The sequence below is a fragment of the Sphingobacterium litopenaei genome (assembly GCF_014692495.1).
Classification (GTDB): Bacteria; Bacteroidota; Bacteroidia; order Sphingobacteriales; family Sphingobacteriaceae; genus Sphingobacterium; species Sphingobacterium litopenaei.
Genome location: NZ_JACOIJ010000013.1, coordinates 1 through 90,518, shown reverse-complemented (window position 1 = coordinate 90,518; position 90,518 = coordinate 1). Strand labels below are relative to the sequence as shown.

At 36.1% G+C, this 90,518-nt stretch carries 69 protein-coding genes and 1 tRNA gene; 27 read left to right on the top strand and 43 right to left on the bottom strand.

Features of this window, described 5'->3' with window-relative positions; translation table 11 throughout:
- Positions 1-199: 199 nt before the first annotated feature.
- The 5 genes from H8B04_RS08760 to H8B04_RS08740 form a co-directional block, all read right to left on the bottom strand.
- Positions 200-916, bottom strand: coding sequence for a 3-keto-disaccharide hydrolase (locus H8B04_RS08760; protein WP_190302101.1), 717 nt, complete (start codon positions 914-916; stop codon positions 200-202).
- A 181-nt stretch (positions 917-1,097) separates the two neighbouring features.
- Positions 1,098-2,072, bottom strand: coding sequence for a 2-hydroxyacid dehydrogenase (locus tag H8B04_RS08755; RefSeq protein ID WP_190302100.1), 975 nt, complete (start codon positions 2,070-2,072; stop codon positions 1,098-1,100).
- An 18-nt stretch (positions 2,073-2,090) separates the two neighbouring features.
- Entirely contained in the window at positions 2,091-3,752 is a 1,662-nt protein-coding gene (locus H8B04_RS08750; protein WP_190302099.1) for a DNA polymerase/3'-5' exonuclease PolX, read from the bottom strand.
- Between the two features lie 100 nt (positions 3,753-3,852).
- A complete protein-coding gene (locus tag H8B04_RS08745) occupies positions 3,853-5,157 on the bottom strand; it encodes an NAD(P)/FAD-dependent oxidoreductase (RefSeq protein WP_165290902.1) in 1,305 nt (434 codons plus the stop codon).
- 329 nt (positions 5,158-5,486) lie between these two features.
- The gene (locus H8B04_RS08740) at positions 5,487-6,482 is read right to left on the bottom strand and encodes an acyl-ACP desaturase (RefSeq protein ID WP_190302098.1); all 996 of its coding nucleotides are present in this window, start codon (positions 6,480-6,482) and stop codon (positions 5,487-5,489) included.
- Positions 6,483-6,648: 166 nt separating this feature from the next.
- On the opposite strand from H8B04_RS08740, the gene H8B04_RS08735 reads away from it, so the two are divergent.
- Together H8B04_RS08735 and H8B04_RS08730 are read left to right on the top strand one after the other, a co-directional pair.
- Complete coding sequence (locus H8B04_RS08735) at positions 6,649-7,884, top strand: cysteine desulfurase (RefSeq protein WP_317170650.1); 1,236 nt, start codon at positions 6,649-6,651, stop codon at positions 7,882-7,884.
- Between the two features lie 2 nt (positions 7,885-7,886).
- Positions 7,887-8,303 carry a SufE family protein gene (locus H8B04_RS08730; protein WP_165290900.1) on the top strand — a complete coding sequence of 139 codons (417 nt, stop codon included), beginning with the start codon at positions 7,887-7,889 and terminating at the stop codon, positions 8,301-8,303.
- A gap of 266 nt (positions 8,304-8,569) precedes the next feature.
- Here the strand turns inward: H8B04_RS08730 and murI are convergent, their stop codons facing one another.
- The gene (gene murI, locus H8B04_RS08725) at positions 8,570-9,397 is read right to left on the bottom strand and encodes a glutamate racemase (RefSeq protein ID WP_165290899.1); all 828 of its coding nucleotides are present in this window, start codon (positions 9,395-9,397) and stop codon (positions 8,570-8,572) included.
- A 64-nt stretch (positions 9,398-9,461) separates the two neighbouring features.
- Complete coding sequence (locus H8B04_RS08720; protein ID WP_190302096.1) at positions 9,462-10,883, bottom strand: glycoside hydrolase family 125 protein; 1,422 nt, start codon at positions 10,881-10,883, stop codon at positions 9,462-9,464.
- A gap of 178 nt (positions 10,884-11,061) precedes the next feature.
- Here H8B04_RS08720 and H8B04_RS08715 point away from each other — a divergent pair, with 178 nt between their 5' ends.
- Entirely contained in the window at positions 11,062-12,702 is a 1,641-nt protein-coding gene (locus H8B04_RS08715) for a capsule assembly Wzi family protein (protein ID WP_223815340.1), read from the top strand.
- Positions 12,703-12,738: 36 nt separating this feature from the next.
- Positions 12,739-13,155 (top strand): type II 3-dehydroquinate dehydratase, encoded by a 417-nt coding sequence (gene aroQ / locus H8B04_RS08710; protein WP_190302095.1) that lies wholly within the window; start codon positions 12,739-12,741, stop codon positions 13,153-13,155.
- Positions 13,156-13,166: 11 nt separating this feature from the next.
- Here the strand turns inward: aroQ and H8B04_RS08705 are convergent, their stop codons facing one another.
- Both H8B04_RS08705 and lgt read right to left on the bottom strand, forming a co-directional pair.
- Complete coding sequence (locus H8B04_RS08705; RefSeq protein WP_190302094.1) at positions 13,167-14,369, bottom strand: multidrug effflux MFS transporter; 1,203 nt, start codon at positions 14,367-14,369, stop codon at positions 13,167-13,169.
- A gap of 58 nt (positions 14,370-14,427) precedes the next feature.
- Complete coding sequence (gene lgt / locus H8B04_RS08700; RefSeq protein ID WP_190302093.1) at positions 14,428-15,282, bottom strand: prolipoprotein diacylglyceryl transferase; 855 nt, start codon at positions 15,280-15,282, stop codon at positions 14,428-14,430.
- 125 nt (positions 15,283-15,407) lie between these two features.
- Here lgt and H8B04_RS08695 point away from each other — a divergent pair, with 125 nt between their 5' ends.
- A complete protein-coding gene (locus tag H8B04_RS08695; protein ID WP_190302092.1) occupies positions 15,408-16,523 on the top strand; it encodes a M42 family metallopeptidase in 1,116 nt (371 codons plus the stop codon).
- A 22-nt stretch (positions 16,524-16,545) separates the two neighbouring features.
- A complete protein-coding gene (locus H8B04_RS08690) occupies positions 16,546-16,896 on the top strand; it encodes a DUF3467 domain-containing protein (RefSeq protein WP_165290892.1) in 351 nt (116 codons plus the stop codon).
- Between the two features lie 49 nt (positions 16,897-16,945).
- Here the strand turns inward: H8B04_RS08690 and H8B04_RS08685 are convergent, their stop codons facing one another.
- The 4 genes from H8B04_RS08685 to H8B04_RS08670 are packed head-to-tail and all read right to left on the bottom strand — an operon-like array spanning position 16,946 to position 24,583.
- Positions 16,946-17,926, bottom strand: coding sequence for a DUF4973 domain-containing protein (locus tag H8B04_RS08685; RefSeq protein ID WP_165290891.1), 981 nt, complete (start codon positions 17,924-17,926; stop codon positions 16,946-16,948).
- Between the two features lie 9 nt (positions 17,927-17,935).
- Positions 17,936-19,987: a RagB/SusD family nutrient uptake outer membrane protein gene (locus H8B04_RS08680; protein ID WP_190302091.1), complete on the bottom strand. Its 2,052-nt coding sequence runs from the start codon at positions 19,985-19,987 to the stop codon at positions 17,936-17,938.
- A gap of 11 nt (positions 19,988-19,998) precedes the next feature.
- Positions 19,999-23,079, bottom strand: coding sequence for a SusC/RagA family TonB-linked outer membrane protein (locus H8B04_RS08675; RefSeq protein WP_165290889.1), 3,081 nt, complete (start codon positions 23,077-23,079; stop codon positions 19,999-20,001).
- Positions 23,080-23,137: 58 nt separating this feature from the next.
- On the bottom strand, positions 23,138-24,583 hold the full coding sequence (locus H8B04_RS08670) for an IPT/TIG domain-containing protein (RefSeq protein ID WP_223815339.1): 1,446 nt from the start codon (positions 24,581-24,583) through the stop codon (positions 23,138-23,140).
- A 498-nt stretch (positions 24,584-25,081) separates the two neighbouring features.
- Between H8B04_RS08670 and H8B04_RS08665 the strand changes: the two genes are divergently transcribed.
- Positions 25,082-26,377: a glycoside hydrolase family 76 protein gene (locus H8B04_RS08665; RefSeq protein WP_190302090.1), complete on the top strand. Its 1,296-nt coding sequence runs from the start codon at positions 25,082-25,084 to the stop codon at positions 26,375-26,377.
- Positions 26,378-26,391: 14 nt separating this feature from the next.
- Here the strand turns inward: H8B04_RS08665 and H8B04_RS08660 are convergent, their stop codons facing one another.
- Together H8B04_RS08660 and H8B04_RS08655 are read right to left on the bottom strand one after the other, a co-directional pair.
- Positions 26,392-27,177: a response regulator transcription factor gene (locus H8B04_RS08660; RefSeq protein WP_223815338.1), complete on the bottom strand. Its 786-nt coding sequence runs from the start codon at positions 27,175-27,177 to the stop codon at positions 26,392-26,394.
- Positions 27,167-30,325, bottom strand: coding sequence for a ligand-binding sensor domain-containing protein (locus H8B04_RS08655; RefSeq protein ID WP_165290886.1), 3,159 nt, complete (start codon positions 30,323-30,325; stop codon positions 27,167-27,169). The genes H8B04_RS08660 and H8B04_RS08655 overlap by 11 nt, the downstream gene beginning before the upstream one ends.
- A gap of 228 nt (positions 30,326-30,553) precedes the next feature.
- On the opposite strand from H8B04_RS08655, the gene H8B04_RS08650 reads away from it, so the two are divergent.
- The 4 genes from H8B04_RS08650 to H8B04_RS08635 all read left to right on the top strand — a co-directional run bounded on the left by H8B04_RS08650 (position 30,554) and on the right by H8B04_RS08635 (position 38,597).
- A complete protein-coding gene (locus tag H8B04_RS08650) occupies positions 30,554-32,599 on the top strand; it encodes a beta-L-arabinofuranosidase domain-containing protein (RefSeq protein ID WP_190302089.1) in 2,046 nt (681 codons plus the stop codon).
- Positions 32,600-32,624: 25 nt separating this feature from the next.
- Positions 32,625-34,457, top strand: a complete 1,833-nt coding sequence (locus tag H8B04_RS08645; protein ID WP_165290884.1) for a glycoside hydrolase family 2 protein — start codon at positions 32,625-32,627, stop codon at positions 34,455-34,457.
- A gap of 26 nt (positions 34,458-34,483) precedes the next feature.
- Entirely contained in the window at positions 34,484-36,967 is a 2,484-nt protein-coding gene (locus H8B04_RS08640) for a glutaminase family protein (protein WP_190302088.1), read from the top strand.
- A gap of 121 nt (positions 36,968-37,088) precedes the next feature.
- The gene (locus H8B04_RS08635; RefSeq protein ID WP_190302087.1) at positions 37,089-38,597 is read left to right on the top strand and encodes a bifunctional GNAT family N-acetyltransferase/carbon-nitrogen hydrolase family protein; all 1,509 of its coding nucleotides are present in this window, start codon (positions 37,089-37,091) and stop codon (positions 38,595-38,597) included.
- A 32-nt stretch (positions 38,598-38,629) separates the two neighbouring features.
- On the opposite strand, the gene asnA is transcribed toward H8B04_RS08635, so the two are convergent.
- The 3 genes from asnA to H8B04_RS08620 all read right to left on the bottom strand — a co-directional run bounded on the left by asnA (position 38,630) and on the right by H8B04_RS08620 (position 41,369).
- Positions 38,630-39,634 (bottom strand): aspartate--ammonia ligase, encoded by a 1,005-nt coding sequence (gene asnA, locus H8B04_RS08630; RefSeq protein ID WP_165290881.1) that lies wholly within the window; start codon positions 39,632-39,634, stop codon positions 38,630-38,632.
- A 154-nt stretch (positions 39,635-39,788) separates the two neighbouring features.
- Entirely contained in the window at positions 39,789-40,115 is a 327-nt protein-coding gene (locus H8B04_RS08625; RefSeq protein WP_165290880.1) for a HesB/IscA family protein, read from the bottom strand.
- An 84-nt stretch (positions 40,116-40,199) separates the two neighbouring features.
- Positions 40,200-41,369 carry a cysteine desulfurase family protein gene (locus tag H8B04_RS08620; RefSeq protein WP_165290879.1) on the bottom strand — a complete coding sequence of 390 codons (1,170 nt, stop codon included), beginning with the start codon at positions 41,367-41,369 and terminating at the stop codon, positions 40,200-40,202.
- A gap of 75 nt (positions 41,370-41,444) precedes the next feature.
- On the opposite strand from H8B04_RS08620, the gene H8B04_RS08615 reads away from it, so the two are divergent.
- Positions 41,445-42,281: a mechanosensitive ion channel family protein gene (locus tag H8B04_RS08615; RefSeq protein WP_190302086.1), complete on the top strand. Its 837-nt coding sequence runs from the start codon at positions 41,445-41,447 to the stop codon at positions 42,279-42,281.
- Here H8B04_RS08615 and H8B04_RS08610 read toward each other — a convergent pair.
- The 11 genes from H8B04_RS08610 to H8B04_RS08560 form a co-directional block, all read right to left on the bottom strand.
- On the bottom strand, positions 42,278-42,424 hold the full coding sequence (locus H8B04_RS08610; RefSeq protein ID WP_165290877.1) for a hypothetical protein: 147 nt from the start codon (positions 42,422-42,424) through the stop codon (positions 42,278-42,280). The two genes, H8B04_RS08615 and H8B04_RS08610, sit on opposite strands and share 4 nt — an antisense overlap.
- Positions 42,425-42,509: 85 nt before the next feature.
- On the bottom strand, positions 42,510-43,847 hold the full coding sequence (glpT, locus tag H8B04_RS08605) for a glycerol-3-phosphate transporter (protein WP_190302085.1): 1,338 nt from the start codon (positions 43,845-43,847) through the stop codon (positions 42,510-42,512).
- A gap of 20 nt (positions 43,848-43,867) precedes the next feature.
- Positions 43,868-44,710 (bottom strand): glycerophosphodiester phosphodiesterase family protein, encoded by an 843-nt coding sequence (locus H8B04_RS08600; protein WP_223815337.1) that lies wholly within the window; start codon positions 44,708-44,710, stop codon positions 43,868-43,870.
- Between the two features lie 213 nt (positions 44,711-44,923).
- Positions 44,924-46,480 (bottom strand): BACON domain-containing protein, encoded by a 1,557-nt coding sequence (locus tag H8B04_RS08595; protein ID WP_190302084.1) that lies wholly within the window; start codon positions 46,478-46,480, stop codon positions 44,924-44,926.
- 58 nt (positions 46,481-46,538) lie between these two features.
- On the bottom strand, positions 46,539-48,479 hold the full coding sequence (locus H8B04_RS08590) for a calcineurin-like phosphoesterase C-terminal domain-containing protein (protein ID WP_190302083.1): 1,941 nt from the start codon (positions 48,477-48,479) through the stop codon (positions 46,539-46,541).
- 43 nt (positions 48,480-48,522) lie between these two features.
- Complete coding sequence (locus H8B04_RS08585; protein ID WP_165290872.1) at positions 48,523-49,764, bottom strand: DUF5689 domain-containing protein; 1,242 nt, start codon at positions 49,762-49,764, stop codon at positions 48,523-48,525.
- 11 nt (positions 49,765-49,775) lie between these two features.
- On the bottom strand, positions 49,776-51,236 hold the full coding sequence (locus H8B04_RS08580) for a SusD/RagB family nutrient-binding outer membrane lipoprotein (protein ID WP_165290871.1): 1,461 nt from the start codon (positions 51,234-51,236) through the stop codon (positions 49,776-49,778).
- A gap of 10 nt (positions 51,237-51,246) precedes the next feature.
- Complete coding sequence (locus H8B04_RS08575) at positions 51,247-54,489, bottom strand: SusC/RagA family TonB-linked outer membrane protein (protein ID WP_190302082.1); 3,243 nt, start codon at positions 54,487-54,489, stop codon at positions 51,247-51,249.
- A 117-nt stretch (positions 54,490-54,606) separates the two neighbouring features.
- Positions 54,607-55,332, bottom strand: coding sequence for an MIP/aquaporin family protein (locus H8B04_RS08570; protein WP_165290869.1), 726 nt, complete (start codon positions 55,330-55,332; stop codon positions 54,607-54,609).
- Positions 55,333-55,358: 26 nt separating this feature from the next.
- Complete coding sequence (gene glpK, locus H8B04_RS08565) at positions 55,359-56,861, bottom strand: glycerol kinase GlpK (protein WP_190302081.1); 1,503 nt, start codon at positions 56,859-56,861, stop codon at positions 55,359-55,361.
- Positions 56,862-56,894: 33 nt separating this feature from the next.
- The gene (locus H8B04_RS08560) at positions 56,895-58,460 is read right to left on the bottom strand and encodes a glycerol-3-phosphate dehydrogenase/oxidase (RefSeq protein ID WP_165290867.1); all 1,566 of its coding nucleotides are present in this window, start codon (positions 58,458-58,460) and stop codon (positions 56,895-56,897) included.
- Positions 58,461-58,587: 127 nt separating this feature from the next.
- Between H8B04_RS08560 and H8B04_RS08555 the strand changes: the two genes are divergently transcribed.
- From H8B04_RS08555 to H8B04_RS08550, 3 genes are read left to right on the top strand one after another with little or no spacing between them, the layout of a single operon-like run.
- Positions 58,588-59,349, top strand: coding sequence for a DeoR/GlpR family DNA-binding transcription regulator (locus H8B04_RS08555; RefSeq protein ID WP_190302080.1), 762 nt, complete (start codon positions 58,588-58,590; stop codon positions 59,347-59,349).
- Positions 59,350-59,396: 47 nt separating this feature from the next.
- Entirely contained in the window at positions 59,397-59,543 is a 147-nt protein-coding gene (locus H8B04_RS17060) for a hypothetical protein (RefSeq protein ID WP_223815336.1), read from the top strand.
- Positions 59,544-59,581: 38 nt separating this feature from the next.
- Positions 59,582-61,180 (top strand): ABC transporter ATP-binding protein, encoded by a 1,599-nt coding sequence (locus H8B04_RS08550; protein ID WP_223815335.1) that lies wholly within the window; start codon positions 59,582-59,584, stop codon positions 61,178-61,180.
- A gap of 76 nt (positions 61,181-61,256) precedes the next feature.
- On the opposite strand, the gene H8B04_RS08545 is transcribed toward H8B04_RS08550, so the two are convergent.
- Positions 61,257-62,816 (bottom strand): PorV/PorQ family protein, encoded by a 1,560-nt coding sequence (locus tag H8B04_RS08545; RefSeq protein ID WP_190302079.1) that lies wholly within the window; start codon positions 62,814-62,816, stop codon positions 61,257-61,259.
- A 69-nt stretch (positions 62,817-62,885) separates the two neighbouring features.
- Positions 62,886-64,163: a hypothetical protein gene (locus H8B04_RS08540; RefSeq protein ID WP_165290863.1), complete on the bottom strand. Its 1,278-nt coding sequence runs from the start codon at positions 64,161-64,163 to the stop codon at positions 62,886-62,888.
- A gap of 172 nt (positions 64,164-64,335) precedes the next feature.
- On the opposite strand from H8B04_RS08540, the gene proS reads away from it, so the two are divergent.
- The 4 genes from proS (at position 64,336) to H8B04_RS08520 (ending at position 68,283) form a co-directional block, all read left to right on the top strand.
- Positions 64,336-65,808 (top strand): proline--tRNA ligase, encoded by a 1,473-nt coding sequence (proS, locus tag H8B04_RS08535; RefSeq protein ID WP_190302078.1) that lies wholly within the window; start codon positions 64,336-64,338, stop codon positions 65,806-65,808.
- Between the two features lie 80 nt (positions 65,809-65,888).
- Positions 65,889-66,662: an NAD-dependent epimerase/dehydratase family protein gene (locus H8B04_RS08530; RefSeq protein ID WP_165290861.1), complete on the top strand. Its 774-nt coding sequence runs from the start codon at positions 65,889-65,891 to the stop codon at positions 66,660-66,662.
- A 9-nt stretch (positions 66,663-66,671) separates the two neighbouring features.
- Positions 66,672-67,499, top strand: coding sequence for a DUF3658 domain-containing protein (locus H8B04_RS08525; RefSeq protein ID WP_190302077.1), 828 nt, complete (start codon positions 66,672-66,674; stop codon positions 67,497-67,499).
- Between the two features lies 1 nt (position 67,500).
- Positions 67,501-68,283, top strand: a complete 783-nt coding sequence (locus tag H8B04_RS08520; RefSeq protein WP_165290859.1) for a TIGR02757 family protein — start codon at positions 67,501-67,503, stop codon at positions 68,281-68,283.
- A gap of 36 nt (positions 68,284-68,319) precedes the next feature.
- Here the strand turns inward: H8B04_RS08520 and H8B04_RS08515 are convergent, their stop codons facing one another.
- The 5 genes from H8B04_RS08515 to H8B04_RS08495 all read right to left on the bottom strand — a co-directional run bounded on the left by H8B04_RS08515 (position 68,320) and on the right by H8B04_RS08495 (position 74,197).
- The gene (locus H8B04_RS08515) at positions 68,320-68,757 is read right to left on the bottom strand and encodes a GNAT family N-acetyltransferase (RefSeq protein WP_165290858.1); all 438 of its coding nucleotides are present in this window, start codon (positions 68,755-68,757) and stop codon (positions 68,320-68,322) included.
- Complete coding sequence (gap, locus tag H8B04_RS08510) at positions 68,754-69,752, bottom strand: type I glyceraldehyde-3-phosphate dehydrogenase (RefSeq protein WP_165290857.1); 999 nt, start codon at positions 69,750-69,752, stop codon at positions 68,754-68,756. Before gap ends, H8B04_RS08515 begins: the two co-directional genes overlap by 4 nt.
- A gap of 5 nt (positions 69,753-69,757) precedes the next feature.
- Positions 69,758-70,381: a TlpA family protein disulfide reductase gene (locus H8B04_RS08505; protein ID WP_223815334.1), complete on the bottom strand. Its 624-nt coding sequence runs from the start codon at positions 70,379-70,381 to the stop codon at positions 69,758-69,760.
- 145 nt (positions 70,382-70,526) lie between these two features.
- Positions 70,527-73,514, bottom strand: a complete 2,988-nt coding sequence (gene secDF / locus H8B04_RS08500; RefSeq protein WP_190302076.1) for a protein translocase subunit SecDF — start codon at positions 73,512-73,514, stop codon at positions 70,527-70,529.
- Positions 73,515-73,720: 206 nt separating this feature from the next.
- Complete coding sequence (locus tag H8B04_RS08495) at positions 73,721-74,197, bottom strand: hypothetical protein (RefSeq protein WP_190302075.1); 477 nt, start codon at positions 74,195-74,197, stop codon at positions 73,721-73,723.
- 287 nt (positions 74,198-74,484) lie between these two features.
- Between H8B04_RS08495 and guaB the strand changes: the two genes are divergently transcribed.
- From guaB to H8B04_RS08465, 6 genes are all read left to right on the top strand, one after another.
- On the top strand, positions 74,485-75,960 hold the full coding sequence (gene guaB, locus H8B04_RS08490) for an IMP dehydrogenase (RefSeq protein ID WP_165290853.1): 1,476 nt from the start codon (positions 74,485-74,487) through the stop codon (positions 75,958-75,960).
- 124 nt (positions 75,961-76,084) lie between these two features.
- Entirely contained in the window at positions 76,085-76,201 is a 117-nt protein-coding gene (locus tag H8B04_RS08485; protein WP_165292614.1) for a 30S ribosomal protein THX, read from the top strand.
- Positions 76,202-76,368: 167 nt separating this feature from the next.
- The gene (locus H8B04_RS08480; RefSeq protein ID WP_190302074.1) at positions 76,369-78,945 is read left to right on the top strand and encodes a phosphoenolpyruvate carboxylase; all 2,577 of its coding nucleotides are present in this window, start codon (positions 76,369-76,371) and stop codon (positions 78,943-78,945) included.
- Between the two features lie 72 nt (positions 78,946-79,017).
- Positions 79,018-79,599 carry a hypothetical protein gene (locus H8B04_RS08475; protein ID WP_190302073.1) on the top strand — a complete coding sequence of 194 codons (582 nt, stop codon included), beginning with the start codon at positions 79,018-79,020 and terminating at the stop codon, positions 79,597-79,599.
- 240 nt (positions 79,600-79,839) lie between these two features.
- Entirely contained in the window at positions 79,840-81,534 is a 1,695-nt protein-coding gene (gene asnB, locus H8B04_RS08470) for an asparagine synthase B (protein WP_190302072.1), read from the top strand.
- A gap of 120 nt (positions 81,535-81,654) precedes the next feature.
- Positions 81,655-81,728: transfer RNA gene (locus H8B04_RS08465), tRNA-Asn, on the top strand.
- A 49-nt stretch (positions 81,729-81,777) separates the two neighbouring features.
- Here H8B04_RS08465 and H8B04_RS08460 read toward each other — a convergent pair.
- Entirely contained in the window at positions 81,778-83,037 is a 1,260-nt protein-coding gene (locus tag H8B04_RS08460) for a dicarboxylate/amino acid:cation symporter (protein WP_190302071.1), read from the bottom strand.
- A gap of 363 nt (positions 83,038-83,400) precedes the next feature.
- Here H8B04_RS08460 and H8B04_RS08455 point away from each other — a divergent pair, with 363 nt between their 5' ends.
- Positions 83,401-84,315: a PfkB family carbohydrate kinase gene (locus tag H8B04_RS08455; protein WP_165290846.1), complete on the top strand. Its 915-nt coding sequence runs from the start codon at positions 83,401-83,403 to the stop codon at positions 84,313-84,315.
- A 33-nt stretch (positions 84,316-84,348) separates the two neighbouring features.
- Here H8B04_RS08455 and H8B04_RS08450 read toward each other — a convergent pair whose 3' ends face one another.
- The 3 genes from H8B04_RS08450 to murB all read right to left on the bottom strand — a co-directional run bounded on the left by H8B04_RS08450 (position 84,349) and on the right by murB (position 86,347).
- Positions 84,349-84,591: a cytochrome b5 domain-containing protein gene (locus tag H8B04_RS08450; RefSeq protein ID WP_190302070.1), complete on the bottom strand. Its 243-nt coding sequence runs from the start codon at positions 84,589-84,591 to the stop codon at positions 84,349-84,351.
- An 18-nt stretch (positions 84,592-84,609) separates the two neighbouring features.
- Positions 84,610-85,116: an RNA polymerase sigma factor gene (locus tag H8B04_RS08445; protein ID WP_165290844.1), complete on the bottom strand. Its 507-nt coding sequence runs from the start codon at positions 85,114-85,116 to the stop codon at positions 84,610-84,612.
- A 220-nt stretch (positions 85,117-85,336) separates the two neighbouring features.
- Positions 85,337-86,347: a UDP-N-acetylmuramate dehydrogenase gene (gene murB / locus H8B04_RS08440; RefSeq protein WP_165290843.1), complete on the bottom strand. Its 1,011-nt coding sequence runs from the start codon at positions 86,345-86,347 to the stop codon at positions 85,337-85,339.
- 115 nt (positions 86,348-86,462) lie between these two features.
- Here murB and H8B04_RS08435 point away from each other — a divergent pair, with 115 nt between their 5' ends.
- Entirely contained in the window at positions 86,463-87,071 is a 609-nt protein-coding gene (locus H8B04_RS08435; RefSeq protein WP_190302069.1) for a TetR/AcrR family transcriptional regulator, read from the top strand.
- Here the strand turns inward: H8B04_RS08435 and H8B04_RS08430 are convergent.
- The 3 genes from H8B04_RS08430 to H8B04_RS08420 form a co-directional block, all read right to left on the bottom strand.
- Positions 87,068-88,039 (bottom strand): YpdA family putative bacillithiol disulfide reductase, encoded by a 972-nt coding sequence (locus tag H8B04_RS08430; protein WP_190302068.1) that lies wholly within the window; start codon positions 88,037-88,039, stop codon positions 87,068-87,070. The two genes, H8B04_RS08435 and H8B04_RS08430, sit on opposite strands and share 4 nt — an antisense overlap.
- Before the next feature lie 6 nt (positions 88,040-88,045).
- Positions 88,046-90,190: an FUSC family protein gene (locus H8B04_RS08425; protein ID WP_190302067.1), complete on the bottom strand. Its 2,145-nt coding sequence runs from the start codon at positions 90,188-90,190 to the stop codon at positions 88,046-88,048.
- Between the two features lie 215 nt (positions 90,191-90,405).
- Positions 90,406-90,518, bottom strand: a 113-nt coding sequence (locus H8B04_RS08420; RefSeq protein ID WP_190302066.1) for a transposase, incomplete at its 5' end; no start/stop codon positions are given.

Sequence of the window (90,518 nt, the reverse complement as noted above, 5' to 3'; positions counted from 1 at the left end):
TACTATATCTTACCGATATAATAGTCCCAAAGACTGTTAATGTTTAATGAACCGCCGTATGCCGAACGGCACGTACGGTGGTGTGAGGGGTCAGGTAATCAAATAATGATTACCTTCCTACTCTATTTCTTTTATTTATACAAATCAATTTACCTAAGAAAGTAGGATATAAGAGGCGGAGAATACGAGATAACAAATTTTATAATTCGCGAATCTTAATATTTCTAAACGAAACACCTCTAGACCAATCTTGTAAAGCAAGATGTCCTTTGGTTTGTTTACCAAAGTGTGGGTAATCCTTGAAATTGGATTGAGAAACTAGCTTTTTCCATTCGTTGCTATTGAAATCCATTTCGGCTGTTTGTTGACCATTTAGGTAAAATTCTATTTTACCGTCTTTTTGTACTATTCTTGACTGATTCCATTCACCTTGCATCTTAGTACGAGCAGAATTAAGTTGTGGTATGAAATTATATAGACAACCTGGCTTTTTAAGGGGCAAAGCAAAATCCATATGTGAATCCTCCAACAATTGATATTCTGGTCCTGAGAAATAAGTTTGCGCAATAGCAGTATCTTCTTTTACATTGATAAATATGCCGCTATTCCCTTCTTTCTCCAGTTGCCATTCAAATTTCAATTCATAGTTTTCAAATTCTTTATCCGTTACTAAATCAGCTTTGTCCAAATCACTTTGAGAATCACAGTAAATTGTTCCGTTAGAAACTACCCAAGCTGATTTGGGAATTCTATTGTTGTACAAATGCCAACCTTCAAGATTTTGACCGTTGAATAAAAGCGTCCATCCCTCAGATTTTTCTTTTTCTGTTAAGGTATTGGGAGTTGTATTTTCCGAAGAACAACTAAAGAAGCAGACTATAGAAAGTAATGCAAGGGTGTAAATGGTTTTCCTCATAGGTTTATGTTAAGTTTATTTTGGTATGTTTTTAAGCTTTCATCTTATTTTATAACGTCTTTTCGAACGAAATATGTAGTGAGAAATCTAAATCTAATTAAGAGATTTCTCCTTACGTCGAAAAAACGTGTTGTATTAGGATTGTAACACTATTGTCTCGAGCAAATGTGCTAAGCTAATATTATGAATATACTTCTTTATTCACAATCTGCATCATTGGATTACTGTATTTTACAGCAATCAGATTATTCGCTGCCATTATAGCCATTTGCGTACGCGTTTCTACGGTTGCAGAGCCAATATGTGGTAATACACAAACATTGGGCAATTGCAATAATGGATTGTTCGGAGATATCGGTTCAGGATCAGTGACATCTAGTCCAGCACCCCAAATTTCTCCTTGTTGCAAGGCTTCTAATAAATCCTGTTCGTGATGAACTTTTCCGCGAGCGGTATTGATAAAAATAGCCGATTTCTTCATGCGTTTAAACGCATCCTTATTAAAACGATATTGGGTTTCCAAAGAAAGATTGGTATGTGCAGAAATCACATCGGATTGAGTCAATAACTCATCGAAATTCACATATTTAGCTTCTACCAATTCTTCTGCTTCAGGATTTCTGCTGCGGTTGTAATAGATAATATTCATATTGTAAGCCGCTTTGGCTTTCTTCGCTAATTCCAATCCAATTCTACCCAAACCATAGATTCCTAATGTTTTTCCATTTAGCTCAATTCCTAAATCTTGCATAAATTCAAAATCTTTCCACTTGCCTTCGCGGACTTCGTTTGCACGATAAAAAGCTTTTCGGGATACAGCCAACATCAATAAAAATGCCACATCCGCTGTTGCTCCGCTCAATACATCTGGTGTGTTGGAAACAGGAATTCCCAATGCTGTAGCGGTTTCTACATCTACATGATCATATCCTACGCTTGCCAATGCAATACTTTTTAGATGCTTACAAGATTCCAAAAAGTGCTTATCTAAATCGGCATGTCCAACATTCAATAGTACATCCGCATGTTGACATGCTTCAATTAGCTCCTGCTGAGTAAGTTTTTTATTTTCAGTATTGACGGTGACTTCAAAACCATATTGTTTTAAAACATCAATGGCATCTGAAAGAATATTACGTGAGATATAAGCTTTCATAATGGATTTTTTAGTGTGTTATTTTTTGCTGTTAAAATAAGCTGTGATTTGTTCTAAAGAGAAAGCATTTAAACATTTTTCTGCCGATAAGCCTCCTTTTCGTCCCACGAATACACCATAGTGCATATCTAGGAGTCCTTCAGTACGGTGGGCATCGGGGTTGATCGACAGCAATACGCCTTTTTCTAAAGCGTAACGATGCCATCTCCAATCCAAATCTAAACGTAAAGGATTCGCATTTATTTCGATTACGACTTTATTTGCTGCGCAGGCATCAATAATTTTTTTGAAATCCAAAGGATAACCTGCTCTCGACAACAATAGTCTTCCGGTAGGGTGTCCTAATATAGTTGTATAAGGATTTTCAATCGCTTTTATCAAACGTGCTGTTGCTTTTGCTTCATCCATTTTCAAATTGCTGTGCACCGAAGCTACAACGAAATCAAATTTTGCTAATATTTCATCTGGATAATCCAATGATCCATCCGATAGGATATCGGACTCTATGCCTTTAAAGATTTTGAAGGGTGCCATTTGCTGATTAAGTGCATCTACTTCAGCCCATTGTTGTTCCAAACGTTCAACTGTTAAACCATTGGCATACACTGCCGTTTTGGAGTGGTCACAAATACCTAAATATTCTAAACCCAACTCTTCTTTACAATAGCGTGCCATCTCTGCTAAAGAATGCACACCGTCCGAATAGGTCGAGTGATTGTGTAAAGTTCCTTTGAGATCTTCAAATGTAACAAGTAAAGGTAAAGCATTTGATTTTGCTAATTCCACTTCATCCAGACCTTCTCGAAGCTCAGGCTCGATATAAGCTAGACCAAGTTGGTTATAAATTTCCTTTTCGTCTGTTCCTTGTGGAATTTCAGCATAGATTTCTTTTAGTAGTTCTATGTGTTTTGTAGAACCTGTTGTTAAAATCAATTGCTGTGCATAATTTTCGGGTGCTGAATACACCACGAAAGGGCAGGCATTTTCATCCGCGAATGAAATCTTATTGTCCGAAACTTCAATTTGAGATTCGTATTTAAGGTTGACAATAGCTTGCTCTAAGCTTGTTAAAGAAGCCTCTGTGATTAATTCTACTTGTTGAAGCACCTCACATTTACGACGAAATTCTCCAGTAAAACTTAACTTTTGTGTACCTAAATTCTGTTGTAAGGAATCGAAAGTTTTTTCGGCGAAAGGAAGAACTTTTGCATATAAAAACCAACCTTGATTATCCATTGCAAATTCAATGGATTTTTTGATGTCTTCTTGCGTTTTTAGACCAAAACCTTTGGCTTCGATTAATCGGTTTTCATTGCAGGCGTAATACAATTCCCCCACAGATTCAATTTCTAAATCATTCCAGATGATTTGGATTTTTTTAGGTCCTAAACCTTTAATCTTTAGCATTTCCAAAATACCTGCAGGTGTTTTGGCGATAAGATCATCCAATTCAGGAAATGAGCCGGTGGTGATGACCTGCTTAATTCTTTCTGCTGTACTTTTTCCGATTCCTTGCTGTGCACTTAATTCTTCCAAAGTAGCATTCGCCGCAGAGAAGGGGAGTTTATCTATTTTGAACGAGGCACTTGCCATTGCCTTTGTCCGAAATGGATTCTCGTTAAATAATTCCATCAGTTGTCCACAAAGTTTGAATGCGCGTGCTATCGTCTTATTATCCATAGTCAGTAAAATTTTATTATCAAAAGTACTAAATAAAAAAATGTCGGCAATTTTCATTACCGACATTTGTACTTATTGTTTGATTTAATATAGGATCAAATTATGCTTGAGGCTGCTCTTTGTCTGCAGGTCTTTCGTATTTGTCTACGATCAAACGAACACCTGAGTTTTTCGTTAAGAACTTAATAGACCAGTTTACAAAAGTTACCATTTTATTACGGAAACCAAAGATAGACATCAAGTGAACAAACATCCAAGTCAACCAAGCGATGAAACCGTTCATGTGTAGTTTACCTAAATCCACCACAGCGCGGTTACGACCGATAGTCGCCATCGAACCTTTGTCAAAATATTTAAAGTTCTCTGTATTGGGTTTGTCAGCTAAGATATTGCTGATATGTTTAGCTACGTAAGTTCCTTGTTGTTGCGCTGCTGGCGCTACACCTGGAAGACCTCTTGGAGTTTCTTCTGTGATCATTGCGGCCACGTCACCAATAGCATACACACCATCCATACCTTCTACTTGACATTGACCGTTAGTACGGATACGGTTACCTCTTTCGATGATAGAAGCATCAATACCTCCAGGGAATTGACCTTTTACACCCGCACCCCAGATAACAGTTTTAGTTTTGATACTTTCACCATTGTTGAAAGTAATCGTGTCTCCATCATAACCTGTTACTTGTGTATTAGTTAATACGGTTACGCCTAATTCTTTTAAGTATCTTTCCGAATCACGAGATGATTTTTCTGAAAGAGCACCTAATATTTTTCCTGTACCCTCAACCAAGTAAACTTTCATTTCATTTACTGATAGTTCAGGGTAGTCTTTTTTCAATACGTGTAATTGAATCTCCGCAATAGCGCCTGATAATTCAACACCTGTAGGTCCACCACCTACAATCACGAAATTCATGTATGGAGCACGGTCTGATGCATTTTTTAGCAATACCGCTTTTTCAAGATTTTGTAACACATAACTTCTGATGTTCAAAGCTTCTTGAATGCTTTTCATAGGAAGAGAGTTTTTCTCTACTTCTTTGTTGCCGAAGAAGTTGCTAGTAGCTCCTGAAGCGATTACTAGGTAGTCGTAATCATAGGTTCCTACAGAGGTGTGAACTTCTTTCTTATCTTTATCAATGCTCAAAACATCCGCAAGACGAAATTTAAAATTGTGTTGGTTTTTAAACATCTTACGGATAGGGAATGAGATCGAGTCAGCAGCAAGCGTACCTGTAGCTACTTGGTACATAAGAGGTTGGAAAGTGTGGAAGTTGTTACGATCGATTAGTAAAACCTCTACTTCTTTATCTTTTAATTTTCTTGCTACTTCGACACCTCCGAATCCACCACCAATAATGATAATACGAGGGAAAGAACGTTCAGAACGATTTAATAACATATCGCTAGTTTGTTTATTTTTCTGTGAAAATTGAAATGCAAATATCTTAAAAAAATAAGATATTTCCATATTAATTTATTAATAGTTTCATCATAAAATTGTCTAAAATGCAGGGAAATAGCGCTGTAAGGCTATTTTTGGTTGCTTATACAATTTTGTCTTAGTGTAATTTATACACATTCTAGATAAAACGTGTCAAATTCCTAATAGTTAAACAGTTTAAAGAACTATTTGTTGTGGAGTATATGCGAGAATATAGCGCTTCAAAATAGTATCATTAGAAAACAAAAAACGCTCTAATCTTAGAGCGTTTTAATATTTTGACGTACTTATCCGTAAATCCATTTGAATTTGTATTCCAATTCTGGAACCTTTATTCTATCCGCTAGACGAATAAGACGATCTGGTAGTCGCATTAAATAGTCACGGGCTTTTTCACCTTGTTCGTTCAATCCTGAGATTTGATCAACTTTCCATTCGGTAAGTAATTCTTTCAAGATATCTACATAGTCTAAAGCTGTATATACATTCATACGTTGCGCTGCATCCGAGAAATGTGCAAAAGCACCACCTTGAGGTTCACCTGATTCTCTCAAGAAGTGAGCAGGCATCACAATTTTCTTACGCATCATGTCCTCAAAAGCTAACATTACTTCGCTTTGATCTACTTCAAAAGCTTTTGAAATAAAAGACATATATGCTTTAGCGTGACGAGCCTCATCCGCCGCAATCACACCACACATTTTAGCTAATAATTTATCTCCACTTTTCTTAGAAATACCAGCAACACGTCTATGGGATACATTGGTAGCCAATTCTTGGAAAGATGTGTAGATAAAGTTACGGTATGGATCCGCTCCTGTACCGATATCAAAACCATCAGCGATCAAATGCTGTGTACTCATTTCGAATTCACGCATATTGATTCTACCCGATAGGTATAAATATTTGTTTAATAAGTCTCCGTGTCTATTTTCTTCCGCAGTCCAAGCGCGTACCCACTTCATCCATCCACCTTGTTCATTTTTATTGACATCCTCGACCATAGTCAACCAAGATTCGTAGGTTGGAAGCGCTTCTTCGGTAATTGTATCACCAATAAGTACGGCTACTAAGTCATAAGGAAGTTCTTTTGCACTTTCTTGTAAATCACTAACTTCTTCGAAAAAAGTGCTTCTAGATGAATCTGGAAGAAAGTCAGCAGGTTGCCACATTTCTTCTACAGGCTTTAAGTATTCACTCATTTCGTTGAGCATATAAGGCTCCAAATAAGTCATTACTTCTTTCCTAGATCCTTCTGGAATATTTAATGGTAATTCTTGCATATTGATACAAAGGTAGCTATAAAATTAAAATTTGTATTGTTAAAAATAAATAAAATGTATTTTATAAATATAACCTGCAAACATCATCTGAAGTTCATCTTTTACCAAAAGAATACATTAAAAACTCTCGTTTTGGGGATAGATGTATTACCTTTGTATCGAAAATTTGGAACATAAATTGGAAAAATTCGATATACATAAAGTACGTGCCGATTTCCCAATCTTAAAAAGAGAGGTAAATGGTAAGCCATTGGTTTACTTGGATAACGGTGCGACGACGCAAAAGCCAAAAGCAGTCATTGATGCCATTACGAATTACTATAGCGATATGAATTCGAATGTACATCGTGGTGTGCATTATTTAAGTCAGATTTCTACCGATGCTTTCGAGGTGACTCGTCGCAAAGTGCAGGAATTCATTAATGCGAAAGAAGATTTTGAAGTTATTATCACCAAAGGAACTACCGATAGTATCAATTTAGTAGCTTCTTGTTATGGTAAAGTTTTCGTTCACGAAGGTGATGAGATCATTATTTCAGCGATGGAACATCATTCGAACATTGTGCCTTGGCAAATGTTGTGTGAAGAAAAAGGAGCTGTCCTTCGTGTCATTTCAATGAATGAAAAAGGAGAGTTGGATTTGGAAGCTTATAAGAATTTACTTTCAGAAAAAACTAAATTGGTTTCTGTAACGTATGTTTCAAACTCGTTGGGAACGATCAATCCAATCAAAGAAATCATTGATTTAGCGCATGCTAAAAATGTTCCTGTTTTGGTGGATGCTGCGCAGGCAATTCAACATATCAAGATTGATGTGCAAGAATTGGATGTAGACTTTTTAGCTTTTTCGGGTCACAAGATGTATGCACCAACCGGTGTTGGTGTACTTTATGGCAAGAAAGACCTGTTGAATGCAATGCCTCCTTATCAAGGTGGAGGGGACATGATCAAAGACGTGACTTTCGAAAAGACGACTTACAATGAGTTGCCATTCAAATTCGAAGCAGGTACTCCAAATATTGAGGCTGGTATCTGTTTAGCAGCTGCAATTGATTATATCAATGAGTTGGGTATTGATAATATTAAGGCTTACGAAGACGAGTTATTAGAATATGCAACTACTAAAATAAAAGAAATTCCGAGCGTAAAAATTATAGGTGAGGCTGCTAAGAAATCTTCTGTGCTTTCATTTGTGGTAGATGGCGTACATCCGTATGATATCGGGGTGATTTTGGATAAATTGGGTATTGCTGTTCGTACAGGACATCACTGTGCACAACCAGTTATGGATCAATTCTGTATTCCAGGAACGGTACGTGCTAGTCTGGCAGTATATAATACCAAAGAAGATATAAATACTTTTATAGCGGGCTTGACTCGTGCATTAAATATGTTGGTGTAAAAATGACAATAAACGAAATACAAGACGAATTAATCGAAGATTTTGCGTTTTATGGGGATTGGATGGAAAAATACGAATACATCATCCAATTGGGTAAAGAAGTTCCTTTGATTGATGAACAATATAAAACCGATCAATTTATTATCAAAGGTTGTCAATCTAAAGTATGGTTGTATCCTGAAATAGTAGATGGAAAAGTAATTTTTAAGGCGGATTCAGATGCAGTAATTACTAAAGGTTTAGTAAGCTTAATGGTGAAAGTATTATCAGGTCACACAGCTAAAGAAATTGCAGAAGCCGATTTATATTTCATCGATCAAATCGGTTTGAAAGAGCATTTATCACCCACGCGTGCGAATGGTCTTTTGGCAATGGTCAAGCAAATGAAACTTTATGCAATAGCTTTGCAGAATAGATAAGATAAAAGGTCTCAAAAGAGACCTTTTATTGTTTATTAACTTTAATGTCAATTCTAGTTAATTAATATATTTCTTAAGCCCTCATGCCGCGCGGGCAATTATTTTTTTCTGCAAAAAGTAATCAAAAACTCGTCGCTGTACCGAGTTGACTCAAGTTTCGACATTCCTGCATTTGGCAACTCACTAAGGCGACATTTTTTGCTTAACAAAAGTTTTTGCAGCAACCTGACAATAGTATTTTAGTTGGATTCTAAGGTTTCGTCTAATTAGGAACATACGTTAACCTTAATACTTTTTGCTTCTATATTTTTTCCAAAAAAGATAAAGGCCTTCTCAGAAAAGTCTTTTGCATCGTCTGTAGTATAAAAAGCTAATTTACCTTCCTTACTGCATTTTTCTTCTACTTCTGGATGACGAATTAAATAGTCAGCTAAACTTTCAGCTACCAATTCGCCTTGTGCTAAAATCTGAATATGATCAGGTGTATATTTTCGAATAATCGGATAAAGAATAGGGTAGTGCGTACAGGCTAATACAATAGTATCGATATCTGGAGATTGACTCAAAAGCTCATTAATATCTTTTTGAATAAAATAATGTGCCCCCTCACTATTGATTTCATTATTCTCTACTAGAGGAACCCAAAATGGACATGCATGTTGATAAACATTGATTTCGGGATTAAATTTTTCAATCTCAATCAAATAAGATTGTGATAAAACTGTTCCTTGTGTTGCTAAAATACCTATAGAATTTGTTTTCGTGTATTGATGAATAGACTCGGTGGTTGGACGAATTACACCCAAAACTTTTTTGCCTTCAGGAAGATCGTTTTGCTGAATACTGCGTAGCGCCTTTGCAGAAGCGGTATTACAAGCTAAAATCACCAAGTTGCATCCCAAATCAAATAACTTGAATACGCATTCTTTGGTGAATTCATACACCGTTTCGAAAGAACGGGTGCCGTAGGGTACACGTGCATTATCTCCAAGATAGATGTAATCGTATTGGGGTAATTTTTCGTGTATCTCTTTGAAAACGGTTAATCCGCCGTAGCCTGAATCAAAAACACCGATAGGTCCTTGTGTACTCATATAAAACAAAAGACTTAGGATTATTCCTAAGTCTTTTTATTGTTTACTTATAAGAATAATCCATTTAAAACTTCAACAAAGATGGCTTTTCTTTATAAATTTTCCATAATAATTCTCCAAATAACGTATTTGCCCAAGCGAACCAATGGCGGGTGAATTTTTTAGGATCATCTTTGTGGAATGTTTCGTGCATAAATCCCGTATCTCCATGTGTAGATGCTAGCATTTTTATGCAATCCTGGATTTCATTGTCGTTTGTAGCAGTTAAGGCACGCATGGTAATTGCCATAGGCCAAATCATATCACGTCCAATGTGTGGACCACCAATTCCTTCTCCAGCTTTCCCTTTAAAGAAGAAGGGATTGCTTTCCGAAAGAATAAATTTTCGTGTACGCTGATAGGTTTCATCATTGGCACTAACTGCTCCTAAATAAGGTAAGGATAATAAAGATGGTACATTCGCATCATCCATCATCAATGCACTACCGAATCCATCAACTTCGTAAGCGTAGATTTTCCCAAATTTCGGATGATCAACAATTCCGTATTCATTTACGGCTTTTTGCACTTCATCGGCTAAAGCTTCCATTTTCGCAGCTAATACTGTATTGTTTTTAACTTTTCTAAGTATTTCTGCAGATTGTCTTAAACTGACTACAGCGAATAAATTCGAAGGAATCAAGAATAAAAAAATAGAACAATCGTCCGAAGGTCTAAAACTCGAGCAAATCAATCCAACAGGATTAACAGGATAGCCCCAACCATCTACTTGTAAAGTGTCGGTACCTCTAGGCGTAGTACGCATAAAATTGTAAGGACCAAGATTTTCCTTACGTTGTTGTTCTACAAAAGTTTTGTACGTGTTTTCTTGTGCTTTTACCCATTCATCGTTGAATGGGGTAGTATCATTAGTTGCTTTCCAGTATGCATGAGCTAAGCGAATAGGATAACACAAAGAGTCAATTTCCCATTTACGTTCATGTATCCCCGCTTTCATATCCGTATGGTCGCTAAACCATTCCCCTTCTTTGGTAGGGTCATTGTAAAAGGCGTTGGCATAAGGATCAATGTTGATACATTTTGATTGCTTATTGATTAAACCTAATATGAGGTCTTTCAATTTTTTATCCTTGTGCATGAATTGCAAATAAGGATATACTTGAGCACTGCTATCTCGCAGCCACATCGCATCTATATCACCTGTGATTACATAAGTTAATTTCTCCGAAGGTGTAGACTCATCATAAATCGTTGTATCCAATGTGTTGGGAAAACAATTGTTGAATAACCAGCCTAATTCTTTGTTTTGGACGTTTTTTTGAAACTCTTTAATAGCTTCTTCTATAGTGTTACTTTGAAAATGTCTTTTAGAAACAGGTACGCGTACTTCAGGAAAATTTGAGTTGAATTCGGCAAATGAAAATTTGCTTGCCATCATGCCTGCACCCAGCAATGCACTTTGTTGTAAAAAAGTTTTTCTATTCATGTTTATATGGTTATCAGTTTTAAATCGTATAAAACGTTTTAGCTATGCTAATATAGTGTTTTTTATATAATATACGAAAATTGGCATGAATTTAGCTTTCAAGTATAAAAATTTCTTTTAAAATACATTATTGAATTTATAATTATTGTATTTTATTGTAAATATTACAATGTTTATTATGAGGATAACTGCAGAAAATATTATTTTTAGACTTTTTACATTATCGGTTTTTGTTTGTAATTCACTGATAATCAATGCTCAGGTTGTTAATCAAACCTACTCATTTGATCAATATCAGAAATACAATAATATATTGTATAATACCAATTCAAGGTATCATACATCATCCAAACCATTCTTGTTTAAGAATGAATTATTGAACCGTAAGGATTCATTGGAGTATGCTAATCCTTCTTCTTCCAACAATTGGGTGATGCGCAAACTTTTTAATGAACACCTTGTAGATGTACAGAAAGAAGATCATACTTTTTATTTAGATTTTCTGCCCGACTTTCAAATCGGTTCGGAGCTAATAGACAGTGACAAACGTACAATGTGGAATAATACACGCGCTATACAAGCTGGATTGACTATTAAAGATAAGTTTACATTTCACACGGCTGTTTTCGAAAATCAAGCGGTGTTCGCAGAATATCTTGATGAGCATATCGCTGAAACAGGTGTTGTTCCAGGCCAATCATCAGCAAAAAATGCAGGAAAAAAGACCAAGGATTGGATGTACGCCACAGCAAGTTTGACTTACGATTTTAGTCCTTACTTCCAACTTACAGCAGCCTTTGACAAAAACCATATTGGTGACGGTTATCGTTCAATGTTATTATCTGATTTTTCTTCAAATTACACGCAATTAAAATTTACGGGTGAAATTGGTAATGTACAATATACTTCGGTATGGGCATATATGAATGACCCTGCAAATCCACGTAGAGATTCCTTAGATTCTGGTGGTCGATTCGGCGATGGAATTAAGTATGGCGCATTTCAATATATAGATTATAATGCAACAGACCGATTATCTATTGGTTTTTTTCAATCTGTAGTCTGGTCCAATCGTAATCAGGCAGGCTATAGAGGATTTGATTTCAACTATTTGAATCCAGGTGTAATATATCGTCCGGTAGAAAACAACAACCGTACCTCTCCTGACAAAATGTTTTTAGGATTAAATGCAAAATACAAGGTGTTGAACAATATCACAGCTTATGGGCAATTTTTGTTGGGAGAGTTTACCGCCAAAGAGTTTTTTGCAAATAATGGGTATGCCCATAATAAATGGGGAGCACAAATGGGTGTGAGAGGATTTGATTTATTTGGCGTTCGTAATCTTCATTTCTTAGCGGAGTACAACTTAGCAAGACCTTATACGTATCAACACTTTACTTCAATATCTAATTACAGTAATAATGGTGAACCATTAGCGCATCCGCGAGGAGCAAATTTCAGAGAGTTTTTAGGGACTGCACATTATTCTTGGAATCGATTTGAGTTTTCGGGAAAAGGATTGATCAGCAATTTTGGAACAGATCCTAACCCCGAAACCAATATGGGAGGTGATATTTTTCAATCTTACAACAATCTACCAAATAAGTACGGAAACAAAATTGGGCAAGGGGTAAAAAACAACTTGTATTACGCGGATATGCGTGCTTCTTACGTGCTGAATCCTAAATACAACTTACGTTTAGAATTAGGCTATACACAGCGTTTTAGAAAGATTGAGGGTATGGAGACACAAAAATCTGGTGTGATCAATTTTGGTTTACGTTCTAGTTTCCGCAATTTTTATGGTGATATTTAAAATCTGAATATCTATATTTATTCATTAATTTATAATATGAAGAAGATATTGGTATTAAATGGGCCTAATTTGAATTTGTTAGGTGTTCGTGAGAAAAGTATATATGGTGATCAGTCCTTTGAAGAATTCTTCAAATCGCTGAAAGCGCGTTTTGCCGATGTAGATTTATCGTATTTTCAAAGTAACTCTGAAGGAGCTATTATCGGTAAGTTACACGAAGTAGGTTTTGAATATGACGGCGTAGTATTGAATGCTGGAGCTTATACGCATACTTCCGTGGCTATTGGTGATGCTATTGCAGCTATCAAGACGCCCGTTGTGGAAGTTCACATTTCTAATGTACATCAACGCGAAGCATTTCGCCATCATTCCTATTTATCCAAAAATTGTAAAGGTGTAATTTTAGGTTTTGGGCTAGACAGCTATCGGTTAGGAATCGAGAGTTTAATATAGATGAAGAGGCTTTATTGTAAAGCCTCTTTTTTATGTTCTTTCAAATTTCTTTTTACAAAATGCAATAGCAATGATAATACAGCACAGATACCCATTGCGGATAACATAGGCTGAGGGGTATTATTATGCAGTAAACTTACTAAGCCCGAACTCAATGCGCCTAAACCCATTTGCAAAAATCCTAATAAAGCAGATGCACTTCCTGCGCTTACTTTAAAAGGTGCCATTGCCATTGCGGAAGCGTTCGGAAAAATAAATCCTTGACACATTAAGTATCCGAAAGTTAATGCTAGAATTGATGGCAAGGTAATATTGTCGGTCCATAAACAAATTAGCATGGTCAATCCAACAGCCACTTGACAATAATTTGCAATAATGCAGATTTGTTGCATAGACCAACGCTTCAGAAAGAATCTATTCAATTGCGTAGATAATATTAAAGCTGAGGCTACAAAGGCGAATGCAAGGCCATATTCTTTCTTACTCAAACCAAATAATTCTTGCAAAACAAACGAAGAACCAGCGAGATAGGCGTAAAGTCCTGCAGATGCCGTCGAAGCAATTAAACAATAAAAAATAAAGGTGCGATTGACAAATACCTGAAAATATTGTGTTATGATTGCTTTTGGAGCCAGCGAGAAGTTCTTATTTCCCGCATAACTTTCTGGTAATACAAAGATCGTCAATATCAATATCAATGCTCCAATACTAAATAGCGCAATAAAAATATAATGCCAATCAAAATGATCCAATAAAAATGCGCCTGCAGAAGGAGCCAAAATAGGGGAGATGGCAATGACAAGCATCAACAAACTAAATACGCGAGCGGCTTCTTTTCCCTGATAATAATCTTGAACCATAGCACGAGAAGCTACCATGCCGGCACAACTCCCTAAAGCCTGAGCAAAGCGCAATATTATCAAACTTTCTACATTGCGTGTCAAAACACATAAAATAGAAGTAATTACATAGATACACAGTCCAATGATTAATGGTTTTTTGCGACCATATCGATCGAGTAGTGGACCGTAAATCATTTGTCCAATTGCAATACCAACAAAAAAAGAGGTAAGCGATAATTGTACTTTTTCAATATTTGTATCAAAATCTTGTGCTATCGTATCGAAAGCTGGTAGATACATATCAATGGAAAAAGGACCAATAGCAGATAATAATCCGAGGGTCAGCAGAATAAGTTTTTTATTTGTTTTCATAAGGAATTAAAAAAGCCTCTTGAAAATTTTTAAGAGGCTTGGTATAGTGTAATATTTTTTATGCTTTTTTTGTTGTGGGTCTAAAAATTAAAAATAATCCTGCCAGAATAAATGGTATGCTCAGCAATTGCCCCATATTGATAAACATATTATTCTCGAAGGCTTCTTGATTCTCTTTATAAAATTCAACAAAGAACCTTATACTGAAAAGACAAACTAAAAATATGCCAAACAGTAAACCTGGTTTTGGATTTGACTTTTTCTTATAAAAGGCCCACAATACAAAGAACAGAATGATATAGGCTACTGCTTCATACAATTGCCCAGGATGACGAGGAAGATTGTCTTCTTTCGTAAATACCACCGCCCAAGGAAGATTTGGATCGGCTTCCTTTCCAATAATTTCAGAATTAAAGAAATTTCCGATACGTATAAAAGCGCCTGCGATAGGAACAACTAATACTAATCTGTCTGCAAGCCACATGAAGTTGATCTTTGTTTTTCGCGAAAATAAAATCAAGGCTGTCAAAATTCCTATAGCTCCTCCATGAGAAGCTAATCCAGCAAATCCCGTGAACTCCCAGCTACCCGAACGTTTGCTAAATGGCAAAATCATTTCTAATGGATTTTGACTATAATAATCAAATTCGTAGAACAAGCAGTGTCCTATTCGTGCACCTAAAATGGTGCCTAAGAAAATATATATGGTCAATTTATCCAATAAATCTTGCGGTTTTCCTGCTTTGAAAGTCGCTAATGCTAAGGTTTCACGCTTAAATATTTCCAACATTAAGATGTAAGAAACCACAAAAGCAAGCAACCAGCACATGGAGTAATAGCGAATTCCAAAAGAACCTATACTAAAAATATTTTCAGCACCTGACCAGTGAATAACATTATAAATAAAATCCATATATGATTATTTAGAAGCTGTAAATATAAAACTAAAAATTGTTTATATGCTACCGTCAATAAGAATATGATTATTTTTTGGAATCGAATAATTATTTTTTATTTTGTGTGCAAACAAAATAAGGCATGGCAAAGAAGAGTAGTAAAGAGGTAAAACATCAAACTGTCGTAACAGAAGAATCTGTAAAATTCTTTGAAAAATATATAAATAATCCTTCGCCAACAGGATTTGAATGGGAAGGACAGCGTTTGTGGTTAGATTATTTGAAACCTTATGTAGATGAGACCTATATCGATAATTATGGTACTGCAGTAGGTATTATCAACCCCGATGCTAAATATAAAGTGGTAATCGAAGCGCATGCTGATGAGATTTCTTGGTTTGTGAATTACATTACAAAAGATGGACTTATCTATGTCATTCGCAATGGTGGTTCTGATCATCAGATTGCACCTTCTAAGCGTGTTAATATTCACACAGATAATGGTACCGTGAAAGCGGTTTTCGGATGGCCAGCTATTCATACGCGTTCAGGAGAAAAAGAAGAATCACCATCATTGAAAAACATTTTCTTGGACTGTGGTTGTACTAGCAAAGAAGAAGTAGAAGCTTTAGGTATTCACGTGGGGTCAGTCGTGACTTACGAAGATGAGTTCATGATTTTGAATGACCGCTACTATGTAGGTCGTGCATTGGACAACCGTGCAGGTGGTTTTATGATTGCTGAGGTAGCGCGTTTGTTGAAAGAAAATAAAAAAAATCTACCTTTCGGTCTATACATTGTAAATTCAGTACAAGAAGAAATCGGTCTTCGTGGTGCTGAAATGATTGCAGATTGGATCAAACCGAACGTGGCTATCGTGACAGATGTAACACACGATACGCAGACACCAATGATCAACAAAATTACGCAAGGAGATTTGGCTTGTGGTAAAGGTCCTGTAGTATCATATGCTCCTGCAGTTCAGATTAATTTGAACAGACAATTGATTGAAGTTGCACAGAAAAATGATATTCCATTCCAAAGACAAGCTTCTTCAAGATTTACAGGTACCGATACCGATGCATTTGCATACTCCAATGGTGGTGTGCCTTCTGCATTGATTTCCTTACCTTTGCGTTATATGCACACAACGGTTGAGATGGTGCACAAAGAAGACGTGGATAATGTTATCCGCTTGATCTATGAAACATTATTGACAATCGAAGATGGTCAAGATTTTAGAAGTTTTACGAAATAAATAAAGATTAAATAGTATAGAGATGAGTGAAAAAAATCAAAACCTTCCACAAAATAACGAATTAAGTATCGAGTTATCAGAAGAAGTAGCTGAGGGTATTTATTCTAACTTGGCTATCATTAACCATTCTTCTTCAGAATTTGTATTGGATTTTATCCAAGTAATGCCAGGAATGCCTAAAGCTAAAGTAAAATCAAGAATCATTATGACGCCTGAGCATGCAGCTCGTTTATTAGGTGCATTACAAGATAATTTAGCACGTTTTGAAGCGCAGTTAAAAGCTGCCGCACAAAACCAACAGCAACAACAAGCTGAATCAGTATCTAAAGATTTTCCTTATCCTTTGGATCTTCACCCAAAAGGCGAAGCGTAAAAAATTAAAGCCCTATCAATTTTGATAGGGCTTTTCTGTTCGTTCTCCATTACCACTGAATAGCCTGGTCTTCGTCAGGTATTTGCGTATTTAATACACGTTGTAAACTCAGGGTTCCTTTTACAGCATACCGAATATTGATATTGGGTATCATCGTATAGTCTGTAAAATTATAATCTATATTGTTAATTGTTATTGTTCTCCGTAGCAAGTATGGATAGTTCGGTTCGATCATTTCATTCACCGTATAACTCAAATCTTTGTTTACCACAAAATTCAGAAGCGGATTATCCGCGTACAATTCTACGCCGCCACTGTCGTTGAAACGAGCATAAATCTTATAGTTCTGTCTATCTTGTCTTTCTTCATCAAGGGCGCCTGCATAGAAGAAAACGGTATTTTCATCCACCACATAGGCTTTTACTTCACTTTTGACGATGGAAGTTTCATTTTCGGCTCCATCCATAAAAGTTCTTAAAGCAGTCCCTCCGTATGTCCCAGAGAAATTATTAAACGGATTTACTCGCAATAGCGCTTTTTTGTAATGTTTGCGTGGATGAGGCGTGTAAGAAGATGATCCTTCCACAATAGTCAAAGGCAACACCCATTTTTCAACTAGATTGATATTCTTTAGCGTGAAATCAATATTTAACAAGCCGATGTTTTCTCCAGATTTTATGTCTAAAGTTGGATTGAAAGAAAAATATTCACTCGGAAGCATTCTGTAATAGAAATCGGTTCTATTTTGAAATCTTTCATAATTTAAGATATCCAAAGTATCTCGATCTACATCTATTTTGACCGAAATGTTTTGTGCATTCGTAGTCGACCCACTCACCACAACAGGCAACTTAAAAGTCGTTTTTTGATTATCCTTATAACGTACGTAGATGTCCGAAACGCCCTGATTGCCTAAAGGAGCTTTGAATGAAATGTAGTTTTCATATTGTTCTTCCTTCCATTCGTCATTACATGAGGTGTTAGCAAATAAAAGTGCTAAGACTAAATATTTTATATAATTCTTTTTCATGTGATACTCTTAATCGTTATATGTCCAACCCGGATTTTGCGTAAGTTTTTTATTTCTTTTTAGTTCCGAATGTTTAATAGGCCAAAACCACATTTTGTCTGCAAATGTTGTTTTCAATACCCAAGTCGCTACTGGTGTATGGAATAGATCTCTATTACCTGCATTCATCAATATATTACAACCATACACAGGTAGAGCTTCTTCCACAGCAGCATCCAACCAACGTCTCAAATCATAATAGCGTTGACCTTCTGCAAGCAATTCAATAAATCTCTCTCTCTTAATCGTTTTACGTAATTCAGCTTTATTAGAATAAATTGCTGCGGAATAGTCAGGTACACCTGCACGTATTCTTACGGGATGAATACCTTTTTGTATTTCGGTAATATCTCGAGATAGGGAATAGGTGGTTCCTTTCCATGATGCAATACTGTGTGAACCATCTAATTCATTGAGCGCTTCTGCGTACATCAATAGTATATCGGCGTAGCGAATAGCCGGTTCGGCTTTTTGCACAATACGCTCTGCAATACCTCCCTCATAAGTATCACTTGGATGAACATATTTTTTAATACCGAATCCTGTTCTTAACCAGTATGCATTCGAGGAATTGAAACCGTTTCCACGTGAATCTTCTCTATAATAGAATACTTGTTGATTTCGGTTACGTTCTTGCGTTTCATTGAAAAGTGTCCAGAAACTACCGTTGAAAGCTACAGAAGCATAAAACCTTGGTTCTCTATTGGCGTATTGGAGAGATACACCTTCCATCAACGGTCTGTATCGACGCGCTGCAACGTCATTGGCCGTTACATAACCTGTTGCCCGGTTGGATCCATTTCCACGTCCTATTTCTTTATCTTTACCCGGTACATCCGTACCGTCATTCATGTAGTAGGCATCTACCAATTTTTGCGTCAATCCATGCGTATTCCAACCTGTTGCTGATCTTGGCAAGGCATGCGCAACCATCATTCTTATATCTTCCGAGCTTTGATTGTTTCCTCTGGTAAAGATCAGTTCTGGATTACCTGAAGGTACAAGTGTTCCATCAAATACTTGTGCATAAGATTTCGTAGGATCTATGTTCGCCCAACCCAATGGCCAATCCTTGTTGGCAAAATTACCATCGTTTGGTGGGATAATAGTAGCATCATTTCCCGTTACTTGGATAGGAACAGTATATAATTCATATACACCGAGCTCCATAACATCACGAGCAGCAGCAGCAGCTTTAGCCCATTTTACTTCTTGATATTCTGCTGACAATAATCTTTTACCTTCATGATCCACAAGCTTTGCAGCAAATTCAGAATTATTACCGTTTGCCATTGGACTTGCAGCATATAGTAAGGCTTTAGCACGTGTGGCTAATGCTGCACCTACTGTAGGTCTAGCGGAAGCATCTTGTCCTCTAGATAAGCCCAATTTTTCCATTTCTTTGGCCGCTTGTAGCATTTCACTACTGATAAATTCGGCACATTCTTCGTAAGTATTTCGTGGTGTAGCTAATTCGTCATAACTATCCGTATAATCCAATCCCTCATCTGGAAGTATTGGAATAGGACCGTATTTACGAAGCAATAGCCAGTACAGGTAAGCACGTGCGAAGCGCGCTTGTCCACGATAATCTTCGATTTCATCAGCAGACATTTCTTTATTCATGTATATCTTATGAATAAATGTTGTCGCATTTCGTATCCCACGATACGATTGCGTCCATGAACCTTGCATGTCGTTTTCGGTATACAATCCCATTTTGAACATATTGTACGATAGTTCATTTTTCGAGGGATCATAATCTTTGTCACGGTCACCGTAATACATATCATCCGAAAAATTGTGCGGTGTATTACCTTTACTCGCTACGTCCGCATTAATACCCTTAAATTCTTCAAAGATGTGAGCTAGCCATTGTTCAGCATAGTTTTTGCTTTCAAAAACTTTCTCCTCAGTCATTCTATCTTTAAATAGTGTGTCGGATTCTAAGTATCCTTTTTGACAGGAACTAATACAGATAAAAGCTATTAGTATAGGTAAATAATATATTGATTTTCGCATTTCTTTTACTTTTACAGGTTTATGTTTACACCAAAAGTTACTGATTTTGGCAATGGATAATCTTCTCCTCGAGGTGTCGCCAATTCCGGATCCCAAAGTTTGAATTCTGACCAAGTCAACAAGTTGTGACCTGCTAAAAAGAGTCTAATATTGTTGGTTCTGATTCTATTAGTAAGACTTTTAGGCAATGAATAACCAATATCAATATTTTTAAGTCTTAAGTATTTACCATTTCTTAACCAATAAGTAGATTCTCTGAAATTATTTGGATTTGAGCCATAACTTAATCTTGGGTAGGAAGCATTTGGATCTTCTGTAGAAGGATCTCCTGAAATATCTGCTGAAATCCATCTGTTATCTCCCATAATCCCTTTCATGACCTGTCCCCATTCACCTTCACTAAACACATATACTGTCTTTCCGTAGGTAGAAAAAGTGGATTTTCCCGCACCTTGAATATGCAAATTGATGTCGATTCCTTTCCATTGAAATGAAGATCCTAAACCATATATTAAATTGGGTCTTCTAGTCGCACCAATAGCTACAATATCACCATTGTCGACCACGCCATCTCCGTTTACATCTTTGTATTTGATATCCCCAGGTTGGTAAACCCCGAAGGTCTGTGTAGGGCTGTTTCTGATATCTTCATAGTCTTTAAATAGACCCAATGCTATCAAACCTTTCGCTTGATCTACACGAAATCCTTCTGAATTTTGGTACGGATAAACATTGTTTTCTTCGTCTCTTTCTATTATTTTATTTTTGCTATAGGTGACATTTCCACGGGCTGTAATGTTTACTTCACCTATTTTTTGTCTATAAGAGAATCTTCCTTCGAAACCTTTAGAACTAACCTCTCCAACATTGGCGCGAGGAATACTTTCTAATCCTACAATTTCAGGTAGGAAATTTCTTGGCATATAAATGTCGGTACGTTTCTCATCAAACAATTCAATAGAACTTTCAAATTTGTTTTTGAATAGATTGATGTCGAAACCTAAGTTTTTCTTAATAGATACCTCCCAAGATACATAAGGTGAAGCTACTTGGGAATATCTTAATCCTCCATATCCTCTATCAGATCCGAAGTCAGCCCATTGGTATCCTCCTGCCGTAGAGATATTGTAAAGATAAGGGAAACGCTCACCTCCCATGAGTTGGTCATTACCTGTTTTACCATAAGAGAATCTTACTTTTAGCAAATCCATCCAATCGGCATTTTCTTTAAATATTTTTTCTTCTGAAATATTCCAAGCAAAGGATACAGCAGGGAAGAAGCCGTATTGATTGCCGCGAGAAAAGTTTTCAGAACCTGTATATCCAAAGTTGAAATCTGTAAAGTAGCGATTTCTAAAATTGTAGGTTAGTCGACCAGCTAAAGCTTCATTTCTGCGCGCTATACCATTTTTAATATCATTTCCTAAATTAACTGTTTGAACAAGTGCATCACGCGTAAAGCGTGCTACAGCACCTACATTGTGCCCATTGAATCCACGGTCATAATTAAACATGAAATCTAAGAATTCCCTTCTATTACCACTAGCAGAACTCTCTTGATACATTTCTCTTGGATCCGATACTTTATAGAAAATAATTTCTCCAGTATTCACATTACGTGCTCGATCTGCGCGCCATTGTTCTGGCCATTTTAACCTTCTAATATTATTGTTGTTCCAAGTATCATAGCCAATTATTCCCCTTCCGCGAAGACCTCTTGTAATAAAATCTAAATTTTGTTCAACATTAATGTCAATTTGAATATTATTAGTCCAGTTTTCGTTATAGCCTGACTGTGTAGCCATTACCCAAGGATTGGTTTTATTTCCTTCACCTGCAGCAGGAATCCGTCCATTGGAATAGGTTATCGGATAATTAATTGGGGAATATCCAAATAAGGCACCCCAAAAGTCTCCATCTCCTAAGCCCGGACTATTGCGCTTTCCTAAAGCTCCCGCTACGCCGACTTTTAATATTGTAGTTTTGGTGATGTTCATATCAGTATTAAGACGGTAATTCCATCTTTTGTAATTGGCGTTGGTATTGTAATCCTTTTTTAGATTTTCATCAATTTTATACATACCACCTTCCTCGATATAGCTACCTGAAACGAAATATCGTGCAGTCGAACCACCACCACTCATATTCAAATTAGCACGGTAGGTCATAGCGCCGTCGTTTAATAATTTATCTTGCCAATCTACATTTGGATACAAATCGGGATCAAGCCCTAATCGTAAAATTTCAAGTTCTTCGGGTTGGTAAACTGGCTCAAAATTTCTTGTAATACGCGCTTCATTTAAAAGCTTAGCGTAGGTAAAACCATCTTCAAACTCCGGCGTGATGGTACGCGTATTATAAATGGTTTCACTTTTGACACTGATGTTGATTTTACCTTCTTTACCACGTTTTGTAGTGATTAAAATTACACCATTAGCTCCTTTGGAACCGTAAATTGCTGTTACTGCGGCATCTTTAAGTACGGATATGGATTCGATATCTTCGATGTTAATATCATTGATGTTTCGTTCGATATTGTCCACAAGAACTAATGCCGATGTTCCTCCTCCAAAAGTAGATATACCACGAATCCAGAATTCAGATATATTTCTTCCAGGTTGTCCGGATTGCATCATCGCCATTACACCAGCTACATTTCCCGCCAAAGCATTCGTAATACTAGAAGTAGGATTCGATTTCAAATCATCAACATTCACTGTTGTGACAGCTCCTGTGAGGGTCAGTTTAGTCTGGTTACCCATACCCGTCACGACTACCTCTTCTAATACATTGGATTCATCTTCGAGTAGGGTAATATTAATCTTGAAATCATCTTTAATCAGAATCTCTTGGGTTTTATAACCTACTGATCTGAAAACTAATTTTTTATAGCGTTCTGCTTTAATTTTGTATTGTCCTTTATTATCTGTGATTGTTCCCAGGCCAGGTGCATCCAGTACATGGACAGTAACACCTGGTAAAGGATTTTTTTGTGCATCTAAAACAATACCAGTTACTTCAACTATTTCCTGTGCTAACGTCAGACTGATGACGCTAAGAAGTAAAAAACAGGTTAGTAAGAATTTATTCATAATTCTATGCTGTTACTAAGGTTGTGATTTTTTGAATATTACGTGTTATTTGGTTAGCTTAATTATCACCTTCCAAAGCAATTTTTCTGAAGCGTCTATTGGCACGATCACCGATATAGAATGCTTTCTCTTCCTCACTGTAGGCAATACCGGTAGGTCTATCAAAGCGAGCTTCCAATCTTAAATCACCGTCCACATAACCCCATGGATTACCGTTGAGACTAGAACTTCCGCGTCCAGCAAAAGTGGATACAATACCATCTGGTGTAAGTTTGCGAATCGCGTGATTTAATTGGTCAGTGAAATAGAAATCATATTCATCAGTTTTGCCAGCAGCGGCATAATCCTCATTTTTCACGAATACACCTTGATAAGGCTCATTAAGTCTTACGCTTGCTCCTACACCATCTGTATAACCCGCACTTTTTAACTGCCCACAAACCAGATAAGGTTGGTTAAATTGTTTCTTTTCCCAGTTGTAGTCTATGCGCAATATATAATGTCTATTAATCACAATGATATACGCATAGTTCCCTGTTGGATGAATAAATGTCTTATATTCCCATTGTGGATCATGTACAAAGAATAGAGTTTCATAATCTTTCTGCCCTAAACCCTGAGAGAAATACTTATTCATATCAAATTTGAAAAATTGACCTTTTTCGTAACTGTTGAAATACATCTCTCCATTGACTGGATGTACAGTAGCGCCGTTGCATTGACGGTAGCGTGTTAAAATTTCTGTATCTAAAAAGTTTCTTCCACGAGATAATAGGGTGGTGGCACCATCATTTTCACCTCCGCGATCTTCTGCAATAATCATATGATCTCCATCTAAAGTGAAATCTACGCTGCGTGGTCTATTGAAGTTGGATCTCACTTTGGTTACGGTACTGTCCTGAAAATTCAGTAAGTATAGCCCATTATTATTGTCAAAAGTTACCCACAAATGCTTTGGATTTTTAGGATCAAACTTCATGTGTGAAGGTTCCCAAAATCCACTGGCCATTTTATTTTGGTCAGGATCTTTGAATTTTCCATCTCTCCAAGGTTCATCTCCGCGTTCATTGCGGTAGCCTATTACGGTAGATACTACCATTTTACGTTGATAGGCAAACTTTTCGTTTGCTTTACCAATAACTGGAGTTTGATTTTCCCCAATACGCACCTCGATATCCCCTTCATATGCCTTAGATGGAACTAAGCAATAAATAGATTCTCCTTGTGCACTAATCACAATTGCTGGTTGTCCACCAATAGTGACATTAATGATAGAAGGATCGTTCCCAAAGTTTTTGCCATAAATTACTAAGCGTTGGCCCGCTCCACCAGTTTTCGGTGTAAAATCGGATACCACTACGGGTTGGCTAGGGTTGAAGGGTGTGACCGTTTCTGTGGTTTGTTGTTCTGATTTGCATGACCATAATCCAAATGCAATGGTTAATACCATCCATAGCAAATGTTTGTAATTATGGGTAAAGCTTAATGTAGTTATGTTTCTCATAAGCGATATAATTGGCTAAATGTTTTTCTTAGAAATAACTTAATTATTTAAGAATAGCTAAATCGTTTTAGTTAATTGATTTTAACTTTCGATTTTTTTAGCTGACAAGAACCAAATAATTCATTATCCTATTTGGTTGGGCTTGCGTGCGACAATAATTAAATTTATTATGCTAATTTATTTATAATTGATTACTCAAAGTTAGCTTATAATGAATTGGTTGGGATGTCAATTTTTCTCATTAAAGATGTAATTTGTCTCATATATTTTACATACGATTTATTAATTAATATCTTCGAAATAGAAGGGTATAACAACCTGACCCTATGAATTTTATTTGCTAAATTATAAACTATAATGAATATTTCCCTTAAAAGAGCTCTAGCCTGTTGTTTTTGCATTTTATTGATGTGGTGTAATACAGAAGCTTTAAAGCTAAAGGCTTCAACTACAGATACATTTCAATTGAAGCCCCATAATTCGGATCTAAATAAAAGTATGGAATTGCTAGATAATGCATTACGCTATTACTTTTCGCAAGATTATTCAACTATGTATAGATTTTACAATCCGTTTACGCAAGAGCGTTCGCGAGAAAAGGCAAGCGTGTGGATGTATACTTCTGCTATTGAGGCTGTGAATTCGATTTTAAAATCTTTGCACCAATCTTCTTCACAAGATTTGGAGACCATTAAAAAGTATAAAAATCTACTCGAGAAATTATATGATAACGCGGATTATTATTTAGGCACTTTTGAGCTTACCTCATTTACACAAACAAATACCTGGAGTGTATATGCTGTGGACAGAGTGAATGAAAAAGGAAAGGCTAGAGTATCAGGTATTTATAATGTATATGACGATCAAATGTGGTTGATTCGCGAGTTGTTAGATTCGTATCATTTAACAAAAAATGAAACATACTTGCAAAAAGCAGAATATTTAACATCTTATGTACTGGATGGCTGGGATGCGACGCGGGACGAAAATGGTAAAGAATATGGCGGGATTCCTTGGGGACCAGGTTATGTCACCAAACACGCCTGTAGTAATGGTCCAATGATTAGTCCGCTTGTTTGGCTGCACGAAATCTATAAAGGAAAAAAGGATAAGGTCTTTGAGCGATATATTGATACCAAAGATCGTAAAACTAGAAAGACTAGGTCGATAAACAAGAAAGACTATTATTTGGCTTACGCTGTAAAAATATATGAATGGCAAAAGAAGTATTTACTAAATGATAATGGAGTGTATACGGATATGATGGGAGGCTGTGACCCGAATTGTTCTATTGTTTATGAAGAAATAAATGGAGAAAAGTTCAGAGCACACACCGCATTGAATAAGCCAATTGGTAAAAATTTTACCTATAATAGTGGCACTATGCTTTCAGGAGCTGTAGACTTATATCGAGCAACAAAGAAAAAAGTCTATTTGGAAGAGGCCAAAAATTTGGCTAAGGCGAGTTTTGAGCATTTTGCAAAACCTAATTTACAAGTACAAAATCATTACACTTTTCCACATGAGGGATTTAGCAATTGGTTTAATATTGTCCTTTTAAGAGGTTACATAGATTTGGCCCCATTTGATAATTCAGTAACTCCATATATTGAAGCATTCCATAAGAATATAGCGTATTCGCATGTTAATTTTAATTATAAAGGTTTATTGCCTTCAGATTTGTTAGGAGGATGGAATAAAGACGAAGCGAAAAACCAAGTCGAGGGCATGTTTATGTTCTCCTTTGCGACGCAGTGGGCATTTTGCGATCAATTCAAGAAGAATAAGAAATAGCAAATAAGGACATACTAATCGAGAGGTATGTCCTTATTGTTTTGTTTATTTTGAAATTCACTCGGACTTAAACCAAACTGTTTTTGAAAATTCCTAGAAAAATGCTGAGCAGAGCTATAACCTAACAGGTTGGATATTTCGTAGATTTTTAATTTTCCTTGCGTAAGTAATTCAGCCGAACGACGAAGTCTGGTCAGATTAATTAATTCATTGGGTGAGAGACTAGAAACCACATTAATCTTTCTATATAAAGTAGGTCTACTCATACAAAGAATATCAGCCATTTTATCGACATTAAATTGCGAATTATCCAAATTCTCCAAGATAATTTCTTCAATTTTCATCAAAAACTCTTTGTCGCTCTGATTTTGTCCAATTTGTTGTATTTGCGAAGTCGGATTCTTAAAAAAGAATTCTCTTACGCGCGTACGGTTATTCAGTAAACTGCTTATTTGTGCACGTAAAAAGGCTAATGAAAAAGGTTTTTCGATGTACGCGTCAGCGCCGTATTCCAAACCTTTGATTTTAGACTCCAAGGTATTTTTCGCCGTAAGCAGAATGATTGGAATGTGCGCTAAATTCATGTTAGTTTTGACTTTTTCACAAAATTCAAAACCATCCATATCCGGCATCATCACATCGCTGACTATAAGATCGAAATTTTCATGCTCAAAGAGGGCATAGGCTTCGACTCCATTTGATGCTTTGGTGATATGGTAATCTTCCATCAAATCATCGGCAATGAATTCGAGCAATTCAGCATGATCATCTATTAATAAAATATTGGCTTTAGCATTCATAGACATAAGTTTGGTTTAAAGGTAGTCGTAGCGTAAAGGTATTAAGATTTTTATTATCAATATTGTAATTAATTATTCCATTCATTTTGAGTGCCAGAGATTGCGATAATGCCAGTCCTAATCCGCTTCCAGGTATGCTTTTGTTGTGTTCTAAGCGGTTAAAAGGCTCGAAAACGTATTCTCTATCTTCATCAGGGATAAGCAGGCCATCATTTTTAATGGTTAATAGTAATACACTGTTCTCTTCATCTTTTTCAAGATGTAATTCAATTATCTTTTTGGAATATTTCAAAGCGTTGTTGAGTAAATTATTGCAAATAATTTCATAAGCATCCAAATCGATATACGATTCAATGTTTTTTGCTATGACATAGGTCAATTTCTTATGTTGTGAATCTAGAGTCTCTCTGAAGTTATCAACAATATCCTGCGTCGCGAGGCTAATGTTTTTTAGTTCAAAATGGAATTTAAAACCTTTGGTTTCTACTTTTCTAAAATCCAACAGTTGATTGCTCAGCGATATCAAACGTTCTGTATTATTTTGAATATTCTTTAGCAATTTATCCGTAATTGGATTTTCAGGTACTTTACTAATCAATTTCTCCAGCGGTGCTTTTATCAACGTAAGGGGTGTACGAATTTCGTGTACTACATCCGTATAAAAATTAATTTTTGCTTGATAAAGCTCTTGTTCACGTTGATTTTGAATGGTCAATAAATGTTCTTTATTCTTTTGCTTTATTCGTTCACTGAAATGATATGCTACAAATAAAATAAGTCCTATAATAATAATGAAGTAAAGAATGAAAGCTGGAATACTTGCCCAAAATGGAGGTAGTATTTTTATTTTAAGTTTGCGTTCGCTGCTGATGGCTATGCCATTTGGATCCTCAGCTTTCACGACGAAATCGTAATTTCCTGGCAGTAATTTAGTAAAATGTGCGCGATTGGAACCATTTGTTGTGACCCAATCTTTATTTATACCATCCAATTTATAACTGTATTTTACGGATTGTGGCGAATCAAATAGTAAAGCTGTAAAATCCAGGCTAAATGAGGACTGGTTGTATTGAAGAATGATTTCATCAGTAAATAGTATAGAATGTTTCAATAGTGAATCAGGATCATATTGATGGATTTCCTTATTATTGATGGTTAATTTGGTAATATAAATAGGCGTATTAGCATTGTATTTTATTTGATTAAGTTTTTCTGGATTGAACCGAATCAAACCATTGATAGTGCCGAAATAAAAATTTCCCTCTCCATCATCAAATGCTGAGTTATAATTAAACTGAATCGAGGGCAATCCTGATTCTATATTAAATAATCGTGTATTATTTGATGTAGGGTTATATCTAGTTAGACCTTTAGATGTAGTAATCCAAAGGTTATTACTTTTATCTTCTAATATCGCGAAAACAATTTTACTAGGAAGCGATATTTTAGGCTTAACAAATTCAAAATCACCATTTTTGTATATTAACTTACTCAGGCCACCTTCGGTAGCTATCCAAATATTTCCCTTGGAATCTTCAGCAATAAAATTAATCTTATTGTTGGGTAGTGAATTTGGGTTGTCTGCTTGATGAATAAAATGTTTTTTAATTTTTTTGTTTGGGTGATACATATATAGCCCATTTCTCCAAGTGCCTAACCATACATATCCATTGCTATCTTCGAATACCGTAGTATAAGACATTCTAAAAGGAACATCTAGTATGGGATGAAAGAATTTGTTTTTTATATCGAAGGAATAATGCCCACGCGTCGAAGCAAGTAATATTTTTCCAGATTTACTCTTTTTTATATCATATAAGAAGTTGCTTTTTAATGAAGTTGAAGAGTTGCCATCATATTCGGCGTGGTAAATAACCCTTTTTTGTGTAGAATTGAAAATATCCATACCGTAGACGAAGGTGCCAAGTATGATATTGTCTTCATATGTTAGGAGACCGTGTATATTATTGTCTGCTAGACCTACATTTTCAACACTATAGTTTTCTATCTTATTAGTAAGGGGATCGAGCTTACTCAGTCCTCCATTTTCTGTACCCAGCCAGATTTTACCATTTTTATCTTTGTTGATGACTCGAACTACTGTTCCTAACAGATCTCCTCCTTGCATTTTGGACATGAATTTCTGAATAAGATTATTATTCTTATGGTAGTAATTAATGCCGCCAAAATATGTGCCCAACCAAATTCCTCCATCTTTATCTTTTAGAATGTTGTAAATAGCGTTGTCGGATAGACCCCAAGGATTATTTTCTGCTTTCTTGATATTGATGAATTTTTTACTTTCAATATTATATATGAATAGCCCTGATTCGGTAGCAAACCAATATTCTTGATTATTCAATTGAAAGATGTCGCGTACATATAAAAATTGCCTCAGATGTTCGATTCCTAACAGCCAATTTACTGTTTTGTCACCTTTTGATATGGATCCAACCCCTGCCTTAGAGGTGCCAAAAATTAATTGTCCTCGATCATTTTCAATAATTTTTTGAATGGCAAACCAATCTTTAGGGCCATATATGCGTTCAAGGTCGAGAATGGTTTTTGATTCAAATTGTTCTAATAAACATATTTTTCCAGTGAATGTTCCATAATATAATTTACCTTCATTCGTACAGTATAAAGCAGAAATATTATTTTGGTCAGCGGTTATTTTTTTGATTATTTTTTTAGTGAAATCATAAAAATAAAGATTTTGGTTAGCGATAAACCAAATATTATTTCTGTAATCTTTTTTGATTACGGGGACGTCAGAATTAGCGAATTCTTGATTCAGTAATGTAAAAGTTTCATATAGCGGATTATAAATGTAAATTCCCTGATCGGTGCCGATCCAAATTTGTTTGTGGTCATCTTCTACTAGCGAAATTATATTGTTAGCAATTGTATTGCGTAGTTGATTCTTGATATCAAAATGTTTGAAGCTATTTCCATCAAATCGATCGAGACCATCTTTAGTTCCGAACCACAAAAAACCGTAACTGTCTTGCATGCTACAGATAACTGTATTATTGGAAAGACCATCATTGATTTGGTAATGATTGAAGTAATAGGGCTGGGCATACAACGCTGTAGGAAGTATAATAACTATGAGGGCGCATAACCATAGACCTATATATTTCATCATGCTGTCGTGAAAATTTTTGTTTATAATGGTATCTGTAATTGTTATAAATATATAACCTATTTCTACAAAAATATACAAAGAATATATCTATAGTAGCATTCGAAGGGATAAATAGGGTGCATTGATACAAAACGATATTATTTTGAGATAAATTGTTGACAGGATTAGGAATAAGGCTTTTATATTTGAGTAATCAATTATTTCAAAATTATAATCCTATCTACACTGATGAAAAGGCATTTATTTCTTGCACTAGTTTTAGGCTTGACTTTTTCTAATTTATCTGCGCAGCAGGAAACAATTGGTAGTACACAAGACTTGCCAGTAGAATCTAGCAATGCTTATTATATTAATAATCGTCAGCCTTTGAAGCAAAATGTGCTTATTAAGCTTCCTGTCGGAAATATTCGACCATCAGGATGGTTAGGACGCTATTTGGAATTGCAAAAAGAAGGCTTAACAGGTAATTTGGGCGAGATCAGTGCTTGGCTTTCAAAGAAAAATAATGCTTGGTTAAGTAAAGATGGTTCGGGAGATCATGGTTGGGAGGAAGTTCCGTATTGGCTAAAAGGCTATGCGCATCTGGGCTATATCTTGAATGATCCAAAGATAATTGAGGAATCCAAAATTTGGTTGGAGGCAGCGATTCAAAGCCAACGTCCTGATGGTTACTTTGGACCTCTAATTCTTCGAAACAATAAACCTGACTTGTGGGGAAATATGATTATGCTTTGGTGCTTGCAATCCTATTATGAGTACAGTGGAGATGAGCGCGTATTGACATTGATGACCAATTATTTCAAATGGCAATATAATTTACCAGATAGTTTCTTATTAAAAGATTATTGGGAAAATAGTCGTGGCGGGGATAATATCTTATCCGTGTACTGGTTATATAATCGCACTAAAGGAAATGAGTGGCTGCTTGATTTAGCGGAAAAATTACATCGCAATACGGCGGATTGGACAAAGCAAAATGATTTGCCGAATTGGCATAATGTGAATGTGGCGCAATGTTTTCGAGAGCCAGCAACCTTTTATTTACAAAGCCAAGATGCAAAACATTTAAAAGCTACGTATGACAATTTTCATTTTGTTCGCGAAGTATTTGGACAAGTTCCAGGCGGAATGTTTGGCGCTGATGAAAATGCTCGACCTGGTTACACGGATCCGCGACAAGGCGTAGAAACTTGTGGTATGGTGGAACAGATGGCTTCCAATGAGATTCTATTAGGCATCACGGGCGATCCATTTTGGGCTGATCATGCGGAGGAAGTGGCTTTTAACACTTATCCAGCAGCTGTGACGGCAGATTTTAAAGCTTTGCGATACATCACTAGTCCTAATATGACGATTAGCGACAGTAAAAATCATGCGCCTGGTATAGATAATAGTGGACCATTTTTGATGATGAATCCATTCAGCTCTAGGTGTTGTCAACATAACCACAGTCAAGGTTGGCCTTATTATGCCGAACATTTATATATGGCAACGAATGATAATGGTGTAGCTGCGGTTCTATATGCTGCATCGACGGTCGATGTGAAAGTCGGAAATAAAAGCGAAGTAAGTATTAAGCAAACTTCTAATTACCCATTTGAGGAAGTGATAAACTTTGAAGTGAACACCAAACAGAAAAATGTTCAGTTTCCCTTTTATTTACGCATTCCAAATTGGGCTGAAAAAGCTGAGGTAAAAATCAATGGAAAAAAATATAACGTGTCACGTGGAGCAAAATACTTCAAAATTGATCGTATGTGGAATAATGACGATAAGGTAGAACTTATTTTGCCTATGGCTGTAAAAGTCAAAACTTGGGAAAAGAATAAAAATGCAGTAAGTATCATGCGTGGCCCTTTGACTTATTCTTTAAAAATAAAGGAGCAATACGTTGAAAAAGACAGTAAGGCGTCAGCTATCGGGGATTCGAAATGGCAAGAGAATGCCGACCCTTCAAAATGGCCTTCTTATGAAATTTTGCCTGCCAGCGATTGGAACTATGGTATTGTAAAAAGTGAGTTGGAGCGTCCAGAGAATTTGACAGTCAACAAAAAAGCGTGGCCTAAGGATTCATTTCCTTTTGAAGCGAATACTGTTCCTATATCCATCACTATAAAAGCTAAACAGCTGAAAGAATGGTTAGTTGATCGGCATGGATTGACAGGTGAGCTCCCTTTAAGTCCGCTTGTGGTAGACAGCAAAGAGCAGGTCGTAGAATTGATACCGATGGGCGCAGCAAGATTGCGTATATCAGCATTTCCAGTTGTAAAATAATAATTAACATAATAACACAAATTTGATGAAAAGAAAGATTTTTGTAGCATGCCTAATGCTGGCGGGCCAGCTTACTTTTGCCCAAGAATGGAAACCAGCGGGTTCGAAAATTTCGACTCCTTGGGGTGAAAAAGTTAATCCACAACAACCTCATCCGGAATATCCTAGACCTATGTTGGTTCGTGAAAAGAACTGGCAAAACTTAAATGGTTTATGGAATTATGCTATTACAGCCGCTGACCGAAAAGAGTTTCCAGAAAAATGGGAAGGTAAAATATTAGTGCCTTTTGCTGTAGAATCTGCTTTATCAGGTGTAGGAAAAGAAGTCGGAAAGGATAAGGCTTTATGGTATCATAATACCATTACCTTGGATAAAAAGGTGAATAAGGATAATATTCTTTTGCATTTTGGAGCGGTAGATTGGCAATGTGATATCTATGTGAATGGAAGTTTAGTTGGACGACACGAGGGTGGTTTTGATTCATTTAGCATGGATATTACTTCTTTTGTAAAAAAAGGAGCCAAACAAGATATTGTGATTCGTGTTTGGGATCCTACAGATGACGGTCCTCAACCAAGAGGTAAGCAAATTAAAAATCCTCACGGAATTTGGTATACACCAGTGACGGGAATTTGGCAAACAGTATGGTTAGAGAGTGTGCCAAAAACATATATCGCGAGTACAAAACATACTCCACAATTGGATGAAGGAAAGCTAACTTTTGCTTCTAATATTGGAGGAGCTACCGCAGGAGATCAAGTCAAAGTAGTGGTATTAGATGGTAATAAAGTAGTAACAGAGCAAGTTGGTGACGTAAATTCTACTTTAGATATTAATGTGCCAAATCTAGAACAATGGTCTCCTTCCAACCCTAAATTGTACGATTTAGATGTACAGGTAATCCGTAAAGGTAAAGTGCTGGACCGCGCAAAAAGCTATTTTGCTATGCGCAAAATTTCCATGGAAAAAGATAAAAATGGTATTCAACGTATGTTGCTTAACAACAAGTTTGTATTCCAATATGGACCTCTTGATCAAGGCTGGTGGCCTGATGGATTGCATACTGCTCCCTCGGATGAAGCGCTTAAGTTTGATGTTATCAAAACAAAAGAAATGGGCTTCAATATGATTCGTAAACATATCAAAGTAGAGCCCGCACGTTGGTATCGTCATTGTGATAGTTTAGGAATTTTAGTTTGGCAAGATATGCCGAGCGGGGATTTAGGAGGAAATAGCTGGGATATGCAGCCGGGAAAAATTTCAGGAGATAGAAGAGACAAAAATCGTTCTCCAGAATCTGAAGCTTACTACCGTAAAGAATGGAAAACCATTATGGAGACATTGCATAATTATCCAAGTATTGTGGTATGGGTTCCTTTCAATGAAGCTTGGGGACAATTTAAGACTAAAGAAATTACAGAATGGACGATAGCGATGGATAATTCAAGATTAGTGAACAGTGCTAGTGGTGGTAATTTTATGAATACTGGACATATTTTGGATATTCACAACTATCCAGACGCAGCTATGCCTGATCCAGATTTGTTTGGAGCTACACAAATTTTGGCGTTGGGTGAGTTTGGTGGACTTGGTTTACCTGTAGATGGACATGTTTGGCAGCAAAAAGACAATTGGGGCTACCAAAGTTTCAAGAATAAAGAAGAATTATTTAACAGATATAGACAACTGATTGAAAAATTGGATAAACTTATTCCAATGGGACTTTCTGCAGCAGTTTATACGCAAACTACAGATGTAGAAGTGGAAACAAATGGTCTAATGACGTATGACCGCAAAGTAATTAAGATTCCTGAAACACAATTAATTGAGGTACATCGTAAGTTGTATGCTCACTAGAGCCAGGTTATTTTAAACACTACACTATGAATTTTTTGAGAAATAAAATCACTTTTTTGGTTGTTTTGGTTTGCTGTGCTATACATGTGTTAGCGCAGCAGTCAAACTCCAAAAATCAACTTAGAGCACCTGCATTTCCTTTAATTACTATTGATCCCAATACTAGTGCATGGTCTTATTCGGATAATTTGTATGATGATGCTGTTCGTCATTGGACAGACAAACCGTTTCCATTGTTGGGTGTAGTTAAAGTCGATGGTATTGTATATCGTTTTCTTGGAAAAGAGGAAATTGAGCTTGAGGCTATTGCGAAGATGGGTGAACACGAGATTTGGTCTGCGAAATATACGGTGAACGAACCTTCTAAAGATTGGACTCAAATCAACTTTACGGATTCGGATTGGAAAACTGGAGCTGCTCCATACGGTACGTTGGATAATGAACCTAATTCCAGAACGGATTGGCAGGAACCTAAGATTTGGGTACGCCGGGAAGTGATATTGAACGAAGATTTAGGTGGTAAAAATGTGTATCTGGAATTTACGCATGATGATGATGCTATAATGTATGTAAACGGGATCGAAGTCGCTAATACTGGACAGGCTACCGGCAAAAATCGGAGAGTAAAACTTTCTGAAGAAGTGGTTAAAACTTTGAAAAAAGGCAAGAATATCTTAGCAGGTTACTGTTATAATCGAGTGGCTAATGGATATTTTGATTTTGGAATGTATACGGAAAGAAAAAATACTATTTCCTTTACACAAACCGCCCTTCAAAAATCAGTAGATGTTCAGGCAACGCAAACGCATTATCAATTTGAATGTGGACCAGTTGATTTAAACATTTCCTTTATTGCGCCATTATTATTGACCGATCTGGAATTAGTTTCTAGGCCTGTGAATTATTTAGCTTACGAAGTGACCTCTCGGGATGGAAAAAAACATGATGTACAGCTTTATCTCGAAGCTTCTTCACATTGGGCATTAAATTCTCCTTTGCAAGAATCCACTAGTTCAACGTATAAATCTGGAAATTTACAGTATGTAAAAACAGGAAGTAAAAGTCAAGAAGTGTTGGCTAAAAAAGGTGATCATATTCGTATCGACTGGGGTTATTTTTACATGGCTGCTGATGCGAACAAATCGAAATCAGCTACAGGAAAGGGAACGACTTTGCGCGAACAATTTCTTAAAGGGCAAACGCTTCAATCAACAGCAAATGGAAATCAGCTTGTCTTAACCCAAAATTTTACTGTTTCTACTAAACACTCTGACAAAATTATGCTGGGATACGATGATATTTATTCCATTCAATATTTTGGTAAAAATCTTCGTCCATATTGGAATAGACAGGATAACAGCACGATTGAAAAACAATTTCAACTAGCAGACAAAGACTTTGCGAAATTGAAACAGGCATGTGATAAATTTGATGCCGAACTATGGAACACGGCTATACGTGTAGGAGGATATGAATATGCAGCCTTGATAGCCTTGTCGTACAGACAGTCTATCGCAGCGCACAAACTTGTACAGGCTCCGAATGGTGATCTGCTATGGTTATCTAAGGAAAATGACAGCAATGGTTCTATTGGAACTGTGGATGTTACTTATCCTTCTGCACCACTTTATTTGTATTACAATCCCGAATTGGCAAAAGGTCTTCTCAATCATATTTTTTATTACAGTGCGAGTAAAAAATGGACAAAGCCTTTCGCTGCACATGATATCGGGACATATCCAATTGGTAATGGGCAGACCTATGGGGGTGATATGCCAGTGGAAGAATCTGGTAATATGCTGATTCTGACTTATGCAATTGCTAGAATGGAGAAAAATGCTGATTATGCCAAAAAACATTGGGAAGTACTTACAACATGGACGGATTATTTGGTAGAACATGGTTTGGATCCCGATAATCAATTGTGTACAGATGATTTTGCCGGACATTTTGCACATAATGCGAATTTATCGGTCAAAGCTATCGTAGCGATTGGTTCCTATGGATATTTGGCGGAAATGTTAGGAAAAACGGATGTATCCAAAAAATATATTGCCATAGCAAAGGATATGGCAGCAAAATGGAAATCTATGGCTGCAGACGGCGATCATTACCGTCTCACATTTGATAAGGAAGGTACTTGGAGTCAAAAATACAACCTAGTGTGGGATAAGCTTTTGGATATGAATATCTTCGATAAATCTATCTTCAAAACAGAAATAGACTATTATCTCACCAAGCAAAATCAATATGGTTTACCGCTTGATAACAGAAGAACATATACAAAGACAGACTGGATTATGTGGACTGCAACTTTAGCAGATGATATGGTGACTTTCCAAAAATTTATAAATCCTGTTTATAAATTTATGTATGAAACTACAGATCGCGTACCTATGTCTGATTGGGTTTATACGGATAAACCTACACGAGCAGGTTTTAAAGCGAGATCAGTGGTGGGAGGTTATTTCATAAAGATGCTTGAGGAAAAAATAAACAATCAAAAATAGTATATCTGGTTATTCAAATCTGAACCTCATCAATTTCCACATTGATGGGGTTTTTCTTTATCAATGCGGTTACAATGGTATCAGATTTGCGTATATTTAATAGACTTAACGCTGAAATTTTATGGATATTAAAGTAAGATTGCTTTCGAAGAAAGATTATTCGGATTTGAAAAAATCTATGACCGAAGCATATCATGGGGTAGGAGATGTCTGGTCAAGGGAGAATATTGTGGATCTAATTGATGTATTCCCTGAAGGACAATTGTGTGTCGAAGTGAATGGACATGTAGTAGCCTGCGCACTTTCTATTATTCTCAATTCGAAAAAAAACAACATATACGATTCTTATTATGAAATCATCGATGACGGGAAATTCTCCAAGCACGATTACGAGGGAGACACCCTGTACGGAATAGAAGTATTTGTGCATCCTGAATTCAGGTCTTTGCGTTTGGGTCGACGTTTGTATGATTCCCGCAAGGAATTGTGCGAGCAGATGAATTTGAAAAGCATTATCGCTGGAGGACGTATTCCTAATTATTACAATTATGCTGAGGAGATGAGTCCTCGTGTTTATATTGAAAAGGTTAAGCGTAAAGAAATCTATGATCCTACCTTGACGTTTCAATTATCGAATGATTTCCATGTTAAAAAAATTTTAAAAAATTACCTGCCCGAGGATGCAGAATCCATGGAATTCGCGACGCTGTTGGAATGGAATAATATTTATTATGAACCTGATGCCCGATCCAATTCGGCAACAAAACAAGCTATTCGATTGGGATTAGTACAATGGCAAATGCGTTCGTTTAAAAATCTGCAGGAATTCTACGATCAAATCGAATTTTTCGTGGATACGGTTTCAGATTATGGTACTGACTTTATTATGTTTCCCGAATTTTTTAATACGCCATTGATGAGTCCATATAATGACTTACCCGAGCGTATGGCTATGGAAAAATTAGCAGAACATACCAAAGAAATCAAACAAAAGATCACGCAATTTGCGGTTTCCTACAATGTGAATATTATAGCTGGTTCTATGCCTTTGTACGAGCGAGGGAAATTATATAATGTAAGTTATCTGTGTCATCGTAATGGACACGTGGATCAATACCGTAAGGTACACATTACGCCTAATGAGTTTAAATACTACGGTATGGTGGGCGGAAGTGAAGTGAAAGTATTCGATACAGATTGCGGAAAAATTGGTTTATTAATTTGTTATGATGTGGAATTCCCTGAATTAGGGCGTATTCTGGCAGATCAAGGCATGCAGATTTTATTTGTTCCATTTATGACGGATACGCAGAATGGATATATTCGCGTACGTCATTGTGCGCAAGCAAGAGCTATTGAAAATGAATGTTATGTGGCTATTGCGGGCTCGGTAGGTAATTTGCCTCGCGTCAACAATATGGATATTCAATATTCGCAGTCAGCAGTTTTTACCCCTTCGGATTTCGCCTTTCCGAATAATGCTATTAAAGCGGAAGCTACACCAAACACAGAAATGGTACTAATCGCCGATGTGGATCTGTACGCTTTACGCGATCTACACGAATATGGTACGGTTAAGATTATGAAAGATAGAAGGAAAGATTTATACGAAGTAAATCTACTGAAATAAGAAAGAGCTGCATTTTTTGCAGCTCTTTGCTTTTATAATAAATTGATATTTTCTTCGGCTAGGATTTTCTTTTTGTGATCGTCCCATATACTTACTTGAACTTCTCCGATATGCGATAATTTGAGCATAAACATACATACACGAGATTGCCCAATACCACCACCAATGGATTCTGTCAATAGATCATTCAACAGCATTTGGTGAAAAGATAATTGTGCTCTATCTTCACAATTTCGGATTTCTAACTGTCTTTGTAAAGCTTCTTTACTGACGCGTATTCCCATGGATGACAATTCAAAGGCACTATTTAAGATAGGATTCCAAACTAAAATATCACCATTCAAACCTTGGTAGCCAGCCTCATTTTCTGTACTCCAGTCATCATAATCTGCGGCTCTTCCGTCATGCGCAAAACCATTGGACAATACACCACCAATACCATATAAGAATACAGCACCGTATTCTTTTGCAATAGCGTTTTCTCGTTCTTTAGGAGTAAAATAAGGGTATTTTTGTAATAATTCTTCCGAAGAGATAAATGTAATTTCGGCAGGAAGAATAGCCTTTAAGTGCGGAAATTTAGCTTCTATGTGTTTTTCAGTTTCTACTAAAGAAGAGTATATATCTTTTACTGTTTGTTGTAGAAAAGCTAAGTTTCTATTTTCTGGTAGGATAACTTTTTCCCAATCCCATTGATCCACATAAATAGAATGTATTGGCGAGTAATCTTCATCTGGACGCAAAGCGCGCATATCTGTGATGATTCCTTCGCCAGCTTCCAGTTCTAATTCTTTCAATCGTACGCGTTTCCATTTCGCTAGAGAATGTACAACGACAGCGCGTTGTTCATTCAACGATTTAATCGGAAACGAAACTGGTCTTTCAATACCGTTTAAGTCGTCATTAATTCCTGTTCCATCCAATACGATCAAAGGTGATGAAATTTGTATTAAGTTTAAAGCTTGTTTTAAATATGTTGAAAAAGTATCCTTAACAAACGTAATGGCTTGTTCTCTTTGTAATAATTCTCTGCCCATTAACTGATTAAATAATTGGTTATTATGTTATGATAAATGTAGGGAAAGCTACGAAATTTCATTAAAATAACAACCTATAAATGTGATTTTTAATAATATTATAAAAAGAAAGAGCTGCATTTGCAGCTCTTTAATATTTTAAGTAGAAAACTGCTTAAACGGAGAAGCTTTCGCCACACGCACAAGTTCTTGATGCATTTGGATTGTGAAATTCAAAACCTTTACCGTTCAAACCGTCAGAATAATCTAGTTCTGTGCCTGCAAGATATAAGTAGGATTTTATGTCCAAACAAATTTTTACGCCGTTATCTTCAAAAAACTGATCGCCTTTTTTCTCTTCGTTATCAAACTTAAGATCGTAAGAAAGTCCTGAACAACCACCACTAACCACAGCAACACGTACAAAATAGTTTTCATCGTACTTTTCGTCGGACATGATTTGTTGTATTCTCTCTTTCGCTTTTTCTGTTACAGTCACCATAATTATTAATCTTTTAAGATTAGAACAAAGTTCGTAAATAAATTGCAACCCACAACTACAAACCGTATGAATTTTGTCATTTTATTAGAGTACACCGGACTTGTACAATTGCCAAATAGGAGAGTCCTTTCTGATTTTTTGTACTGCAGATTTAATGTCTTCAATAGCAACATCTAGTTCTTCTTTGGTTATAAATTTAGACAAGCTAAATCGCAAACTGCATAATGCATCCTCGGCCGCTATTCCCATCGCTGTCAGCACATGTGAAGGATCTCGATCACCTGATACGCATGCTGAACCCGATGATACGGCTATATTGATCAGTTTGGGCATCAATTCAGCACTTTTCACATGTTTGAAAAGAATGTTTGTCGTATTGCACAAACGGTCAGCATGAGATGCGTGTACAGCTGTATCTTCGATCTCTTGCAGAATTCGGTTTTCAAAATAATTCCTTAGTTCAGCTGTTTGTTCTTGATATTTTAAGGATATAAGTTCAAAAGCTTTGCCCATTCCAACAATTGATGGTGTATTATAAGTTCCGCCTCGCAGACTATTTTCTTGTTTTCCGCCTGTAATCAGAGGTTCAATTTGAATTGGTCTGGTCTTCCTTTTAATGTAAAGTCCTCCAATTCCTTTTGGACCATGTAATTTATGTGCACTGAAGCAGCAAATATCAATTCCTGACTTGGCATAGTCGAAAGCATATTTGCCAATAGCTTGTGTTGTGTCACTAAATAACAACACATCTTTGGAAGAGATAATCTCAGCTATTTTAGCTAGAGGATGAATGACGCCCGTTTCATTGTTTGCTTGCATAAGACATACTAAAATCGTTTCGGGACGAATGCTATTTTCTAAATCCGACAGATTGATATTACCTTGATTATCCAAAGGTAAGTAGGTAATTTCAGCTCCTTTTTTTGTTAAGATTTCTAAAGTTGTCAGAACAGCTTTATGTTCTGACTTAGTCGTGATAATATGCTTGCCAATTGATTGATAACGCTCAAATATGCCACGTAATACCATATTAATAGATTCCGTAGCGCCACTGGTAAAATAAATTTCTTTTGATGAAGCGCCGAAATAGTTAGCAATACTACTTCTTGATTTTTCTATAGCTTGATGTGCAGTTCTGCCCAATTTGTGCTGTAGACTGGAAGCATTACCATATTCTTCCTTCAAAAAAGGTAGCATAGCATCCAATACGGCATCATCTATACGTGTGGTGGCATTGTTATCTAGATAGATCATTGTATAAAGTTATTCAAAAACTAAGGATTACCATTCGAAAATTGTATATTTTGTGGAATTGAAAAATAAAATTATATGGAAAACTTTGAAGGAAGAATTGAAAAACTTATTGATTTGTTGGTACTAAAGGTCCCAGAGTTAGTGGCAGGTGTAGTAATTCTCATTGTAGGGCGATATGTAATTAAATTAATTTTAAAAATTTTAAATTCAAGATTTGAGAAGAGGAATCTGGATATATCCATAAGAGGATTTATTTTAAGTTTATTGAAATTTGTATGCTACACGCTATTGATTCTAACTGTAGCAAGCACTGTTGGCATTCAAACTACCTCTTTTATTGCTGCTTTATCCGCTTTTGGATTGGCAGTTGGTATGGCATTACAAGGTAGCTTATCCAATTTTGCTGGTGGAGTCTTAATCCTTTTATTTCGTCCTTTTGAGGTAGGGGACTATATCGATAGTCAAAATGGATCAAGTGGAACAGTAGAAAAAATTGATTTATTGTATACAACGCTTAAAGATGCGAATGGTATCCGAATATTTAGTCCTAATGGTACTTTGGCAAATTCTGTAATTAAAAACTTTACAAAAATTACTTCTCGAAGATTTGATTTTATCGTGGGTATCGGGTATGAGGATAATATTAAAACTGCGAAGGAAATAATTTTAAATATTCTAACCAAAGAGGAATATATTTTGAAAAGTCCGGCTCCTATGGTTTTTGTAGATTCATTAGGAGATAGTTCTGTCAATTTAACTGTAAGAGGTTGGATTGATCGTGACCAATATTGGGATACGTTCAATAGTCTTCAGGAAAAAATAAAATTAGCTTTTGATGATAAAGGTATCACTATACCTTATCCGCAAACAGAAATGTTAATAAAGAATGCGCCTAAAGATTTACAGAATTAATCCAACGAATTAGTCAGCACATAATAGCGAAAAGCCACAATAGCTTGTTGAAATTTTGATAATTTCGAGGGGTCAAGCTTGCTGTATTTAGGCAATATAGCTTTATTAATGTTATTTAATATCTTGAAAAATTTCTTTTTCATACTTTTCGCTTTTAGTCTTACTAAAATAAACAAAAAAGTCTTGTGATTCGTTCACAAGACTTTTTTATGTGGAGTATTTTAAAGCTTATCTGTTAAGAATTTCTTTTTCTCTGTTCCATGTGAAAGCAGTAAAGATAATTGCCAATACCGATGAGGCTAGAATCATTTCGAATGAAGCATCCCAACCGCTTTTATCCACCAATCCGCCTAATGCCGCATTCGCCAACATATCACCGATGAAATAGCCAAATAAACCTGTTAGACCTGCTGCGGTACCCGCTGCTTTCTTCGGAACTAAATCCAATGCTTGTACGCCAATCAACATTACTGGTCCATAGATTAAAAAGCCGATTGTCCATAATGCAATGTTAATTACCCAAGGATTATCACCCGGTGTCAACCAGTACAACAATACCGCTAAGAAAGTAACTGCCATAAATATAATGGTCACGGGTGCGCGTCTTCCTTTGAATAGTTTATCACTCATAATCCCACAAAGGATAGTACCAGGGATAGCTGCTAATTCATAAACTGATGCAGACCAAGCTGCTTCAGCAGAAGAGAATCCTTTGGCTTCTTGCAGGAATGTGGGTGCCCAGTTGATAATACCATTTCGGACTAAATACACAAAAGCATTCGCGATAGCAATAAACCACAACAGCCTATTGTTGAATACATATTTGAAGAAGATTTCTTTTGCTGTGAATTCTTGCTCTTGCGATTCCTCATAAGTTTTTGGGTAATCGTTTTTGTATTTTTCGATAGGAGGTAAACCACAAGATTGAGGTGTATCACGCACAAAAAGAATCACAATAAGGGCAAATAGCATAGCCACTAAACCTGGAAAATACAATCTAGCTTGCCAGTCTACAAATAATTCCACACCCAAAATGGCTAATGGACCTACTAAAAATCCACCTACATTGTGTGCTAAGTTCCAAATAGACATCGTAGTACCGCGTTCTTTGATGGAGAACCAGTGTACGACCACACGACCACATGGAGGCCATCCCATTCCTTGTACCCAACCGTTTATAAAAAGCAAGATAAACATGATGGCAACGGAAGAAGTAGCAAAAGGGGAAAAGCCCATAAAAATCATCGTCAACGACGATAATACTAAACCAATCGCTAAGAAATATCTGGCATTACTACGGTCTGAAACATTCCCCATTACGAATTTACTTAAACCGTAGGCAATAGAAATTGCGGACATCGCAAAACCTAATTCTGCTTTACTATAGCCTAATGTATCTTGTAAATCTTTAACAGCGAACGAGAAATTCTTACGTACAAAGTAGTAAGCGGCATATCCAAGGAATATCCCGATAAAGACTTGTATACGTAATTTTTTGTATTCTGGATCTATTCTATCTGCTGGTAATAGTTCCTTGTGTTTTGGTGGTTTTAAAAAATTCAGCATGTATTTTCTAAGGTTTGATTTTAAAATAGGTTAGGATAGTCACTAATAATACCATCCACGTTCAACGCTTTCAACGCTTCAATTTCTTCTTTGGTGTTAACTGTCCAAGGAATAATTTTGATGCCTAATTGATGTGCCTGCTCCACGAAATCTTTGGTTACAATTTTATAATTAGGACTAATGATAAAAGGTTTAAAACCCAAATCTTCTATCAATTGCACTGGAGTTTTTGTGTTTTTTGCATCGATTAAATAAGATGTACGAATTGTAGGGTATTTTTTGTTGATGTATTGGATCGTGCGTTTGTCAAAAGATTGGATTACCGTTCTTTTGTCAATGCCTTTGTTGAAAACAACTTTCAATAATAAATCTGAAAATTCCTTTGGCTCAGGATGTGCTACGTTGTCTTTTTTGTCACTGCTTTTGGTTTCGATATTATAAAACATCTTTTTGCCTTTAGCTGCAGCATATTTTTCAGATTCTTCGACCAAATCCTCTAGAAGTGAAATTTTTGTTGACACCTTTTTTTGCTGTGGGAAATCAACATTTCCTTTTAATCCCAAATCAAACTGTTGCAACTGGTCATAAGTATAATCGTAGATTAAACCTTTGTTGTCCTTTCCTTCTAATTCTTTACCGCTGTTATAAGTAACGAATTTTGGATTTAGAAAATCATCGTGATAAACAACTACTTTCTTGTCTTTGGTGATATGACAGTCCATTTCCAATGTAGTGACTGTTGGCAAATCCATTGCTACTTTCATAGCGCCAATAGAATTTTCAGGATACAATCCACGCGCACCTCTATGACCTTCGTAAGCGAAAGTAGGGAAGTTGGGTTCTACGTTTTTTGACAAGTGCATTTGCTTACAAGATATGAATGCGGTACTTGAAATAAGAATAGATAAAATTATGTTTTTCTTAATAAACATGGTTTATAGTAGTATGTGGTCGTAAAAATAACTAATAAACACAGTTCACAAAAATGATATTGTATTAAACAATGTAACTTCGATAGGACATTTCTATGAATAGAAAATGTCCTACCGAAGTTGAATACTATAAAGTTATTGCTCTTATGGAGCAGGAATCATTTTTGTTGAATTGTTGGTTTCAATTTGATTCAATGTTGAATTATCCGTTAAAGATATCAAATTGAATGATCTAGCTGTGGTCCAAGTTGCAGATGTTACATTATAAGTTCCGCGCAATTCGTAGAATTGTTGTTGAACTGGAGCTCCCGTAGGGTAAGGTACAGCAAATGTATTGTTGCCTTGGCGATAGAAGCGATCACTTGTTCCGGTTACAGTATAATGATCTGTATTCGTCACTCGATAACCTCTTTCTTGACCTGTAGAAGGTGCATAGCTACGAAGACCATATAATGCTCCAGTGCCCGGACCAATAAAGATAACATCTATTGGTTCTGTTTCATGATCTACAGCTGTGCCCTTGAATACAGCTAAACCTGAGGTGAGACCAGAGTTAGCGAATAAACCTGAGCTTTTATCTCCGATTCCATCAGCGCCAGGATTATTAACATAATCATATTGTGTGATCCATTTTGCATTATCCATGCTAGTAGAATTAGGACCATTGATTTTTGCTCCAGTTCCTCCTACATAGAAATATTGCCCTTTTTGAACAGATCCAGAAGTAATATTTATTTTGTATGTACGTGCGACCGATGCATTATTCAATGTGTAAGTTCCTGAAGCCCATCCTTGTGGTGGATAATCCTGTCTACGGTCAAGTTGACCAGCAGATGGCGCTGCAGTAGTTCCCGCATTGTTACATATAATAACAGAATACGCATTCGCATTATTATCAAATGTAATATCACGTAAGGCTAGGAATTGGATGTATTCATAGTTACCATCTGCTCCATTAGGATCTGGCATGAAACCCGAAATCACAAATGGTAAAGAATCTGGATGTGGTTCATTTGGATCAAATACTTCTCTAGAAATAGGAGCTGGCATCACAAGTCCGCGATCTGTTTCAGTAATGCTTACAGTGAATGTTACATCTCCTTTTGCTGTAGGATTACCATTCAAAGGAATACGAATTTCACCTGCTGTAGCTTCTAATTTTACGAGAAGATTTTCTACTTTGTCTATTCCAGCAGCACCAGCACCAGTTACATTCACTGAAAAATGAATCTCATCACCTACTATTCCTTTTTGGTAAGGAATAGTGATGTAAACATCTTCAAGAGTTTCACCGATATTGAATAATTCTGCATTAAGAGAAGCTTCTCCCAAAGTCAATCTTCCGTCTTCTTGAGCAACAGCTATCTCACTTATCTCTTCGCCGACTTTAATCTGGATGTTAGCAGTTCGTTGTTCTCCTTTATTTGGCGTTACAGTTACTAAGACAGGTTGTCTTTTTCCTGTACCAGTTCCTGAGGTTACATCAAAACTTATCCAATCCGCATCTGGAGCAGAAACAGTCCAAGATTCTCCGTTCGTCGTAAAGGCAAATCCTTTTTCGCCACCTTCCCAAGGGAATGCGAGTTCACTCGTCGTTTTGTCCAAAAAGAAACCTATAACCTCGTCTTTGCTACATGAAGTAAAAAGGCCGAAGAATAAAGCTAATAACAAAACGTAACTTTTAATTCCTTCTTTTTTCATCTTAATATTTTTTTACAATCAATGGTTAGTATAATTGGTAGGCAAATACTCTATATGCTTAGCGCATAGAGTAAGTGAAAGCTTTAGGCCTTACCATTGTTTCTGTATATTTATTTCCAAACTCATCTTCTACGGTTATTTCTAATGTCGAAGTGGCATTAGATGCAGTAGCTAAGAATAAGTGAGCAGAATTTACCGTCACAAATGACGAGGTCGGTTCTGCATTGGCATTCAAGCGCTGCATCTCATAGGATATAATATGTAAAGGGTCTTTTTTACGTACACGAGTTACAGGTAAAGTGTTACCATTTTCCTTCACCGTAACTTTCCAATTATCTTGGTATCCCCATACATTAATAAGCACTTGGTTATTTTTATTTGCTGTAGCAAATTCACCAGCATAGCCTGCAACTTTTCCTTTAAACTCATCCGTAGCACTTGGTGTATAAGTAGCTGAAGTAATGTGTATATTATTCAAATCGTATGATCTGAATTGATAGTCTTTATCAAATCCTATACTCTTATAATACCATTGTTGGTTTCTTCCTGTCATCTCCCAAATCGCATAACCACCTGGACTACCATCTCTAGAGATATGGTTTGCTGCTGATGTAGCACCAGTCCACCACCAAGTTGCACTTACTGCAGCAATATTTTGTTCATATACGTTAGAACCTGCAGGAGAGTTGCGGTAATTAATATGGGTGTGACCTGTAGCTACTTTTACGTTTGTGAACTCCGATACCGCAGCTAAAAGCTCTGAAGTATTTTCCATTGCATTGTTGAAATTTCCGTTTTGATCGGGATTTGTAAATAATGGAACGTGAGTAGCGATCACAATCGGTGTGCTCTTGTCCGTAATATAAGATAAGTCTTTAGCCAACCACGTCAATTGTTCTTGGTCTAAAAAGTCTCTGTAGTTTCTTTCACCAACAACGCCTTGACTTCCGCCATCATTCAACCACTGCATGTTATCCAAAATAATGTAGTGAACACGGCCAATATTGATAGAATAATAAGTAGGTCCTAATACTTTTCTGTATTCAGCCGCACCTAACCAGTCATTCGCACTTACATAAGGGTTGTAGTCATGATTACCAATAACATTATAAATTGGGAATTCTAAGCTCTTGATTTGATCGACATAGTTTTCTAATTTAAAGTTATTTGAATACCAGTATTGATCCCATGTCTGATCACCTAAAGTAATACCATAGAATTTTTTATTTTGACCTTTGTATTCCTCATAGACATTCTTTACATCTTCAATGAAACTTTGAAATTGTGTCAAATCATTATTTCTGTTTGCAAGGTGCATATCAGTCATAAAAGCCACCACATGGTTTTCATTATTTACTGGAAATAATTCAAAATCTTTGATTTCAGTAGCAGAAGCTAACCCCGCAAGTCTCTTGAAAAACTGAGGAATAGTATTGATTACCGATACTTCATAGTTAGCAGGTACCGTAATGAACACAAAACCATGTTTCTTAGCAGAAGGTAAGTAATACACACCATTCTGATCGGTGACAGCAAATTCGATACCATCTGAAACGATGACGTTTGCCACACCTTGGCCATTGGAATGTACCGTTCCTTTTACTGTCATTCCTTCACGATCCGGAATACTAGCATTGAAGATGCGGTTTACAAATGTTCTACCTAAAAGTTGATCTAATATTCCTCGTTGTATGCGGATTTCATATTCTCCGTCTCTAAAATAAGGGCTATTTTCTAGAGCCACTTTCTCGTCTTCTATTGTTTTAATCCCCAATTTAATAGTTCCACCACCTTGGCCTCCACGTGGAATAAATGTGATACTATCTGTTTGTTCAAAACCTTTTCCTTCGATAGTGATATCAGATTCATTGGTTACATTATACACATATGGAATATTGATATGTGTGACTTTAATGGAGGTTTGAATTTTATCCTCCGTGGTATCGATAATCTTATCTTCACAGGCTGTAAATACAGTAGTAAAGATGAAAATTAACATTAAAAATATATTAAATTTTTTCATGATAGTCAGGTTATATAGTTTAGTAACTTCTGAAAATAGCAAAATCATCCACACCTAATCTTCCACCAACGTTGTTTGCTTGAGGACGATTTATTCTGAAGCGAACAGGGCCTTGAATATTCATTAAGAATATGGCTTGCTTGCTGTCCATACTTTCCGTTGTTGTATGCGCATCTCTAATTGGTTCACCAGCTTGCTGCCATGTAGCACCTTTGTCTGTAGAGTATTCTAATTTGAACCAGCTAGTAGGGTCATTCCAATACGATCCGTAGAAGAAAGTTACTTTGGAAGCACCATTTGGCACATCAAAATCCATTTGCAATAACGCATCTAAAGAAGCATGGTTTTGTTGGAAACGAACAGCATTCGCACCCGAAACAATACGATCTCTTCCTTGTGTCACACCTAATAATGTTTGTTGGAACCACCAAGGTCCTGTGGAAAGGACGACAGTTCTATTGGCGTATCCATCTTTTGGTGAATCAGGATTCTCAAATGTCTCAGGCCATCCTGCATATATTTTACCACTTGGATAAGCCATGTCCGCATACGTTAACAAACGTAAATGAACTTCCTCTTGCTGTTTCGACACTATTCCTCTAAACGTTGCACTAGGAGCGACCACTTCCTCAGCGAAATTTGCTTCATTGCTAACAGTTACATACACTTTATTGCCACTTCCATCTGCTAAAGGTCGTGAACCTTTAATTTTTTCTCCTGGGTTAGGTTCAACTTCTAAATCCGACGTAATTTCTACGTATGTAGATTCATAATTGTCATATTGTTTGTTAAGCGAAGAAATAGCTACTGCTTTTGCAACAACAGGGTTATTTCTGTTGATGATATACGTATTGTTGTGATCAGCGCCTAATAAAGCTAGTACGCCTTCACGACGTCCTAATGTAAGACCATCTACCCAGATGTCTACTGAATCGCCCAGCTTATAGCGTTGCGGATCAGCTACTTCTAACAATATACCACGAAGCTGTCCTCTCCATTCATTCTGTACAGCAATGTAATTCTTAGGGAAATTATTGCCTTCATGAGTGGATACTACTAATGCTTTGATATGATTAGCACTTGTTAGTTCAGTATCGGTAAGTTTAACATCGTCTTGTTTGTGAAGATTGCGTAAAGCATAAATAGAAATCTCCGGATTATTCGTACCGATAGCTTCATTTATATCTTCCTTGAAACAACTTGAAAGCAAAGTTGCTGTAATCCCAATATATATTAATTGTTTTATTCCTCTCGTTTTCATAGTCTTCATATTTAATTAGCAGGTTGCCACCACATTAATCCGTTTGGAGTATTTCCTCCCATACGAGCAGATGCTTCATCATAATTAACTTTATTTAATGCCTGAGTGATTAACGGATAAGTCATTCTTACTGGCATTTTGCGTCCTTCTAAACCTGGTCCTGGAATTAAATCCAAAGCTTTAGTTCTGCGGTATTCATACCACTGTTGGAAGTCTGTAAAGAATAAAGCAAAATACTTTTGTAAATGGATTTTCTTCAATTTGGTTTCGTCTGTGTCGGTAGGGAAGAAGCCTACACGTTCATTGCTAAAGTAATTTACAGGTACATTTGCATCCCATATTTGCATAGCCGAGTTTACACCATCTTGATAATGTTGCCACGAATCTCCAAACGTAAATCCTCTAAGTGCACATTCTGCTAATATAAATTGCAATTCCGCATAATTTAGGATATTACCTAATTTAGGACTTGTCTTTAAAGACAGGTGAAATGTAGACTGACGCTCAGGTACTAATCCGCGTGGATAACCAGATTGCATACCTAAATAAGTACCTAATGTTGGTTGAGTAGCCCACAAAGCAAGACGAGGGTCACCAAGCGCAATTAAATTTTCAATAAAGAAATGTGAATAGCCTTTATTACCATTGAAATCAATGTCGCGGGCATTCAAGTAAGGATTGATATATGGCTCTTGCGAAGAGAAATAAAGAATAGCTGAATCATCATGACTAGCCATAATAGGATATTGTGATGATTTAGTTTCTACAATTTCACGAATTTTCACCGCAGCATCCAATTCTGGTTTATGAGAAACACGTAGCAATAATCTTAGGTAAAGTGAATTACCAAACTTGCGCCATTTTTCTGTATTTCCAGCAAATAGAGGATCCATGTTTTTTTGTGCATCAGGAATCGTATTATCCGTCAACAATTGATTGGCTTGTTCTAATTTTAAGAATAGATCACGATAAATATCTATTTGCTTATCATATACGGGTGTCGTATTTAATTCCTTGTATCCTAGATTACTTTGGAAATAAGGAATGTCACCATACATATCCGTAAGTAATGAACTAACCCATACATCTAAGATTCTAGAGATACCTTGGTAAGCTTGGAAACCTGCTTGTTGAGCTATTCCCGCACTATGGTAAATATCACGAATGTTAGTAAGTTCTACATACCAGTTTCTCCACATCGCCTCAGTTTCTGTTGCACGAACCTCATAACGGTGAAACTCTAGATTGTTGTTAGTTGTAACTGTAACCTGCATTAGCTCGTTATTAATACGCATATTACGGTCAATATTAGCTAATATGGTTTTATATATTGTGGGACCCAATAAAGCTTGAGGCGATACTTTCGCCGCTTCATTTGGGTTGGTATTCACATCCACAAAATCTTTTGTACAACTCAATGAGGTAATGCATAAAGTTGCAGCGGCTATAATTAAGTTAAATTTAAATTTCATAACAATTCGATTAGAAAGACACGGATAAGTTAATACCAAAATTGCGTGTTGAAGGGAATTGAGCTATCTCACCACCTTTTTCCACACCACTTGCATTTAATGATCCAAATTCAGGATCAAACGCAGGCCAGTTACTAAATACAAGAAGATCACGTCCATAAATACCTACAGTCACTTTGCTAGCTTTTAACTTGCTCAATACGTCTTTTGGTAAAGAATAATCCAAACGTGCTTCTCTTAACTTAACGAAGTCGGTAGAAAATGTATTTGATTCAATGTTATCTCTGTTGAAATGGGTACGGTAATAATCTCCTGCAGCAACCACAACATTATTTGGAGAATACGTACCGTCAGCATTTTCGATTACACCATTACCAATAATTCCGTTATATCTTCCTGGAATAGTTTTTCTTAATTTACCTTCTTCCATCAGTACCGCATGTGTCAAAGAGTAACCAACACCACCGAACTGACCATCAAATAAAACGTTGAATCTTAGGTTTTTGTAGCTTAATGTAGTACCGATACCAAATTTTTGTCTTGCATTCGGATTTCCGATGTAAATAACATCGTCAGTATACACAGGCAATCCTGAACTGTATACTATTTGACCCTCAGGACTACGTAAGTAACCCAATCCGTACATATCACCAAAACGTCCGCCTAGTCTTGCTTCTACAGTACCACGGCTTCCGTAAATAGTAGATAATACTAATGGTTTATCTTCGTCCATCACTGGCAATTCTTCGATTTTAGTATCAAAAGCTGTGTAATTACCGAATAATGACCAACCAAATCCTTGAGAATTTTTAATGATATCGCCGTTCAATTCAATTTCAAGACCTTTATTACTTACCTTACCACCATTGATGATTTGGTTTCTATAGCCCGATGATGGATCGATAGGCGTTTCGATGATTTGATTTACATTGAATCCTTTATAAAATGTTACATCTATTTTAGCACGGTTTTTAAACATTCTAAATTCAGTCCCTAATTCGTACGAAATTTTATTTTCGAATGTTAATTCTTCATCTGGAATAGATGTAGGGTTGGATGCACCACCTGGGAAGTTGGTTTCGCGAGGGTAGGTGTAACTATTTAAGTATGGGCGTTTACCACCACCTCCGACTGCGGCTGCACTCGCTCTAAATTTCCAGAAACTGATATTTTGAGGAAGTTCAAATACATCCGACAATACCACACTGGCATTTACTGAAGGGTAGAAGAAAGGCTTAACATTTCCTTTTTTAGGAGAAGCTAAAGTACTAGCCCAGTCCGTACGTAATGTAGCATCTAAGAAGACTACATCTTTATAACTGGCATTACCCATTCCGTACAAACTGTTAACAGCATATTTAGACAAATATGGAGAGTATGTAACCGTTGTAGCGGAATTAGAGAAATTATATTCGTTAGGAACACTTAATGATCTTGTCCAGCCATCTTCTCTATCATACACGTTTACTAACATCGCTCCACCGAAGTTTCCGCCAAATTTGAAATCCTCATTTCTCTGATTGTTGTAAGTGAAAAGGAAATCCGCATTCACTTCTTGGTTGTAGACACCTTGTTCACGGTAGTAACCAAAAGCATATTTGTACGTGTCAAAAGGTCTTGACTGCGTACGTTGATCGTAAGAAAAGTCTAGACCACCACGAAGCATCAAACTCAGTTCGGAAGTGAATTTGTAGTCCGCTTGAATATTACCAATAACTTGATGTTTGTTTTGGGAGTTAATCATGTCATAAGACATGGTTTTTGGATTATCCAATAAGTTAGAGAATGGCGTTGTTTGTTCAATACCATATCTATTTGGTCTCCAGTTATCTTCAAACCATTTGGAATCCATGTTTGGAGTAATACCACGAACAAAATACATATAACTTTGGTTGTTATAACCCGAGTTAGGTAAGTTGTCAGATCCACGGTGGTTGTAATTAATTTTGGTAGAGAATGATAACTTCTCTGTAAGTTGGTTTGTTAAGTTACCCGCTATGGAGTTCCGGTTATATCCCATGTTTGGAATAATCCAAGAATTATAAACGTTAGTATAAGCGAAACGAGCAGATGTTTTATCTGTCGAACCCGAGATGCTGATACTATTTGTCGCAGTAACATCTGTCGTAAATAAATCTTTTCTATTGTTTGGATAAGCTTGCCACAATGTACGATTTGGTGGAGCTATTCTATAATATTCTGGATCATATTGGTAGAACATTTGTCCATCAAATTTCGGACCCCATGCCGAAGAAGTACTAAATGTAGATGATCCATCATCTGTTTGTCCATACGAGTAGTAGAGGTCTTGACCAATATCACCTTGTCCGTATTCATATTGATAATCTGGCCAACGGTTAATAGTTCCAAAAGTAGTATTGGAGTTTACAGAAACACCAAATCCACCACCTTTTTTGCCTTGTTTTGTCGTAATAATCAAAGCTCCATTTGCACCACGATAACCATATAATGCGGATGCCGCAGGACCTTTTAATACTGTTATGGATTCTATATCATCTGGATTGATGTCTGCTAATGACGAACCAAAGTCAACAGGAGAATCGTCTGCTAAATAATTGGATTGACCAGTAGTAGTCATTCTTTTACCAGCTTCCATGACAACACCATCAATCACGATAAGTGCACTGTTGTCACCTGAAAACGAAGTTTCGCCTCGCAATACGATTTCATTTGATCCTAAAGGACCTCCATTGGATTTCGTAACATTCAAACCTGCTACTTTTCCGACTAAGGCATCTGACCAGTTGTTAGATATCGCATCAGTTAATTGTTCTCCTGAAACCGTACTAACGGAATAACCAAGAGCCTTTTGTTCTCTTTTGATTCCTAACGCCGTAACAACAACCTCGTCGATATCTTGAGAAGATTCGGTTAATCGGATAGTAATGTTACTGTTCGCTGTACTATACTTTTGAGTATAAGATTCATATCCAATAAGATTAAATCTTACCTCTGCTCCTGTAGGAACATCTAAAGTGAATGTACCATCTACTTTAGATGATGTCACGGCTTTTCCGTTCACCTGAATAGAAACATTAGATAGGGGCTGATTGGTTTTAGAATCTAAAACTTTACCACCTATTTTTATGGTCTGCTGTAATACCCATGCATCTGTAGGTGTCTTTTCATAGGCAAATGCATTTCCCACAAATGGGCTAGAAATAAGTGCAAGCCAAACAAGTTTGGTCTGAAATGGTCTATCTCCATTTCCCCATTTTATTTTATTTAACATAGGAGTATGATTAATTCGTTGCTAATTTGCAAAGCTTAAATTAAGTCGATGTTAAACTTATATTAAGCTAATTGTTGGTTATGTTTCTTTTCTTAATTTATCTATATATGTTTATCATTAATGTATGACAAGATATAGTAATGCTGCTAATGCTGCGCCTATCATTGGCCCCAATACTGGAACCCATGCATATTCCGCATTAAATGACGCTTTGTTTTTAATGGGTACTAATGCATGAACAATGCGCGGTCCCAAATCTCTCGCTGGATTGATCGCATATCCCGTTGTTCCTCCTAATGAAAGTCCTATTGCCCAAACAAGAAAAGCCACTGGTAGTGCACCAATAGAGCCTAAGCCAATAGGTGTGGTGGAATTCAAAGTGGCATCCTTAAAATGCAGAATAGTGAAAATTAGAACAAAAGTCGCTAGTGTCTCACTTAGCAAATTGCGAGGTAAGTTTTTGATTGCAGGAGAAGTGCAGAATACTGCTTGTTTAGCGCCAGCATCTTCTGTTTGGTCAAAATGATCTTTGTAGAATGCCCAAACGCAAAAAGAACCAAGCATAGCACCTGCTAATTGCGCAGCCATATAGCCTAATGCTGTCATCAAACTCATTTCGCCCATGATTAATACCGATAAACTAACAGCGCAGTTCAAATGTGCTCCGCTATAGGGGCCTGCAATCGTAACGCCTACGAAAACAGCTAAAGCCCAAGCAGTACTAATCACAATCCAGCCAGAATTGTTGCCATTTGTTCCTTTTAGAAGGACATTGGCTACAACTCCACCTCCCAGAAGGATTAATACAGCTGTTCCAATAAATTCAGCTAATAAAGGTGTCATAATAGTAGTTTATTAGTTATAATTTTTTAGTCTTTATAGTTAGCCCAGAATTTTGCTGTTTCAGTTGCTCTTTTCCATTCACGCAACAGCTCTTTATTCGAACCTTCTTCTGATTTAGCTTCGAAAGCCTTATCTTCTTTCCACAGAGATTTTAATTCATCAATATCACTCCAAAATCCTACTGCTAGTCCCGCCAAGAATGCGGCACCCATTGCTGTAGTTTCCGTGATAGCTGGACGAATAACTTTGGTTTGTACAATATCGGCTTGAAATTGCATCAAGAAGTTATTGTTGGTAGCGCCACCGTCCACACGCAATTCCTGGATTTGGTTTTCCGAATCGTTTTCCATGGCTTTCAAAATATCATAAGTCTGATAAGCGATGCTTTCCAAAGCTGCACGTGCAATATGTGCGTCTTTTGTACCTCTTGAAAGACCGACGATAGTTCCACGTGCGTTAGCATTCCAGTGTGGTGCACCTAATCCCGAGAATGCAGGAACTAGATAGACTCCATTGGTATCCGGAACACTCGTTGCCAAAGCTTCTACCTCAGATGATTTTTTGATAATGCCTAATTCATCCCTTAACCATTGTACAACAGCTCCACCAATGAAAATACTGCCCTCTAAGGCATAATTTACTTCCTTGCCAATTTTCCAAGCAACTGTAGTGACCAATTTGTTTTTTGAAATTACAGGCTTACTGCCAATATTCATTAACAGAAAACAACCTGTTCCATAAGTATTTTTAGCCATACCTTCTTTTGTACATAACTGACCAAAAAGCGCAGCTTGTTGGTCTCCTGCAATACCCGCTATCGGAATATTTACATTGCCAATTTCCAATGAAGTATGACCGTAAAGTTCAGAACTGCTTGCTACTGTTGGTAACATCGATTTTGGGATATCAAAAATATCTAGTAACTCTTGATCCCAATCTAAAGTATGTATATTAAGAAGTAATGTTCTTGAAGCATTAGTTACATCAGTAACATGTTTTTCACCATTTGTCAAATTGTATACTAACCAAGAATCTACGGTTCCGAAAGCTAATTCACCATTTTCAGCCATTAGACGCGCTCCTTCCACATTTTCTAAAATCCAATTAATCTTAGAAGCAGAAAAATACGCATCAATTAAAAGACCTGTTTTTTCTTGAATCAAGGTGTCTAATCCTTTTTCAGCAATTGATTTACAATAATCTGCCGTGCGTCGATCTTGCCATACTATCGCATTACAAATGGGTTTTCCTGTTTTGCGATGCCAGACAATTGTCGTCTCACGTTGATTGGTGATGCCTATTCCTTTTATAGAATCAAGTTTTACATTAGCTTTTGCGATAGCTTCGGTCATGACAGCAAGCTGTGTAGACCAGATTTCTTGCGCATCGTGCTCTACCCATCCTGATTTAGGATAGATTTGTTTGAACTCTTTTTGCGCTACTTCCACAATCTCCCCATTGTGGTTGAATAAGATAGCGCGAGAACTCGTAGTACCTTGATCTAAGGAAAGAATGTATTCCTTTTTCATATCAAATTTGGTTTATAGTGTTACTATTTATTGTTATAGCGTATAGTTTTTGACTAATGCACTATAATTTTCCAATTGTGCTTTAACCCAATTTTCATCTTTTTGCAGTTCGTTCGCCATTAATTCGGCCACTCGAGGTGCTGCTAGAAGGGATGCTTTGGCATCTAAAAGAAGAAAACGAATTCTACGTGCTAAGAAATCTTCAATGTTGTAAATCATTTCATTTCTGCTTGCCCAAACTACTTCTGCTTCGATAAAATCATAATTTGGATGTAGTCTATTACCTAATGAAGGTGTTTCTTTAACCAAATTTTTGATTTGCTCAGTATCTGAACCGTACACTTGCCAATGTCCCTCACGTCTCTCTGTAGAGTAACCATGGATTTGAAGTGTGGTTGTTTGACAAGCTTTTGGTGCAAGATTTCCTGTTGTAATCGCTAAGTCTACAGTTTCTTCTGCCATCTTACGATAGGTAGTCCATTTACCACCTGTAATAGTGATTAATCCAGATTTACTTTTGATTAATTTGTGATCTCTAGAAATTTCTTTTGTACTGTTGCTGTCATTATCAGTAGGGGCAGCCAAAGGTCTTAAACCAGCGAATACACTTAATACATCTTGACGGGTAGGTGCGTTGTCCAAATAATCATTCGCTGTAGTCAAAATGAATTGGATCTCTTCTTCCAAAGGGCGAGGCTCAATTTGATGTGCATTCAAAGGGGTATCCGTCGTGCCTAATAAGACTTTGTCATGCCAAGGCACACCAAAAAGTACACGACCATCACTTGTTTCGGGAATCATAAGGGCATCAATATTGCCTAAGAATTTTTTGTCAATTACAATATGTGCTCCCTGACTTGGTCTTACCAAATTTTTATGAGCAGCCACATCTAATTTCAAAATATCATCCACAAAAATTCCTGTAGCATTAATTACTGCTTTGGATTTAATGGTGTATTTCTTATCCGTATCTCTATCAATAAATTCAATGCCGGTTACAGTACCCTTGTCGTCTTTTAAGATAGCTGATGCTTCAGAATAGTTTAATACAACAGCACCATGTTCTGAAGCAGTCTGCCCTAAATTTAATGCTAAACGTGCATCGTCAAATTGACCATCAAAATATTGGATACCACCGATTAAGTTTTTCTGTTTTACTTTTGGTAGTTTTTCGATAACCTCAGACTTACTCAATAACGTTGATTTACCAATACGAAGTTTACCTGCAAGCCAATCGTATAACTTTAAGCCAATCAAAAATTTCATTTTGCCAAAGAAATCATACGAAGGGATAACAAAACTTTGAACAAAAGAAACATGAGGGGCATTTTTGAAAATTAAACCGCGCTCTTTTAAAGCTGACATTACCAATTTTACATCACCGTTAGCCAAGTAACGAACTCCTCCGTGGACAAGCTTCGTACTTTTACTTGATGTACCTTTTGCAAAATCATACTTCTCGACAAGTAATGTTTTATAACCTCTGGATGCGGCATCAACTGCTATACCTAGGCCCGTAGCACCACCACCGATAATCGTAATGTCCCATTCTTGGGTGCTTTCAATGCTTCTAATAGCTTCGTTTCTAGTAAATTTCATTTTGAATAGATGTAATTGTGTTTTGGTTATCGCGTAAAATTAATAAAAAACGTAAATAAACGAAACAAAATGAAAAATATTTTATCTTTTTCTTTCGTTTTAGAATTAATTGATAAATTAGACCATTATGAATAACGTCGAACGTCATCAACACATTATCAGGGAAGTAAACCTTAAAGGACATATATCGGTAGTAGAACTTTGTGAAAGTTTAGGAGTTTCATCCGTAACAATACGAAAGGATTTACAATTTTTAGAAGATTCTGGATTGGTGTATCGGACACATGGAGGCGTAACCAAACAAAACCCTTATCAGACAGATCGTTCAGTTATTGAAAAAGAAAAATTGCATGAGGCAGAAAAACGTGCTATTGCAAAAGCTTCCGCTAATTTTGTGACGCCAAATGATTCCATTATCATTGGATCAGGTACGACTACACAATTTTTTGCGCGCGAGATAATACCTCAAGGTCATTTGACCGTGGTTACGTCTGCATTAAATGTCACTTTGGAACTTTTAAAGCATTCTAATGTAGAGGTTATTCAGTTGGGAGGTTCTGTTCGACATACTTCTTCTTCCGTGACAGGTCAATATGCTATTAATACCCTGGAACAATTTTTTTGCTCCAAACTTTTTCTAGGTGTGGATGGTATAGATTTAGAATATGGCATTTCTACTACTAGTGCGCAAGAAGCTTTGTTAAACCAAAAAATGATTTCAGTCGCTCAACAAGTTATTGTGCTAGCGGATTCAAGTAAATTTAGCAGAAAGAGTTTTGGTAAAATTGCTGATTTCTCTAATATAGATGTTATTATTAGCAACGAAATACCTTCTTCTTTCCAAGAATTATTTGATTCTCTGGGAATACAAACCATCGTATGTAAATAGCATACCGTTAGGAAACAAATACAAAATTTTGTTGTTATACTTATTGTATGACAATAAGAAACCTATACAAAAATATCCTTCCGTTTGTCAAACCTTACAAACATCTAATTTTTCTAGCATTAGGATTGACAGTAATCGGATCATTTGCAGCACAGATTAATGCATTTGTACTGAAATATACTGTAGATAAATAAGTGATTTGTTGGTAAACAAAACCCCACTCCAGCAGGGCATGCATATCATAGGGATTATTTCTGCCATCTTGTTAGGAAAAGAAATCATTTATTCGCTGGTACAATTCGGCCAGAAGTTTTATGGGGAGAAATTAAAAATTATGATTGCCCGGGACTTTTCGCAGACTATTGTCGAGAAGATTCTGACCTATAGAATGGCATTTTATACCACCGAGTCCAATGAATCAGGTAAATTACAAACGCGTATTGATGCTGGAATTAGTTCATTGACACGTTTGGTGCAGAATTTCTTCATAGACATTTTACCGCTTTTTACGACAGCTATTGTAGCTTTGGTATGCATGTTTTTGGCCAACTTTTATGTTGGTCTTATTGGACTTATTACCGTTCCTATTTATTTCTATATTTCTCAATTACAGGCCACCAAATTATCTGGTTTCCGTCGTAATATGCGGTTTTTCAGAGAGAATAAAAGCAATCAAATTATCAATCTTATTGATTCTATCACGGTAATCAAATCCTTTGTGCGAGAAGGCGAAGAAGCCGAACGTCATCGTAAAATTCAATACGATATGACGGAAAATCAAATGTCTACACGCAAGACGAGTTACCTTTTCGATAGCCTAAAAAGTTTTGTGGAGCAGATCGGTATCGTATTGGTAATTATTCTTACAGCATATTTTGTGCTGGATGAGCAAATGACGCTAGGGGCAATTATGTTTCACATCATGTTATTTAACAATGTTTCTGCCCCAATCAGACAACTGCATCGTATATATGATGAGGTGAATGATGCTTTGATATATTCAGAAAGCTTTTTTGAAATTTTAAAGGCTGACGATCAAAAAGAATTAACAGGATATTATAGACCAACAAAAATTACTGGTGCTATCGAAATGCGTCATGTAGATTTTGAATATCCCAATGGAACACCAGCCTTGTACAATGTATCAATGCGTATAGAACCTAATGAGATTACGGCTTTAGTTGGCTTGAGCGGAGCGGGCAAAAGTACCGTTATTAATGTTTTGGATAAGTTTTACTATCCTACATCGGGCGATATTTTTTTAGATGGAGTGAATTTAAAAGAATACGATACAAAATTTTTGCGCGAGAATATTGGCTTGGTCCTTCAGAAAAACCACATTTTCAAAGGAACTATTGCGGATAATATCCGCTATGGAAAGATTACAGCATCCCTTGAAGATGTGATGGAAGCTGCGAAGAAAGCGTATATCCATGAACAGATAATGGAATTGCCAAAAGGATATGATTCCGAAGCTCATTTATTATCCGGAGGACAGCAACAGCGTATTGCAATAGCCAGAATGTTTTTGAAAAATCCTCCGATTATATTTTTGGATGAACCCACGGCCAATTTGGATGCTATAGCGACAGAGCAAATTAAAAATAGTCTTGATGCGATCAAAGTCGGGCGTACAGTAGTAATCGTATCTCATTCCATTTCCCAAATAATTGACGCTTCTCATATTATTGTGATGGAAAAAGGTAGGGTAGTGGAAGACGGAACACACGATGATTTATACGATCAAAAAGGAACTTATCATCGTATTTTTTCCGCTATGGCGAATAGCCTGAATATTCAGAAGATTACTAAAAGTATGCAGGATAATTAATGGATGAATCAAAGGAACCCAAATAAAAATAGCGAAGTAAATACTCCGCTATTCGTTGATATAAATTGAAAATTATCTAAAACTTAGCTCCAATAGTAAACAATGCATTTGTGCGTTGAAGTTTTAAATCTGCGATTGGTTCAAAACTTCCTCTATCGTACCAAAAATCACTTAACACATAAGGTGCAGCGCTGTAAGAATTAACTTGATGTACAATAGCTATATCAGCATATAAGGTGTTCGTCAATTTGAAACCTAGACCAACACTACCACTAACATTAGTTTCTTCAGCATATTTGTAAGGATTGCCTATAAAGTTGAATCCTGCACGTCCACTGATAATATTATTAATCAAATATTCACCTCCTAAACGAACATTCACTGCACCTTGCAGCTCATCCTTGATAATATCATTCATATTTTGGAATGAGTTAAATCTTGAAGGATTACTGTATCGTGTAGTATTGTAGGTTATATATTCCATTTCTGCACTAAATAATCCTCGATTAAAGAATTTAGTAGCGCCTAATGCGAATTTCCAAGGCGTAGTTAAGTTATAATCTTGATCACTTGAGTACAATTTTGACTCATAAGTGTGAAATGAATTATTAGATCCCATATCAGGAAAAAAACTAACATCAGTAAAGGCGTCAGTAGTTTCGCTGATGCTTAACAACGTAGGAGTGGTGATTGTTAAGCCAATATTCCAATCGGTAGCAGGCTTGTAGATCATACCTAATTTAAAGTCAACACCTGAACCTTCACTAATTTGAGAATAATCATCTATTAGTTGATAGCTTTTATCTCCAAACTTTATATAATCAGCAGAGGTCGGGTCAGCGAAATCAGAATTTGGGTTGTCCTTTGCTACATCTACTGCAAGTTTTGTCAAACCATTTTCTTCAAATATCTTACTCTTTTCATATTTAAAGAATGACAAACCTAAAGTACCTCCGATATAGAATTTATTATTATAGTTTGCACCAAAAGCGAGAGCAGTATTACTATGGTAACCTTTTGTTAATAAATCATTAACTTGATCTTTATCATAGCCTTCTTCTGCTAAAGGGAAGTATCCATCTGCTGGATTAGCAAATTTTTCAACAAGATAACTATTATAAAAATCATTTTCAAAGCCTTTATCTTCAGCCATGATGTCTGTAAGATTATTTACATAGGATGTTTCATTATTTATTCCATTGTAAATAATTGAATTATTGAAATTCTGCTTTTTATTGTAGCTGATTCCCATATTAAAATTTTGCCAGCCTGCATACCCCGCTATCTGATTTCTATTGGGAAAATTAAAAACTACACCAGCTTGCGAAACGCCAAAATTTCCTTTATTACTATTAGAATTAGTGCCAAGGAAATCGGCCTTATTGCTGTTCTGTAAATAGTCAAAAGTAATGCTTATATCAGAGCGGCTGAAAAATCCAAGACCTGCAGGATTACCATTTACCGCAGTAATATCACCTCCTAGAGAAGTTTGTACATTTCCCATACCTTTGATTCTGGCTGAAGCTGGATTATCATCTTTAGAAAAAGAAACAGCATCGTCTACGGATTGCGCTTGAGCATATCCCCAAAAAGCGCTAGACACAAAAACAGAAAGTATAATTTTTTTAATATTCATGAGATTATTAGTCAAAATAAGGTTAAAGAAATGCCAGCTCATAAGAGCTGGCAAATATTTTTATTAATGTTATCTTCTTGAAGAACGCGAGCTTGAGCCCGATGAACTTGATCCAGAAGACGAGCTTCTTGATGAAGAACCTGAAGAACTGCTACCTACTGATGAAGAAGAACTTCTTGAAGAACTTCCTACAGAAGAAGATGAAGAAGAAGAGCTCGATGGTGTATATGAACTTCCTCTGCTACTGCTAGAAGATGAACTTGAACTTTCTCTAACACTTCTATTTGTTGTTGTAGATCTATTCGTGTTATCCGATGATGATCTCGACGAACGGTCTGTAGTAGTAGATCTAGTAGAAGGATATGTTGTAGTTGTTCCTCTTTCACTTGAAGTTCCTCTCTGGATAGTAGTACCTCTAGAATTACCCGAATTAGAATTTCTATCTGGAGTTACACTGCGTGAAGAAGTACCTCTTTGTATAGTTCCTCTTTCAGTAGTACTAGATGATCTTTCTGATACGCTACGTGAAGATGTTCCTCTTTGTACAGTACCATTTTCTCTGCGTGTAGTGCTAGTACGTGATGAACCTTCAGTATTTCTAGAAGATACTCTTGAACCTGTCACTATGCGTCCGCTTGCATCTCTGCTTACACTGCGAGAGGATGTTCCTGCTGTAGCTCTGTTAGTTGATCGATTATTAACCCTTGAATCGTATGAGCCACGATTTGTCGAGCGAACAGACGTATAAGTAGGGCGAACTCTATAACCATTTCCATAACCTACATTACTATATCCGTAATAAGGATGTCCCCAATGATTGTAATAAGAGTTATATCCCCAATACGAACCATAATAATATGGATTACCCCAGCCCCAACCGTATGAATAGTAAGGATTTCCCCATCCAAAGTTATAACCGAAACGTCCGTATGGATAGCCCCATCCAAACCCTAGTGACCAATTAGAACCCCAGCCCCAATTAGACCATCCCAAACCCATTCCACCATAACCATAGCCAAACCATGGATCAAAGAATGGATCATAATATGTCATACCTGGAGAAGAATAATAAAATCTATTGATACGATTAGCGTATTCTAGATCTTCATATCCATCCTCATAATATTCTTCATCAGAATATTCATCGGCATAATAATCATTATTTTGTTCTGTATATTGTTCGTCCGTATAGTAATAATCTGGACTTTGATAAGGTTGATCAACATTAGCCTGACGATTATTGTACATGTCATCTTTGTAAGCGATTTGCTTACTTGTTGAACATGAACTAATAGCCACGGCTATTGTCAATGCTAAACCACCTAATACTATTCTATTCGCTTTCATAATATCTTTATCGCTAGTTGTTGTAGATAATCCAACGTCTTTTTATTATCTTAGACGCGAATTTTAACAAAGGTTTAATACCTCTAATCAAAAATATAAATAAATTTTTACAGCGCGAGAATATGTGCTTTTTTAACATATATTTTCCGATTTATAAGATATAGTTTAAGCAATGAGTAAAGGAATAACAAGTCGTAGTGAAGATTATTCACAATGGTATAATGATCTGGTTATCAAGGCGGATTTGGCGGAGTATTCTGCAGTCAGAGGTTGTATGGTGATAAAACCTTATGGTTATGCTATTTGGGAGCGTATGCAAGCTATTTTGGATAAGCGGTTCAAAGAAACAGGACATAGCAATGCATATTTTCCCTTGTTTATTCCTAAATCATTTTTCTCCAAAGAAGCTTCTCACGTAGAAGGTTTTGCTACGGAATGTGCGGTAGTGACACATTATCGTTTAAAAAATGATGGTAATGGAAATATTATCGTAGATGAAGAAGCGAAATTGGAAGAAGAATTAATCGTTCGTCCTACTTCCGAAACTATTATTTGGAATACATACAGAGGCTGGATTGAATCATACCGCGATCTTCCTATTTTGGTAAACCAATGGGCGAATGTGGTACGTTGGGAAATGCGTACTCGTTTATTCTTGCGTACGGCTGAATTCTTGTGGCAAGAGGGGCATACAGCGCATGCGACTTCGGAAGAAGCTGTTGCTGAAGCACAACAAATGTTGGAAGTGTATGCTGAATTTGCGGAGAAAACATTAGCTGTTCCAGTTATTCGTGGTAGTAAAACGGAATCAGAACGTTTTGCAGGTGCATTGGATACATACACTATCGAAGCGCTAATGCAAGATGGTAAAGCATTGCAAGCTGGTACTTCTCACTTCTTAGGTCAAAATTTTGCTAAAGCTTTTGATGTGAAATTTACATCGAAAGAAGGAAAGCAAGAGTACGTATGGGCTACCTCTTGGGGCGTTTCTACGCGTTTGATGGGTGCATTGATTATGGCGCACTCGGATGACCAAGGTTTGGTATTACCTCCAAAATTAGCTCCAATTCAAGTTGTAATCGTACCGATTTTCAAAACAGCAGAAGAAAAAGCAAACATAGATGCTTTTGTAGATAATTTAAATGCAGAGTTGAAAGCGCAAGGTATTTCTGTGAAATACGATGACCGCGATACACAACGTCCAGGTTTCAAATTCGCGGAATGGGAATTGAAAGGTGTTCCTTTGCGCGTTGCGATTGGTGCACGTGATATGCAAAATGGTACCGTAGAATTAGCGCGTCGTGATACACAAACTAAAGAAACTGTTTCACAAGAAGGTTTAGGTAATCATATCGTTACCTTGTTGGATCAAATCCAAGATAATATCTTCCAAAAAGCGTTAAATTTCCGTGATTCTCACATTACAGAAGTAAATTCTTACGAAGAATTTAAAGATGTATTAGAAAATAAAGGTGGTTTTGTTTCTTGTCATTGGGATGGAACACCTGAAACAGAGAAACGTGTGAAAGAAGAGACCAAAGCTACTACACGTTGTATTCCTTTAGACTTCGCAGTGGAAGATGGCGTTTGTATCTTTACAGGTAAGCCTTCGAAAGGCAGAGTATTATTCGCAAAAGCATATTAATTTTTATTAAATAAAAATTCAAAATTTCATATCCGGAGAGCAAAGATTATTTCTTTGCTCTTTTTGTTTAAATTAGCTAGATGAAAATATTGATTTTAGGTTGTGGTTGGGTAGGAAAAGAGGTGGCAAAATATTATGTCGAGAAAGGTTGGCAAGTCTTCGCTACATGTACTTCGCAGGAGAAGAAGAATTACCTTTCTGCATTAGGTTTGCATGTTGCGGTAGTTAATTTTGATTTGAAAGATTCTAATTCTGAATTCCCCACTACCTTTGATTATATTTTAAACAGTGTTCCTGCCAGTTCTAAGAATTCTGTAGATGAAATATCTAATCGTTTTGAACATGTTCGACAATACATCGATAACCTAAAATTTCGAAAGCAAATCTATTTGAGCTCTATAGGGATCTATCCGGATCAGGATGGTGTTTTCACAGAAGACTATACTGAAGATTTGAATGAGAGGTTGTTAGTCGCAGAGCAAAAGGTAGAGTTGACAAATTCTCATATTTACCGTCTTGGAGGATTATTTGGAAAGAATAGAATTTTTGCCAAGTATTTTGCTAATCGTATCTGTATGACAGGCGATCAACCGGCGAATTTTATTCACGTAGATGATGTAGTGGCGTTAATCACAAAGGGATTTGACTCACATCTACATTATCCAATTTATAACCTTGTAGCACCAGAACATCCTTCTAAAAGGGATGTAATTTTAGCATCCGCTAAAAAATATGGTTTTGACTTACCCTTATCATTCAATTCTGAGAATTCTTTCCAAAAAATAGTTGATGGAAGTCTTATTATTAAGGAATTAAAATATAGTTTTAAGCATTCCTCCCCTGTAACCTTTTAAACTAATAATATGGTAAAAGAATATCATATCGTTTATGGCGAAAATTCATTAAATAATTTAATGATAAGCGATGTTATTGATTTATCAAATGAGAATATTAAATTAATTACTTTATTAGATACATTAGTATTAGGTCCTTTGTATGATTTAAAGACATTAAAAGGAATTAATGAACGTATTAATTGGTTTGAAGAATTTTTTCAAGAACCTGATTCTTACTATCACAGAGAGATAAAAAGCAAGGAACTCGCTGACAAACTAAGTGAAATAACTTCATTAGATACTGTTTATATGTGGCTAGGTGATGATGGTAATGAATACATATGGAAAGCAGCTACATTAAATTTTTTGAAGGATAAAAAAATCTCTATTTACACAGTCGATTGGGAAAATATTTCTTTTAATAACCATAATGGATATGATGCAAAATTGTTTTCATTGTATGTCTGTACATCGGAAAACATACAGCTTGCAAAACAATATTTTAGATTAATAACTAATAATGAAAAGCTATTTTTTGAAAAAAGTTGGGAGAAGTATTTAAGAAACAACTCCAATTTGAGAATTTTAAATAATCAAAATGAGATAGAAGAATCAAATATTACATATTTTGATGATATATTAATAGCGCATTGTACTCCTGAATTTCAGTTTTCCTTCAAAGTAATTGGATTAACCATTGGTAATATGTATAATGGATATAATTCTAATGGAATAGGTGATTATTTTTTAATAGAACGATTAAAGCAACTTTGCTATGAAGGTCAGTTACAAATGCGAAATCAAGAGCATGGTCAGCGAAATGGACATATATTTGAAGTGGCTTTAGTAAAATAAAATGTCAGATTTTAATCTTAAAGAATTTTTGGATAGCAAGGTTGAGGAATATAATCAACCGAATTTTATACCCAATGATCCGATTTGTATCCCGCATCTTTTTACTAAAAAGCAGGATATAGAAATTATGGGCTTTATCGCATCGATATTAGCTTGGGGACAACGAAAAACCATTATTAATAAGTGTAAGGAGTTGATCGAGCGAATGGGCGGAAGTCCATATGATTTTATTATGAATCACAAGGAGGAAGATTTGAGATCTTTGTTGGGCTTTAAACATCGTACGTTCAATGATACGGATCTGCTTTATTTTGTAGAATTCTTTCGTTATCACTACAGCCGTTTTGATTCCTTGGAAGACGCTTTTCTAATAGGGCAGGAAAATTTGAAACCATCAGAAATTTCCATAGAAAAGTCTTTAAATGAATTCAAACTCTATTTCTTTTCGCTACCAGATTTTCCATTACGGACGAGAAAACATGTGAGTTCACCTGCTCAAAAGTCCACATGTAAGCGATTAAATATGTTTTTGCGCTGGATGGTTCGCCAGGATGATAAGGGCGTAGATTTTGGAATATGGAATAGAATTGCGCCATCCCAATTGATATGTCCTTGTGATGTACATGTAGAGCGTGTAGCACGTAAATTCCATTTAATAACATTGGAGAAATTGCAATGGAAGGCTGCTGTTGAATTATCGGAAAATTTGTATCAATTGGATGAATCGGATCCTGTAAAATATGATTTCGCTTTATTCGGCTTAGGCGTGGAAGGGGAGATGTAAACAAAAAAGTCATTTCCAATGAAATGACTTTTTTGTTTATCCAATATATTTAAACATTTCACGATGAGGACCGATGCCTGGAATATCAAACTCATCGGACATAAATTCGAATCCTAAAGCTTCATAGAAAGGAAATGCTATTGTGCGAGCATTGAACCATAGGTATGCTATACCCAATTGATTTTGAAGATGTGAGATACAAGCATTCAGCAATTCAGCAGCATAGCCTTTGCGTCTATGATCGGGATGTGTAGCCATTCCACGAAGACGATAAGCATCTTTCGGAAGTTTACCGTGATTTTCCTTCATACAAGTTAAGATGCAAGTTAACTCAATTTCTTCGTTATAATATCCTAGATGGAAGGTTGTGGGTAATGTATCATGATCAAACATACATTCTGCCTCTGGAAATCCGTTTCGTAAGACTAAAGAGCGCAAAGGGAGTGTTTGCTCTGCAGAAATAAAACGTATCATCTTTTGCTTAATTTCTCTAAAATATCCACAAGACGGTTAGAATATCCAAATTCATTATCGTACCAACCCACTACTTTTACCAAACCACCTACAATAGATGTTAACTGCGCATCAAAGACACAAGAATATGGATTGTTAATAATATCCACAGAAACTATGGGGTCTTCTGTATAATAAAGTACCTGTTTTAGTTCGTTCGCAGCAGCAACTTTGAATTTTTTGTTGATTTCTTCTACCGTAGTTTCTTTACTCAATGTACAGGTAAAATCCGTCAAAGAACCATTCAAAACCGGTACTCGGATACCTGCTCCACCTAATTTACCTTCTAAATGCGGAAATACATTGGTAATAGCTTTAGCAGCTCCTGTAGTCGTAGGAATGATAGAAGAAGATGCAGCACGTGCTCTACGCAAATCACGGTGAGGAGCATCATGTAAATTCTGATCACCTGTCATGGAATGCACTGTCGTAATATAGCCGTCATTGATAACCCAGTTTTCATCTAAAATCTTTACTAAAGGTGCTACATTGTTGGTTGTACAAGAAGCATTTGAAAATAGGGGAGTATTCCAATCGAAATCTTGGTCATTAATGCCTAATACGACTGTTGGTACTTCCTTATCTGGAGATGGTGCTGAAATTATGACTTGTTTAGCTCCAGCCTCCAAATGTTGTGATGCTTTTTCTTTTGTTGTAAAATGCCCGGTGGACTCTACAACAACATCAATATTCAAATTTCCCCAAGGTAGATCCGCAGGATTTTTCTCCTGGGGCACTAAAATTTTATGCTCATTAATATACAGGTATTTTTCATCAAAGGTCACTTTCCCTTCGAAAGGCCCATGCACTGAATCATACTTGAATAGATGAGCTAAGGTAGATGTACTTGTTAAATCATTAATAGCAACGACATCAATATTTTCTAAATTTCGCTTTAGCAAATTGCGAAGCGTGTGTCTTCCAATTCGACCAAAACCATTTATTGCTATTTTCATTGATTTTATTTTGTGTATTCTTTTATGATTTCTTCGATTTTGCGATCACCATCCCAATAAGACTGTAATTTTCCTTCAGCTGTGTAAACATAGTTAGCTGGGAATTGCTTAGGAACGTGAATTTTTTGGATGAAATCTTGGTTTTTGTCGTATAACACTTCAACATTTGGCTTGCCAACCAATTCTTTTCCAAAAGTTTCTAAGAAATTTGCCATCAATGCTGGATCATTCATCGAAACGAAATAGATATTTATATTTTTAAGCTTGGCGTAATTTTTAGCGATTTGTCCTGCTTCCAATTGACAATGGCCACAGCTTGGATCGAATAATATGAAAGCTGATTTTTTGCCCTTTGGAATGTCCTGCTGTGTATAGCTGATGCCTGATTTTACTTTATAGAAGGTGAATTCTGGCAAGACAGGAGCTGGGGCTTTTTGAGATAATTCCTCTACTGTCTGTTGTTGCGCTTCTGCTGTAGTGGCTTCAGGACTGTGTGTGCTATGATCGTGTCCACTGTGATCATGGCCTTCATGATTTTCTACTTCAGTAGCTGTATTCGTATTGTTAGTAGAATTAGAACAACTCGAAAATCCAAGAATAGTACTTAATATTAGAGTTGAGATCATCATTTTTTTCATATAAATAGTTCTTTACACAAATCTATAAAAAATAACACGGTCTTCAGGAAAACTATCTATTTATGATGAATTTGTGATAAACGAAAAAGGCTATCCAAATGGATAGCCCTTAGTTTTATTTTTGAAGTTGTTAAAATTATGGAGTAACAACTTTTGGTTCTACAGCTTTTGGTTTAGATATACTGTTGTTGTTTTTACCTAAATCGTAAACAACAGGTGAAGCCAAGATAATAGATGAATAAGTACCAACTACGATACCTACTAAGATTGCAAACGCAAATCCTCTGATTACTTCACCACCGAAGATAAACAACACTACCAATACGAATATAATTGTTAAAGACGTAATAATCGTACGAGAAAGAGTCGTGTTGATCGCGTGATTCACTACATCTCCAAAATATTTATTTGTACCTAATGATTTGTTAATATCTTCACGGATACGGTCAAATACAACCACGGTGTCATTCACGGAGTAACCCAATACTGTTAAGAATGCAGCTACAAAGTGTTGGTCTATATCTAATGAGAAAGGTACTATTCCATCTAATAAAGAGAATAAACCTAACAAGATAATACCATCGTGAATAGTTGCAACAGCAGCACCTACTGAATATTGCCATTTGTGGAAACGTACAAAAATATAAACAGCAATAATTAATATAGAGATAATTGCTGACCAAGCCGCTCTATCAGTAATATCTGAAGCGATAGAAGGACCAACTTTTTGAGAAGATAAGATTTCGTATTTATTACCCGAAATTTTTTCTAAACCAGTATTCAATTTAGCTAATACCTCTGCATCCGCTTCATCCGAAGTTTCTGTGATATGATAAGTGGTAGTAACACGAACTTGATTCGCACTACCAAAAGTTTTTACTTCTGTAGTGGATTTGAATTCGTTATCTAAGTTTTTACGAACTTCTTCCAAGTTAACTGGTTGCTCATAACGTACCGTGTACGTACGACCTCCTTGGAAGTCCACACCCCAACTAAATCCTTTTGTGAAGATAGAAATCAAGGATACAGCAACTGCAATTATCGAAATTGTATAAAATAATTTACGTTTTTTGATGAATTGGAAATTCGCACCCAATAACGTGTTTGCTGACCAAGGGAAAGATACATTAATCTTCATATCTCTTTCAAGCATGAATTCGAAAATCAAACGAGAGATAAAGATTGAAGTAAATAATGATGTAATAATACCAACCATCAAGGTAGTAGCGAAACCTAAGATAGGTCCTGATCCGAAGAAGAATAATACCACACCTACTAAGAAAGTCGTAATCTGACCATCTAAGATAGATGGTAAAGCGTGCTTGTAGCCATCTGCGATAGCTTGACGAATACTTTTACCTCCACGGATTTCTTCACGAATACGTTCGTTGATAAGGACGTTGGCATCTACCGCTGTACCCATTGTCAATACTATACCCGCGATACCAGGGAGTGTCAATACCGCATTCAAGGAGGCTAAAATTCCTAATAAGAAAAATACGTTAAAAATAACGGCAATGTTTGCAGCCCAACCTGCTTTATTGTAATACGCTACCATGAACAACATTACAACTACAACAGCGATTAATGATGAATTCAAACCAGCGTCGATAGCAGCTTGACCTAAAGAAGGTCCTACGATAGCTTCTTCAACGATTTTAGCAGTAGTCGGAAGACGTCCTGATTTTAATACGTTAGCTAAGTCTTTTGTATCTTCAATAGTGAAGTTACCCGAAATTGATGAGTTACCACCTGCGATTTCTGATTGTACAGTAGGGGCAGAGTATACTACATTATCTAATACGATAGCGATAGCTTCTTTCTTTTGAGATGCTTTAGCCGTAACTCTTCTCCATTCTTTAGCACCATATGAGTTCATTTTCATACTTACTACAGGAGAGTTAGTTTGAGGATCAAACTCATCTCTGGCATCTGTAATTACATCTCCAGATAATACTGAACCTGTTTCTCCAGCGCCAACTTTGATAGCATATAACGATAATAAGCTAGCACTTTGTTCAGGTTTTACTGCCCACAATAATTTTACGTTAGCAGGGATTAACGCTTTGATTTCAGGTCTTTCAAAATAAGCATTTACTTTAGCTGTATCTTTCAAAGCAGCGATACCTATCTGTGCACCTGGAGCTAACTGTTGTTGACCATCAGGAGTTTGATAGATAGAAGGCATCAACACGCTGAATAATGGATTTTGAGCAGCCATGTTTGCTACTGCAGCAGATGAATCTGTTTTAGCAGCTTTGTTACCACCTAAATTCGCTAATAAGTTTTCTTTTTTAGTTGTATCCGTTGCTGCTGTATCCGCTTTAGCTACTGTATTCTCAGTAGATTTTAATGAAGAAGCTAAAGTTCTATTTATATTATCTAAAAGAGGATAAATCTGACCGTTGTCATGAGTTTCGTAGAATTCTAGCTTAGCAGATCCTTGTAATAATTTACGAACACGATCCGCGTCGTTTACGCCTGGTAATTCGATTAAGATACGGTTTGTACCTTGTTGAATTTGGATATTAGGAGATGCTACACCAAATTTATCAATACGTGTACGTAATACTTTAAATGAATTTTGGATAGCATTATCTGCTTCTATTTGTAAGAATTTCTTTACGTCAGCTTCTGAGCTGTTGTTAGAAATAAAGTTTGAATTATCTTTAGTAGCAAAGAATGAAGCTAATGTTGCAGAAGCACCACTTGCTTTATATTCGTTTATAAATAAATCAACAATAGATGTATTAGTTGATTTACTTTTTTGAATTGCTGTAGTTAACGCATTGTTGAATTTTTCATCTTTTGGATTGTTCGCTAAGTTACGAATCAACTCATCCAATGAAATTTCCATTGTTACGTTCATACCGCCTTTAAGGTCAAGACCCAAAGGCAACTCTTGTGCTTTACATTCTCTGTAGGTAAATTTAGCTACGCCTAAATTATACACTACTTCCCCAGCGATAGAATCTAAATACGCTTTTTCTTTGGCAATATCGCCACCTGCGTAAGCTTCAGCATCTCGCTCTACTTTCCTAGTAACAAATGTAAATGATAACGCGTAGAGACAGGCTACTGTCAATACGGCTACCAAAAATTTAATCAGCCCTTTGCTCTGCATTTTCTTATTCGTCTATTAATTTGATATAGTTTATGTTTTTATTACGATGTAATGATAAAAATATTTACCAAGATTCGCAAAGGTATAAAAAAAATACAGAAAGAAAACAAAGGAATGAAGAGATTAACTATATAAGGATTATATAGTTACAGGAAAGAAAAAAAATATTAAAGGGAACCATTTGATTCCCTTTTTTAGCTTATTTCTTATCTAAGAACGTATTTAATACCAAATGTAAAGCCATCTCCATGGAAATGTGCATCATTGTTTAATCTTAAATAAGGTTTATAATCTAAGTGCATAGCAAATGGAATTGTAGGGATTTTGTATTCTAAACCAATTTGAGGTCTTAATCCAAAACCAGTATCGCTATCACCTTTTCCTGTCCAGATATTTACTTGTGCACCAACACCCGCGTACCAGTGTAAACCATCAGCTCCATTGATAGGTCTTTCGTATTGCCAGTCACCACCTAAAGTTACCCAATGATCACCAAATGCTGCTTGCAATTGCAATGCTTGTGGACCATTTAAAGCTGTTTTGTATTGGATACCTACGTTAGCACCATCATTACCATCGAATACAACACCTAGTGCTGATTTGAAAGGAGTTTGTGCTTTTGCTTCATTAGCTCCGAAAGTCAAGGCACCCACTGCAATTAAAGATAAAAATACTTTTTTCATAATCTATAACTTGTTTTTAAGAACGAACTTGAGGTCAATCCTGAGTTCAGTGTTTAATTTTTATTGTGATAAAGCAAATATGTTGCCAAAGTATTTGAAAACTACGTATAGGTTAATATTAAAAATGGGATTTTAATTTTTTGTACTTATTATCCTTCTCTTAAATTCATGTCATTTGAAAATTAAATTATAATGTTGTAAGGATAGATAAGTATTTTTTATTAGTAATTATTAAATTATTTTGTATCTTTGTCCGGCAAATAGAAAACCCAAGAAAGGTATTTGCCATGCAATTAGATCCACAAAAATTCGTAGCTGAAGGTCTTACTTATGACGATGTATTATTAATACCAGCTTATTCAGAAATATTACCTAGAGACGTAGATACTAGTACTTATCTAACACGCAAAATCAAATTAAATATTCCTTTAGTATCAGCTGCAATGGATACTGTTACTGAATCTGATTTGGCTATTGCTATAGCACAAGCAGGTGGTATCGGTATGTTGCACAAGAATATGACGATCGAACAACAAGCTGCTGAAGTACGTAAAGTGAAACGTTCGGAAAGCGGTATGATTCAAGATCCTGTTACTTTATTAGAGAATGCGACTGTTGGTGATGCTTTCAGTATTATGAAAGAGCACAAAATAGGAGGTATTCCAGTTATTGATGGCGCAGGTAAATTGGTAGGTATCGTCACAAATCGTGATTTGCGTTTCCAAAAAGATATGACTAAGCCTATTAAGGAATTAATGACTAAAGATAATCTTGTTGTAGCTCCAATAGGAACAGACTTAGTGAAAGCTGAAGAAATCCTTCAAAATTATAAAATTGAAAAATTACCAGTTGTAGACGGTAATAATGTACTAAAAGGACTTATTACTTTTAAAGACATTCAAAAATATAAACATTATCCTAATGCGGCTAAAGATGGACATGGTCGTCTTTTAGTAGGTGCTGCTGTAGGTGTTACAGCTGATACTATTGATCGTGTAGATGCTTTGGTGGCTGCAGGTGTGGATGTCGTTACCATTGACACTGCACATGGTCACTCATTAGGTGTAATCAATAAATTAAAAGAGGTAAAAGCTAAATATCCAGAATTACAAGTAATTGTGGGTAATATTGCTACAGGAGCTGCCGCAAAAGCATTAGCAGATGCAGGTGCAGATGGTGTTAAAGTCGGTATTGGTCCGGGTTCGATTTGTACAACTCGTATTATTGCAGGGGTAGGTGTTCCTCAGTTGTACGCCGTATATGAAGTGGCTAAAGCATTAAAAGGTACGGGAGTTCCTTTGATCGCGGATGGTGGTATCAAACAAACTGGTGATATTGCGAAAGCAATTGCAGCTGGTGCGGATACAATTATGGCTGGTTCATTGTTCGCGGGGGTTGAAGAAGCTCCAGGCGAAACCATCTTATTAGAAGGTCGTAAATTCAAATCTTATCGTGGTATGGGGTCTGTAGAAGCTATGGAAAAAGGTTCAAAAGACCGTTATTTCCAAGATGTAGAAGCAGATATCAAAAAATTAGTACCTGAAGGTATTGTTGGCCGTGTACCATACAAAGGAACATTGGCTGAAGTTGTTTACCAATATATTGGTGGTTTGAGAGCGTCAATGGGTTATTGTGGCGCGGCAAGCATTGAAAAATTAAAAGAAGCTCAATTTGTACGTATTACTGGTGCAGGTTTGAGAGAATCGCACCCACACAATATTCAAATCACGAAAGAAGCGCCTAACTACAACAGTAGAGGTTAATCTTTTACTTTATAATATTTTTAAAAGCCTAGATATTTCTAGGCTTTTTTTTGCTCTAGTTTTTAATAATTATTAAATTAGTATCTCAAGTAATCAATTTATATTCACTAATTCAGTTTTAATTATGGGAAAAGGAGATAAAAAGACAAGACGTGGAAAAATTATTATGGGATCTTATGGCAATAAACGACCAGGGAAAAATGGACTAAAGAAAAAAGAGACTGCTGAAGAATCAAAATAAAGCAACCCAAAAGGTTGCTTTATTTATGTTTTAATTTTATTTTTTTATTAAAACTCTTGTTTTAATTTTATATTCGCAAAAAAAAGGTTGAAAAAATATAAATTTTATATACATTTGGGCCAGATAATATTTTTTTTACCTACACCAAAATATTAATAACATTCATAATGAAATTAAGTCAAAAGCAAGTTGTATTTGAAAATGAGGTACTGACAAGATTTGACCTGTTTAAAAGCTTGTTTTTAACACTTCCATTTCAACGTGTAAAGCACACAGGTACTTTGTTGCCATTTTTTGCTGCGCATTGTGAAAGAGGTGTTGAACAACATTTAGCGCCAGAGCATATTATTGATAGCTTTTTTGGCCAATACGAGCAATATGTACAAGAAAGCGATCGAGTGGATTTGCTTTTTCGTATCGTGCAATATATTGAAAGACAGGTTGTTTTGTTTGATGCGATTGAAGATTCTTCTTTTCAAGCTTTAGGAAAAACAGATGAAACGGCTGGTTTGGATTCTTTGTTCAAATTAGCGCAGACTGATCCAAAGTTGAAGAGTCGCATCGTAGAGAAATTGAAAGACTTCTCTGTTCGTCTTGTTTTGACAGCACATCCTACGCAGTTTTATCCAGGACCTGTGTTGGGTATTATTAACGATTTAATTGAAGCTATCAAAAATAATGATATTCCAAACATTAATTTGTTGCTTCAGCAGTTAGGTAAAACGCCTTTTATCAAAAAACAAAAGCCTACGCCGGTGGATGAGGCTATAAGTTTAGCTTGGTATTTGGAAAATGTGTTCTACAAAGTTACTTCAAGTATTCATTCAAAAATTGATTCGGAATTAGAATTACCTTCTGATGATGTAAAACAATTGATTGAATTAGGTTTCTGGCCTGGAGGTGACCGTGATGGTAATCCAAATGTGACGGTAGAAAGCACGAAAAAAGTAGCAACAATGTTGCGCACTATACTTTTTAGATGTTATTACCGTGATTTTAGAGTTGTAAAAAGAAGAATTACTTTCCGTGGTGTCGAACAATATCTTGAAAATCTTCAAGAGTTGTTGTACAATAATAGTTTCAACCCAGTAGAGAATCCTGTGGACGAGACATCCAAAATATTAGAGAATTTAAATAATATCAAGGATGTATTGTACAAATACCACAATGGATTATTTGTAAATCTAGTGGAAGATTTAATTCGTAAAGTAAATACTTTCGGATGTTATTTCACGACATTGGATATTCGTCAGGATAGTTCCATACTAAGAAAAACAGTTAGTTATTTAGTTGAAACATTTGATGGCAAAACAGGTTTAAAACAGTCTGATTTAGATCTTGATGAAGAAGCGAAACAAAAAGCTTTTAAATTCAACGAAGAACAACTTGATTTCTCTACAGAAGCTGATGCGTTAGTACAGGATACTTTAGGTGTAATCCGATTGTTAAAAGATATTCAAGCCTCAGGAAGTGAGCGCGCGGCACAGCGTTTTATAATTTCCAATTGCCAACAAGCTTCTGATATTTTGGGATTGATGCAATTGTTCTTGTGGCAAGGATGGAAAAAAGAATCCCTAACAATTGATTTTGTTCCTTTATTCGAGACCGTAGATGACTTGTCTAGAGCGCGTAGTGTAATGCAAGCTTTGTATACCAATAAAGCTTATGCAACGCATTTGAAAAAACGTGGCAATATGCAAACAATTATGCTAGGTTTCTCAGATAGTACCAAAGATGGTGGTTATTTGATGGCGAACTGGTCCATTTATAAAGCAAAAATCGAATTGACAGCATTAGCGCGTGAATACGATGTAGACTTAGTGTTTTTTGACGGTCGTGGTGGACCTCCTGCACGTGGCGGTGGTAAGACTCAGCGATTCTATGCAGCCATGGGTGGCGAAATAGAAAACAAACATATTCAATTGACGATTCAAGGACAGACCATCAGTAGTCAATACGGATCATTGGATACCGCGCAATATAATATTGAGCAATTGTTGCATGCAGGTTTGATTTCCGAGATCAAACAAAATAGCAGTGATACATTGACCGAGAAACAAAAAAGTGTGATAGATGATATGGCTGCGGAAAGCCATCGTAAATTTATGACTTTGCGTAATCATCCTCAATTTTTGAAATATTTAGAAAAATTGAGTCCGTTGAAAGCGTTGTCATCAATCAATATCAGTAGTAGACCTGTAAAACGTAATTCGGATAAAGAATTGAGATTGCAGGATTTGAGAGCGATTTCTTTTGTAACATCTTGGAGTCAATTAAAGCAAAATATTCCAGGTTTCTTTGGGGTAGGTAGTGCTTTACAATGGGCTGAAGAGAATAATTTGTGGTCGTATGTGCGTAATTTGTACCAAACGTCAGGTTTCTTTAATACATTGGTTGATAACTGTATGATGTCGATGACAAAATCTAATTTTGACATTACAGCATACATGAAAGACGATAAGGAATTTGGAGATTTTTGGAAAATGCTGCATGATGAATATGAAAAAACAAAAGCATATTTATTAAAATTGAGCAATGCGAATGTGTTAATGGAAAATTATCCCGTAGAGCGTGCTTCTATTCTCGAGAGAGAGAAAATTGTATTGCCGCTTTTGATTATTCAACACTATGCAATACGCGCAATTGACAATAATCGATTAAGTGAAGAGCAACAAGAAATTTATAGAAAAATCATCGGACGAACAATATATGGAGTCGTGAATGCAGGTAGAAACCTAGCATAAGACTTATTCTGAAAGTTTTAAGAATCTTTATCAGATATTTTATATTTTTGTGTTCGGAAAAATTGAATAAACATGAAATTTAATACATTATTTGTTGCGGCAATCTGTGCAAGTTCATTGATGACTTCATGCGTACATGATACTGCTAAGGAAAATCAATTGAAATACACGCATACATCTTTAGTAGATGGAGATGCTTACGCGTTTTTTCAAGTTGTAGGTGAAACAGCATTAGATGGCGTTAAATACGCAGAATATGCTGAAAAATCTGGCGATGCAAAATCTACAGAAATTGCGACTAAAGTAAAGGCTTTCTATACACAATTGTTGCCTACTTTAGATTCTTTAGCTACAGCGAATCAAGTTGATTTCCCAATCAAAGGTATTCCTCAAGGTCATGGCGAAGAAGAAGCTAATACTGCATCGGTAGCTGATTCTACAGCACATACAGCTACAGTAGCACATGAGGCGCACGATCATTTTGATTATGCGCACCATGCACAGCATGAGTTAGCAACAGTGAAAGATCATTTAACTCGTTTAACTCACAATACTAATGCTGCTTTGCGTTCATTCGCAAAAGAGCAATTAGAAATTGTCTCTGAGTTGTACGTTCAAATTGGTGGTAAAGAAGAAGCTCACGGGCATCACTAAGCCAATAGAACTTTAGATATTGAAAGGCGTCAAATTTTTGACGCCTTTTTTGTTTAATGAAATTTTCAAAATTTCATATTTGATATGCTAATAACACTTGTTTTATTTTATTTTTATAAAAAACATGTATAAAATGTTAAAATTTCAATAAAAATCAATAAATGTTATGATTTTTGTTTTTAAAGCTGTTATTTTGTGTTATTAAATAATTTAGAAATAACTCAAAGAAAAATATAAATTATGTGTGGTATTATTGGAGCATTTGAATTAGTGCAAGAGGAGTCGCAGATTAGACCCCAAGTATTAGAAATGTCAAAACGTATTCGTCACCGCGGACCAGATTGGTCAGGTATCTTCAGCTCATCTAAAGCTATCTTGGCGCACGAGCGTTTAGCTATTGTAGATCCTAAATCAGGAAGTCAACCGTTGTACAGTCCTGACGGGAAAGTTGTATTAGCAGTTAATGGTGAAATCTACAATCATCAAGAACTACGTAATTCCTTACCACATTATAATTTTGCTACTAATTCAGATTCTGAAGTAGTATTAGCTTTGTACTTAGAAAAAGGCCCTAGTTTCGTCGAAGATCTAAGCGGAATTTTTGGCTTTGCATTATATGATTCAAGAGAAGATTCATTTTTCGTAGCACGTGATCATATGGGGATTATTCCTTTGTACTATGGTCGTGATGATGAAGGTCAATTTTTTGTTGCTTCGGAATTGAAATCATTAGAAGGTTTCTGTACTACAGTCGAACAATTTCCTCCAGGACATTATATTTACAGCAAAGAAGGTTTAGAACCTCAGAAATGGTATAAGCGTGATTGGGAATCTTATGAAACGGTAAAGGATAATGTGACGAGCATTGATGATTTACGCGATGCATTAGAAGCTGCTGTGCACCGTCAATTGATGTCCGATGTGCCTTATGGTGTATTATTATCGGGAGGTTTGGATTCATCAGTAATTGCTGCTGTTACGAAAAAGTTCGCTTCAAAACGTATTGAATCAGGTGATCAGGAAGAAGCTTGGTATCCACAATTGCATTCATTCGCAGTAGGATTGAAAGGTGCTCCTGATTTAGTAGCAGCTCAAAAAGCTGCTGATCATATTGGTACTATTCACCACGAAGTCAACTTTACTATTCAAGAAGGTTTGGACGCTATCCGCGATGTAATCTATCACTTGGAAACCTACGACGTTACTACAGTTCGTGCTTCTACACCAATGTATTTATTGGCTCGTGTTATCAAATCAATGGGGATAAAGATGGTGTTGTCAGGTGAAGGTTCGGATGAGCTGTTCGGTGGTTATTTGTATTTCCACAAAGCACCAAATCCTCAGGAGTTCCACGAAGAAACAGTTCGTAAACTGAAAAAATTATATTTATACGATTGTTTGAGAGCAAACAAATCTTTGGCAGCATGGGGTGTAGAAGGACGTGTTCCTTTCTTGGATAAAGAATTCATGGATGTAGCGATGCGGTTGAATCCAGCAGACAAAATGATTAAGGATGGTCGTATGGAAAAATGGGTAGTTCGTAAGGCTTTCGAAGACTACTTGCCAGAAAGTATTGCATGGCGTCAAAAGGAACAATTCTCTGATGGAGTAGGGTACAGCTGGATCGATACATTGAAAGCACAGGCTGAATCTAAAGTTACAGATGAGGAGTTTGCAGCGGCTGCTACACGTTTCCCTGTGAATACACCTAAAAACAAAGAGGAATATTACTACAGATCGATTTTCGAATCGCATTTCCCTTCTGAAGCTGCAGCGAAAACTGTTCCTTCAGTGAAATCAGTAGCTTGTAGTACACCGGAAGCTTTACTGTGGGATGCTTCATTCCAAAACTTGAATGATCCATCTGGTAGAGCGGTAGCAAGTGTACACAATGAGAGCTACGAAAAAGCTAAAACAGAAGTAGAAGTTAATTAATAGATTTTTTGTAGGTTTTTTCCGCTTTAAAAAGGAACAAAGAAATTTTAAAATTCATTTTGAATCTATAAAGACAAGTGTTATCTTTGTGCCGTTGGCAGGGAAAACCTACTAATATGATCCTGAATAGCTCAGCAGGTTAGAGCATCTGACTGTTAATCAGAGGGTCGCTGGTTCGAGCCCAGCTTCAGGAGCTAAAAAGCCGAATCTCATTAAGAGATTCGGCTTTTTCATTTTAGTATGCTATAGCTTTGTTTTATTCATTAAGGTAGCTACCATTAAGTCACCGGTCACGTTTGTGGCAGTTCGTAGCATATCAAGTGGTCTATCAACTGCAAAAATTAAAGCTATACCCGCAGGATTTACACCTATTGATTCGAGGACTATAACCAACATCAAAATTCCTGTGCCCGGAACTGCAGCTGCACCAATAGAAGCTAAAGTGGCTGTGGCTACAATACTTAATTGTTGCGAGAAATTAAGATCATATCCCATTACCTGCGCTATAAATACCGCTGCAACGCCTTGATAAAGACAAGTCCCATCCATATTGATTGTAGCACCTATAGGCAGGACAAAACTCAATACATCCTTTCGTATCTTCAGATTCTCTTCTGCACATTCCATTGTCACGGGTAGGGTGGCTGCACTTGAACTTGTCGATATACCCAGAAGCTGTGCTGGTAGTATTGCTTTAAAATATTCTAACGGATTTTTTTTGCCAAATAGATATATAAATGATCCATAAATTAAATAAACCATGATTAAAAGGCCAAGGATAACAGTGACGGCATATATGCTTAAGGCTTTAAACATATCCGTAGAGGGAGCTTCGGCAATTAGTGTCACGATAAGAGCAAATACGCCGTATGGAGCAAATAGCATAATTATATCCACTATTTTCAATACGACATCGTTGGCTGCGTCAAGTACTTTTTTCAATGGTTCTATTTGAGTTAATGGAAGCATAATCATAGCAATACCAACTAATAGACTGAAAAAAATCACTTGGAGCATATTGCTATTAGAGGATGTTGCTGCAAATATATTTTCTGGAACAATGTCTACCAAAACTTGTAGCGGGCCTCTTCGTTCGTTTATTTTGTTGACTTCATCCACCTTCTGATTGATTTCACCTCCAAAAGACTGTAACATCTCTTGTCTTGTGTTGTCTGTAATGAAAGATCCAGGTTGGATTAGATTTACTAAAAGTAATCCGATACATACGGCAATTATGGTGGTGCTGATATATAATCCGAAAGTCTTTAGCCCCAAGCTTGACAATTGTGTAATATCTTTTAGATCTGAAATACCTTTTATCAGCGATACAATAATAAGAGGGATTGCAATCAGTTTTAATAGATTTATGAATATAGTACCGAATGGTTTTATCCAGTCTAAAACAAATTCTTTGCCTTCATTAAATTGTATCGATAATACGCCAAAGAATATTCCTAGTAAAATTCCAATTAATATTTGCCAATGTAGTGCTAGTTTTCTCATAAATTTTTGTTTATATGATGGGCATATGCGTTTATAACTTAAATATCTCTTAGTAGAGGGATTGGACCTGAAGCCCATATTGAAACAACAAGATAAAGTTATTGTTCTTTAATAACAAAGAAATCAGAAGAAACTTAAATAATGCTCGAAAGCGTTTACTTATTTGCATTGACTCAAATACTTTATATCTTGGGTAATACATATTAAATGATTAATTTTGCACCTTGATTTATAAAATCCTAGTAGTTATCTACTATAGCTCAAGTGAGCAGCTGTGAGGATGACGGGGGACGATTCCAAAGATTGGAGCAGTTATTTTCGGTTATTGCCGATATGGTATTACACTATTCATAAAAAAATAAAATGAGTTTAGTTATTGTGGGGACAGTTGCCTTTGATGCGATAGAGACACCTTTTGGTAGAACTGATAAAATAGTTGGAGGTGCTGCTACTTTCGCTGGCTTATCGGCTTCTAATCTTTATGATGATGTGAAATTGGTGAGTGTAGTGGGAGAGGATTTTGGGAATAATATGGATATTATTCAATCCAAAGGAATCGATATCGAGGGAATAGAGGTGGTAAAAGGGGGTAAATCCTTCTTTTGGTCAGGAAAATACCACAATGATATGAACTCACGTGATACTTTAATCACGGAATTAAATGTTCTAGAAGATTTTGATCCTAAAATCCCTAGTTCCTATCAAGATTGCGAATATTTATTGTTAGGTAATCTGACTCCTCAAGTGCAATTAATTACTTTAGAACGTTTGGAAAAGAAACCAAAATTAGTGGTTTTGGATACGATGAACTTTTGGATGGATGTAGCTTTGGAAGATTTGAAAAAAGTCTTGCAACGAGTGGATGTTTTGACTATTAATGATGCGGAAGCACGTCAGCTTTCTGGTGAATATTCTTTAGTAAAAGCTTCTGAAAAGATTTTGAACATGGGGCCCAAATACTTGATCATCAAGAAAGGTGAACATGGTGCATTGCTTTTCGGTGAAGGTCAGATTTTTTCTGCACCTGCATTGCCTTTAGCAGATGTATTTGATCCTACAGGTGCCGGTGATACTTTTGCGGGTGGTTTTATAGGTTATATGGCAAAAGTGAAATCGATTAATTTTAATAACATGAAAAATGCTATTATCTATGGATCAGCTATGGCGTCTTTCTGCGTAGAAAAATTCGGTACGGAGCGCTTACAAAATCTTACACAAGAAGAGATTGCTGCTCGTTTACAACAGTTTGTTGCTTTATCAAAGTTTGAAATTGCGTAATTGTATTTATATAAAAAAAAATAGGCAGATTGGTTATCCAATTCTCCCTATTTTTTTGAATCTTTCGAAGACAGATTCTGAATGTGGCGCATCTGCTAACTCTTCTGTCAGATCTTGTCCTGCCCAATGCTCATAATGCATGCCTTTTTTCCATAATCTGCTTTCGGAGACATCATAAATATATCCTTTAAACCCAACCCATATTTCGGGTTTATCCTGTCCATTTCGTAAAGCTAATTGTGATTTCGTGTATACGGTTAAGTTATCATCGCTCATCTTACAAATGTACAAATATTAGTACTTGTAAGTAGATAATGTCTTTTTCATTACTTTACGTGCAACATGAATTCTGGTTTTTACTGTTCCTATAGGAATGTTCAAATGTTCGGATATTTCATGATATTTATATCCTTCAAAATACATCGTAAAGGGTGTATAGTAATCTTCTGCTAATGATGAAAGTGCGCAGTTAATGTCTTCTAATACGAACTTGTTTTCTCCTTGATTTTTAGTAGCAGAATGGACAAGATTTACTGGAGAAATTTCTTCTTCTTTCGTAATAAAGCTATTTGACTTCGTAATACGACGGTAGTTGTTTATAAAGGTGTTTTTCATAATGGTATATAACCAACCTTTAAGATTCGTTCCATCCCTGAAGTTTTTGAAATAAGTGACAGCCTTTAGCAGCGTGTCTTGGACTAGGTCATTTGCATCATCACTATCTTTCGTAAAATTTCTTGCATACGATCTTAATGAATCTGAATGTTCTATCACCAAAGTGTTAAATTCTGTTCTGTTCATAGCCTTGAGGTTTGTAATTAAAAAAAGTAGCCTTCAGATTTATAAAAAGAATACTACGGTTAATAAAAACCTTACAAACACTGTGCTAGAATTTTATCGCTTTTTATTAAATTTTTGTTAATAATAAATAAAAAATATTAAAAAACGTATTTTTGCTACTGAGAATAGCATTTTTTAAATTTTAATTAAAAAAAGTTTTTAAGAATTGTGGAAAACTTTTTTATAAAATATTTACTTCTCTTTCCAATTCTATACCGAAAATATCAAAAACCGAATCAATTATTTCTTGTGACACTTGAAAAATTTCTTTACCTGTAGCGTTTCCTTTATTTGTTATTACTAACGCTTGATTTTTCCAAATTGCAACATTGCCTATTTCTTTTCCTTTCCATCCCGCTTGTTCAATTAGCCAACCAGCAGCCACTTTGCTGTGTTGCTCATCTATAGAATATTTAACAATATTTGGAAATGATTGTTTTAACTCATTTAATTGGGAATTAGAAATAATTGGATTTTTGAAAAAACTACCTGCATTCCCAATAGTACTTGGATCTGGAAGTTTTTCTACACGAATAAAAGATACAACCTCTGCTACATCCTTCATCGTAGGATTATTGATACCTCGTTTTGCTAATTCAGATTCAATAGCGCCGTAAGAAGTATTTCTTACAGAATGAAGGTTTAATTTGTAGGTTACAGATACAATGATATATCGACCCTTGTATTTACTTTTGAATATGCTATCACGATAGGAGAAGCCGCATTCTTTGTTTGTGAATGTTTTGAATTCTCCTGTCAAAGTATCAAAAGCTCTACAAGTATACATGACATCCATCAGTTCAGTTCCATAAGCACCGATATTTTGGATTGGTGATGCACCTACTGTACCAGGGATCAACGCCATGTTTTCTAAACCAGGGAAACCATGATCGACACAATACCATACTAGATCATTCCATATTTCACCACCTGCTGCAGTAATATATATATTATTCCCCTCAATAAAATGTTGAATTCCTTTATTTGAAATTTTAATTATTGTACCTTCGAAATCGGTTGTAAACAACACGTTACTTCCTCCTCCAAGGACAAAAAATCTATTTTGGAAAATACCAGAATTATATAATTCTATAAGCTGTCTTTCGTCTTGTATTTCAACAAATTGATTCGCTATTGCTTGTACACCGAAAGTATTGTACTCTTTTAAAAAAATATTTTTCTGTAGTTCCACGTTATTGAATTTGATCTTTTGCTGAATATTAATGAATTTATGTAGTATATTTAAATTCTTTAGTTCGCTGTAAAGATAGTATAAGCGGATGAATACCTAAAAATTTTATTTGAATATGGCTAATAATGCAGATGAAAAGAGAGTAAGAATTTTAGAAACCGCTAAAAGACGTTTTGCTCATTATGGTATGGCAAAGACAACTATGGCGGAGATTGCGAAGGACTTATCTTTTTCTAAAGCATTATTGTATTATTATTTTCCAGATAAAAATAGTCTTTATGCTGCTGTTCTTGAACATGTGATCGAAGAGTGTCAAGGGTTGATAGAAAACTCTATTTCGAACATGATAAATGTATTGGATGGAGTCAATTCTGTATTGGACATTAGCATGAATTTCAAAAAGAAATATTTCTATTTGTTGGAATATACCATCATTATGCGCAAAGAACTTCCTACAGAATTGGATAAATTAATAATTGATTCGTTCGAAAGTCAGCGTAAAACTGTAGAACAAGTTTTCCAAAAAGGCGTGGATTCTGGAGAATTGAAACCGATAGATGTGGAAGATACGGCACGCATTTTTGTCTTTGGTACTTTAGGTATGCGTATGTCTGTATTGAAAGACTTCAAAAATGATTTTATTCCAGACAAATGTGAATTTGATGAAATTCTGGCTATGCAGAAAAAGTTGGCTGAAATTTTTGTCGCTGGACTTAGAGCTTAATTCTTCGAAAGAATGGAATCCATAATCATTTTTGCGTGAATACGTGAATTTTCGATGAACCATAGGTGTGTATTTAATCCACCACAAACTACCCCCGCTAGATATAGTCCTCCAATATTTGTTTCCATTGTCTCAGGATTGTGTTCGGGAATCATACATTCTTCATCGGGAACATTAATGCTGAATTTTCTCAATAATTCGAAATTAGGTCTATAACCTGTTAATGCAAGCACGAAATCATTGGGAATAGTCACATCACCTTTTGGGGTACTGATTACCACTTCATTTTGTCGGATTGCTGACAAATTACTTTCAAAATACACATCAATAGAGCCTTCGGAGATTCTATTTAAAATATCTGGCCTTACCCAATATTTGACACGGTGACTGATATCAGTTGCACGAACAACTAATGTAACTTTTGCACCTTTACGATATGTTTCAAGAGCCGCATCTATGGAAGAATTGCTCGCTCCAACCACTACTACATTCATTCCTGCATAGTAGTGCGGATCCTTATAATAATGACTTACCTTTGGTAGATTTTCGCCAGGTATATTTAAGTACATAGGGATATCATAAAAACCTGTTGCAACAATTACATGCTTAGCAATGTACTGTGCTTTTGAAGTTTTAATTTCAAAAACGCCCTCGTTTTTATTACAAGCTAATACTTCTTCGAAAAGGCAAGTATTCAATTTATATTTATCATGTACGCGACGGTAATATTCTAAAGCTTCAGCTCTTTTGGGTTTGGGATTTGTTGTCACAAAAGGGATTTCTTCTATTTCAAGGCGTTCCGAGGAAGAAAAGAAAGTCATATTGATTGGATAATTGTACAAAGAATTAACGAGACACCCCTTTTCAATAATTAAATGCGATAGATTATTATTTTTCGCAGCAATACCACAAGCAATTCCAATTGGTCCAGCACCTATAATTATTACGTCGTAAATACTATTATCCATTTTATGTTAAATTTCTTTAGAAGCTAATGTAGCTACATTCTTTTGCAAATCTCCAGAAATTTTGGTCAAAAATTGTAATTGTTCGGTAATTAATAAGGTATCATCATTTGATAATTCTGAAAAATTTTTGTCCAATGATTTGATAAAATCTACAGGAGAAGAATCAGCGGTAGAAATCTCTTCTATTGCCATTTGAAGATAGGTCAGGGATTTCAGCAATAATTTGATATGTTCTTTGGTGTAATACTTGTTTTCTGTATTATAAATTTGTGTCAAAAGGGTAGCTGTATAAGACGAAAAAATGTGGTTTAGAATCACAAAGCGGTTAACTTCTTTGGTGTGTTTTTGGCGCCATTTAGGTTCTGTCAACAAGCGCTGGAAAGTAGAACCCATATTGGCAGATGCAATGTATACTTCTTTACGTGCCAATTTGTAATCAATGATAGAAACTTTCTTGTCCGCTAATATCAATACAGCTTGCGCTAGGTATTTATAATTTGCAACAAGTAAGTGGCGCATATTGCTTTTAATCTGGAAACTTTCCCAATTCGGAAATATTACATAACTCGATAAAAAGGCAATAGAACCGCCAATAAATGTGTCTAACACTCTTTCTTTTGCCATCTCTAAAGTGTTTACGCCCGAAAAGCTCAGCATGATCAGCACATAAGGTGTCATAAAAATGACCGCCATGATGTAATTGACACGGAAAAGGCTATACGCAATCAAAAAGAAAAAGATGAGTATAGCAAAGCGTATAGTCACATCCGGAACGGTTATTAAGATAATACCCCCGATAATACCTCCAATAATAGTTCCAATAAGGCGTTGCAAATTCCTTTCTTTAGTCAATCCAAAACCAGGTTTTAAAATCACTAAAATTGTCAATAGAATCCAATACGTCGTAAAGCTGGAATAATTGAAAATATTAAATAGGAAATAGGTGCCAGATAATACAATAGCCATTCGTAGGGCATGCCTAAAGACACTGGATTGCAGACTTAAATTGTCTTTAAAATTCTGCCAATTCAGAATATCTCTATTGATAAACTTGTTTGACTGTTGGATTTCTTCTTTCGTAATATCGTCAGCTTTGAAAGCTACATATTTATAAATATTTTGAATGTGCTTGGTAATCGTGCGAATATTGATTACAATTTTTTTTAGTGGAATGGAATTAACATTTTGCTGTGCATCATATTCCTCGATAAGGATTCTTAATTTATCAATCTCTTTTTCGAAATCATATAACGGTATAGGACGCTTGTTCGCATGCATCTTATAGGCAAAATTGTCCAATTCATGCGCCATTTTATCAATGATAATTTTAATTTCTTCCAAAATGCCTGACATCGCATATTTAGTTCGAATCTCGGTATAATCATAATGCGTGGTCATACTTTGCTCAAACAAATCGACCATTTCATTAAAGATTAAGGTCAGATAACGACCTTCTTTTGTCGTGTCTTTGATGGATCTTTTACTTTGAAATAATATATCACGTACATTTTCTTGGTGCTCGTTGACACTTATTTGCTTTTCAATGAGTTTGAGGTAATTTTCCTCTGCATCTTTATTTAGGTCGTAAAAATTAGCTTTTAATCGTAAATAATCTCCTACATGCACAATAGTCTCGGAAAGTTCTTGCTGAGCTAATCGATAGGGGCGAACTTGCATTAATGAAAAGCTGATTAGCATATACCATACCGCACCAATGATGAATAGTCCCAAATAATTCATCTCTTCTTGAAAGGTGAATTTTGCATCGATGTTAATCAGCATTATTAGAATTCCCATCATTCCCACAGTAGCTGCTCGTGCATTGAATACAGAAAGCATAGAACAGAGGAAAGAAAATCCTGCAATCACTAAGGTCATGATGAAAATATAATCATTAGCCAATGCGGTAACAACTATCGCAAAGATGGAAACGAGGGTACAATAAAACATTCCCCACTTGCGGTGTCTAGGTGCTCCAGGCGTATCGGATAATCCTACTATCAATGCTCCTAAGGAAATAAAAGTTCCCATTAAAAATTCACCTAAGAAAGCACACACTATCACTGGAATAATAGTTCCTAGCGTAATGCGAAGACCTTCAGCGAAGTATTGACTATAAAAAAAACTGCTTAATTCTTGTGTTTTTTTCATGAGGAATCAGATGGAATTTCAATTGTTTTATTTCTCGCACAATTTACCGTTTTCTTTTTGCAGCAAGAAATAATATTAAAGCAAAAAGGGGCCGTCTCAAAATAATTGAGGCGGCTTTTTTAGTTTTAAATGAATCCGTCATGGTTTGACTACCTTGTGAGCAAAGAGTTCATAATATTTCAATATTTAGTTCAAAATATCAAAAAGCGGTCTTTTTAGGCCGCTTTCTTTCTTAAATTTTGTGCAATTGCCAATAATCCCCATTCTATTGACACAAGATCTTTACCGCGGAGCATAAAGCGGCGGAAATTATGATTTTGTTTTATGT

Excerpts from the sequence above, each read along its gene's own strand:
- H8B04_RS08575 (WP_190302082.1), bottom strand. The coding sequence starts at position 54,489 with ATGTTAAATAAAATAAAATGGGGAAATGGAGATAGACCATTTCAGACC.
- H8B04_RS08650 (WP_190302089.1), top strand. The coding sequence starts at position 30,554 with ATGAAAAGGCATTTATTTCTTGCACTAGTTTTAGGCTTGACTTTTTCT.
- H8B04_RS08435 (WP_190302069.1), top strand. The coding sequence starts at position 86,463 with ATGGCTAATAATGCAGATGAAAAGAGAGTAAGAATTTTAGAAACCGCT.
- H8B04_RS08485 (WP_165292614.1), top strand. The coding sequence starts at position 76,085 with ATGGGAAAAGGAGATAAAAAGACAAGACGTGGAAAAATTATTATGGGA.
- H8B04_RS08620 (WP_165290879.1), bottom strand. The coding sequence starts at position 41,369 with ATGATCTATCTAGATAACAATGCCACCACACGTATAGATGATGCCGTA.
- H8B04_RS08645 (WP_165290884.1), top strand. The coding sequence starts at position 32,625 with ATGAAAAGAAAGATTTTTGTAGCATGCCTAATGCTGGCGGGCCAGCTT.
- H8B04_RS08455 (WP_165290846.1), top strand. The coding sequence starts at position 83,401 with ATGAGTTTAGTTATTGTGGGGACAGTTGCCTTTGATGCGATAGAGACA.
- H8B04_RS08425 (WP_190302067.1), bottom strand. The coding sequence starts at position 90,190 with ATGAAAAAAACACAAGAATTAAGCAGTTTTTTTTATAGTCAATACTTC.
- H8B04_RS08675 (WP_165290889.1), bottom strand. The coding sequence starts at position 23,079 with ATGAATAAATTCTTACTAACCTGTTTTTTACTTCTTAGCGTCATCAGT.
- proS (WP_190302078.1), top strand. The coding sequence starts at position 64,336 with ATGAGTAAAGGAATAACAAGTCGTAGTGAAGATTATTCACAATGGTAT.
- H8B04_RS08655 (WP_165290886.1), bottom strand. The coding sequence starts at position 30,325 with ATGATGAAATATATAGGTCTATGGTTATGCGCCCTCATAGTTATTATA.
- H8B04_RS08450 (WP_190302070.1), bottom strand. The coding sequence starts at position 84,591 with ATGAGCGATGATAACTTAACCGTATACACGAAATCACAATTAGCTTTA.
- H8B04_RS08585 (WP_165290872.1), bottom strand. The coding sequence starts at position 49,764 with ATGAAAACGAGAGGAATAAAACAATTAATATATATTGGGATTACAGCA.
- H8B04_RS08760 (WP_190302101.1), bottom strand. The coding sequence starts at position 916 with ATGAGGAAAACCATTTACACCCTTGCATTACTTTCTATAGTCTGCTTC.
- H8B04_RS08640 (WP_190302088.1), top strand. The coding sequence starts at position 34,484 with ATGAATTTTTTGAGAAATAAAATCACTTTTTTGGTTGTTTTGGTTTGC.
- H8B04_RS08475 (WP_190302073.1), top strand. The coding sequence starts at position 79,018 with ATGAAATTTAATACATTATTTGTTGCGGCAATCTGTGCAAGTTCATTG.
- H8B04_RS08445 (WP_165290844.1), bottom strand. The coding sequence starts at position 85,116 with ATGAACAGAACAGAATTTAACACTTTGGTGATAGAACATTCAGATTCA.
- H8B04_RS08595 (WP_190302084.1), bottom strand. The coding sequence starts at position 46,480 with ATGAAAAAAGAAGGAATTAAAAGTTACGTTTTGTTATTAGCTTTATTC.
- H8B04_RS08750 (WP_190302099.1), bottom strand. The coding sequence starts at position 3,752 with ATGGATAATAAGACGATAGCACGCGCATTCAAACTTTGTGGACAACTG.
- H8B04_RS08430 (WP_190302068.1), bottom strand. The coding sequence starts at position 88,039 with ATGGATAATAGTATTTACGACGTAATAATTATAGGTGCTGGACCAATT.
- H8B04_RS08550 (WP_223815335.1), top strand. The coding sequence starts at position 59,582 with ATGCATATCATAGGGATTATTTCTGCCATCTTGTTAGGAAAAGAAATC.
- secDF (WP_190302076.1), bottom strand. The coding sequence starts at position 73,514 with ATGCAGAGCAAAGGGCTGATTAAATTTTTGGTAGCCGTATTGACAGTA.
- H8B04_RS08665 (WP_190302090.1), top strand. The coding sequence starts at position 25,082 with ATGGAATTGCTAGATAATGCATTACGCTATTACTTTTCGCAAGATTAT.
- H8B04_RS08615 (WP_190302086.1), top strand. The coding sequence starts at position 41,445 with ATGGAAAACTTTGAAGGAAGAATTGAAAAACTTATTGATTTGTTGGTA.
- H8B04_RS08570 (WP_165290869.1), bottom strand. The coding sequence starts at position 55,332 with ATGACACCTTTATTAGCTGAATTTATTGGAACAGCTGTATTAATCCTT.
- glpK (WP_190302081.1), bottom strand. The coding sequence starts at position 56,861 with ATGAAAAAGGAATACATTCTTTCCTTAGATCAAGGTACTACGAGTTCT.
- H8B04_RS08505 (WP_223815334.1), bottom strand. The coding sequence starts at position 70,381 with ATGATGATCTCAACTCTAATATTAAGTACTATTCTTGGATTTTCGAGT.
- H8B04_RS08705 (WP_190302094.1), bottom strand. The coding sequence starts at position 14,369 with ATGAAAACAAATAAAAAACTTATTCTGCTGACCCTCGGATTATTATCT.
- asnB (WP_190302072.1), top strand. The coding sequence starts at position 79,840 with ATGTGTGGTATTATTGGAGCATTTGAATTAGTGCAAGAGGAGTCGCAG.
- H8B04_RS08580 (WP_165290871.1), bottom strand. The coding sequence starts at position 51,236 with ATGAAATTTAAATTTAACTTAATTATAGCCGCTGCAACTTTATGCATT.
- H8B04_RS08720 (WP_190302096.1), bottom strand. The coding sequence starts at position 10,883 with ATGAATAGAAAAACTTTTTTACAACAAAGTGCATTGCTGGGTGCAGGC.
- H8B04_RS08590 (WP_190302083.1), bottom strand. The coding sequence starts at position 48,479 with ATGTTAATTTTCATCTTTACTACTGTATTTACAGCCTGTGAAGATAAG.
- H8B04_RS08745 (WP_165290902.1), bottom strand. The coding sequence starts at position 5,157 with ATGTTATTAAATCGTTCTGAACGTTCTTTCCCTCGTATTATCATTATT.
- H8B04_RS17060 (WP_223815336.1), top strand. The coding sequence starts at position 59,397 with ATGACAATAAGAAACCTATACAAAAATATCCTTCCGTTTGTCAAACCT.
- H8B04_RS08690 (WP_165290892.1), top strand. The coding sequence starts at position 16,546 with ATGAGTGAAAAAAATCAAAACCTTCCACAAAATAACGAATTAAGTATC.
- H8B04_RS08545 (WP_190302079.1), bottom strand. The coding sequence starts at position 62,816 with ATGAATATTAAAAAAATTATACTTTCTGTTTTTGTGTCTAGCGCTTTT.
- H8B04_RS08600 (WP_223815337.1), bottom strand. The coding sequence starts at position 44,710 with ATGCACTTGTCAAAAAACGTAGAACCCAACTTCCCTACTTTCGCTTAC.
- asnA (WP_165290881.1), bottom strand. The coding sequence starts at position 39,634 with ATGGGCAGAGAATTATTACAAAGAGAACAAGCCATTACGTTTGTTAAG.
- H8B04_RS08660 (WP_223815338.1), bottom strand. The coding sequence starts at position 27,177 with ATGAATGCTAAAGCCAATATTTTATTAATAGATGATCATGCTGAATTG.
- H8B04_RS08480 (WP_190302074.1), top strand. The coding sequence starts at position 76,369 with ATGAAATTAAGTCAAAAGCAAGTTGTATTTGAAAATGAGGTACTGACA.
- H8B04_RS08625 (WP_165290880.1), bottom strand. The coding sequence starts at position 40,115 with ATGGTGACTGTAACAGAAAAAGCGAAAGAGAGAATACAACAAATCATG.
- H8B04_RS08515 (WP_165290858.1), bottom strand. The coding sequence starts at position 68,757 with ATGATACGTTTTATTTCTGCAGAGCAAACACTCCCTTTGCGCTCTTTA.
- H8B04_RS08530 (WP_165290861.1), top strand. The coding sequence starts at position 65,889 with ATGAAAATATTGATTTTAGGTTGTGGTTGGGTAGGAAAAGAGGTGGCA.
- H8B04_RS08560 (WP_165290867.1), bottom strand. The coding sequence starts at position 58,460 with ATGAAATTTACTAGAAACGAAGCTATTAGAAGCATTGAAAGCACCCAA.
- H8B04_RS08555 (WP_190302080.1), top strand. The coding sequence starts at position 58,588 with ATGAATAACGTCGAACGTCATCAACACATTATCAGGGAAGTAAACCTT.
- H8B04_RS08495 (WP_190302075.1), bottom strand. The coding sequence starts at position 74,197 with ATGAAAAAAGTATTTTTATCTTTAATTGCAGTGGGTGCCTTGACTTTC.
- H8B04_RS08520 (WP_165290859.1), top strand. The coding sequence starts at position 67,501 with ATGTCAGATTTTAATCTTAAAGAATTTTTGGATAGCAAGGTTGAGGAA.
- H8B04_RS08685 (WP_165290891.1), bottom strand. The coding sequence starts at position 17,926 with ATGAAAAAGAATTATATAAAATATTTAGTCTTAGCACTTTTATTTGCT.
- H8B04_RS08730 (WP_165290900.1), top strand. The coding sequence starts at position 7,887 with ATGACAATAAACGAAATACAAGACGAATTAATCGAAGATTTTGCGTTT.
- H8B04_RS08540 (WP_165290863.1), bottom strand. The coding sequence starts at position 64,163 with ATGAAAGCGAATAGAATAGTATTAGGTGGTTTAGCATTGACAATAGCC.
- H8B04_RS08755 (WP_190302100.1), bottom strand. The coding sequence starts at position 2,072 with ATGAAAGCTTATATCTCACGTAATATTCTTTCAGATGCCATTGATGTT.
- H8B04_RS08460 (WP_190302071.1), bottom strand. The coding sequence starts at position 83,037 with ATGAGAAAACTAGCACTACATTGGCAAATATTAATTGGAATTTTACTA.
- H8B04_RS08635 (WP_190302087.1), top strand. The coding sequence starts at position 37,089 with ATGGATATTAAAGTAAGATTGCTTTCGAAGAAAGATTATTCGGATTTG.
- H8B04_RS08695 (WP_190302092.1), top strand. The coding sequence starts at position 15,408 with ATGGCAAAGAAGAGTAGTAAAGAGGTAAAACATCAAACTGTCGTAACA.
- H8B04_RS08740 (WP_190302098.1), bottom strand. The coding sequence starts at position 6,482 with ATGCAAGAATTACCATTAAATATTCCAGAAGGATCTAGGAAAGAAGTA.
- H8B04_RS08670 (WP_223815339.1), bottom strand. The coding sequence starts at position 24,583 with ATGAGAAACATAACTACATTAAGCTTTACCCATAATTACAAACATTTG.
- glpT (WP_190302085.1), bottom strand. The coding sequence starts at position 43,847 with ATGCTGAATTTTTTAAAACCACCAAAACACAAGGAACTATTACCAGCA.
- H8B04_RS08525 (WP_190302077.1), top strand. The coding sequence starts at position 66,672 with ATGGTAAAAGAATATCATATCGTTTATGGCGAAAATTCATTAAATAAT.
- lgt (WP_190302093.1), bottom strand. The coding sequence starts at position 15,282 with ATGGATTTTATTTATAATGTTATTCACTGGTCAGGTGCTGAAAATATT.
- gap (WP_165290857.1), bottom strand. The coding sequence starts at position 69,752 with ATGAAAATAGCAATAAATGGTTTTGGTCGAATTGGAAGACACACGCTT.
- murI (WP_165290899.1), bottom strand. The coding sequence starts at position 9,397 with ATGAGTACACAAGGACCTATCGGTGTTTTTGATTCAGGCTACGGCGGA.
- H8B04_RS08610 (WP_165290877.1), bottom strand. The coding sequence starts at position 42,424 with ATGAAAAAGAAATTTTTCAAGATATTAAATAACATTAATAAAGCTATA.
- guaB (WP_165290853.1), top strand. The coding sequence starts at position 74,485 with ATGCAATTAGATCCACAAAAATTCGTAGCTGAAGGTCTTACTTATGAC.
- aroQ (WP_190302095.1), top strand. The coding sequence starts at position 12,739 with ATGAAGAAGATATTGGTATTAAATGGGCCTAATTTGAATTTGTTAGGT.
- H8B04_RS08715 (WP_223815340.1), top strand. The coding sequence starts at position 11,062 with ATGAGGATAACTGCAGAAAATATTATTTTTAGACTTTTTACATTATCG.
- H8B04_RS08680 (WP_190302091.1), bottom strand. The coding sequence starts at position 19,987 with ATGCGAAAATCAATATATTATTTACCTATACTAATAGCTTTTATCTGT.